This is a genomic window from Bacteroidota bacterium, assembly GCA_023957335.1.
In the GTDB taxonomy this organism is placed as follows: Bacteria; Bacteroidota; Bacteroidia; order NS11-12g; family UBA955; genus JALOAG01.
This window is the reverse complement of sequence record JAMLHC010000001.1, coordinates 57,672-173,014: the sequence shown is the minus strand read 5'-3', so window position 1 is coordinate 173,014 and position 115,343 is coordinate 57,672. Positions and strand designations below refer to the sequence as shown.

Annotated in this window: 95 protein-coding genes and 1 tRNA gene (2 of these 96 cut by a window edge); 38 read left to right on the top strand and 58 right to left on the bottom strand. The window is 37.4% G+C overall.

Features of this window, described 5'->3' with window-relative positions:
- From M9892_00700 to M9892_00675, 6 genes are all read right to left on the bottom strand, one after another.
- On the bottom strand, positions 1 to 841 hold the 5' portion of the coding sequence (locus M9892_00700) for an OmpA family protein (protein MCO5252868.1). The gene continues 2,237 nt to the left of window position 1, outside the view; the window shows 841 of its 3,078 coding nt (coding positions 1-841); it begins with the start codon at positions 839 to 841; its stop codon lies beyond the left edge, outside the window.
- A 119-nt stretch (positions 842 to 960) separates the two neighbouring features.
- Positions 961 to 1,830 (bottom strand): rhomboid family intramembrane serine protease, encoded by an 870-nt coding sequence (locus M9892_00695; GenBank protein MCO5252867.1) that lies wholly within the window; start codon positions 1,828 to 1,830, stop codon positions 961 to 963.
- Positions 1,831 to 1,911: 81 nt separating this feature from the next.
- On the bottom strand, positions 1,912 to 3,345 hold the full coding sequence (locus M9892_00690) for a glycosyltransferase family 39 protein (protein ID MCO5252866.1): 1,434 nt from the start codon (positions 3,343 to 3,345) through the stop codon (positions 1,912 to 1,914).
- A 15-nt stretch (positions 3,346 to 3,360) separates the two neighbouring features.
- Positions 3,361 to 4,110, bottom strand: a complete 750-nt coding sequence (locus tag M9892_00685) for a succinate dehydrogenase/fumarate reductase iron-sulfur subunit (GenBank protein ID MCO5252865.1) — start codon at positions 4,108 to 4,110, stop codon at positions 3,361 to 3,363.
- 6 nt (positions 4,111 to 4,116) lie between these two features.
- Positions 4,117 to 6,126: a fumarate reductase/succinate dehydrogenase flavoprotein subunit gene (locus tag M9892_00680; protein ID MCO5252864.1), complete on the bottom strand. Its 2,010-nt coding sequence runs from the start codon at positions 6,124 to 6,126 to the stop codon at positions 4,117 to 4,119.
- Positions 6,127 to 6,148: 22 nt separating this feature from the next.
- Positions 6,149 to 6,856: a succinate dehydrogenase cytochrome b subunit gene (locus M9892_00675; GenBank protein ID MCO5252863.1), complete on the bottom strand. Its 708-nt coding sequence runs from the start codon at positions 6,854 to 6,856 to the stop codon at positions 6,149 to 6,151.
- 241 nt (positions 6,857 to 7,097) lie between these two features.
- Between M9892_00675 and M9892_00670 the strand changes: the two genes are divergently transcribed.
- On the top strand, positions 7,098 to 8,162 hold the full coding sequence (locus M9892_00670; GenBank protein MCO5252862.1) for a quinone-dependent dihydroorotate dehydrogenase: 1,065 nt from the start codon (positions 7,098 to 7,100) through the stop codon (positions 8,160 to 8,162).
- Between the two features lie 5 nt (positions 8,163 to 8,167).
- Positions 8,168 to 9,463 (top strand): tyrosine--tRNA ligase, encoded by a 1,296-nt coding sequence (gene tyrS, locus M9892_00665; protein ID MCO5252861.1) that lies wholly within the window; start codon positions 8,168 to 8,170, stop codon positions 9,461 to 9,463.
- Between the two features lie 69 nt (positions 9,464 to 9,532).
- Here the strand turns inward: tyrS and M9892_00660 are convergent, their stop codons facing one another.
- Positions 9,533 to 10,126, bottom strand: coding sequence for an NUDIX domain-containing protein (locus M9892_00660; GenBank protein ID MCO5252860.1), 594 nt, complete (start codon positions 10,124 to 10,126; stop codon positions 9,533 to 9,535).
- On the opposite strand from M9892_00660, the gene pyrE reads away from it, so the two are divergent.
- Genes pyrE through M9892_00645 form a run of 3 tightly spaced genes read left to right on the top strand, consistent with a single transcriptional unit; the run spans position 10,125 to position 12,429 of the window.
- The gene (pyrE, locus tag M9892_00655) at positions 10,125 to 10,772 is read left to right on the top strand and encodes an orotate phosphoribosyltransferase (protein MCO5252859.1); all 648 of its coding nucleotides are present in this window, start codon (positions 10,125 to 10,127) and stop codon (positions 10,770 to 10,772) included. The two genes, M9892_00660 and pyrE, sit on opposite strands and share 2 nt — an antisense overlap.
- 3 nt (positions 10,773 to 10,775) lie before the next feature.
- Positions 10,776 to 11,825: a bifunctional diaminohydroxyphosphoribosylaminopyrimidine deaminase/5-amino-6-(5-phosphoribosylamino)uracil reductase RibD gene (gene ribD / locus M9892_00650; protein ID MCO5252858.1), complete on the top strand. Its 1,050-nt coding sequence runs from the start codon at positions 10,776 to 10,778 to the stop codon at positions 11,823 to 11,825.
- Entirely contained in the window at positions 11,815 to 12,429 is a 615-nt protein-coding gene (locus M9892_00645; GenBank protein ID MCO5252857.1) for a YigZ family protein, read from the top strand. The genes ribD and M9892_00645 overlap by 11 nt, the downstream gene beginning before the upstream one ends.
- Before the next feature lie 118 nt (positions 12,430 to 12,547).
- On the opposite strand, the gene M9892_00640 is transcribed toward M9892_00645, so the two are convergent.
- Positions 12,548 to 13,435 carry a cation diffusion facilitator family transporter gene (locus tag M9892_00640; protein MCO5252856.1) on the bottom strand — a complete coding sequence of 296 codons (888 nt, stop codon included), beginning with the start codon at positions 13,433 to 13,435 and terminating at the stop codon, positions 12,548 to 12,550.
- Positions 13,420 to 13,611: a hypothetical protein gene (locus M9892_00635; protein MCO5252855.1), complete on the bottom strand. Its 192-nt coding sequence runs from the start codon at positions 13,609 to 13,611 to the stop codon at positions 13,420 to 13,422. Before M9892_00635 ends, M9892_00640 begins: the two co-directional genes overlap by 16 nt.
- 2,393 nt (positions 13,612 to 16,004) lie before the next feature.
- On the opposite strand from M9892_00635, the gene M9892_00630 reads away from it, so the two are divergent.
- The 5 genes from M9892_00630 (at position 16,005) to M9892_00610 (ending at position 24,060) form a co-directional block, all read left to right on the top strand.
- The gene (locus tag M9892_00630; protein ID MCO5252854.1) at positions 16,005 to 16,166 is read left to right on the top strand and encodes a T9SS type A sorting domain-containing protein; all 162 of its coding nucleotides are present in this window, start codon (positions 16,005 to 16,007) and stop codon (positions 16,164 to 16,166) included.
- A gap of 8 nt (positions 16,167 to 16,174) precedes the next feature.
- Entirely contained in the window at positions 16,175 to 18,625 is a 2,451-nt protein-coding gene (locus M9892_00625; protein MCO5252853.1) for a gliding motility-associated C-terminal domain-containing protein, read from the top strand.
- A 362-nt stretch (positions 18,626 to 18,987) separates the two neighbouring features.
- Entirely contained in the window at positions 18,988 to 21,897 is a 2,910-nt protein-coding gene (locus tag M9892_00620) for a serine hydrolase (protein MCO5252852.1), read from the top strand.
- Between the two features lie 55 nt (positions 21,898 to 21,952).
- Complete coding sequence (locus M9892_00615) at positions 21,953 to 23,269, top strand: (Fe-S)-binding protein (GenBank protein MCO5252851.1); 1,317 nt, start codon at positions 21,953 to 21,955, stop codon at positions 23,267 to 23,269.
- Between the two features lie 5 nt (positions 23,270 to 23,274).
- Positions 23,275 to 24,060, top strand: a complete 786-nt coding sequence (locus M9892_00610; protein MCO5252850.1) for a (Fe-S)-binding protein — start codon at positions 23,275 to 23,277, stop codon at positions 24,058 to 24,060.
- A 7-nt stretch (positions 24,061 to 24,067) separates the two neighbouring features.
- Here M9892_00610 and M9892_00605 read toward each other — a convergent pair whose 3' ends face one another.
- The 7 genes from M9892_00605 to M9892_00575 all read right to left on the bottom strand — a co-directional run bounded on the left by M9892_00605 (position 24,068) and on the right by M9892_00575 (position 29,360).
- Positions 24,068 to 24,790 carry an RluA family pseudouridine synthase gene (locus M9892_00605; GenBank protein MCO5252849.1) on the bottom strand — a complete coding sequence of 241 codons (723 nt, stop codon included), beginning with the start codon at positions 24,788 to 24,790 and terminating at the stop codon, positions 24,068 to 24,070.
- 3 nt (positions 24,791 to 24,793) lie between these two features.
- Positions 24,794 to 25,576, bottom strand: a complete 783-nt coding sequence (locus M9892_00600) for a 3'-5' exonuclease (protein ID MCO5252848.1) — start codon at positions 25,574 to 25,576, stop codon at positions 24,794 to 24,796.
- Positions 25,577 to 25,721: 145 nt separating this feature from the next.
- A complete protein-coding gene (gene trmD, locus M9892_00595; GenBank protein MCO5252847.1) occupies positions 25,722 to 26,396 on the bottom strand; it encodes a tRNA (guanosine(37)-N1)-methyltransferase TrmD in 675 nt (224 codons plus the stop codon).
- 76 nt (positions 26,397 to 26,472) lie between these two features.
- Positions 26,473 to 27,114 carry a hypothetical protein gene (locus M9892_00590; protein ID MCO5252846.1) on the bottom strand — a complete coding sequence of 214 codons (642 nt, stop codon included), beginning with the start codon at positions 27,112 to 27,114 and terminating at the stop codon, positions 26,473 to 26,475.
- A gap of 21 nt (positions 27,115 to 27,135) precedes the next feature.
- Positions 27,136 to 27,576, bottom strand: coding sequence for an SsrA-binding protein (smpB, locus tag M9892_00585; protein MCO5252845.1), 441 nt, complete (start codon positions 27,574 to 27,576; stop codon positions 27,136 to 27,138).
- A gap of 9 nt (positions 27,577 to 27,585) precedes the next feature.
- Positions 27,586 to 27,978, bottom strand: a complete 393-nt coding sequence (locus tag M9892_00580; GenBank protein MCO5252844.1) for a hypothetical protein — start codon at positions 27,976 to 27,978, stop codon at positions 27,586 to 27,588.
- Positions 27,979 to 27,980: 2 nt separating this feature from the next.
- Positions 27,981 to 29,360 (bottom strand): hypothetical protein, encoded by a 1,380-nt coding sequence (locus M9892_00575; protein ID MCO5252843.1) that lies wholly within the window; start codon positions 29,358 to 29,360, stop codon positions 27,981 to 27,983.
- A 21-nt stretch (positions 29,361 to 29,381) separates the two neighbouring features.
- Here M9892_00575 and M9892_00570 point away from each other — a divergent pair, with 21 nt between their 5' ends.
- Positions 29,382 to 30,455, top strand: a complete 1,074-nt coding sequence (locus tag M9892_00570; protein ID MCO5252842.1) for a hypothetical protein — start codon at positions 29,382 to 29,384, stop codon at positions 30,453 to 30,455.
- Between the two features lie 3 nt (positions 30,456 to 30,458).
- Here the strand turns inward: M9892_00570 and M9892_00565 are convergent, their stop codons facing one another.
- Both M9892_00565 and M9892_00560 read right to left on the bottom strand, forming a co-directional pair.
- Positions 30,459 to 31,841 carry a hypothetical protein gene (locus tag M9892_00565; GenBank protein ID MCO5252841.1) on the bottom strand — a complete coding sequence of 461 codons (1,383 nt, stop codon included), beginning with the start codon at positions 31,839 to 31,841 and terminating at the stop codon, positions 30,459 to 30,461.
- Between the two features lie 36 nt (positions 31,842 to 31,877).
- A tRNA-Leu gene (locus M9892_00560) sits at positions 31,878 to 31,959 on the bottom strand.
- A 185-nt stretch (positions 31,960 to 32,144) separates the two neighbouring features.
- Between M9892_00560 and M9892_00555 the strand changes: the two genes are divergently transcribed.
- A complete protein-coding gene (locus tag M9892_00555) occupies positions 32,145 to 34,382 on the top strand; it encodes a RelA/SpoT family protein (GenBank protein MCO5252840.1) in 2,238 nt (745 codons plus the stop codon).
- A 22-nt stretch (positions 34,383 to 34,404) separates the two neighbouring features.
- On the opposite strand, the gene M9892_00550 is transcribed toward M9892_00555, so the two are convergent.
- Both M9892_00550 and M9892_00545 read right to left on the bottom strand, forming a co-directional pair.
- Positions 34,405 to 35,172, bottom strand: coding sequence for an MBL fold metallo-hydrolase (locus M9892_00550; protein MCO5252839.1), 768 nt, complete (start codon positions 35,170 to 35,172; stop codon positions 34,405 to 34,407).
- A 24-nt stretch (positions 35,173 to 35,196) separates the two neighbouring features.
- Complete coding sequence (locus M9892_00545; protein ID MCO5252838.1) at positions 35,197 to 36,249, bottom strand: hypothetical protein; 1,053 nt, start codon at positions 36,247 to 36,249, stop codon at positions 35,197 to 35,199.
- A gap of 100 nt (positions 36,250 to 36,349) precedes the next feature.
- Between M9892_00545 and M9892_00540 the strand changes: the two genes are divergently transcribed.
- Together M9892_00540 and nadE are read left to right on the top strand one after the other, a co-directional pair.
- Complete coding sequence (locus tag M9892_00540) at positions 36,350 to 37,063, top strand: PorT family protein (protein ID MCO5252837.1); 714 nt, start codon at positions 36,350 to 36,352, stop codon at positions 37,061 to 37,063.
- Between the two features lie 12 nt (positions 37,064 to 37,075).
- Positions 37,076 to 37,861 (top strand): NAD(+) synthase, encoded by a 786-nt coding sequence (nadE, locus tag M9892_00535; GenBank protein MCO5252836.1) that lies wholly within the window; start codon positions 37,076 to 37,078, stop codon positions 37,859 to 37,861.
- Here nadE and M9892_00530 read toward each other — a convergent pair.
- From M9892_00530 to M9892_00485, 10 genes are all read right to left on the bottom strand, one after another.
- Positions 37,858 to 38,424 (bottom strand): hypothetical protein, encoded by a 567-nt coding sequence (locus M9892_00530; protein MCO5252835.1) that lies wholly within the window; start codon positions 38,422 to 38,424, stop codon positions 37,858 to 37,860. The genes nadE and M9892_00530 overlap by 4 nt on opposite strands.
- The gene (locus M9892_00525; protein ID MCO5252834.1) at positions 38,425 to 40,542 is read right to left on the bottom strand and encodes a glycosyltransferase; all 2,118 of its coding nucleotides are present in this window, start codon (positions 40,540 to 40,542) and stop codon (positions 38,425 to 38,427) included.
- On the bottom strand, positions 40,535 to 42,532 hold the full coding sequence (locus M9892_00520) for a glycosyltransferase family 2 protein (protein MCO5252833.1): 1,998 nt from the start codon (positions 42,530 to 42,532) through the stop codon (positions 40,535 to 40,537). Before M9892_00520 ends, M9892_00525 begins: the two co-directional genes overlap by 8 nt.
- A gap of 6 nt (positions 42,533 to 42,538) precedes the next feature.
- On the bottom strand, positions 42,539 to 43,276 hold the full coding sequence (locus M9892_00515; GenBank protein MCO5252832.1) for an ABC transporter ATP-binding protein: 738 nt from the start codon (positions 43,274 to 43,276) through the stop codon (positions 42,539 to 42,541).
- Between the two features lie 3 nt (positions 43,277 to 43,279).
- A complete protein-coding gene (locus M9892_00510) occupies positions 43,280 to 44,047 on the bottom strand; it encodes an ABC transporter permease (GenBank protein ID MCO5252831.1) in 768 nt (255 codons plus the stop codon).
- A gap of 143 nt (positions 44,048 to 44,190) precedes the next feature.
- Positions 44,191 to 45,093, bottom strand: coding sequence for a transglutaminase-like domain-containing protein (locus tag M9892_00505; GenBank protein MCO5252830.1), 903 nt, complete (start codon positions 45,091 to 45,093; stop codon positions 44,191 to 44,193).
- A 6-nt stretch (positions 45,094 to 45,099) separates the two neighbouring features.
- Positions 45,100 to 47,604 carry a type I DNA topoisomerase gene (gene topA, locus M9892_00500; GenBank protein ID MCO5252829.1) on the bottom strand — a complete coding sequence of 835 codons (2,505 nt, stop codon included), beginning with the start codon at positions 47,602 to 47,604 and terminating at the stop codon, positions 45,100 to 45,102.
- Positions 47,605 to 47,642: 38 nt separating this feature from the next.
- Positions 47,643 to 49,721, bottom strand: coding sequence for a M43 family zinc metalloprotease (locus M9892_00495; GenBank protein MCO5252828.1), 2,079 nt, complete (start codon positions 49,719 to 49,721; stop codon positions 47,643 to 47,645).
- 19 nt (positions 49,722 to 49,740) lie between these two features.
- The gene (locus M9892_00490; protein MCO5252827.1) at positions 49,741 to 51,837 is read right to left on the bottom strand and encodes a zinc-dependent metalloprotease; all 2,097 of its coding nucleotides are present in this window, start codon (positions 51,835 to 51,837) and stop codon (positions 49,741 to 49,743) included.
- Positions 51,838 to 51,923: 86 nt separating this feature from the next.
- Positions 51,924 to 53,363, bottom strand: coding sequence for a dicarboxylate/amino acid:cation symporter (locus M9892_00485; GenBank protein MCO5252826.1), 1,440 nt, complete (start codon positions 53,361 to 53,363; stop codon positions 51,924 to 51,926).
- A 244-nt stretch (positions 53,364 to 53,607) separates the two neighbouring features.
- On the opposite strand from M9892_00485, the gene M9892_00480 reads away from it, so the two are divergent.
- The 6 genes from M9892_00480 to M9892_00455 all read left to right on the top strand — a co-directional run bounded on the left by M9892_00480 (position 53,608) and on the right by M9892_00455 (position 61,744).
- The gene (locus tag M9892_00480; protein MCO5252825.1) at positions 53,608 to 55,569 is read left to right on the top strand and encodes a peptidylprolyl isomerase; all 1,962 of its coding nucleotides are present in this window, start codon (positions 53,608 to 53,610) and stop codon (positions 55,567 to 55,569) included.
- A gap of 106 nt (positions 55,570 to 55,675) precedes the next feature.
- Positions 55,676 to 57,019, top strand: coding sequence for a sodium:proton antiporter NhaD (gene nhaD, locus M9892_00475; GenBank protein ID MCO5252824.1), 1,344 nt, complete (start codon positions 55,676 to 55,678; stop codon positions 57,017 to 57,019).
- A 115-nt stretch (positions 57,020 to 57,134) separates the two neighbouring features.
- Positions 57,135 to 58,484, top strand: a complete 1,350-nt coding sequence (nhaD, locus tag M9892_00470) for a sodium:proton antiporter NhaD (GenBank protein ID MCO5252823.1) — start codon at positions 57,135 to 57,137, stop codon at positions 58,482 to 58,484.
- 160 nt (positions 58,485 to 58,644) lie between these two features.
- Positions 58,645 to 59,418, top strand: coding sequence for a hypothetical protein (locus tag M9892_00465; protein ID MCO5252822.1), 774 nt, complete (start codon positions 58,645 to 58,647; stop codon positions 59,416 to 59,418).
- On the top strand, positions 59,406 to 60,791 hold the full coding sequence (locus M9892_00460) for a peptidylprolyl isomerase (protein MCO5252821.1): 1,386 nt from the start codon (positions 59,406 to 59,408) through the stop codon (positions 60,789 to 60,791). The genes M9892_00465 and M9892_00460 overlap by 13 nt, the downstream gene beginning before the upstream one ends.
- Complete coding sequence (locus M9892_00455) at positions 60,788 to 61,744, top strand: MoxR family ATPase (GenBank protein MCO5252820.1); 957 nt, start codon at positions 60,788 to 60,790, stop codon at positions 61,742 to 61,744. The genes M9892_00460 and M9892_00455 overlap by 4 nt, the downstream gene beginning before the upstream one ends.
- Positions 61,745 to 61,770: 26 nt before the next feature.
- Here the strand turns inward: M9892_00455 and M9892_00450 are convergent, their stop codons facing one another.
- Positions 61,771 to 62,568 (bottom strand): hypothetical protein, encoded by a 798-nt coding sequence (locus M9892_00450; protein ID MCO5252819.1) that lies wholly within the window; start codon positions 62,566 to 62,568, stop codon positions 61,771 to 61,773.
- The gene (locus tag M9892_00445) at positions 62,565 to 64,316 is read right to left on the bottom strand and encodes a sulfatase-like hydrolase/transferase (protein MCO5252818.1); all 1,752 of its coding nucleotides are present in this window, start codon (positions 64,314 to 64,316) and stop codon (positions 62,565 to 62,567) included. The genes M9892_00450 and M9892_00445 overlap by 4 nt, the downstream gene beginning before the upstream one ends.
- Positions 64,317 to 64,530: 214 nt before the next feature.
- Here M9892_00445 and lpxD point away from each other — a divergent pair, with 214 nt between their 5' ends.
- The 4 genes from lpxD to M9892_00425 all read left to right on the top strand — a co-directional run bounded on the left by lpxD (position 64,531) and on the right by M9892_00425 (position 68,450).
- Complete coding sequence (lpxD, locus tag M9892_00440) at positions 64,531 to 65,580, top strand: UDP-3-O-(3-hydroxymyristoyl)glucosamine N-acyltransferase (protein MCO5252817.1); 1,050 nt, start codon at positions 64,531 to 64,533, stop codon at positions 65,578 to 65,580.
- Positions 65,577 to 66,977, top strand: a complete 1,401-nt coding sequence (locus M9892_00435; GenBank protein MCO5252816.1) for a bifunctional UDP-3-O-[3-hydroxymyristoyl] N-acetylglucosamine deacetylase/3-hydroxyacyl-ACP dehydratase — start codon at positions 65,577 to 65,579, stop codon at positions 66,975 to 66,977. The genes lpxD and M9892_00435 overlap by 4 nt, the downstream gene beginning before the upstream one ends.
- Before the next feature lie 82 nt (positions 66,978 to 67,059).
- A complete protein-coding gene (gene lpxA, locus M9892_00430) occupies positions 67,060 to 67,848 on the top strand; it encodes an acyl-ACP--UDP-N-acetylglucosamine O-acyltransferase (GenBank protein MCO5252815.1) in 789 nt (262 codons plus the stop codon).
- Complete coding sequence (locus M9892_00425) at positions 67,848 to 68,450, top strand: ATP-binding cassette domain-containing protein (GenBank protein ID MCO5252814.1); 603 nt, start codon at positions 67,848 to 67,850, stop codon at positions 68,448 to 68,450. The genes lpxA and M9892_00425 overlap by 1 nt, the downstream gene beginning before the upstream one ends.
- Here M9892_00425 and M9892_00420 read toward each other — a convergent pair.
- Positions 68,447 to 70,795, bottom strand: coding sequence for a T9SS type A sorting domain-containing protein (locus tag M9892_00420; GenBank protein ID MCO5252813.1), 2,349 nt, complete (start codon positions 70,793 to 70,795; stop codon positions 68,447 to 68,449). The two genes, M9892_00425 and M9892_00420, sit on opposite strands and share 4 nt — an antisense overlap.
- Positions 70,796 to 70,840: 45 nt before the next feature.
- Here M9892_00420 and murF point away from each other — a divergent pair, with 45 nt between their 5' ends.
- Entirely contained in the window at positions 70,841 to 72,100 is a 1,260-nt protein-coding gene (gene murF / locus M9892_00415) for a UDP-N-acetylmuramoyl-tripeptide--D-alanyl-D-alanine ligase (GenBank protein MCO5252812.1), read from the top strand.
- A gap of 16 nt (positions 72,101 to 72,116) precedes the next feature.
- On the opposite strand, the gene M9892_00410 is transcribed toward murF, so the two are convergent.
- The 4 genes from M9892_00410 to M9892_00395 all read right to left on the bottom strand — a co-directional run bounded on the left by M9892_00410 (position 72,117) and on the right by M9892_00395 (position 76,051).
- On the bottom strand, positions 72,117 to 72,986 hold the full coding sequence (locus M9892_00410) for a UbiA family prenyltransferase (protein ID MCO5252811.1): 870 nt from the start codon (positions 72,984 to 72,986) through the stop codon (positions 72,117 to 72,119).
- Between the two features lie 17 nt (positions 72,987 to 73,003).
- Entirely contained in the window at positions 73,004 to 73,951 is a 948-nt protein-coding gene (locus tag M9892_00405) for a mevalonate kinase (GenBank protein MCO5252810.1), read from the bottom strand.
- Between the two features lie 130 nt (positions 73,952 to 74,081).
- Entirely contained in the window at positions 74,082 to 75,104 is a 1,023-nt protein-coding gene (mvaD, locus tag M9892_00400) for a diphosphomevalonate decarboxylase (GenBank protein MCO5252809.1), read from the bottom strand.
- Entirely contained in the window at positions 75,095 to 76,051 is a 957-nt protein-coding gene (locus M9892_00395; GenBank protein MCO5252808.1) for a GYDIA family GHMP kinase, read from the bottom strand. The genes mvaD and M9892_00395 overlap by 10 nt, the downstream gene beginning before the upstream one ends.
- 175 nt (positions 76,052 to 76,226) lie before the next feature.
- Here M9892_00395 and M9892_00390 point away from each other — a divergent pair, with 175 nt between their 5' ends.
- Positions 76,227 to 76,637: a hypothetical protein gene (locus tag M9892_00390; GenBank protein MCO5252807.1), complete on the top strand. Its 411-nt coding sequence runs from the start codon at positions 76,227 to 76,229 to the stop codon at positions 76,635 to 76,637.
- A 4-nt stretch (positions 76,638 to 76,641) separates the two neighbouring features.
- Here the strand turns inward: M9892_00390 and mnmD are convergent, their stop codons facing one another.
- The 6 genes from mnmD to M9892_00360 all read right to left on the bottom strand — a co-directional run bounded on the left by mnmD (position 76,642) and on the right by M9892_00360 (position 83,794).
- On the bottom strand, positions 76,642 to 77,328 hold the full coding sequence (gene mnmD / locus M9892_00385) for a tRNA (5-methylaminomethyl-2-thiouridine)(34)-methyltransferase MnmD (protein MCO5252806.1): 687 nt from the start codon (positions 77,326 to 77,328) through the stop codon (positions 76,642 to 76,644).
- Positions 77,315 to 78,289, bottom strand: a complete 975-nt coding sequence (locus tag M9892_00380; GenBank protein MCO5252805.1) for a glycosyltransferase family 9 protein — start codon at positions 78,287 to 78,289, stop codon at positions 77,315 to 77,317. The genes mnmD and M9892_00380 overlap by 14 nt, the downstream gene beginning before the upstream one ends.
- Positions 78,290 to 78,325: 36 nt before the next feature.
- Positions 78,326 to 80,374, bottom strand: a complete 2,049-nt coding sequence (locus tag M9892_00375; protein ID MCO5252804.1) for a site-specific recombinase — start codon at positions 80,372 to 80,374, stop codon at positions 78,326 to 78,328.
- A gap of 2 nt (positions 80,375 to 80,376) precedes the next feature.
- Positions 80,377 to 81,108, bottom strand: a complete 732-nt coding sequence (locus M9892_00370; GenBank protein ID MCO5252803.1) for a TIGR00730 family Rossman fold protein — start codon at positions 81,106 to 81,108, stop codon at positions 80,377 to 80,379.
- A 289-nt stretch (positions 81,109 to 81,397) separates the two neighbouring features.
- Positions 81,398 to 82,507, bottom strand: coding sequence for a hypothetical protein (locus M9892_00365; GenBank protein ID MCO5252802.1), 1,110 nt, complete (start codon positions 82,505 to 82,507; stop codon positions 81,398 to 81,400).
- Positions 82,508 to 82,750: 243 nt separating this feature from the next.
- Positions 82,751 to 83,794, bottom strand: a complete 1,044-nt coding sequence (locus M9892_00360; GenBank protein MCO5252801.1) for a UDP-GlcNAc--UDP-phosphate GlcNAc-1-phosphate transferase — start codon at positions 83,792 to 83,794, stop codon at positions 82,751 to 82,753.
- A gap of 162 nt (positions 83,795 to 83,956) precedes the next feature.
- Here M9892_00360 and M9892_00355 point away from each other — a divergent pair, with 162 nt between their 5' ends.
- On the top strand, positions 83,957 to 86,299 hold the full coding sequence (locus M9892_00355) for a TonB-dependent receptor (GenBank protein ID MCO5252800.1): 2,343 nt from the start codon (positions 83,957 to 83,959) through the stop codon (positions 86,297 to 86,299).
- Positions 86,300 to 86,305: 6 nt separating this feature from the next.
- The gene (locus M9892_00350) at positions 86,306 to 87,169 is read left to right on the top strand and encodes a DUF4249 domain-containing protein (protein MCO5252799.1); all 864 of its coding nucleotides are present in this window, start codon (positions 86,306 to 86,308) and stop codon (positions 87,167 to 87,169) included.
- 51 nt (positions 87,170 to 87,220) lie between these two features.
- Here M9892_00350 and rsmA read toward each other — a convergent pair whose 3' ends face one another.
- The gene (gene rsmA / locus M9892_00345) at positions 87,221 to 88,012 is read right to left on the bottom strand and encodes a 16S rRNA (adenine(1518)-N(6)/adenine(1519)-N(6))-dimethyltransferase RsmA (GenBank protein MCO5252798.1); all 792 of its coding nucleotides are present in this window, start codon (positions 88,010 to 88,012) and stop codon (positions 87,221 to 87,223) included.
- 51 nt (positions 88,013 to 88,063) lie between these two features.
- Between rsmA and M9892_00340 the strand changes: the two genes are divergently transcribed.
- The 3 genes from M9892_00340 to M9892_00330 are packed head-to-tail and all read left to right on the top strand — an operon-like array spanning position 88,064 to position 89,472.
- On the top strand, positions 88,064 to 88,567 hold the full coding sequence (locus tag M9892_00340) for a DUF1573 domain-containing protein (protein MCO5252797.1): 504 nt from the start codon (positions 88,064 to 88,066) through the stop codon (positions 88,565 to 88,567).
- A gap of 37 nt (positions 88,568 to 88,604) precedes the next feature.
- Positions 88,605 to 89,033 (top strand): DUF1573 domain-containing protein, encoded by a 429-nt coding sequence (locus tag M9892_00335; GenBank protein MCO5252796.1) that lies wholly within the window; start codon positions 88,605 to 88,607, stop codon positions 89,031 to 89,033.
- A gap of 16 nt (positions 89,034 to 89,049) precedes the next feature.
- Positions 89,050 to 89,472, top strand: coding sequence for a DUF1573 domain-containing protein (locus M9892_00330; protein MCO5252795.1), 423 nt, complete (start codon positions 89,050 to 89,052; stop codon positions 89,470 to 89,472).
- Between the two features lie 39 nt (positions 89,473 to 89,511).
- Here M9892_00330 and M9892_00325 read toward each other — a convergent pair whose 3' ends face one another.
- A complete protein-coding gene (locus tag M9892_00325) occupies positions 89,512 to 90,363 on the bottom strand; it encodes a pyridoxal-phosphate dependent enzyme (protein ID MCO5252794.1) in 852 nt (283 codons plus the stop codon).
- A gap of 186 nt (positions 90,364 to 90,549) precedes the next feature.
- Positions 90,550 to 90,798, bottom strand: a complete 249-nt coding sequence (locus tag M9892_00320) for a hypothetical protein (protein ID MCO5252793.1) — start codon at positions 90,796 to 90,798, stop codon at positions 90,550 to 90,552.
- Positions 90,799 to 91,021: 223 nt separating this feature from the next.
- Here M9892_00320 and M9892_00315 point away from each other — a divergent pair, with 223 nt between their 5' ends.
- Together M9892_00315 and M9892_00310 are read left to right on the top strand one after the other, a co-directional pair.
- On the top strand, positions 91,022 to 91,783 hold the full coding sequence (locus M9892_00315; protein MCO5252792.1) for a hypothetical protein: 762 nt from the start codon (positions 91,022 to 91,024) through the stop codon (positions 91,781 to 91,783).
- Entirely contained in the window at positions 91,767 to 92,447 is a 681-nt protein-coding gene (locus M9892_00310) for a hypothetical protein (GenBank protein MCO5252791.1), read from the top strand. Before M9892_00315 ends, M9892_00310 begins: the two co-directional genes overlap by 17 nt.
- A 62-nt stretch (positions 92,448 to 92,509) precedes the next feature.
- Here M9892_00310 and M9892_00305 read toward each other — a convergent pair whose 3' ends face one another.
- The 10 genes from M9892_00305 to M9892_00260 all read right to left on the bottom strand — a co-directional run bounded on the left by M9892_00305 (position 92,510) and on the right by M9892_00260 (position 106,538).
- Complete coding sequence (locus M9892_00305) at positions 92,510 to 94,369, bottom strand: T9SS type A sorting domain-containing protein (GenBank protein ID MCO5252790.1); 1,860 nt, start codon at positions 94,367 to 94,369, stop codon at positions 92,510 to 92,512.
- A gap of 251 nt (positions 94,370 to 94,620) precedes the next feature.
- Positions 94,621 to 95,703: a glycosyltransferase family 4 protein gene (locus tag M9892_00300; GenBank protein MCO5252789.1), complete on the bottom strand. Its 1,083-nt coding sequence runs from the start codon at positions 95,701 to 95,703 to the stop codon at positions 94,621 to 94,623.
- Positions 95,704 to 95,711: 8 nt separating this feature from the next.
- Positions 95,712 to 96,536: a 2,3,4,5-tetrahydropyridine-2,6-dicarboxylate N-succinyltransferase gene (locus tag M9892_00295; GenBank protein MCO5252788.1), complete on the bottom strand. Its 825-nt coding sequence runs from the start codon at positions 96,534 to 96,536 to the stop codon at positions 95,712 to 95,714.
- 222 nt (positions 96,537 to 96,758) lie between these two features.
- On the bottom strand, positions 96,759 to 98,357 hold the full coding sequence (locus M9892_00290; GenBank protein MCO5252787.1) for a PKD domain-containing protein: 1,599 nt from the start codon (positions 98,355 to 98,357) through the stop codon (positions 96,759 to 96,761).
- Between the two features lie 23 nt (positions 98,358 to 98,380).
- Positions 98,381 to 99,394, bottom strand: a complete 1,014-nt coding sequence (locus M9892_00285) for a hypothetical protein (protein MCO5252786.1) — start codon at positions 99,392 to 99,394, stop codon at positions 98,381 to 98,383.
- A gap of 26 nt (positions 99,395 to 99,420) precedes the next feature.
- Positions 99,421 to 101,190: a DNRLRE domain-containing protein gene (locus M9892_00280; GenBank protein MCO5252785.1), complete on the bottom strand. Its 1,770-nt coding sequence runs from the start codon at positions 101,188 to 101,190 to the stop codon at positions 99,421 to 99,423.
- A 374-nt stretch (positions 101,191 to 101,564) separates the two neighbouring features.
- Positions 101,565 to 102,386: a 3-methyl-2-oxobutanoate hydroxymethyltransferase gene (panB, locus tag M9892_00275; protein ID MCO5252784.1), complete on the bottom strand. Its 822-nt coding sequence runs from the start codon at positions 102,384 to 102,386 to the stop codon at positions 101,565 to 101,567.
- Between the two features lie 71 nt (positions 102,387 to 102,457).
- Entirely contained in the window at positions 102,458 to 103,780 is a 1,323-nt protein-coding gene (locus M9892_00270) for a DUF5103 domain-containing protein (GenBank protein MCO5252783.1), read from the bottom strand.
- Positions 103,773 to 105,686, bottom strand: a complete 1,914-nt coding sequence (locus M9892_00265) for an ATP-binding cassette domain-containing protein (protein ID MCO5252782.1) — start codon at positions 105,684 to 105,686, stop codon at positions 103,773 to 103,775. The genes M9892_00270 and M9892_00265 overlap by 8 nt, the downstream gene beginning before the upstream one ends.
- Positions 105,687 to 105,731: 45 nt before the next feature.
- Positions 105,732 to 106,538: a M48 family metalloprotease gene (locus M9892_00260; protein ID MCO5252781.1), complete on the bottom strand. Its 807-nt coding sequence runs from the start codon at positions 106,536 to 106,538 to the stop codon at positions 105,732 to 105,734.
- A 184-nt stretch (positions 106,539 to 106,722) separates the two neighbouring features.
- Between M9892_00260 and M9892_00255 the strand changes: the two genes are divergently transcribed.
- Positions 106,723 to 108,330 (top strand): amidohydrolase, encoded by a 1,608-nt coding sequence (locus tag M9892_00255; GenBank protein ID MCO5252780.1) that lies wholly within the window; start codon positions 106,723 to 106,725, stop codon positions 108,328 to 108,330.
- Between the two features lie 8 nt (positions 108,331 to 108,338).
- On the opposite strand, the gene M9892_00250 is transcribed toward M9892_00255, so the two are convergent.
- Together M9892_00250 and fsa are read right to left on the bottom strand one after the other, a co-directional pair.
- Positions 108,339 to 109,022, bottom strand: coding sequence for a hypothetical protein (locus M9892_00250; GenBank protein ID MCO5252779.1), 684 nt, complete (start codon positions 109,020 to 109,022; stop codon positions 108,339 to 108,341).
- A gap of 2 nt (positions 109,023 to 109,024) precedes the next feature.
- Positions 109,025 to 109,684, bottom strand: a complete 660-nt coding sequence (gene fsa / locus M9892_00245) for a fructose-6-phosphate aldolase (protein ID MCO5252778.1) — start codon at positions 109,682 to 109,684, stop codon at positions 109,025 to 109,027.
- A gap of 128 nt (positions 109,685 to 109,812) precedes the next feature.
- Here fsa and M9892_00240 point away from each other — a divergent pair, with 128 nt between their 5' ends.
- The 4 genes from M9892_00240 to M9892_00225 form a co-directional block, all read left to right on the top strand.
- Positions 109,813 to 110,742: an arginase gene (locus M9892_00240; protein MCO5252777.1), complete on the top strand. Its 930-nt coding sequence runs from the start codon at positions 109,813 to 109,815 to the stop codon at positions 110,740 to 110,742.
- 158 nt (positions 110,743 to 110,900) lie between these two features.
- Positions 110,901 to 112,418 carry a GH3 auxin-responsive promoter family protein gene (locus tag M9892_00235; protein MCO5252776.1) on the top strand — a complete coding sequence of 506 codons (1,518 nt, stop codon included), beginning with the start codon at positions 110,901 to 110,903 and terminating at the stop codon, positions 112,416 to 112,418.
- 101 nt (positions 112,419 to 112,519) lie between these two features.
- A complete protein-coding gene (locus M9892_00230) occupies positions 112,520 to 114,631 on the top strand; it encodes a carboxy terminal-processing peptidase (GenBank protein ID MCO5252775.1) in 2,112 nt (703 codons plus the stop codon).
- A 216-nt stretch (positions 114,632 to 114,847) separates the two neighbouring features.
- A protein-coding gene (locus M9892_00225) for a T9SS type A sorting domain-containing protein (GenBank protein ID MCO5252774.1) crosses the window boundary here: on the top strand, positions 114,848 to 115,343 show its 5' portion. The gene runs 809 nt beyond the window's last position; the window shows 496 of its 1,305 coding nt (coding positions 1-496); its start codon is at positions 114,848 to 114,850; its stop codon lies beyond the right edge, outside the window.

Genomic DNA, 115,343 nt, shown 5'->3' with positions numbered 1-115,343 from the left:
TTCCTCTTTTTTTAGCTTCGTAAATTTTACAAAAAGGTGTTTTCCCGTCAGTACCATTACATCTTGTAAAATAAATCGTTGAATATCGTCTGTCAAAGTCTTGCACTCCGTCATTGAACTTGGCATTAAGGGCACCCGGTACCAATTTAGGTTTACCCCACTTGAAATTACCTCTTTTGAGTTTTTCTTGTTCTACCATCCATACGTCTGAATAGAAGCGGGCAGTACCGCCATATATCTTCTTCTTGTTATATCCTCCTTCTCTGTCTGATACAAAAAAGATGGCATTATCTTTCTTGTCAGATATCATAGGAGAGTAGTCGCTATATTTGGTGTTGAGTTCTCTGAAATTGGTTACAATAAAGCGTGACTCTTGTGTGAGCCAACTCTCTGCAGAATCACAACTTGCAATCTTGCGATTTACATTTTGGTCTCCAGGGACTTCATTTAAGTATTTGGTGAAATACTCACGTGCTTTTTTGTATATATCCAAATTGGTCTGTTCAGCAGCTTCTTTCATGGTAAGAATTCCCAACTGATAAAGTGCCTCGGTGTTTTTAGGTTCTTTTCTTAGGATTTTTTCATAGGCACGTTTTGCTTTGCCAAATTCGTTTGATTTTCTGTAACACTCTGCAGCTTTATAAGCAGCTTCTTGCTTTAAATCCTTCGAAAGTTTTTTGCTGGCAGCAAGTTTGGTGTACATATCAGCTGCTTGCGCATATTGTCTTGTTTCTTTTAGCTCATTGGCTTTTTGCATGGAAATTTTTGAACAACCTTGTTGAGTAATAAGAAAACCGACTAATGTAAGTGCGCTCAGAAATAAAGTAAATTGTCTTTTCATTCTTTAAATTATAGCGTTTGAAATAGAGTTAATTTTAATGAAGCAAATATATAATCACTATTTGATTTGCCAAGCCTTTCTGGCGAAAAATCATAAAAAAACCAATGATATTGACGGAACTATAAGTCTTTGCTTGCTTTAAACAAGATTTCTTTCTCCTTTTGTGACAACGAATCGTAGCCTGATTTGGAAATTTTGTCTAAAATAATATCAATTTCTCTTTGGTTTGACATCTCTGTTGGCTTTGATGTTGCTGGATTAGCATTAATATGTACTTTAAATTCTCTTTGTGGTTTTTTCGTACTTTGCTTTCGTTTAAAAATACCGCTCATATCAGGAAGTGGAAGTTGTCCGCGCATCCACTTTACATAAAGATAACCAAATAAGGCACCGCCTAAATGAGAAAGAATACCCCCATCATTTTCGCCATTGCCCAAAGCCAGAAGATTGTAAACAATAAAAACAATTGCAATCCATTTGAGTTGAATATTAAATAACCCAAAAGGTCTGAGTTCGTAATTGGGTGTAAATACCGCTGCGGCAATAATGACCGAAGTTACTCCTCCGGAGGCTCCTACCATGCGGATAGATATAGGCATGTCTGCATAATATGGAAGTAAGTTTAAAACAATCAAATAAAGAATAGCTCCTGAAATTCCTCCCCATAAAAAAGTCCGGTAAATATGTTTGTTGCCGGCTAAACTTCTGAATATGTCACCAATAAAAAACAGCCAGAGCATATTGGAAAGTAGATGCCAGAAATTAGCATGTAAAAAAATGTAGGTAAATAATGACCACGGTTGCCAAATAAAGTCCTGAAAATGATGGGGGAGTGCCAGATTTGCAAGAAAAATTTTTGACCAAGTGAAAGGAAATTTGCCAAGTATAGAAGTGATAATGAACACCACCACATTGATGATAATCAGTTTGCGCAGTGAATTATTGCCCTTGTTGAAACCATATTGAATGTCCTGCAGAATACTTTTCATCTCTTTCGGTGCAAAATTATGTACTTACTGCAAAATCAACGAGGGATTTCCTATCAGGGTCTTTAAAATTTCTTTGTAGAATTATTGTTTTTCAAACTCATAGATATCAAAGATTTCTTTGAAATGAGTTTTACTCTTAAGTGATAAGAAACTTTCTAACGTTTCCTTAATTTTATTGTTGGGATATGAAAATTCAGACGCTGCATCCATAAATATTACTTTATCTGCTTTGTTAAGCAAAATAGGCGATATGCGGCTAATATCCTTGATAGGATAGATATTGTCTTGCATTAATACTTGGCTGATTTTATTAATTTTAGTAGTCTTGAAGTAGTCTATATTGTAATAATATAGAAACCCTAATTCTATCCAGTCAGGACTTACAAAAACAATGGAGTGTGGGCTTTTTAGTGTTTTTACTTTCTCAACTGCAAATTTTATATCTCTTTTATTGGTAATATTGGGTTTTGAGGTAATTGCAAATAAAATGCATATCAATAGAGAAGCAGCCATGACCCATTTTTTGTTTATAAAAAGATAGTTTATACAAATTGCAATAAGTAAGGTGAAGGCGCTCGCAGCTATCATTAAATACCTATCCATAAACATAGGAATCTTAAATGAAATAATGAACATGAGAAAGAAAGGAATACAAAACCAAAATATAATGAGCCTGCTTTGTGGTAAGATTGATTTTAATTTTTCCCGAAAAATGTATTTTGTTAGGGTGGTTAAGAAAAGTAAAATGAGCGACACTGCAACAATCGGAGCGTTGGAAAATTGCCATAACATAATGTACAAGTCACTGATTCCTGTAGGTGCCTTTACCCAAGTGCCGGTCGATGAAGCAAAGAATCTGTGCATGATTACCGGAATATTCGGAAGATAAAATAGTGTTATAATAGCACAGCCAATCCAGAGATATTTGCCGAATTTATTTCTCAGCTCGGAGTCAATAATAATCATGAAAAACTGAATGAAAAGAACAAAAAAACCAAAATAATGGCTGTAAATTAACAAGATGTCTGCGGCAAGTAAGGCTATGAAAGTTGCTCCGGTTCTATGGGTTGTTTTTAGAATTAAATTCAGGAAACAATACATCGAGATGATTGTGAACATCCCCATTAGTGCGTATGTTCGAGCCTCGTGTGCAAAAAAGATTTGATAATTGGAAAAGACGAATAAAAAAGCTGCTACAATTCCTGTTCTGAGGTTGAAAAACTGCGAACCTATTTTAAAAATAAAAAAACATCCTATAGAGTTGAAAATCAGCGATGGAAATCTGACAGCAAATTCTGAAATTCCAAAACTGCGAATCCAAAAATGGAGAATAAGCTCATACAAAGGAGGGTTGTTGCCTGCCAGTAATTCGCTAATAATGGACGGTACATCCATTTGCGCATGATAGACACTAAAAGGCTCATCTCCGGCAAGGGAATTTGAATCTAAATAAAGTATTTTAAAGATAAAATTAAGCAGTGCAAAACCTATGGCGAATAGTGTGTTTATTGACATAGGCTTTACTCACAGCTATTTACTCTTTAAAGAAGCTGAAAGATACTCTCTGTTAAGTCTTGCAATGTTTTCCAAGCTTATTTCTTTTGGACATTCTGCGGCACAATCACCAATGTTTGTACATGAGCCAAAGCCTTCTTTATCCATCTGTTCAACCATTTTGAGCACTCTTTCTTTTCTTTCAGTTTCGCCTTGCGGCAACAAAGCAAATTGCGAAACCTTAGCACTTACAAAAAGAATAGCTGATGAATTCTTACATGCTGCTACACAAGCACCGCAACCAATACAAGTGGCTGAGTCAAATGCAGTGTCGGCATTGTCTTTTGGGACGGGGATGGAATTAGCGTCAATAGTGTTTCCGCTTGTGTTTACAGAAACGAACCCCCCTGCTTGCTGAATTCGGTCAAATGCTGAGCGGTCAACAACAAGGTCTTTTACAATTGGAAATGAATCAGCACGAAAAGGCTCAATAAAAATTGTTTCTCCATCTTTGAACTCTCTCATGTGCAACTGACATGTGGTTATTGCCTTGCCGGGTCCATGCGGTTGTCCGTTGATAACCATAGAACACATTCCGCAAATGCCTTCGCGACAATCGTGGTCGAAAGCAACCGGATCGTCATTTTTGGCTACTAAATCTTCATTCAATACATCTATCATTTCAAGGAAAGACATATCATCAGAAATATGGTCAACCTGATAGGTTTGCATTGAACCATTGGTATTTGTATTTTTCTGTCTCCAGATTTTTAATGTTAATTTCATGATATATTATTTATAACTCCTTTGGACTAATTTAATGTTTTCAAATTTTAATTCTTCTTTGTGTAGCAACGCTTTGCCAGGGTCTCCGGTGAATTCCCATGCAGAAACAAACGTAAAGTTTGCATCATCTCTCAATGCTTCTCCTTCGGATGTTTGAGACTCCTCCCTAAAATGTCCTCCGCAAGATTCGCTACGATTCAATGCGTCATTACACATTAACTCTCCTAATTCGAGAAAATCTGCTACACGCATTGCTTTTTCAAGTTCGTTGTTCAATTCGTTGGGCGTGCCGGTTACGCGAACATTGCGCCAGAACTCTTCTCTCAATGCTCGAATCTCATTGATGGCTTCTTGTAAGCCTTGTGCATTTCTTGCCATGCCACATTTATCCCACATAATCTTGCCCAAACGTTTGTGAAAGCTGTCCACGGATTCAGTACCTTTGATACTAAACAACTTTTCAATCGTTTCTTTCACTTTATTTTCTGCTTCGACAAATTCAGGTAAGTCGGTAGAAATTTTACCGGTTCGGATGTCGTCAGCCAAGTAATCTCCAATGGTATAGGGTAATACAAAATACCCGTCTGCCAATCCTTGCATCAGGGCTGAGGCACCTAATCGATTGGCTCCATGGTCAGAGAAATTAGCTTCACCCAATACATAAAGCCCTTGAACTGTGCTCATTAAGTTGTAATCAACCCACAAGCCACCCATAGTGTAATGTACAGCAGGGTATATTTTCATCGGTGTTTCATAAGGGTTTTCTGCCGTAATTTTTTCATACATCTGGAAAAGATTCCCGTATTTTTTTTCTACTACCTTTTTACCCAAAGCTATGATTTCTTCTTTGCTTGCTTTGTGCAATCCTTGTACGTGAGCTTCTACTTCACCATATCTCTCAAATGAACTTGCAAAATCAAGAAATACAGCTTCACCTGTCTTATTTACTCCAAATCCCGCATCACATCTTTCCTTGGCAGCTCTTGATGCAACATCTCTGGGTACTAGATTTCCAAAAGCAGGGTAGCGTCTTTCTAAATAATAATCTCTATCATCAGCCGGAATATCTTTAGGTTTTTTAGAGCCATTTCTAATTGCCTCAACATCTTCTTTCTTTTTTGGAACCCAAATTCTGCCATCGTTTCTAAGTGATTCAGACATTAAGGTCAATTTGGATTGGTAATGTCCTGAAACAGGAATACAAGTGGGGTGAATCTGTGTATAGCAAGGGTTTGCCATATAAGCTCCTTTTTTGTGTGCTTTCCATGCGGCAGTTGCATTTGAGCCCATTGCATTTGTTGAAAGAAAAAATACGTTGCCATAACCTCCGGTACAAAGTGCCACTGCATGTGCAGAGTGTTTTTCGATTTCTCCAGTGATCAAGTTGCGGGCGATAATTCCGCGTGCTTTGCCGTCTATCACTACCAAATCAAGCATCTCATGGCGAGTGTAGGATGTTACATTTCCTTTGCTGATTTGTCTGTTGAGAGCAGAATAGGCGCCAAGCAATAATTGCTGCCCTGTTTGGCCTTTTGCATAAAAAGTTCTGGATACTTGCACGCCACCAAAAGAGCGGTTGTCAAGTAGTCCTCCATATTCTCTGGCAAAAGGAACTCCTTGCGCTACGCATTGGTCAATAATGTTGGCAGAAACCTCTGCTAATCGATAAGTGTTTGCTTCGCGTGAACGGTAGTCGCCACCTTTGATTGTATCATAAAACAATCGGTAGGTGGAATCCCCGTCATTTTGATAATTTTTAGCTGCGTTGATACCACCTTGAGCGGCAATTGAGTGCGCTCTGCGTGGTGAGTCTTGGAAGCAAAAAGTCTTCACTTTGTAACCCATTTCTGCTAATGATGCAGCTGCTGATGCTCCGGCTAATCCTGTGCCTACTACAATGATATCAATCGAACGTCTGTTGGCAGGGTTGACAAGTCGCACATGGTCTTTATGGTTAGTCCACTTATCGGCTAATGGACCTTCAGGTACTTTTGAATTTAATTTATTTTCGCTCATAAATTTTCGTTTCTAATAGGGTTTATTGGTGAGTAAAATACATAAGAATAGGAATGATGGCAAAGAGAATTGGAATAATGATTGAAAATGCTGTTCCTACACCTTTGATTAATGGGTTATATTTTGGGTGATTAAGCCCAAGAGACTGAAATGAACTTTTGAATCCATGCCATAAGTGAAAGGCTATGGCAAGCATAGAAATAGCATAAAATAACACAAAGTAAATATTGGAGAATGTCTCCACTACTTTCTTATATAAATCTTTTGCTATGACAATTTCGCTTGCATTGGATGCATCTGTATATCGTGTGTATTTAGTAAAACCGCTTCCTGTAACATCTGATGGACTACTGATATTTCCTGTAGTCAGTTCTACAGTGTATTTAGACCAAGGAGTTTCTCCAAATTTATATTGCCACCAGAAATCACTCATGTGTAGGATGATAAAAAGTAAAATAATGGCGCCTAACAATCCCATTTTACGCGCTGTCCAATGTGTGCTCCTATGGTAGTGCGCTACCACATATTTATTGGAACGCTTGTTTTTGTTGGTTATTTCTAATGTAATACCTCTAATGGCATGAATTAGAATAATAATATAGGTGCCCCACGATACAACTTTAATTAGGGGATTGGAAGTCATGAAAGCTGCGTAAGTGTTGAAAGCATATCCCCCGTCATGTTTCAATAGTTGAAGATTGCCCAATAAATGAATTACGAGAAAAAGCATAAGGAAAATACCTGTTAATGACATTAGGACCTTTTTCCCTACGGATGAATTAAAAAATATTGATAGTGAACTCATGTTGTGTATGTAATGTTTTTGACACCGGCAAAATTATCATTCTTAGCAAATACCCAATTTTTTTTTGTAATTTAAAATCATTCTATGTTGTTGATTTATCTTTTATCTTATTGGCAGCAAACAACTACTTTGGTTATTTTTGCAGGCTTTTGTTGCGAACCTGTATATGTTTAACCTTGCAAGGAAAATCCTTTTTATGATGAAACCCGAAAGGGCACATCATTTCACCATGTCTATTTTGGTTTGTCTGAGTTATATCCCTTTTGCGCTTAATTTTATTAAGAGGTCTATGGGACATCTGACTAATGGTGTACAATCCAAGCGCATACTGGGTATTGAGTTTCCTAATATCGTGGGGTTAGCAGCAGGTTTTGACAAAGACGCCAGATATCTCAAGGTCTGGAAAAAGCTCGGATTTGGATTTGTTGAAGTTGGCACTGTAACTCCCAAGCCGCAAAATGGAAACCCCAAGCCCCGACTGTTCAGACTTGTAAAAGACCACGCACTTATCAACCGCATGGGTTTTAATAACCAAGGCGTGGAGGCAATGAAAACCAGATTGAAAAATCGCCCTCAGGGATTGGTCGTGGGAGGAAACATCGGAAAGAATAAGTTGACAGATAATCAATTTGCTGCAAATGACTATTTGATATGCTTCGAAGCACTTTATAATTATGTGGACTATTTTGTAATCAATGTAAGTTCACCCAATACACCGGGGTTGAGAGATTTGCAGAGTACCAATGAATTAGAACAAATTGTTACACCAATACTAAAAGCAAGAAAAGACCTTGATAAACAAGGAAAAATACACGTTCCTGTATTAATTAAATTTGCTCCGGACATTTCAGACCAACAGCTTACGGAAATTATTCACTATATCAATAATACCACAGTTGAAGGTGTAGTATTGACCAATACCACCATCAGCAGAACAGGACTAAATACAGATACAAATGAAATAGAGTCTATGGGAGCCGGTGGGTTGAGCGGTAAGCCGGTATTTGAAAAATCAACCGAAATTCTTGCCAAAGCTCGCCAAATGTTAGCTCAGGATAAGGTCATTATGGGTGTAGGCGGTATATTTTCAGGAAAAGATGCCCTTAAGAAAATAGAAGCAGGCGCAGACCTTGTTCAAATTTACACTGGCTTTGTCTATAAAGGACCTGCATTAATTGGCGATATATTAAAAGAAATTCGAGATTCATCAACTAAAACTCAACATTCATAATTCAAATGTCTTTTGTTCCAAAATATAATCTTGTAGAGGAGTTGCGCTGGCGAGGACTGGTGCATGACACTTTCCCCGAAACTGAAAAATTATTACAAACCGAACAGGTAAGCGGCTATGTCGGTTTTGACCCTACGGCAGACAGTCTGCATGTAGGGAACTTGGTCGCTATTACTTTGTTGCGCAAATTGCAAAAGGCTGGACATAAACCCGTTGCACTTGTTGGTGGTGCAACCGGAATGATAGGAGACCCCTCAGGAAAATCTTCAGAGCGCAATTTGTTAAGCAAGGATTTACTGCAGAAAAACCAAGCTGCCATTAAAAAACAATTGGAGAAATTCTTAGATTTTGATTCTACATCCAATGCTGCCCAAATGGTGAATAATTATGATTGGTTCAAGGATTTTAGCTTTTTAGACTTTATCAGAGATGTGGGGAAACACATTTCTATAAGCTATATGATGGCAAAAGATTCGGTCAAAACTCGTTTAGAAACAGGTATTTCGTTTACTGAATTTTCTTACCAACTCATCCAAGGGTATGACTTTTATTATTTATACAAAAACAAAGGCGTAAAACTGCAAATGGGAGGGAGTGACCAATGGGGAAATATAACCACCGGAACTGAACTTGTCAGAAGGATGGCTGGTGGAGAGGCGTTTGCGCTCACGGCTCCTTTGTTGACAAAAGCAGATGGTACAAAATTCGGCAAATCCGAAGCGGGGAATATTTGGCTTGATTCCCAAAAAACAAGTCCATATTCTTTCTATCAATTCTGGCTGAATGTGAGCGATGATGATGCTGAAAAATTAGTTAAGGTTTTTACTGAATTTACCCAAGATGAAACGCTGACACTAATTGAACAACACAAACAAGAACCACATTTAAGATTGTTGCAGAAAACACTTGCTAAAGAAATAACTACGCTTGTACATTCTGCTGAAGAATATGAAACAGCAGTGAGAGCTTCGCAAATTTTATTTGGAAATTCAGACCCGAAAGAGATTTTAACGCTTGGAGAAAAAACTTTTTTGAGTGCAATGGATGGTGTTCCGACTTTTGAAATCGCTAAAGACAAATTAAAGTCAGGGCTTGCAGTGTTGGAATTGCTTGCTGTTGAAACTCAGATTTTCCCGTCTAAAGGTGAGGCAAGAAAGATGATACAAGCAGGCGCTGTCAGTTTTAACAAGGAAAAATGGAGTGAAATAGAAGCCATAGTTGATGATAACCGGCTCTTATTCAATAAGTTTTTGCTTGTACAAAAAGGCAAAAAGAACTACTATCTTGTAGTTGTGAAATAATCTTAAGACGCTTGTCGCTCGCAAGTGTATGCTTAGAAAAAGTATGATTGCAATACCGGCTTGAATTTATTACATAAAGAGTTGTTTTAGGCTCGAATAAGTTCGTGTGTCAGGTTGCAATAAAAAGTCTTTGTCGGCAAATTGTACATCAGTAATGCCTTCCTCCGTTTGCGGGAGAAGGTTCGTAATTTTTTCTGTGGATTGCATCAGAAACCAGAATGTTTCCTTCAATGCGGGTTGATTTTGAAATAAATAGATATGATAGCTGCATGGTAGTTCCTTGATAATTCTCAAGTTGCGCACACCGCACTCTTCTTCAACCTCTCTAATAGCAGCATTTCTTATTGTTTCGCCTTTTTCTAACTTGCCTTTGGGCAAATCCCATCTGTCAAAACGCTTGATGTATAAGTATTGACCGTCTTCTTCTACAATCCCACCGGCAGCTTGAATAAATTTATACTCTTTGATTAAAAGTTGAATAAATTTACTTGGGGAACTAATGTTGAGCTTGTAATGTGCCTCATATTGATTGTCTTTTGTCAAACACTGATGAACATAATTTTTGAACTGAGCAAGTGGGATATTAAGATTGATTTTTTGAGCTACAGGAACTAATGTAATCGAACATTGGTTAATGAAAATAGTATAATTTTGTTTGCTCATGATTGACAAAGAAATATCCGCAAAAGTAGCAAAATACTTGCTTGAAGTTAAAGCTGTAAAACTGAGTCCTGACAATCCTTTTACATGGACATCCGGCTTGCTTTCTCCCATTTATTGTGACAATAGAGTAACACTTTCATATCCCGAGGTTCGCACCTATATCCGCGATATGTTTGTCAAAATTATTCGCGATAATTTTCCTGAAGTGGAGTGTATTGCAGGGATAGCAACAGCAGGAATTGCACAAGGTGCTTTGATAGCAGAAGCAATGAGATTGCCGTATGTATATATCAGACCGGAACCCAAAAAACACGGTATGAAAAACTCAGTGGAAGGCTATATGAAAGAGGGTGCAAAAGTAGTGCTGATCGAAGATCTCGTTTCCACCGGAAAGAGCAGTCTGGCTGCTTTGGAAAATCTGCGACAAAGTGGTGGACACGCACTTGGGTTGGTTTCAATTTTTACTTACGGTTTCTCTGATGCTTTGGACCGATTTAAACAAGCAGGCTGTCCTTATATTTATTTGAGCAACTATGCAGTTTTGTTGGAAGAAGCTGTTAAATCAGGCTATGTAACTTCACAAAACAAAGTAGCACTTGAATCTTGGAGTACAGACCCTGTTGCATGGGCGGCTACTCATCAATAATGTGTGAATGTGTATAGCTCTGCTGAACAATACATGCAACGTGCCCTTGACCTTTCATTGAAAGGATTAGGGAATACGCTCACCAATCCTTTGGTGGGTTGTGTAATTGTTTATGAAAATAGAATCATTGGCGAAGGGTATCACACTAAATATGGAGCCGCACATGCCGAAGTGGAAGCAATGCAAAGTGTGTCAGAAAATGATCGACAATTTTTGAGTCAATCTACGCTCTATGTAACGCTGGAACCCTGTTGTCATTTTGGGAAAACACCTCCTTGCACGGATTTGATTATTGAAAATAAAATTCCACATGTAGTGGTGGCACAACTTGACCCCTATGAAAAAGTGAGCGGCAAAGGAGTGGAACGATTAAAGAGTGCTGGCGTATTGGTAGAAGTTGGTGTTTTGCAACATCAAGCGGCATTTGCAAATCGAAGGTTTTTATGCAATCAAACACTTAAAAGACCCTATATTATTCTCAAATGGGCAGAAACTATTGATGGGTTTATTGCCGGCAAATCAAATGGGCAGAAACAAATCAGCGGTTCCATGGCGCAACTGCTGGTACATAGATGGCGAAGTGAAGAATCCGCTTTTCTGATAGGGAAAAACACCCTTTTGAATGACAGCCCCTTGCTCAACAACCGCTTTTGGACAGGTGCAAACCCCACAAGGGTCGTGTTGGGGAATGCAGATGAATCCTATTATAATTTGCCTTTTTTTGATTTGAATATTCCAACCTATTTGATTGGAAATAAACATAAAATAGGGCATGTCAAAAATGCAGAACTTGTTGAAATAGAAACCGGTAATCTCGGTCATGTTCTTGCTTTTTTGTTACAACAAGGAATGAGTTCTGTTGTGGTAGAAGGCGGAAGGAGTGTTCTCGATAATTTTTTACAGTTCGGATTCTGGGATGAGGTGAGGGTGCTGCAATCCAAAAATAAATATTTTAACAACGGACTCCAAGCACCGTGTTTGCCCGAAGGAAATTGGGAGAATGAAGATTTATCTGACGATACATTGAAGATTTTGTATAAAAATGTTATTTGAAAGCACTTACAAAATTCCGGTACAGGCTGCTGAATCAAGGCTCAATGTCAGAGGAAGTAAGTTTTATGCTTATCTTTTCCCCATATCAAGCGAAGACGATTTTAAACAACATTTAGGAGTCATCAAACAGCAATATCCCGATGCCACTCATTGGTGCTATGCATACATTCTTAATATTGATAAAAGCAATCAACGCTATAATGACGATGGCGAACCTGCCAACACAGCCGGCAGACCTATCTTGCGACAAATACAAGCATTTGATTTGACCAATGTGCTTGTCATTGTTGTCCGTTATTTTGGCGGAAAACTTTTAGGTGTGCCGGGACTTATTGAAGCCTATAGTGAAACGGCAAAACTTGCATTAGAACAAACGCAAATTGTTGAAAAACAAATAGAGGCATATTATAAAATAGAGTTTGATTATGTTGACGAGCCTATGGCTTGGCAGTTGGCGCGACAAAGTCAAGCGAGGATTGACGAACAAGTGTATAACGAGAAAGGCTGTTTGATAATGGCTGTCCCTGTAAATAATACTTCACAGTTTGAACAAATTGCACGAGAACTTTTTATGTTACAATGGGTGCAGATAAAGATTGGTTGATTAAACAAAGTTTTGGTGCAGTGCAGCAATTGTTTTACCTGAAATTCAAAGAAATAACGGGTAGAAAGTTAATCTGTCCTAATGTTCCAGTGTCATTCTGAATGATACGGTAAAATCTTTAATATTCGTTAGGCTCAACGTGAATGAGTATATCTTCAAGTTGGGGAATTTCTACTTTTAGTTTTTCTTTCAGGGCATGAGCGATGTCATGACCTTCTTTGACCGTAATATGTGCGTCAACTGTGATATGTAAATCTGCAAAGTAGGTTGTACCGGTTTTGCGAATCAAACATTTCTCTGTATCAATAACACCCTCAATGGTAGCAGAAATTTTGCGAATATTTTTGACTAAATCATCATACAAATGCTCATCCATGATTTCACCCAAAGCAGGACGAAAAATCCTGTATGCATTATAAAATATAAAACCGGCTGAAAATAAAGCAGCCCAATCATCCGCAGATTCAAATCCTTTCCCTAAAATCAGTGCAATACTAATGCCGATGAATGCAGCTACAGACGTAATTGCATCGCTACGATGGTGCCATGCATCTGCCTTGAGTACTGTGCTGCCTATGAGTTTTGCTCTGCGAATGACTAACTGATAAGAGATTTCTTTCCAAATGATAATGGGCGCAAGAATAAAAAGTGTAAACAACTTAGGACTATCATGTGGAGTGCCAATATTTTCTATACTTTGAAATGTAATCAGCATGGCAGAAATGACCAAAAAAGCCACCACCATAAAGGTTATCAAAGGTTCAAGTCGTCCATGTCCATAAGGATGGTTGGCATCTGCAGGTTTTTGTGTGTATTTGATTCCAAATAATACCAATAGTGAAGCAAAAGTGTCTGTCGTTGATTCGATTGCATCAGCAATTAATGCATAAGAGTTGCCAAAAATACCCGCCAACCATTTGATAATAGCCAAACAAGCGTTTGATAAAATACTGAAAATTGCAGTATTAATCGCTTTGTTTTTATAATTGTTTAGGATGATTGACATATCAAAAACAAGGTGTCAAAAGTAATATAATATACTACTGTGGTTTTTGCTAATGGATAAATATCTATGTATAAACGTGAGAAGTTGCGAGAGTATATAAATCCACAGTTGTTTGCAAGTATTTTAGGTGCTTTGGCATGGCGGAATGAATTGGGTGATTTATTTTTATCCCTCAAAAATTTGTTTTTATCAAAAAAATAGTTTTAACTTTGAAGTTCACTTAAAAACATACCGATATGAAACAATTATTACAAAATCATCGTAGAGTGTGTTCAGCGGTGGTAACACACACACACACACACACACACACACACACACACACACAGGGGTTAATCGTAAAAAGGCTATGCTATTGATGGGCATACTTACCTTATTTTCGGGACTGTCGTGGGGACAGTTTATGATGGGGTATCCGTCCATGACGCGGGCTAATCCGAGTCCAGGCGAATGGTATGCGGACGACAACCGTGCACAAGTAACCACGATTACGGCATGGGGTGCCAATATGAAGTTAAATTTAGCCCCAAATACAATTTCAGGTTCATTTTCAGCATCCAACCGAGCGATAGTGATTCAGATGATAGGCAGTTCAACCTATATTGGTCATTGGGAAGAAGTGGATATAATCAATGTCAACCCCTCCGGAGATGAGTTAGAGGTGAGTTTGCTAAGTCGTGGTTATTCCACAGCAGGTAATGACCGAGTACAGGTAATTCAATTAGAGCAATTTGGGGATTTGACTTTAGATAATGTATTTGTAAAATGTCATCCATGGGATGGATATACCGGAGGAGTATTGGCATTAAAGACAAATAGTATCACCATGAAGAATTCCTTTATAAGCGCAAAAGGCTGTGGATTTAAGCCGGATGATGGTTATTTATTTGGTCAGGGCGGTCAAGGTGCGCCCGGAGATACATATTATGACGGTAATGGAGGCGGAGAGTACTCCCTTTACTTTGAACCATGTTTAACCCCGGATCCTGCCCAGGTTAATAAACATACGGGAACATTGGGAACAGATGGAGATCCACAGGTAACAAGTAATGTAACTCAGCCCACTTCAGCGAATAACATTTTTGGTAGTTATCCCTTACCTAATGCACCGAGCTATATAGCAATTATGGGTAATGCCGGTTATATCGATTTTGGAGTTGCATACCAAGGAGGCGTTGGCGGAAATGGAGGCGGACACGGAGGCAAAGGCGGAGCAAGCGGAGCCCCCATACCGGAGCTGGGCATGGACGGGTCGGTAGGCTTGGATGGAGGTAAAGGAGGCAATCAAGGTAGGGGAGCCAGAGGTGGTGGTATCATACTGCTCAAAACCAAATATATTGAAGACGGAGACGGACAACAACAAAACATATCAAGGTGGTTAGATGTATCTGGCGCGAATGGTGCAAATGGAGAACCGGGTCAAGTGGGTGGTAAACAAGGATTTGGTGGTTTGGGGGGTACGGGTATCATTGTAGGGTCTGATGTATATTACTCAGGAGCTATAGGTGGCAGCGGAGAGCCTGGCGATGCAGCGGGAGGTGGAGATGGCAGTTACGGAGGCGCACCCGGAACGATTCAATTAGCAGGGAATCCTACCTTGGCAGGCAAATCACAGTTTTATGAAGGATTTGGCAGCTTCCAATCTAAGTGGATAGGAATCTCACCCGGCAAAAATGGCATTGGAGGTAAAGGGGCGTACAAATTAGCGCCCTATCAATTAAGTGTTTCAAGTGTAATATTGCCGGACGGCTTGGGAAATGGCTATGATTTATGTACCTCGGGTGGAGGCGGTGGAGTTTCACCCCCACATTATACCCAAATCTGCGACTGCGACATGGCGATGTACCCGTTTACATTGTTTGATAATAATAGCTCTACTTATTTAGCGACTTATGATATTTCTAATGTTTACCTCATATATATCGATGCTACAAATGTCCCTGATTGGAAAATTGAGTATGACCCAGGCAACGGTAAATTAATCAGTACGGATGAAACAAATAAAATCAAGTACCATTGCCGTTTTCATCATAAAGACGAAGCCACGGAGATTTTTAAAGCCATAGCAAAGTTAGGAAAGCAATCCCGCTTGAAAAAAGATATAGTATTGCCTGCAATTAGGGTGGACTTGAACCCACCAGTTAATGACCATTTTGTTTATAAATTCAAAGATGAAAATGATTATGAAACAATAGTATATGAATCGGATCTATCAGATCCGGATAATATAATTCAAAAAATTGATTTTGATGCGGAAGATGAACAGTATAGTGCCTCCTATTCCAGATGTAATCAATATGACCCACCCTCAGAGGATATGGGCGAAACAAGCGTTCTTGATGAACTCATTATGACGGATTCAGGACCTGACGGGAACGATCCGCGCGGACATGTTGGTTATGGCACAACATCGGATCACTTTGGATTTGATTTTAACACCAATTCAATTTTCCCGGAAAGAAAACAGGAAAATGTATCGGGCATCAACATTCGCCATAACTCGATTGCAGATGAAATCCGGGTTGTTGATGACTTATACAGTAATCTGGATGTTGAATCAACAAAGGTCTATATGCAGTGTGAGATATATGATTTGAGTGGCAGGTTAATCAGCAGCTATACTACTTTTGAACCGAGCATGCAGCTAAATACCCGAACCCTGAGTGCCGGAATCTATATTCTGAAGGTAATAAAGGGCAATAGAATGGCTGCAAGTAGAATAATCATAGAATAGACATTGATATGCACGCTATTTTGTTTACATACCGCAAATTGTGTTTTCTCTTATTGTTGTTGTTTGTACAGACAGGTTTGAACCTGTCTGTACAAGCACAATCCAAGCCGAGAAACTTGGTTCAGAACGGGAGTTTTGAGGAGTTTCCGGACAGCCATCCCTACAAGACAAAACCCAAGGAATGGTTTGATGTTGATACAAATTTGGATTACAGTAAAACCCGAAATAATAAGTTTGGGATGTGGTATCAGTTTCAGATAGATTCCTGTTATCATTGGAGTTCGTGTATGTCTTATAGAGCTAGTGAATCCGTAAATGGAAATTGCTGTATTGAGCATAACCCCAAAAATCCATTCATGGATGTGAGCTATAATAATCCCGGCTTTTTTTTTAACTATTATACACTTAAAAATGATTTTTCGATTAAAGCAAATTGGAAGAGTAGTCCCCCTGTAAATGATGGTTGGTATACTTTTCCACATCATTATACGTTAGACTTATACACTTATCGTCATTATCGCTATATTGATTTTGATTACCCCCTCAAATATTCTTTGCCTAAGGATACATTAAATGGAAAATATATGGCATTTATTGTGTTAGAGCCATTTGCCGACCGCGCCTCGATAAATGCATATAAAACCATTAGAGACTACCCTTGGAATTATTATGGCTATATTGCCAATGAATTAAGACAGAACTTAACGGTTGGTAAAAAATATAAAATTGGTTTTTTTGTTGGTGTCAATAATTGGATAGATACCTTCAACCTGCCCAAGGTGCCGCTCAGGTTTGGAGATTATTCGACTTTGTCCACAAGTAATCTTTTTGAACGCTTAGGGAATATGGAATCTATCATAACCTACGGACCTGTTGAGCAAGCAGGCAATTATACTACCTATCTGACAGACGGTTTGGGAATTTTTCTTTCTACACCCGACATTGCTTGTGTTCATAAAGGAACGGGAGAGGCACGGATAAAGGGTAGTGCATGGGGCAAGTATTCACCTCAATTCAGGATTCCCCGCCCTCACATGAGCAAGGGGGAGTGGGTAGAGTATTCATGGGAGTTTGTAGCAGACAAACCATATACCAAACTCACCATTGGTAATTTTTGGGATACTTCGCAACAAACTATGGTTAGGTGGCTATTTGATTTTATGGACGATGATTTGGTTAGAAATTATTTATACAAAATAGACCCCACCGCTATTAGACCTCCACGCATTGATTATTTATATAAATTCATGCACGTCTTTATAGACAGTGTTTATTTGTATGAGATAGGGGGTTATCTTCCTGAGGATACCATTGCTTGTTATGGCAGTCAGCTTGAGTTTGAGGAAAATTTGGGCAGAGAAGTCACCTGGATACGGGAAGATGGCAGCAGTGAACAAAGTCGCACATTTCAGATGACGGTTACCAAACCAAAAGAGATGATAGTGGGCATCATTGATGGAGAATATGACACGATGTATGTATATGGCAAGTTTGCTCCGCAATATGAATTGCAGCACACCGACAGTCTTTGTGCACCGGCAGGGCGCCCCTTTAACAAGTTGCTGGCAATCGCAAACGAACCCAAAGTCCATTACTCATGGAACCAAAATGGACATGTGCAGGACAGCAGTGTTTTTGTGAGTGCCGATACGGGAGTTGTAACCCTAACCCTTACAGACAGCATAGGCTGTGAATATGTTCATCAACTACCATTAGAAGAATATTGCCCTTGTGTGATTCTTCCCTCCGACACGATGATATGCAAAGGTGCATCACTAAGCATCAGCGACTATTATGGCAGAGCGATAGACTGGGCAATAGATGGAGTGAACCAAGGAAACTCAATTTCATTGACAGTAAAACCGAACAAATGGCAAACAACCATCACGGGCAGTTGCGACAGTTTTTCACAAACGATGGAAATCTTTATGAAAGAGCCACCGCAAGTCATTCTGACCCATACAGACAGTATGTGTATTTGGACAGGGAAGCTATACAACAAACTCAACCTTCGCTCGGAAGAATCCATCAGTGGAGTTTGGGATTTCAACGGAGCAAGCTACACGGGCTTGTATTTTGAGAGCATGGATACAGGCATTGTGTATTACAAAGCCATAGACAGCTTAGGCTGCGAGACACATGGAGCAACATATTTGGGCGAATACTGCCCTGAGTTTTCTGATATATGCGCGTTTCCGAGTGCATTCAGTCCCAACGGAGATGGTTTGAATGATGTATTGACAATTAACTGTGTAAACATCAAGAGCTTTAGGGCAACGATTTTAGACCGCTGGGGAGAGGTCATAAGCATGAGCAGTGATGCGAATTATGTCTGGGACGGTACTTATAAGGGTCAAGAAGCAACTGCAGGTGTTTATGTGTTTCTGATAGAATACGAAGTGTATTTAGAACCAGGAAAGAAGTATTATTACAAAGGGACATTGACATTGGTGAGGTAGTGCTTCGACTATGCTCAGCAGCCATGCTTCGGCTACGCTCAGCAGCGGTTGCTTCGGCTCCGCAGCGGTTGCTGAGCGTAGTATAGCGGTCGCTGAGCGTAGTCGAAGCACCGCTGTTTCAAATCCGCTCAATAGCGTTTGCTGAGCGAAGTATAGCGGTTGCTGAGCGTAGTCGAAGCGCCCGCTGCGCTGCTTCGATGTGATTGTAAAATCAATCCCAATCGTATCAATTAACAAGTTCACTAAATACGAATTTCAGTTTGCTTTGTTTAAAATTAAATTTTCATTTTTTGCTTTTGGGATGAAATTTGCCAAACTAAATTTTGTTATCTAATTCATCTCTCATGCGAAAAAAAGCGCTTTTGTTACTATTATTATGCCTTTTCATTGGTGGAATGGGGCTTAGTTTTGGAAAAAACCCTCCGCCTGTCATTAGTCAAACCATTGATGTTCGCTGGTATGAACAGGTTATTAAACAAATGACTTTGGATGAGAAAATTGGTCAGCTATTCATGGTGGCGGCTTATTCCAACAAAGATGTGGCGCACACGAATGAAATTGAAGAATTAATTCGCAAATACAATATTGGTGGATTGATTTTCTTTCAGGGCGATCCACTTAAACAGGCTTATTTGACAAATTATTATCAAGAAATTTCCAAATACCCTTTATTTATAGGTATTGATGCAGAATGGGGCTTGGATATGAGAATCAAACCCAGTGTTAAATATCCCTATCAATTAACGTTGGGAAGCTTAGATAATGATTCATTGATATATGAAATGGGCAAGCAGATTGGGTTGCAACTCAAAGCTATGGGTATTCATATCAATTTTGCACCTGTTGCCGATATCAATAATAACCCTGCAAACCCCATAATCAATTTTAGGTCTTTTGGTGAAAACAGACAAAAAGTGGCTGAGAAATCTTGGGCTTATGCAAGCGGTATGCAAGATGTGGGCGTTTTGGCTTGTGCCAAGCATTTTCCGGGTCACGGAGATACCGAAGCTGACAGTCACAAGGAGTTGCCGATTATTCCTTATAGCAGAGAGCGTTTAGATTCGTTGGAATTGTATCCTTTCCGATATTTGATTCAACGCAATATTGCCGGTGTAATGTTGGGGCACTTATATGTTCCGGCTTTGGACAATCGTCCCGGCAGACCCAGTTCATTATCAAAGGCTGTTGTAACAGATTTGCTCAAAACTGAATATGGATTTACGGGTTTGGCAATCACAGATGCCATGAATATGAAAGGCGTTCGTAATTCTTTTCCGGGCGGACAAGGTGAGTTGGAAGCGTTATTGGCGGGTAATCATATATTGTTGTTTCCCGAAAATATTCCTTCAGCTATTTTGCAGATTAAAAAAGCCCTTGAAGATGGTAGAATTACCATAGAAGAACTCAATCAAAGGGTGCTTGAAATCCTAAAATGGAAGGAGTGGGCGGGATTGAGCAATTACCGCCCGATAGATATTGCCGAACTTGCGCAAAAACTGTTTCCGCCAGATGCAGACCCCCTTATAAAAAATATTGCTGAGCAAAGTATCATCCTTTTAAGTGACAAGAATGGGATGTTGCCTTTAGGAGCAAATCCTCAAGCCAAAATTACATTTGTGGTTTTGGGTAATGAACGCCCGGAGGACTTTGTGAAAATGATACAATCTGAGTACAAAAACGCGCAGGTTATTTTTATCAAACGAGGAAGTGCTTGGGACACCTATCAGTCGCAAATCAACAAAAGAGTGGCGGGAATGCAGTATGTGATTTCCATTCATCAACCCAAAATTTGGAATAATAAGAATTATGGATTCTCAGATAATGAAATCAAGTATATGCAAAACATGAACGCTGCAACACAAAGTGTATTGTTGTTTTTTTCCAATCCTTATATCTTAGGCAAATTTCAAACACTCAAAACAGTTGTTGTAGCACATGAGGATTCTAATCCCTTTCAACAATCTGTATTAGAATTGCTCAAAGGCAAAATCTCCTTCAAAGGAACAATGCCGGTCAGTATTGGTGATTACAAATCAGGTTCAGGTATAGCGATCAAAGCGCCAGGAGCAGAGTCTATTCCGCCTGTAATCAAGACCGGAAGCACAAAACATAAGTTGGATGTAAGGAAACTAAAATCCATTGACGCAATTGCCCAATCTATAGTCAGTAGTCATGCTGCTCCGGGGTGTAGGATACTGGTACTGTACAAGGGGCAAAATGTGTATGATTTGAGTTATGGTTATCACACCTATGATAACAAAGATCCTGTTAATCCTTACGATCTCTATGACTTGGCTTCTGTCACAAAAATTGCGGCAACTACTCTGGCTGTAATGAAACTGTATGAAACAGGTAAAATAAAGTTAGACGACCCGATTGGGAAGTATTTGATTTGGGCGCGTAACAGTAATAAGGAACATTTGACCATCAAACAATTACTGTTGCATGAATCAGGTTTGCCGGCTTGGATACCTTTTTACAAAAGTACGCTTGGAGTTTTTTATGACAGTTTATATAAGAAAAGAGAGGATTCATTGTATTGTGTTCAGGTAGCTGACCGCATGTTTATGAAAAATGATTATAGGTTTAGTATCTACCAGCAAATTATTGACGCACCTCTGGGACCTAAGAAATATGTGTATAGTGATTTGGGGATGGTTTTACTAAAAGAAATTATAGAACAAGCGTCCGGAGAAACCTATGAGTGGTATCTGCACGAAAATTTTTATGCTCCCATGGGCTTGGAAAATATAACTTTTAATCCCTTGTGTTGCTACAATAGCAATAGATTGGTGCCTACCGAGTACGATCAAGTTTATAGAAGACAACTTGTGCAAGGTTATGTGCACGACCCATGTGCTGCAATGTTGGGAGGTGTTTCCGGAAATGCCGGATTGTTTTCAACCGCCTATGACTTGGCTGCCATAGGACAAATGATGTTGGATGGCGGAGTCTATCATGGCGTTCAAATTCTTAAACCTGAAACAATCAAGTTGTTTACAAGCAGACAGAGTGCACGCTCGCGCAGAGGTTTGGGTTTTGATAGGCCTGAGTTTGGGAATGGACCTTCGCCTTCTTCCAAATTGGCTTCTGATAAGACTTTTGGGCATACCGGCTTTACAGGAACTTGTATCTGGGTTGACCCTGAATATGATATAGTTTATGTGTTTCTGTCAAACAGAATCTACCCTAATGAAGAAAATAAGGAACTCATCAAAGGCAATTACAGAACTAAGATTCAAGACCTTATTTATAATGCTTTTATATATTGATAAGGCTCAGCGTGAGCGGATTTTTTTTCTATTATTGAACCCAAAATAATTCCACATGGACTTTATAGCTCAAATTGTATTCATCATTGTTCTTGGAGTAGGGGTTTATTTCTTCTACAAGAGCATCAGCCGAATCAGGCGTAATATTCAAATCGGAAAAGATATTGACCTCACGGATAATAAACCTCAACGTTGGAAAAACATGCTCAGGTTTGCAGTAGGTCAGGGCAAAATGACCAAAATAAAACCCATTGCGGGTATTTTGCACATCTTTGTATATCTCGGATTTGTGTTAATTAATATTGAAGTTGCTGAAATTATTATTGATGGAATTGCCGGTACACACAGGGTGTTCAGACCGGTTTTGGGTGGATTATATGATTTCTCAATCGGTTTTTTCGAAATACTCGGGCTGCTTGTGATTATCTCTTGCATCATTTTCTTATTCAGAAGAAATGCTATGAAAATCTATCGCTTTCAGTCGCCTGAACTCAAAGGATGGCCTTTTTTTGATGCCAATGTTATATTGGTGGTAGAGATTGTGTTAATGACTGCTCTTTTGGTGATGAATGCTGCAGACCGGCATTTCCAACAGGATGCCAATATGCCCGTGAGTGGTTTCATATATCCTTTGTTCCAAAACATGAGCGAATCAACTGCATATATGTGGATGCAGGCAGCTTGGTGGTTTCATTTTGCAGGCATTCTGTGGTTTCTTAATTATGTGCCTTACAGCAAACATTTGCATATCATCTTGGCGTTCCCCAATACTTATTTTACCAATCTTAACCCCAAAGCAAAGTTTCAAAATAACCCGCTTGTTGCCAATGAGGTCAAAGCCATGATGGATCCTTCTTTTACCCCTCCCGCGGTTGAAAATCCCAGATTTGGGGTGAAAGATGTAGAAGATTTAACATGGAAAAACTTGTTGGATGCATATTCCTGTACGGAATGTGGCAGGTGTACTTCGGTTTGTCCGGCAAACACAACAGGTAAATTGCTCTCGCCTCGCAAAGTCATGATGGACACTCGCGACAGGTTAGAAGAAGTTGGCAAAATTAGAGCTGGTGCTATGCCTGAACCTGCAGAACCAAAAGATTTGCATACCTATATTACCCGCGAAGAATTGCTGGCTTGTACCACTTGCAATGCGTGTGTGGAGGTGTGTCCGGTAAATATCAACCCCATGGAAATTATTGTGAACATGAGGCAATATCTTGTGATGGAACAATCTAACGCTCCGCAAGAGTGGAATATGATGTTCAGCAATATTGAAAACAATGGTGCGCCCTGGCAGTTTGCACAGAGTGAGAGAGGTAATTGGGCTTTAGACCTGGAAAAAGAAAGTAATAAAGAAGAAAATCAAATTTAGAAAAAATGAAAGTAAGAACTTATGCCGATTATATAGCTGCCGGTGAAACCCCCGAAATCCTTTTTTGGGTGGGATGTGCCGGTAGTTTTGACCAAAGAGCACAACGTGTAACAAAAGCTTTTGCCAAAATATTGGATTATGCAGGAGTTAAGTTTGCGGTCTTAGGTAACGAAGAAAGTTGTACAGGAGACCCTGCAAAAAGAGCTGGAAATGAATTCCTGTTTCAGATGCAAGCAAATAATAATATTGCTGTGTTGAATGGATATGGTGTCGAGAAAATTGTTGCAACTTGTCCTCACTGCTTTAACACCATAAAAAATGAATACCCCGAATTAGGAGGTAATTATGAAGTACTTCACCATATGCAATTTCTGCAAAGCCTTATCAATGAAGGACGGCTCAAAATAAAGGGAGGTTTTTATAAAGGTAAAAAAATTACCTATCATGATAGCTGTTATCTCGGCAGAGGTAATGATGTTTATGAAGCACCCCGAGAAGTGATTGCTGCTATGGAAGCAGACTTGGTCGAAATGAAAACATGTAGAAGCAAAGGGATGTGCTGCGGTGCAGGGGGAGCGCAGGTTTTCAAAGAGTCTGAAAAAGGGAAAAAGGAAATCAATACTGCTCGAATTGAACAAGCTATTGAAACCGAAGCCAAAATTGTGGCATCAAACTGCCCCTTTTGTATGATTATGCTGCAAGACGGTGTCAAAGCTTGCGGTCAGGAAAATAATATGCAAGTCATTGATATTGCAGAACTCATTGCCAAGGCAGAAGACTTGATAGATTGATAAAGTCTTAAGCACTATCGTATCGCCTCAAAATCTTAAGTAATGCATCTAAGTCTTTGCTCAGCGGGCATTTAATTTCTAATCTTTTACCGTCAATACTGTCAAACGACAAGCCCGAAGCATGCAATGCAATGCGTTCTATGATGGGGCTTTCTGATTCTTCGCCTTTGGATAGTTGAAAATGGCGTTTGATTTTGGATAACAAGGGTGGCGTGCCACCATAAAGACTGTCATTGATAATTGGCGTATGCTGTTCGGCAAGATGTACTCTGATTTGGTGAGTTCGTCCGCTTAGGGGTTTGCATTCTACAACGCTGAAATGTTTAAAATGCTCTGTCGTATTGACTATCGTCTGAGCAGGTTTCCCGTATCGGTGTGATACTTTTACCCTTTTGGATGAGGTTTGTAAGGGTAAATCAATGCATAGGTTTTCAAAATTGCTTGAACCGTTGCAAATAGCGGTATAAGTCTTTTCCACCAATCTTTTTTCAAATAGTACGGCAGCATGGCGATAGGCAGCGTTGTGTTTAGATGCCAACAGACATCCGGACGTTTCTTTGTCTAATCTATGACAAAGTTGTGCATCAGGAAATTGAGATTTGAGCAGGCGCAAAATAGATGGTGTCGTAAAAACATGTTCATCCAAACTCGCCACACCGGAAGGTTTGTCTATCACCAAGTAATTTTCATCCTCATAGATAATGCATAATCCACGTTTAGCCTTTGTCATAAATTATTTGCTTGTATTTCCTTCATTCATCATTTCCAGACGAAGGGCGGTGATAATCTTTTTTGTCTGCATCGAAAAATCTGAGTTCATAATCCAATCAAAATAAGATGGCTCTTTTTGAAACACCTCCTTAACTGCGAACCCTTTGTATTTTCCGAAGTTAAAAACGGGAATCCTTTTGCTGTTATAGGTTACCCTGCCGGATAAATCCAGCGTCTCGCCATTAGATGTAAATTCGGAAAGCCCCGCTACTGTTTTGGCAAGTGAATTGTATTTTTCAATTTGTGCCTCTAATATTTCCCATGTTGCGCGTGTATCTGCATTGGCTGAGTGCGCCCCGTCCAATTCTTTATTACAATAAAATTGATAGGCAGCAGCCAGATTGCGCGGTTCCATTTTATGGAAAATTCTTTGTACATCAATAGTCTTGCGCTTTTCAATCATCAAATCAATACCGGCTCTACCCAATTCTTCCATGAGCATGGGAATATCAAATTTGTCTGAATTAAAACCTGCCAAGTCTGCATCTCCGATAAAAGTCATTATTTCTTTTGCGCGTTCTGCAAATACAGGTTCGTTGGCTACCATTTCATTGGTTATGCCGTGGATAGCAATCACATCTTCTGTCATCAATACCTGAGGATTAAACCTTTGCAGATATTCTTCTTGTTCGCCATTCGGTTTTATTTTTAGCAAAAATAGTTCGACAATTTTGTCTTTTATAAAATTCACTCCTGTACTCTCAATGTCCAATACGACCAGATTTCTTTTTAATTGAATATTCACGGAACAAAAATAGCGGAACAATTAATAATTCGCTAAGTTAATTAACAACTGAATTCTGTTTTAAATTGCTTGCACGAACTTGTAGATTAGGCGGGATACACCACCCCAAACATGTTGCATTTTTTATGCAATGAAAAAAAGTTTGCTAATTAAAAAGGTCAGGTCTTTTTTCTTGTGTTCGTTTTTCAGCTTGTTCCAATCGCCAGTTTTCAATCTCTTTGAAATTGCCTGACAATAGCACATCGGGCACTTTCATTCCTTCGAACTCCGCAGGGCGTGTATATACCGGAGGTGCCAATAGACCATCCTGAAAACTGTCTGATAATGCACTTTCTTCATTGCTGATTACGCCCGGAATCAGTCGGACAATACCGTCCACCAACAAAGCAGTCGGAATCTCGCCTCCGGTAACCACAAAATCTCCAATACTAATTTCAAGTGTAACATATTTGTCACGGATTCTTTGGTCAATTCCTTTGTAGTGTCCACTGATGATGAGTAAGTTTTCTGTCAGTGAGAGCGTGTTTACTAATTTTTGCTTGGCAGGCAATCCGTCCGGGGTTAGGAAAATTATTTCATCATAACTTCTTTCGGCTTTGAGTTTTTCTATGCATTTTGCTAAGGGAGAGGGCATGATGACCATTCCTGCACCTCCGCCATAGGGATAGTCGTCAACTTGCTTGTATTTATTGTCGGCATAGTCTCGGAGTGCATGGATGTGAATCTCAACTAGCCCTTTGTCCTTTGCTCTTTGTATGATGGAGTGGTTAAAAGGACTCTGCAGCAATTCAGGAAGTACGGTTATGATGTCTATTCTCATTGGTGAAGTCGAAATTAAGCCTTAAGAGCTATGGAATTGATTCTTTTTGGTGATTTCATGTAAGTTATCTTCAGTCTTAATATGTGTTCTCGTGTTCAAGTTTAATAGGAGTTTGTTTCACTTCTTGAATAAAACTATTTAATCCAATCAAGAAACCCATTGTGTGTTGATTGAAGGTTCTGTAATCTTGCCCAAGTTTTTGGTTGAGAGTATAGCGATAACCCACGCATAACCTATCTGCAATCAAAATCCAACAACCAACTCCAAAGCAAACACTGGAAATCATTCGGTTTAAATTGGCTTGAGGGTTTTTGCCTATGACATCAAAATTATAACCCACAATCCCATAAGGCTCAATCGTTTTTGGATGCTCACTCAGAAAAAAAGTACCGTTATTGGGGTTGAGAAGCAGCCCGGCACCTATTCTAAAAAAATCAGACCCAATCTCGGACGGGAAGTTTGTTCCCATGTTTTTGAGATGTCCTAAGGATACATTAGCATAAGTGCTGAAATATTTTGACAAAGGATAGCCGTATTCTATTTGGCTCAATGCAGATATACGTTTATTGTATGAATAGGGATTGTTCAGCCAGCGAGAGGAAAAATCTAATACCCCTCCTTGAATTGCGATGTATTGTGTTCTAATGATTTGCGCATTTGCCACTCCGGAAAGGAAGATGATAAATATTCCCAGTAGTATTTTTCTGTTGTGGCGCATGGAACAAAAATAGTGTTATTCTCAGAACTTGCGTTTGGTCTCTCGTTCCAGATCTTTTTTCTTGATGTCTTCTCTTTTGTCAAACAATTTTTTACCTTTGGCTAATGCAATCTCGATTTTGATAAGTCCTCTATCACTCAAGAAAACTCTTATTGGAATGATTGCGTAGCCTTCAGTCTCAATCCCTCTTTTGAGTTTGCGAAGTTCTTTTTTTGTGAGCAGAAGTTTACGGGTTCGCAATGGTTCGTGGTTGAGATAACTGCCAAATTTCCACTCAGAAATATGCATGTTTTTAATGAAAAGTTCATTTCCTTCAATCACGCAATAGGCTTCAGAAATAGAAGCATTACTTTGTCTGATTGATTTTACTTCAGTTCCGGTCAGCGCCATGCCGGCAGTATATTTCTGTTCCAATGCATAATTAAACCCTGCTTTTTTATTGACTATATTCAGATTGGACATAAGTGCTTGCTATTTCAATGATTTAAAAAGTTGTTCAATCTTGACTTTGGTCAGGATTTTTTGTCCTTGAGTTCCGGTTGCAATTATTCGCTCCCCAACTCGTGCGGTGTATTTACATTGAATTGAGTTGCCGGTTATTTCGTAAATTTCGGCTTCAAACTCTATGATTTGACCCGTCAGGGCAGGGGATAGGTGTTGTATGGACAAAGAAGTTCCAATTCCTTCTTCGTTTTCTTCTTTCATTTCAAGAACAAATGTGCGACAGACCCATTCTGCATCTCTACCCAAAGCAAATGTTGAATACACCGGATGCACTTGACCGTTGTCAAATGCAGCTGTGTCAGCCTCTGTGATTGTTTTGGAAAAGAATTTTTTGTCGCCTACTTTAAAAATCTGCTTCATTGTTAATTTCCATTGCGCTTTCTTTCCTCTTCCTCTTTCCTCTTCTTTTCTTCTCTTTCTTTTTCAATCAGTTGATTGATATAGTCTTGCTCAATGGTCTCTTTGCTTGGCGGAATATCTTGGTTTGTATTGTTGTCTTTGTTCTCTATTACAGGAGCAACAGGGTTGTTCGGGTCAATATTGAAGCGCATTAAAATTTCTCTGTATTTGTTGTTGATGGAATCCAATTCGTGATTTTTTTCTTCGAGTTTTGTAATCCTTTGATCGCGCTTCATTATTTGGTTTGAGAGAACTGTATTGTCATTTTTGATAAGATTGTTTTCTTCTTGCAACTGATTGGATTTGGTTTCCAATTCGGTAATTTTATCTTTTTGTGTTGTAACCAAATTGGTAAGGTTAATAACAATATCACCGCTTTGTTGGGTTTGTATTTCGTCTTTGAATTTTTGCAACCGTGCCATCTCGGCTTTTGCTTTGAGCAATTCGGCTTTTAAGATATCATTCTCATTGCTCATGTCTCTGACTTTGGCGTTCAGCTCCCTATTTCTATTAATGAGTGCTGTGTCGGGACCATAGTTTTGAGGCGTGTTTGACGGTATAGAGCCATTGCAATTCTTAAGTTTTGTGCGCAGTTCTTCAATCTCGGCATCTTTCTTTGCTAAATCATTTCTGAGTTGAATTATAATCTGTGAAAGTGCTACATCTTCCGGACTTGCATTTGGGTCAATCTTGGGTTGCTGTTTGATTGCGTCTTCACCCAGCAGTTCTACAAATTTGAACGAAGCACGCGATGTAGGACCTATATATAATCCAAATGAGCCTTTGGCAAGTTCGATTTCGGAAAAAGATGTAATAAACTTTTGGTTGATATACAAGTCATAGACCTTGTTGCTTGTTCTGACTAAAATTTCATTGTAATCTTTGGTTACAGCGAATGAATTATTAACCCATCCGTCTTTGCCTTTGGATATAGGGACTATTCTGTCGGGGTACACTCGGCTGATTCTGTATTGTCGTTTTTGATTTACTTCAACCAAAATGCCTGATGATTTATCTTTATCAGCCATGAGTAGAAGCCCGGCTGAAGCGTTTTTGCGGTTTAATTTTATCAGTGTAAAGCCGGCTTTAATTTCATAAGAAGAATATTTCTCGTTAAGGTTCGGAATTACAAAGTACCCGAGTTGCGGATTTTTTCTGACTAAATCAAAGCTGTTGGCTTGTTTGACAAACAAGTTGTCGATGTTGTAGGTTTGTGTCCATACGTCATTTTTAGTAGAAGTAAAATCATCTTTAAACAGAATTTTGGTAAAATCATTTGCCACTTCCTGACTAAACAGGCTCGTTGGTATAAAAGCAAGTAAGATGAATTTAAAAAGTCTCATATTTGCGCTTCGTTTAAGCGTATGGCAAAAGTAGTAAAATCAATCACATTGAGTTTAAACTTAATATCAAAGATTGTGGGGAAGTGCTTTGGAGTGATTATTATTCTATTCGTAACTTTTTCGCAACAATCTTGTAATAATGAAATAGACGTTTTTACAGAATACAAAGAACAGGCTGTGGTTTATGGATTGCTTGATTTAAGTCAGCAAACACAATATCTGAAAATTGGCAGAACATTTTTAAACCCTAATGCTAGCGCACATCAAGTGGCGCAAATCAAAGATTCGCTGTATTTTGAAGATGCCACTGTGAAATTAGTGGAGGAACAGACAGGACGCGAAATTATTTTTCACCCTACTGATTCTATTCCTAAAGATTCAGGTTTTTTTCAAAATAGTTCCAATATTATTTATGCATCACATGATTCTATTTTTCCTAAATATTCCTATCGTTTGTGGATAAAAGACAATAAGACGGGCTATAGTGCAACCGGTAGAACAGTAATTGTTGAAAGACCGGTGATTAATTACCCTGTTTCTAATGCCAATCCTTTTTGGTCAGTTTCGCCAAAACTCAATATCAATCTACGCTTTGTGAATGGTTTACATGCAAAATCACAAGATGCCTTTTTTGAGTTTTGGGTTGCCGAATTTCCTGAATCAGATACCACTCAAACTACTATCAAGAAAATCACATGGCGTTTTGCTTCAAATATTGTGAATGAGTCCGGGGCTCCTTATTTGCCTGCAAACTGTATAACAGTTGTTCCCGGTGTGGGATTTTTTGATTTCTTTTTGGGGAATATGGATAATGGAGTTTTTAATACTGACCCTGCTATTCAAAGAAGAATCGTGCGCACGGATTTTATCCTCATTAGTGCTTCGCAAGACTTGTCTGACTATGTTGCAGCATCAACGCCTTCGATTGGTATTGTTCAAAAGCAAACCGATTATAGCAACATTGAAAATGGATTAGGTCTGTTTACAAGTCGTAATACTTCAAGAGTTAGCAAGATTACAATTGACCCTGCATCTATTGAATTCTTCAATAGCCCAACTTACCCTAAGTATAGGGTTTTGCGAATGATTCAGTAAGGTTTAGGCAGTAGCCGTTTCGTTGCCTCTTTGTTCGTTTACTTTTTTGTAAAAATCTTCTTTTCCGATTTCTTCTTCTTGAATTGTAACAATCTCTTTGAGTTTATTGGTTACTTTTCTTCTTTGCGCAATGTCATGCATTTTTTGTACAAATGCATATTCTTTCATTTGCTTCATTGCATAATCTTTTACCATGTCTGCGGTCGCATTTGGAATACCATACTGTCTGAACAGTCCAATAGAGTATGCAATAGCAGTGTCTTCAAGTTCTTCGGGTGCAATTTCGATTTTGTGTTCTGCAGCAATTTTTTCGCGCACCAACATTCTACGCAAAGCGAAAGCTTCTTGGCTGTACCTTTCTTCGATATTACTTTCGTTGTATTCGCCTTCTTTGCTCTCCATTAGCCATCTTTTCAAAAAGTTGTCAGGAAGCGTAAGAGGATGGTTTTCATCCAGTTTTTTATCTAAATAATGTTCAAAAAGTTGCTCTGCTTCTTCGGCATAGTATTCCGCCATATTTTCGGATAATTTTGCTCTGAAACTTGTTTCATCATTGATTCCGCTGTTGGGGAATACTTTGTCAAACAAAGCCTGATTTACCTCAGCAGCCTGATGTGTTTTGATTTCATGGATTTCGAGTTCGAATACAGGGTTCAAGTCGTTTACTATGTCTTCGCTTACTTCAAGTGTGCGTGCAAGCATTGCTTTGTCATTTTTATAAACTTTGAATAAATCTATAGTGAAAACGTCATCTTTCTTTTTGCCTAATAAGAGTTTTTGAGTCTCTTCATCTTCAATATTTTTCAATGAAAAAGAAATATGTTTATGGTGAATTCCACTTTCAAGGTGTTTGCCATCATCACCAAGTTCGTTGACAGCAGCATAAATGAGGTCGTCAGCTTCAACCACGTCTTTGTCTGTCATATCTCCAAAGCGCTCAGTCAAATATTTGATTTCGTCCTCGAGCTCACTATCTTGTAATTTAATTTTATATCTTTTTACAACATCTTTGTCTGAAATATTTAATGACACAGCAGGTGCTAAACCAATATCAAATGATAAAGTAAAGTCTGTTGGATTGGCAAAGTCAAGAGCTTGTTGGTCTTGTGACTCAATTGGACGTGCCAGAATTTCAATGTTGTTATCTTTTAGGTAATTGTTAATGGATTGGTTGGTCAATTCGTTTATCTCGTTGATGAGTACAGATTCACCATACATCTTTTTTACCATCCCCATAGGGGCTTTGCCGGGTCTGAACCCTTTAATGGATACCTTTTTTTGCTGTTTTTTAAGTTGTTCTTCAACCTTAGGTTGATAGTCTTCGGGAGTAAAAGTAACGGTCAGTTTCGCTGACAAGTCATCATTTTTTTGAAATTGAATATTCACGGATTATATTTAATAAATTAAATTAATTAAAAAGAGTGCGGATGAAGGGAATCGAACCCCCACGGGTCGCCCCACTAGATCCTAAGTCTAGTGCGTCTACCAGTTTCGCCACATCCGCATTTGTTAAAATCAAGAACTCTTTTTTTGAGGGGTGCAAATATATGTGTTTTGATGTCAATATTCATTCAAATTGAAAAATTATTTGTGTTGAGTTTCTGTGTCAAATTTTGTCTCCGTTTGGGATAAATAAACTTAAATCACTTTTTGTATTTGTTAGTTTTGCAGGTATATAAGATAGAATCTATGTCGAAAGAAATTAGTGAGACGGTTACCTCAAAACTTAATCAAGAAGATCTTGAAAATAAGGAAATTATCAATCGTTATAGGAGACTGCTGCGTTCTATCAGGTTTCCCTTGAAAAAGGAAGATAAAAAACTCATTAGAGAAGCCTTTAACCTTGCACTTGATGCTCACAGAGGAGTTAGGCGAAAGTCAGGGGTTCCTTATATTTTTCATCCTATTGAAGTTGCAAGGATAGCAGCCAAAGAGATTGGTTTAGGAGCAACTTCAATTGCATGTGCACTCATACATGACGTGGTGGAAGACAGCGATTATTCTTTGGAATATATTGAGAAGAAATTTGGGAAAAAAGTTGCTCAGATTGTTGATGGGTTAACCAAGATATCCGGTGTCTTTGATTATGCGGATTCCATGCAAGCGGAGAATTTCCGTAAAATGCTGCTCACCCTTTCAAAAGATGTCAGGGTAATTATTATTAAGCTTTGTGACAGACTGCATAATATGCGGACTTTGGAATCAATGTCGCGTAAAAATCAGTTGAAAATTGCCTCAGAAACCTTGTTTTTTTATGCGCCACTCGCACACAGATTGGGGTTATATGCCATGAAAACAGAACTTGAGGATTTAGCGGTTAAATTCACAGAAAGACAAAAGTACAATGAAATAACTACTAAACTCCGTGATACAAAAGCTTCGCGTGATAGATATATGAGGAAGTTTGCTGATCCAATCAAGACTGTACTCGACAAACACGGAGTGAAATATGAGGTAAAGGGAAGGGTTAAGTCAGTTTATAGTATTCTGCACAAGATGGAGAAGCAACAAGTGCCTTTTGAAGAGGTTTACGATTTGTTTGCTGTTCGCATCATTATTGATACCAACCCTACCAATGAAAAAGCAGATTGTTGGAAGGTTTATTCCTTTGTTACAGATATTTACTATCCAAATCCTACGCGCTTGCGCGACTGGATTTCACAACCCAAAAGCAATGGCTATGAGTCTTTGCATACAACTGTCATGGGTCCGGGAGGCCAATGGGTGGAAGTGCAAATTCGTTCTACCCGCATGGATGAGGTGGCAGAACAAGGGTATGCTGCACATTGGAAATATAAAAATCAAGGTGCAGAGAAGGAGGGAGGCAGAGGATTAGATGAATGGCTCTTAAGGGTCAAGGATGTGTTGGAAAATCCGGGTCCCAACGCGCTTGATTTTTTGGATCAGTTTAAGAGTCAGTTACTTGAAGAAGAAATATTTGTTTTTACACCCAGAGGAGAACTTCGTAAAATGCCCGCAGGTTCCACCGCTCTTGATTTTGCTTTTGAAATACATTCTGAAATTGGAATCAAATGTATTGGAGCTAAAGTCAACAATAAATTAGTACAACTCAAAACACCGCTTGCCAATGGCGATCAAGTTGAGATTCTGACATCTGACAAACAAGTTCCTAAAGAGGAATGGTTTGGATATCTGGTTTCGGGTAAGGCGAAAAACAAACTCAAGGACTATTTTAATGATGCAAAGAAAAGGGATGCTGAGCATGGTAAAGAAATTCTGAAAAGGAAGTTCAAAACGGCTAAGATTACCTTCTCTGATGAACATATTAATAGATTGGTTGACATTTTTAAGTTGCATTCTGCGACAGACCTATTTGCTTCCGTTGGGCTGGGACTTATTTCCAAAGATGAAATTGATCTGAAGAAAAATCTCGCCAAAAAAACCAAACATAAGCAAGCAAAGGTTGAAATAATTGCCCCCATTGTTACATTTCCGGATAAGAATACAAACATAATTGTTGGTGATACACCAGAATTAGAATACAAGTTGGCTCAATGCTGTAACCCTATTCCGGGAGATGATATTTTTGGATTTGTAACTGTAGGAGAGGGGATTAAGATTCACAGAACAAATTGTTCGAACGGTATTGCACTCATGTCTAACTATGGCTATCGGGTTATAAAAGCAGAGTGGGAAGCACAATATCAGCGCAGTGAAAAGCAGTTTTTGGTGGGGCTTAAAATTGAAGGGATAGATGATGTGGGGGTGTTGAGCAGCCTGACAGACATTATTTCCAAAGCCATGAAGGTTAATATTAAATCCATCACAGTAGAATCTAATGCCGGCACATTTGAAGGGAGGCTACTTTTATATATTACCGATACAAAACACCTGGATGAATTAATCAGCAATATTGTTGTGCGACACAAGTTTATGAAGGTTACACGTGTAGATGTGAAGAATTAACAGTTTGGTTTTTTGTTAAACTTTAGCTGATCATGAGTTCTAGCCCGTCATGTGCAAGATGAATTCCTTCTGGGAGTTCTTTTTGTACTATATCATGCAACCCAAGTTGATGGCTAATATGGGTTAAGTAGGTTTGTTGCGCCCCTACTTTCCGCGCTATTTCAATCGCTTCATCAAGCGTGAAATGAGAGATGTGTTTTTGTATTCTCAGTGCGTTTAGAACCAACACTTTAGCGCCTTTTATTTTCTCCATTTCTTTAGGTTCAATTTTGTTTGCATCAGTGATATAAACAAAGTCGCCAATACGAAACCCTAATACCGGTAAGTAGTAATGCAACACCTGAATGGGTGTAAACTCAATATTGCCAATGTAAAAAGGTTCGTTTTCTTTGATTGTATTCAGATTTACTTCGGGAATACCGGGGTATTTTTCGTCTGAAAATACATAGTAAAACTCACGTTTAAGTGCCTGCTGCACACGCTCAGTTGCATAAATCTCGATTGCTTTTTGCGAGAAATAGTTAAATGCTCTGATATCATCCATCCCTGCTATGTGGTCTTTGTGCTCGTGGGTAAAAATCAATGCATCCAATTGCTTGGTATGGCTTCTTAGCATTTGTTGGCGAAAATCAGGTCCTGAGTCTATTACAAATGTTTGCCCGTTAATCTCGATTTTAATTGAGGTTCTCAGTCTGTTATCTTTTTGGTTTGCAGAACTACATACATCACAAGGGCAGGCAATTACCGGTACGCCCTGCGAAGTTCCTGTCCCCAAAAAAGTAATTTTCATTTGAACCACAAATATAAATATGAACTAAGGCTTATATTTTACTTTTCTGAGAAATGTTTCGGCATCTGTCATTTTCATAAGTTCTGACAGCGATACCTTGGGATTTTTTTTCATAAATGCCCTGACTGCTTGCCAGCCTGCAAATTTTCCCAGCATAGGAGGTGTTTTAGGTGGTACACCTTGGGCGACCGTGAACGGTCCTTCTGAGAAAAACTTGTAATACTCCCGTTTTTCTGTGGAATACAGAACATCTGATTTAATGATGTAATCCCAAATATTCTTTTCTTCTTCCAAACAAAATTTGTATTCATCCTTGGTATAACCAATGATGAAGTGTTTGGGTAAATCAGGCATCATGGCTTCCGTAAAATAAAGTAGCTTGCCCCAATAGAACATGTTGTCTGCAAAGCTGTGATCCGGGTTGGTTTGATAAAAAAGGTCATTTCCATGAGCAAGTAATGTCATTGCCGTGATATTTTCCGGAACAAGTAGTTTGTGAAAATAGTTTTCTATTGGAGGTTGAAGGCTTTTGTACATATAAAAAGTATCTCCCAAATGCATATCAAGTGATATTCCAATATATCCACGTCCCACAGGGTTCAGGGTCATACTGAAATTTGAAAAAAAGGTTACAATATCCGGGATGGGTTCTTTTGGGAAATAATACTTAAAATGTTTATAGGCATCGATTAATTGTTTTTCTTGTTTGGAAAAGTCTTTGAAATGTGCATCAATAATATTCATCAATCTCTCCAAAGTTCGACTAGCCAATATCTCTTTAAGAACTAATTTTGTTTCAGGCGCGTCTGCTGAACCTATTCCCATCAAGCCGGGTGCTTCTATCCAATCAATATAAAAAGCTCCGTATTTCTTTTTTAAACTATCTAAACCTTTTGCAAATTCCTCATCTGAGTGAATAAGCTCTTTCAGTTTGTAAAAGTCTTGTTCAAATCGCTGAATATGCACTGGTGCATCTATTTTTTTAACATTAATTTGGAGTGGGTCATTATTACACCCCCCTAATATTATCAGGGCGAAGAGAAGGAAAATTAAGTTTTTTAAAATAGTGCGCTGCATTGGTTTTTTTTTCTGAATTTTGCGCAAAATAAACGTCTATTCAACTATTTGTATTATGAAAGGGAAGATAAATTTTAAAATATGTTTGATCGCATTCACAATGTTGGGCTTTTCTTACACAGCCAAATCTGCCGAAGGGGACAAAGCATTTCAGTTAGGTTTAACAGGATCTGCCAATTTTGGTTGGACTTCAAGAGCACTAAAACCAGCATCTCCTAATGGACTTGGACTCGGATATTCGATTGGTATTACAGGCGATTGGAACCTTGTGAAATCCAAAAGTAATTATTTCTTGTCTTTTGATTTTCTTAGCACTAATTTGAGAACGCGCATTAAACTTACTAATAGTGCTCCTTTTTTAAGCAAAAAAGACTCTTTCAATTATGAAAATATTGAACATACATTTAAACTTACCTATGTTGAAATTCCGATTTCTTTAAAATTGAAGATTAATGAAATTGGGTATTTTACATGGTTTGCTCAATTTGGAATTTCACCCGGTATTTTATACAGAACTCAAGCTAAATTTAAGGCTGAAAGAGTGGGTTCGCATGATAAACTGACAACAGAATATTTCAATAATAATTCAGGAGAAGATGATGATGTAAAGCAAGAATTCACTGAATTTAATGACAATATTCGTTTTTACCGAATTGCTACTTTCATAGGAGCCGGTATGGAATACCGTTTTTCAGGCAATACTGCATTTGTTGCCAGTCTCAGATTCAACAATGGACTTAATGATATTCTGTCCGATAAAAAGGCTGCCGCTCATAATACTTTTATTGCGTTGCATGCAGGTATTTTATTTTAGGTGCTTAACCCAATGGTTGAAAAATTAAAAACGGATTTAGAAAACGGATTAAAATCTTTTTTTAAGCAAGCAGGTTTTACAAAAGCAGTTTTAGGAAGTTCCGGTGGCATTGATTCGGCTTTGGTGCAAAGCTTGGCAAGCAACGCTTTGGGGGCTGAAAATGTGGTTGCACTGATTATGCCTTCGGCTTTTTCTTCTAAAAGTTCCGTAGAAGATGCAATAACGCTGTGCAATAATTTGGGTAATACCTATCATATTATCAATATTTCCTCTTTATATCATGAGTACTTAGGTGTTTTAAAGGAGGTTTATGGAGAAACTCATTTTGATACAACTGAAGAAAATTTACAAGCGCGAATAAGAGCTAATTTGCTCATGGCTTATAGTAACAAGAAGGGACATCTTTTGCTCAATACCAGTAACAAAAGTGAATTGTCTGTAGGGTATGGAACTTTGTACGGAGATTTGTGTGGTGCTGTTTCTGTTATTGGTAGTTTGTATAAAACGCAAGTATATGAACTTGCACGTTTTCTTAATTCAGACCGAGAAGTCATTCCTGTTAATATAATCAACAAAGAACCCAGTGCCGAGTTGCGTCATGGGCAAAAGGATTCAGACTCTTTGCCGGCATATCCTATTTTAGACTCAATCTTGAAATCACTGATAGATGAATGCAAATCCCCTGAGCAGATTATTGCAAACGGAACCAATGCAGATGTTGTACAAAGGGTAGTACAACTTGTTAAACGCAGTGAGTTTAAAAAGCATCAAGTTCCTCCTGTTCTTAACTTGGATTAAGGTTTAATCAGAATTTTGTAATTAGCCTTCAATTCAGTTTCTCGAATGCTAATATCGTTGATTGCACCACTGAATATCTGTTCGCTTTCGTTTATTTGTGATTCAATTTTGGTTTTTAATGCTTGAATTTCTGCATCTGTTTTTCCTATTACTTTACTTGCATCAGAGATATCTACCAAAGATTCTTTGAGTTCAGAAATCTCTTTATTCTGCCAATGTTGGAGTATTAGCCTTTCAATTTTATAGGAAAACAACTCTGCATCTGCCCATTGTTCAAGTAATTCAGAAGTTTCTACTGTCTTATTCTGTTTCCAATGACGTTGAATCTCATTATTATAATTTTGAGAGTTTATAAACAGACTTTGTGCGGCAGATTCCCATTCATCCGTATCGGCATTTTTTGCATTGGATTTATTTACCTCTTGTTCAAATTGTTCCAGAAATTTTTGATAAGACTCGATGGAGTCTGCAACTGGATTGCTTTCTGAGTTGTTTTTGCTTTGTGTGCATCCCATAACAAATGTTGCAGTTGCAACCATAAGTAAAAACAGGGTTTTCATCATTTAATTTAAAGTAAAGACCCTGTGTATGTCTTTGATAATATCTTCCTTATTGTGAAATTTATTGACAAAATCAGGTCCGTTTTTGCCCAATTCCAGCAATGTGTCATAGTCATTTAGCAGGATTTGTCTGATACTATCCACATCTTCTTCTTCGCTTTTAACTTCATATAGCATTCCAGCTTTTCCATTGGTAATAATCTCATTAAAGCCTACAATATCTGCGGCAATGATTGGGAGACCAATCTGAGCACATTCTATTCCTACCAAAGGATAGCCCTCAAAGAGGCTTGGGAATATCGCAATGTCAAACATTGTAAAGAATTTTTCCGGATTTTTTGTAGCTCCCGTATAGGTTAAGTTGGGTAAAGATTTCATAGTAGGCAATAAATCCTCAAGCATCGGTCCATCACCTGTCATTACAAAATGAAAATCGTTGTTATTCTGCATTTTATAAGCTAATTCTACAAATATATCAGGTCTTTTCTGTTCATGAAATCTCCCCAAAAAGCCTATAATTTTCTTGTTAGGGTCAATGTGATATTTTTTAAGTTTCTCATCTCTGCTTTTAGGTTCTTTTACAAATGCATCATAGTTTATCATATTGTAAATAACTTCAATTTTGGCGGACTCTTCTTTGTATTTTTTTATCAATACATCTTTCCAAAATGCACTTGTAACAATTCTTTTGTCGATATTTTTTTGAAAGTGATGAGCTGCTTCAAACCACCCATTGTCGTTAAATTCTTCGCAATGTAAAAGGTCATAAATAGTTGTATTGGGGAATTTTTCTTTGATTAACGGACTGAGGATATAAATAAATGGATTGCTCATATTCAAGATAATACGAGGCTTTTCAATTTTGATAATTTCCCATAGAGCTAACAACTTCGGGTATGGACCATTGCCTATTTCATCAAGTGCAATTTGTTCGTCTGCAATCTTAGAAAAATTATTTTTTAGAATCTTAGCTTCATCTTCGGAATCTATTGCCACATCCACAACCCTGTATCCAAGTCCTTTGATTTCCTTAGTATAATCAGCTAATATATTCTCCGCACCACCAACATGCCACCAAAAGTGGGTGCATAAAGCTGTCTTCTTATATTCATTGCAGATAGGCAAGTCTTTATCAAATTCTAATGGAAATCCGGATTTAAAACCCGCCATTTTATGTGTTTTAGTCAATTTTTGTTCACTCTCTAATCTCTTTTTGATAAGCAACGAAGGGGCAAATACATAGCGCAGAGCATCTTTAATAGAGAATGTGCCGGGTTTGCGCCCTGTTGTAAGAGAGATTAGCTTTATAAATAACTTTGATAAAATGCCTTGATGTCCCGCGTATTTAAGGTCGTCTTCTTTAAAAGCATTTTGTGATGCTCTAAGGAAGAAAATACTCATCCAGTTTTGTCTGTATGCAAGCAATATACTCAAATTGCCTTCTTCTTCTGTTCTCGTTAATAATGAATGAATGTTTTGCCGATAATTGAAAAGTACTTTCTTGATGGGAACACCAAATCGTTTCTTCTTTAAAGCACGTTGCCAGAAGTCCCAATCTTCCAACATCTTAATGTTTTTGAAAAGTATTTTGGTGCGTTGACCGTTGAGTTTATTCCACAATTCTCGCTTAATGGGCGAGGTTACGACCATGTAATTCTGAAGAAAAAGGTTTTTTGATGAAAAATACGGGGCAATGTCCACCTTGTTTCTATAACCAAACTTGCGTACACTCGGATAAACCCAAGATGCTTTTGGGTATGCTTGATGGGCTATATAGCAATATTTAAGATAATCCGGCTCAATGATGTCGTCACTGTCCAAACACACAATAAATTCACCCTTTGAATTTCGGACTCCTACATTGCGAGTTTCTGCAAGCCAACTATTTTTCTCATTGATAATAACTGTAATAGGAAATCCTTTAAAAGTGCCGCTGTCTTTAATTTTTAAAACAAATTCCTGTGTTGATTTATCAGTGGAGCAGTCGTCAACCACAATGATTTCTATTCGATTTAAGTCAAAATCTTGTGCAATGATTGAGTCCAGACATTCTTCAAGATACACTCCCGTATTATATACGGGAACAATAAAACTAAATATAATGTCTTTATTATCAGGCATTTTTAATTTCGTAGTTTTTGGAAATACGAGTCAGGTTGTCGTTGTAAAATGGGTCATTCTTTATCATTTTATCCCACTTATTTAAGAGGTAATTCTTTTCATTGTTTTGATGAATCAGTGCTTGAGTCCTTAACATTGGATTTCCTCGAGTCAAACATTCGTAGTGGTACATACTTACATGTGGTATATAGATATTGAAATATCCTATTGTATAGAGTTTGCAACATAAATCTACATCATTGCAATCTACTGCCAATTTTTCGTCAAATCCACCCACCATTTGAAATTTTTCTTTTGATACCATCATACAAGCACCGGTAACCGCTCCGTAGTTTGTAACACAGCTTGCATTGTTGTAATATCCTGAAGTGTCTTTGTGTGCACCTGAATAAATGTGTGCACCTGTTTCATCCAACGAAAGAATTATACCTGCATGCTGTATTGTATTGTTGGGATAAAGTAGTTTCACACCTACTGCACCGGCATTTTCAAGTTGAGCAAATCTGAGCATTTCTTCCAACAAGTTGGGTGAGAATACTTTAGTGTCATTATTCAAAAAAAGCAGATAATCTCCGTTGGCAATTTTAGCAGCTTTATTATTTAAGATTGAATAGTTGAAAGGGATGTCTAAACGAATTGAGCGTATTTTGTTAGGATGATTATATTCGTATTGCGCCAATGTGCTTAAAAAAGACTTCTCAGTGCTGCCATTGTCCACCACAATAATTTCGTAGTTGGTATAGGTAGTGATTGATAAAATGGAATCTATACATTCTTGCAAAACGGCACTTTTGTTTTTAGCCGGGATAATAATACTAACAAGCGGGGTGTGTTTAAGCTTAAACATCGGAGTAAAACATCCTAAGGCAGTTTCGGATAATTTAGCATAACTGTTCTCATAATAGACTGCTAAGAAGTGGTTGAGTGCTTGGTGGTTTTCCTTAATCTCTTCGCTCGTAATATTTCTTTTGTTCTTGTGGTATAAAATCTTTTGAATATGGGCAATTTGTTGGGCGTTTTGAGTCAGATTGAGAACAAGGCTATAAAAATTAAAATGTGATTGCAACTTCGTTCTTTTATAAAGTTCGGTACTAACCACAAAAAAATCTCCTATATAATTTCTGGAAAGTAATGTGTGAGGACTCCAGTCCGGTTTAAAATAGGGGGTTTGGGTTGATTCATAATTGTTTTTGTCAAAGAAGTCATTGTCAGAATAGAAAAAATCAGATTCTCGATCATTGTTAATCTTGTTTGCAAAATGGTAAAGACAGTGTGACGAAAGAATGCAATCCGGTTTTGTGTAAAGAATGAATTGATTCTTTATATCAGTATCAAAATGAACGATTTTATCCTCTGTTATAAAATTAAATCTAGAGTCTGAAGCAGTAATTTTTTCGAGCGTGTATGTCATGATTTCACTCGGGTCTTGCAAAACAAAATGTACTTCAAAATTTGAATAAACCTGTTGTTCTATTGATTGTAGAAAAGCGTTTAGGTGTTTGAAACTTATGCGGTCGATGATTACAAATAAGAAAAAGTGTGGCTTGATATTAAAACGCTTGATACTGTCTTGCATCAATTCAAAATCACTTTCTCTTGGAAAGTTCTTTTGTTTAAATGTTTCGTAGTTAATGGGTTCATATCCTTTTCCAAATCCAATAAAGGAGTTTACTCTACCAAAAATAAGTGTAAAAAGTTGTTTGAAGAATTTGCCAATCAAAAACAAACCATGTTTGGAGCATAAAAAACGTAAGCGCTGTATAAACTTCCATTTGTCCCCTTTCAAATAACTCTCGCTTGTAAGGATGAGCTTTGTTTTGGTAAAGAACAAGTACATTTTCCAATATGGACTGTCCTCAATCTTCTTGATTCTTTCTTCATAATTTCTAACGGTATTAACCAGTGCCTCGTAGTCGGCCTCGTCATAGGCTTGTAGAGGTTTACCTTTTTCCGTAATTAATTTGTCTTTATGCTCCTTTACTTTGTTCACAATTCATTAATTAAATAATTGAAGATACTTTTCACCAACTGACTTTACATCTCCAAACATTTCCAAGTGTCCGTTATGAATCAATGCGGCTTTGGAACACATGTTTTCTATTTCACTCATGCTATGTGAAACATATACAACTGTTGTGCCTGCAGTCTTTAATTCGGTGACCTTGTGTAGGCATTTCTCCTGAAAACCCTTGTCTCCAACGGCAAGCACTTCATCTATCAAAAGAATATCAGGTTGTTTCATTATAGCAATACTGAAAGAGAGTCTGCTCATCATTCCGGTGCTGTATCTTTTAACAGCCCAATGTATGCTATCCCCTAATTCAGAAAATTCAATAATTTGTGGTATTAAATCTTTTGTTTCGGCTTTGGACAAGCCCATAAGTGCACAACTGAGTTTGATGTTTTCCAAACCGGACATTTCCTGCTCAAGACCAATACCCAATCCGAGCAGAGGAGCTACTTTCCCCTTTACGGTCAATGTGCCTTTTTCCGGTATAATAATCCCTGATAATGCGCGAAGCAAGGTGCTTTTGCCGGAACCATTTTTTCCTAAAAGTCCGATGCTCTCACCTTTGTATATTTCTAAAGAGATGTCTCGAAGTACATATTGTTTCTGTAGTAATTTGTATTTGCCAGGGTGCAAGATAAACTCTTTCAAAGAAACGTGCCCGCTCTCCATTACATAAAAGCATATATCCACATTCTCTAATTTTATAATGGGTTCTTGTGGCATCTGTTAAATGTTGGAAATAAAACCTTTGCGGTATTTGTTAAAGAAAAATAACCCCAGCCCAAATACAATTAATGCCATGATAGTGCAAATCAGAAAGTTTTTTAAATCGGGAAATCTGGAATAATAAAAAATATCGTGATAACATTCCATAAAGTAATAGAATGGATTCATCTTGATGTATTTCTGAGATTCAACAGGGATAATATCAATGGTATAAGCTATCGGAGTGAAGTAGAAAAAAGCAGGTATAATGCTAATCCAAAGCAGTTGAACATCTCTGAAATAGACATTGGTTGTGCCGAGAAACATTCCTAATCCCAAGATAAATAGGGCGCTCACAAACAAAACAGGAATGATGGCAATGAGACTGATGTCAATTCTATATCCTAAAAAGAACATGAGAATTGAAAATGGAATCAGCGAAAGTAATAAGTTGAAAATGGCTGCTAATACTGCAGAAAGTGGGAAACTCAAAGGGTGTAAGTTGATAGATTTAAGAATAGCAGAATTGTCTATAAACGAAGTCAAAACTTGCAAAACTGAAGCGGATAGAAAGTTCCAAAAGACAAGTCCACTCAAGGCATATAAAGCGTAATTAGGGATAGAGGCAATTTCTCTGAAAATTATCAGCATAATAACAAGGAATATCAATGGATTAAGCATGCTCCAAAAAACACCCAACAGAGAGTTCTTGTATCTCAGTTTGATGGTTTTAACGGCAAGACTCAAAATTGCATTTCGGAAACCTTTGTCTGATAAAGCTGACAGCACTTTTTTTAAAAATTTTTGCAAAATTAGGAAAATTGAACCGCTTACCCAAAAGAGTTTTCCTTGTGTTGTGGATTGGGTTTAATAAGTATGGATAGTGTAGAAAGTGGGATCTTGAATAGAGGTAAGAGTGTAATCAGAATTATTTACATACCCTGCGAATTCAGCATATCCAGCAGTTTTTTATATTGTAATGCTTTTTTATCTTGATTACGTAAGGAATAGGCATTGAATAGGTTTCTCAATACACGGATGATAATATCTTTGTTAGAACAAGGGTAGAAAAGTTCCGGTGCCACATTATCAATTTTGATTTGTTGCAAAAATACTTCTATATGTTTTTTGCCAAATACAGCTCCTTCATTGAAAGGATTAATATAAAAGAGTACATCAAATCCACCCGGTACATCTTTTACCCAGCCTTTGGAATCTGCATTAGGTGAAGGCAAGTCGGGGATGTCCAAATAGGCGAGTATAAAGTGTTGTGGCAGATTAACGCCATAAATGGGTATAAAGAGTCGCTGCGCAACAATCGAGTAAATAAAAGCTATTGAAATGGGATTTCCCTTTTTCTTTTTTAAAACTCTATTCAGAAAACTGTTGTCAGGATTATGATAATCTGTATTGTCGCCTTTGAAATTAAATCTTTTGAAAAAAACATGATTGAGAATATTTACTTTTTCGAGGGCAGTTAGATTGCTTCGCAAATCAAGCCATACCTCAAGTTTGATACGTTCAATTTCTTTGTTAAGTTCGTTATAATCAATATCAGAACCACTTGTCAGGTTTGTGAGCCACATTCCTTTGAGCAAATCATCGGGTTGTTGTGTCCAGTCAATGATTTTTTCTGAGATTTGAGCAAATTCAATTTCTTCAATCAAATGATTGAGTCTTTCGATTCCTTCCGGACTGTCAAAAGGTAGATTTTCCAAGCTCTGTCTGAGTGAGGGCAAAATTGCATCACCAAGCTGGAGAATTTTATTGGTAACCTCCTCGCGTACGGTCTTGTCCGGATCATCAATCAAATATATCAGAGCGTTGTAGTCCATCCGCACTTACTTCTTTGTTTTTTTCTTTTTGGGAGATGCCTTTACAGGAGTAGATTTTATGATTTCATCTGCTTGTTCCTTGGTGAGCGCATCCGGTTTGATATTTCCCAGTTTGTAATTGTTGCCTTTATAAGTGAAATAGGGTCCGTATCTACCGTTTTGAACTACAATCTCATCATCTCCGCTCCCTATTTTGGCAATGATTTTCTTTTCTTCTTCGGCTAATTTGGATTTGACTGCATCAATTGCTTGGTCTTTTGTTAGTTCAAAAAGTGAAGTTCCTTTTGGCAGCGAATAGTATTTGCCTTGATATTTAACATAAGGTCCGAATCTGCCTTTGTTCACTTCGAGCGTAGCTCCATTCCATTCTCCGAGTTGCAAGGGTAGTTTGTCAGTGTTAACGTCTTCAGCACGTTTTGCTTCTATTACCCCGATTGCATCAATTTCACTCACAGATAGTGGGTCGAAATTTTTGGGTAGTGAATAAAACTTCTTATTGTGTAATACATAAGGTCCAAAGCGACCTATGTTGATTATCAGTTCAGAGTCCTCAAACATCCCTACTGTTCTGGGTAGTTTGAACAGTTCTAATGCATCTTCAAGACTTATAGTTTCAATACTTTGTCCTGCTCTTAGACTAGCGAATTGAGATTTTTTATTTTCATCGGGCTCAACAATTTGAACATAAGGTCCAAATTTACCCATTTTGGCTATCATCTTCTTGCCGCTCTTGGGGTCGGTACCGATTTCTCTTTCACCGGTGATTCTTTCTGCGGTGCTTTCGGTTTGTTTAACCAGATTATGGAAAGGGTGATAAAATCGATCTATCATCTTGCTCCACGTTTGCAGACCAGCAGCAATATCATCAAACTCTTTCTCAATGGCAGCAGTAAAACCATAGTCCATAATGTTGGTAAAATGCTCAGCAAGGAAATGGGTTACCAGTATTCCTATGTCAGTGGGGATTAGTTTGCCTTTATCAGAACCGGTTTTTTCAGTCTGTTTTTTAGATGTAATTATTTGATTTTTAAGTGTATGAATGTGTAGTTCTCTTGATGCACCTTCTTTCTTACCCACTTCTACATACCCTCTTTTTTGGATAGTAGAAATGGTTGGGGCGTATGTAGAAGGTCTGCCAATACCTAATTCTTCCAGTTTTTTTACCAAACTTGCTTCGGTATATCTTGCAGGAGGTCGGGAGTATTTTTCTTCTGCAGATATTTCTTGTGCTACAACTGCATCATCTTTTTGTAAAGCAGGCAGGATTCCTGCTGTTTCTTCTGTTTCGTCATCATCATTTGACTCCATGTAAACTCTAAGAAATCCATCAAACTTGATTACTTCTCCCTCTGCAATGAATAAGTATTTGTGGTTATTACTTTCTATCTCAATTATGGTTTTTTCAAGCTTTGCGCTCGCCATTTGAGAGGCAATAGCGCGTTTCCATATCAAGTTGTAGAGTTTTCTCTCTCGCTCAGTTTCGCCAGCTTGTTGCACATTAAAGTTGGTTGGTCTGATAGCTTCATGTGCTTCTTGTGCTCCGGCAGTTTTGGTTGTGTATTTTCTGATTTGGGAATATTCAGCACCAAATTCATTGTTGATAGTGTTTTTTGCAGCACCAATAGCCATGTCGGACAAGTTCAGAGAGTCAGTCCTCATATAGGTGATATGACCTTCTTCATACAATTTTTGAGCGAGTTGCATGGTGGTACCCACAGGCGCTCCAAGTTTGCGAGATGCTTCTTGTTGCAATGTGCTTGTAGTAAAAGGTGGGGAAGGGTTTCTTTGAATTGGTTTAGTCTCTACACTTTTTACATTGAATTCGGAACTTTTAGAGGTTTCTAAAAAAGCGATTGCATCAGCTTCTGTTGCAAAACGTTTGTTAAGAATGGCTTTGAAGAATGTTTGTCCGTCTGAAAAGATAGCGGCAATTCTATAGTCAGAGATTATCTTAACATCTCGTATTTCTCTTTCCTTCTCAACAACCAAGCGCACAGCCACCGATTGCACACGTCCGGCTGATAAAGAAGGTTTTACTTTTTTCCAAAGTAGAGGCGAAAGTTCATATCCGACTAATCTATCTAAAACCCTGCGTGCTTGTTGAGCATTTACAAGATTCGTATCAATATTTCGTGGGTTTTGAATGGCACGTTCAATAGCGGGTTTGGTAATTTCATTAAAGACAATTCTTTTGGTATTATTGGGTTTCAATCCCAACACTTCAGCTAAATGCCATGAGATTGCTTCTCCTTCACGATCATCATCAGATGCAAGCCAGATTGTTTCCGCGTCTTTGCTTAGTTTTTTTAATTCATTGACTAATTTAAGCTTGTCCGCAGGGATGATGTATTTAGGTTGATAATTGTTTTTGAGGTCAATTGCTCCATCGCCTTTGTCCAAATCGCGGATATGTCCGTAGCTCGACTTAACAAGGTATTCGCTACCAAGGTATTTTTCTATCGTCTTTGCTTTTGCAGGAGACTCAACAATTACTAGGTTTTTTTTTGACATAGATGATTAACTAAAACTAAATCTGACGACTTAAAAAATCAGTCGGCAAATATCATTTTTTTAGTTAAAATGCCCTCACTTGTTTCAATTTTAATAAAATAAATGCCGTACTTCAAACCATATTGCTTGGGGTTGAAGGTAAAGTCAAGGTTTTGACTCCCCACTTTAGCATTAAATAAAGTTGTGATTTCTCTTCCTGAAATATCAAAAAGTTTGATAGAGGTGTTTTTGTTGAGGAATGATGAATTCAATTTTATGTTGCAAATATCATTACTAGGGTTGGGGAAAATATTGACTTGTGACTTATTATCAAATCCTTCAACAGAGGTATAATATTGACTTATATTTATGTCGTCAATATAAATTGGATTTCCTCCACCACTTTCAACTTCAATTCTGATTATTAAACTTGTCAGGTTTTGATATTCTGATAAGCTATATACGATTCTTTTCCACTCACCTTGGTTGGAAGGGGTAAAATTTGTAACAAAACCGTTGCTTGAAGAAAATTGTGCGCTAACTCGTTGCATTTTCTGTGTCCAAGAGTTACCGCAATCTTCAGAAACATAGATTCTGATATAATCATTATTCGTTGAATTTCTTCGTCCATAGCCAACCATAAACGAAATTTTAGGGTTCATGCCGGACATGTTTGAAATATTTAAGGCAGGAGTCTCTATCACATAACGGACGCCTGTATTTGCAGTTGTAATAGGGGCTCTCAATCCTTGAGATCCAAAATATCCTACTCCAACCTTCTGGAATGTGTCAAATCCTTGACCTGTGGGTTGAAATACACCTTCAATTGAAAATGTAATTGGGTCTTCAAAACTTTCATGAATGCCGGTTAGTTTGGCAATCTTAGGTAGCACTTTAATATATTTTTGAACTTCGTAAGTGGATGAGCCAAAACTGTTGGTAGTAGTAAGTTTGACAGCATAATCACCGGGTTCGTCATACGTTACAACAGGAGAGATTTGATTAGAAGTTTGTATATCCCCCCCATGGAATTCCCACATTCTTTGATTAACATTTCCTTGACATGAATTATCAAAAAACTTGACAGGGTTTCCAGCACAAACTATCTGTACATCACTTCCAAAATAAGCGATTGGCTTCTCATTATTGTTAGACATAAGACCGGTAAACAATAGGTTTTCTGTTGTATATAAATTCTTCCTATCGTATTTGTTGTCGGTTAAAAATGCTAATGCTCGTGCTTTTTGACCGTTTGAAAACATAGATTGGCATCCATGAGAGTAATCCATAAAGTTTTCCCATTGGTCATAGTATGTGCTTTGACTGCAACTCTTATTGGTAACATTACATCCGGTGTTAGAAAACTGAGCGGAAACGGGTGGTGTGTCATCTACCATGTCGCCTCCTCCTGATTGACTACATCCTCCTTGGAAAGTGTGCATTAATCCAAAATAATGTCCTACTTCATGTGTAAGTGCTCTTTGATATAATGGATTAGCTTTTTCAATAGACCCAACAGCGTCTGAGCGCATCACAATCCCATCGCCCGACTTAGACATCCAAGGAAAGTTAGAATAGCCAAGTATTATTCCTCCGCCATCGCTATTGGATATTGTACTCACAACCCAAATATTCAAATATCGATTGACAGGCCATTTGGAGAGTTGCTTTACATTGTCTTCTGCATCTATATGTAAGGGAGAAGCTATTCTCTCGATACCGTTGGTGCAATTTCCTTGTGGATCTCTCTTTGCTAATTGGAACTCAATTTCCATATCTGCTACCAATGGTAAGAAGGGAGCACTGGGTGTGTTTCGTACATTCTGCCAATCTGTATTCTGTTTATTAAAGTCTAAATTTAATATTCTGATTGCATCATAGATCTGTGCATTAGAAATATTCTCAGGTCCGTTTGTATGAATGATGTGAAAAACAACCGGGATAATGTATTTCCCGGTTCTTCTTTCAACGTTATGATTATTATAATCTGCTTTAACTTGTTCTTGCCAGTTTACGTTATTCTTTTTCCATTCATCAAATTTAATATCAGTACCGCATTGTTGAGCACTGATATTAAAGTTTGTGAGCGAAAAAAATAAAAGTGCAATAGCTGAATATAGAACTTTGTTTTTTGTCATAGATACAGTAAGTAATAGGTTAGTCAGTTAAGATGAATTTTTTGGTAACTACCCCGTCATTGGTTTCAATTTTAATAAAATAAATACCTTGTGTCATATTGTAATCCTTGGGGTTAACATCCAAAGAAAGATTTTGCCCTTGTATAATGTTGTTTTGAAGCAATGCGACCTCTTTTCCATTAATGTCAACAATTGCAATCTTGGTATGATTATTTGTTTGAAGTGAAGCCATTTGTATTGTAAAGTTTCCATTGCTTGGGTTTGGGTAAATCACAGCATCAAGAGGTTGGTCAATAGTGGGGATTGAAGTATAATATTGACTAAGGTTAATGTTGTCAATATAGATTGGGTTTCCGCCACCGCTTTCAACTACAATTCTAATTTTGAGGTTGGGTGCATTCTTATAAGCAGTCAAGGTGTAATCAACGCGTTTCCAATCTTCGGGTGTTTGCGGAACATAACCGGTTCCAAAGCCATTAAAAGTTTTGATGATGGCACTGTTTTTTTGCGAAACTTGTTGCCATGTACCACCACAATCTTGTGAAACAAATATTTTTATAACATCTTGTATTGTGTCATTTCTTCGAGCATGACTAACCATAAAGGAAATAATTGGATCTCCTTGAATTTTAGTCATATCAAGTCCTGGTGTTTCTACTCCAAATCTGTATGCAAAGTTAAAAGTATTAATAGGAGCCATGATGCTGTATTTACCGGCATAGCTTACATCTTTGAGTACATTAAACGGATAGAATCCCGGACCGGTAACTTGATATAGTCCGGAGCTTGCAAAAGAATTTTGCTTGGGTTCTTCAAATCCTTCAAAGAAACCATTTTGTGCAGTTTGTAACGGATTTACCTGGATATATTCTTTGATTTCATACTCATCTTCACCGGAGCTATTAGTAACTTTGAGTTTTACAGCGTATTTGCCGGGTGTAGAGTAAGTAACAGTGGGGCTTAGGTCTGATGATGTAGTATTGTCAGCGCCTTCGAAAGTCCATGTCCTGCTTGTTGTATTAATGCCCGCACAAGTAACTTGAGTGAATTTGACTTGACTGCCGGCACAGATTACTCTTTTGTCAGCATTGAAAGTAGCGATAGGTTTGGTAGAAGAACCTGTAATGCCTGTAAAGGCAAGATTCTCTTCAGTGAATAACTTATATCGGTTGTATTCTTTGCTTGTTAAATAGAATTCCACTCTTTCTTTTTGGCCTATGGTAAACATAACCTGACATCCGTGAGAATAATCCATGTAGTTTTCCCATTGATCATAGAGAGTGTCAAGAGGATTGTTTTTAGCGTCCACAGCGCAACTATTTCCTGTTGGAGGACAGGATGTGTTTGTGAATTCTTCTTTTACTAATGGAGTGTCTTCTACTCTATCATTAGGGTATGTACAGCCCCCTTGGAATGTATGAAGGAGACCTAACCAATGTCCGATTTCGTGTGTGAGTGTTCGACCTTTGTCGTTGCCACTATACCCAATTTCGCTTGCAATCACTACAATTCCGTCTTTTTTAGGGCTCATCCAAGGGAAATTTGCAAATCCCAAAACAGTGCCTTTTGCACCTGATGAATTAATAGAACTTACTACCCAAATATTTAAGTAATGGCTGGGATCCCATAGTACGATTTCTTTAACATTGTCCCTTGCATTGGAGTGGATATTAGTATAAATACGGTTGATACCGTTAGTGCATTTTCCATTTGGGTCTCTTTTTGCCAACACAAATTCTATTTCAAAATCTGCAACCAATGCAGCAAAAGGTGCGTGAAGCGAGTTTCTAACATTACCCACATCAGGATTTGTAGCACTATAATCTTCATTTAGAATTTTTATCTGATCAAAGAAACGTGCATCCGGAATGTTTTCAGGTCCATTGGAATGTAAGACATGAAATACAACAGGGATTGTAATTTTTGTTCTTCTGGTGTTTGAGACAGCACCGGCAGTCTCTGCATCATTAAAAGTGGTCGGATTATCTCTTCTCCATTGCTCAATAACCTGATCGGAGCCGCAGATATTATTAGATTGTGCGTTTGAGTAATTGAAGAATACAGTAGCTACTGATGCTAACAAAATGGATTTTAAGGTAATTATCTTAGTGATCATGCTTGCTTTGTGTTTTATATGGTGTGCAAATATAGAATTTATATATTTAAAAACGGTGATACGTTTATAGCTAATTTCCTGTCTTTTTACGAACGGCATATTTTATTTGTTTTTTGTTCAAATTTTTCAACTATGGAAGCGGTAACTGAGTCGCCTGAAACATTGACAACAGTTCTGCACATATCTAAAATTCTGTCAATCGGGAGAATAATTGCTATCCATGCAGGATTGAGATGAACTGATTGAAGCACCATAATCAACATAATCAGACCGGAACCGGGTATGGAAGCTGCACCTATGGAAGCTAATGCAGTTGTGAGAACAATTGTAATTTGTTGAGCTATCGTTAAGTCTATCCAATGCAACTGTGCCAGAAAAACAATAGCAACAGCTTGATATAACGCTGTGCCATCCATATTGACAATGGCTCCGATTGGAAGTATGAAACTTGTGGTTTCTTTTGAAATATTGAGATTTTTGTTAACACATTCAATAGTAACCGGTAGTGTTGCCGCACTTGAACTAGTCGAAAATGCCAGCAATTGAGCGGGGCTCATGGATTTAAAGAAGTATATATAACGTGTAATAAAGCTTGTACTTTCGTCTTTTTGATAACCGAAAAATGCATATAAACTTGGGTAGATGATAAATAGCATTATTGCTAATCCGCAAACTAATACCAAGCTGTATTTGAATAAAACAGAAAGAATCTCAATGAGTTCTTGCATGTTTGCAGCCATTTCAGTCAAATTCCCTGCCATCAAACTAAAAACAAAAAATGGTGATGACCACATGACAATGTCAACCATTTTTAAATACACATGGTTTAATCCCCCAAAAAAGAAAGTGAGTCGTTCACTGTATTCAGAAGGTATTTTTTTGATGGCAATTCCAAATAGGACTGAAAAGAAAATAATCTGAAGAAGGAGTGTGTTATTAGATAGAGAATTGACAATATTGTCAGGAACTATATCCACAAGGAATGTTAGAGGGGATTGTTTTTTTGTGTATTTTGCTACTTGTATTTTATCCTCTAATTTTTGATTGGTTGCATTCTCAATGTTGCTTTTGGAAATTTGATTAACAATTTCTGAATACTTTGGGTCTTGCATCAGTTTGCGTTCGTCAACCGGAAGTATGTCAGGGGTGTTTTGTGTCCATAGTTCATAAGTGATTCTATTTTTGACTCTTTGCTCTTGTGGAATTGTCTTACCGGGACCAAATATATTTACTACGCCCAAGCCAATAAAAATTGCTATAAAAGTTGTTAATCCAAAAATAATGAGCGCTTTGGTTCCCATTCTGCCGAGTTTGGTTAAATCAGATAGTTCAGCAATTCCGGTTATAATGGAGAACATAACCAAAGGAATGGCAATTAATTTTAAAAGGTTTAAAAAGATGATTCCAAATGGAGATACCCAATCTTGAGTGAATGAGTTAAATCCCAAGCCAATGGATGAAAATGCCCAAATAATTCCTGCTGTTAGCCCAATAAGAATTTTCCAATGAAGTGCAATTTTTTTCAAGGTTGTTTATTTTAAAGTTCGTTCGAAAGGCAGCAAAACTATTTGTTTTTTTTGATTGTTGTGAAGGGTTACATTTGCTTGAAGTGGCATGATTTTCGATATTGTGCACATGATTTATGTTTAACAATTCGAAATTTTTTAATGCAAATTCTAATTGCATGTTTATGTTTGCAGACCCTAATAAGAAATAGAGAACTATAAGTTATATTGAGTAATGTATAATAAAAAAATAAATTTGTTGATCATGGCATTATTTATTGCCATATCAGCCTTTAGCCAGAAAGATGAAGTTGTGTTTACTTATGGCAACAAGTCCGTATCCTATGATGAATTTAAAAGAGGTTTTTTGAAAAATCAATCATCTGCGAAAAGTTCATATACTCAGCAGGATGTCAATGATTACTTGAATCTTTATATAAATTTCAAATTAAAAGTTCAAGATGCGTATGACAGAAAATTTGATACTATGCCAAGTTTTAAAAATGAACTGGCTATGTACAGAAAACAAATTGCCAAACCTTTTCTGACAGATAAATCTGTTACCGAACATCTAATGCAAGAAGCTTATGAGCGAATGAAATACGAAGTGGATGCTTCCCACATCTTGATTGTGGTTAAAAACTTTGACAATCCTCTCGATACCTTACGAGCGCGCAAATATCTTGACAGTATCCGCAACTTGATAGTAAACGGTAAAATGGATTTTGCGACTGCTGCTACAAAATTCTCTGAAGACCCTTCAGCCAAGTATAACAAAGGAGAGCTGGGATATTTCACCGCTTTTGAAATGGTGTATCCTTTTGAATCAATGGCGTATAACACCAAAAAAGGGGAAGTGAGCCCGGTCTTTAAGACAGATTTCGGATATCATATTCTTAAAGTAAACGATAAGCGCCCTTCTATGGGAGAGATTAAAGTATCTCATATCATGATTAAACTGAATCAAAATGCAACCCAAGAGGAGATAAATCAAGCGATTGAAAAAGCCAACAGTATTTATAGCAGAATTAAATCTGGTGAAAAGACTTTTGAGGAAATGGTTAAACTGTATTCGGAAGACAATAGTTCAACCGCTACAGGTGGGGAGTTAGGTTGGTTTAAGCGTACCAGCCAATATCCTAAAGAATTCAAAGATGTGGCATTTGATTTAAAGAACAATGGAGATATTTCTATTCCCGTTAAGACAGATTATGGAGTGCATATTATCAAAAGGGTTGATTTGAAACCCTTAGAACCTTATGATAAAATGGTGGGTACTTTGACCCAGAAAATTAATCGAGATTCGCGTTCTCAGCAAAACACCATGGTTGTGTATGAAAGGGTAAGTAAAGAACTCAAATTGACGGAATTACCCAATGTGTTAAAGAAATTTATTAAAAGTTTTTCTAAGGACACCGCTTTAACACAAGGTAAGTGGAAATATTCAGAAGATAAGAACTCCGGCAAAGTGTTGTATGCTTTTGCCGATAAAAATATAACAGTAGCTGATTTTGCTAAATTTATAGAACAAGTACAAAGTCCGGCTGAAAATGCAGATAAGGCGGGTCTTATCAACAAATATTATAATGAATTCAAGGTAAACAAGTTAATGACCTATTATGAAGAAAATTTAGAAGATTATAACCCTGAATTCAAGTATTTGCTTCAAGAGTATAAAGAAGGAATTCTTCTATTTAGTCTGATGGATGAAGTTATTTGGACTAAGAGTATGCAGGATTCAGCCGGTCTGGAAGCGTTTTTCCAAAAAAACAAAGACCAATACCGTTGGGGTGATAGATTTGACGCAACTGTTTTTATTACTTCCAACAAAGAGATAGAAAAGAAAATCATCGCGATGATTAGCAAAGGCTTGTCTAATGACAGTATTATTAATCTGTATAAAAAGGCAGATCCGCTGGCACTTAGTATTAAGAAAGGTAAATTCAGCAAAGGAGAAGACAGTTTTGCTGATATGCTTTTTGACAAAGCAGATGCGAAGGCAACGAAAGGCAATTATTTTCTCAATGTAAAAGAAGGCGACATGATATATATTGTTCGAGCAAATCAATTCTTGCCACCATCTTTTAAAGAACTTGATGAAGTGAGAGGACATGTTACCGGCAATTATCAAAATTTGCTTGAACAACAATGGGTAGAAAGCCTAAAAGTGAAATATCCCGTTCACGTCAATCAGGCTGTTGTTGACCGTTTGTTAACCGAAAAATAACATTGCATAACATAGCCCCCCTATGATAAATTAGTGGGATTTGGCGAGATAATTTTATTTGTGTCAATTTAAGTTTGCGCCCGTTTAAAACTTAAAAATCATGACATTGTCTCTTCTTGTTGTAATCTTCTTCGTGATCGGCTACATTGCTATTACTTTAGAACACAAACTCAAAATTGACAAATTGATTCCGGCATTACTCATGATGGTGCTGATTTGGTCTGTCATCACACTTGGGCTTGACAATCTTGCAGAATGGTTTGATTCTCCCAACGAGAAAATTTTGGATGGGTTTGTGGGATTGGTGCATGCGCAAAAGGAACAAATTGTGGGGGCTGCCTTACTTCATCATTTTGGGGAGACAGCAGAAATATTAATTTTCTTGATTGGGGCAATGGCTATTATAGAATTGATTGATTATTTTGATGGTTTCAGTTCGGTAAAAACTTTAATATCAACAAGAAATAAGAGGACTTTATTATGGATTATTTCGATTTTAGCATTTTGTCTTTCTTCCATTATTGATAATTTAACCACCACTATAGTTTTAATCTCAATCCTCAGAAAATTATTGCCGGAGAATAAAGATAGAATCTGGTATGTCGGGTTTATTATTATAGCTGCAAATGCAGGAGGAGCGTGGCCTCCCATTGGCGATGTTACTTCGACTATGCTTTGGATAGGGAAAAAAGTTAGTGCAGGGAAACTGATGGAGTATCTTTTCATCCCCAGTTTATTATGCATCATTGTGCCTCTCATACTTGGCAACTTCTTGCCGGCTTTTAATGGGACTTTTGAGAATGTACAAGAAAAGTCTGTTTCAAAGTTCCGCAAACCAATGCTTATATTAGGTCTTGGAATGATTGTCTTTGTTCCTGTCTTTAAATCTCTTACTCATTTACCACCGTATATTGGAATGATGTTTTCGTTTGCTGTCGTTGCCATTGCAGCAGAATATTTTAATAAAATTCAAAAAAAATCATCATTGCATATATTAGATAAGGCAGAGCATCACCAAACACCAACAGCACGCGCATTGTCAAGAATTGAAATACCTTCCGTGCTTTTCTTTCTGGGTATTTTGATGGCAGTTGCCGGATTAGAATCAATGGGATTGATTCATACTTTTGGGTCTCATGTTCAAAAGACGATGCCTAACGAGTTGTTTGTCTTCTTGCTGGGAGCAGCATCGGCTATTATTGATAATGTTCCGTTAGTTGCAGCCAGCATGGGAATGTTTAACTTCCCGATGGATGAACATATTTGGCACTTTATTTCATTTGCCGCAGGAATAGGAGGTAGTATGTTGATAATAGGCTCAGCAGCAGGAGTAGTAGCTATGGGTATGGAAAAAATTTCATTTTTCTGGTTTATGAAAAACATTACTTGGTTAGCATTGCTGGGATATTTGACAGGATACGGCTTCATGCTGTTGATGCATAGTTACTAATATTATTAACTTCGTCATTTATCTGGATTTAGATGTGATTTACATGATTAACGCATGGAGTTAGATGATTTTACTTGCTCAATTATAACTTTGCACCCATTCAAAGTTCAAAATCATGACATTAACTCTTTTAGTTGTAATCATCTTTATTCTTGGTTACGTTGCTATTACCCTGGAACACACCATAAAAATTGACAAATTAGTTCCGGCATTGCTCATGATGGTGCTGATTTGGTCTGTAATCACACTTGGGCTTGACAATCTTGCAGAATGGATCGATTCTCCCAACGAGAAAATTTTGGATGGCTTTGCCGGATTGGTGCATGCACAAAAGGAGCAAATTATGGGGGCTGCCTTACTCCATCACTTTGGGAAGACGGCCGAAATATTGATTTTTTTGATTGGCGCAATGGCTATTGTGGAATTGATTGACTATTTTGAGGGTTTCAGTACAGTTAAGAGCTTTGTAACAACAAGGAATAAGAAAACATTATTATGGATTATTTCAATCTTGGCATTCTTTCTTTCTGCTATTATCGATAATCTAACTGCAACTATTGTTTTGATTTCAATACTCAGAAAACTATTGCCTGAAAATAAAGATAGAATTTGGTACGCAAGTTTTATAATTATTGCTGCAAATGCAGGTGGTGCATGGTCTCCCATCGGAGACATTACTACTACTATGCTTTGGATAGGAAAAAAAGTTACAGCGGTCAAATTGATGGAGTATTTGTTACTCCCCAGTATTATTAGTATTCTTATACCGCTCGTCATAGGAAGTTTCTTACCGGCTTTTAATGGAAAATTTGATAATGTGCATGAAAAACCTGCTTCCAAGTATCATAAAATCATGTTCTTTCTTGGGCTTGGTATGATTGCCTTTGTACCCTTATTTAAAACTATTACTCATTTGCCGCCTTATATTGGTATGATGTTCTCATTCGCAGTAGTGTCTATTGCTGCAGAGTATTTTAATTTTCATCAAAAGAAATCATCGCTTCACATTTTAGATAAGGCGGAACATCATCCAACACCTACATCGCGAGCATTGTCATGGCTCGAAATACCTTCTGTGCTATTTTTTCTGGGCATTTTGATGGCAGTTGCCGGATTAGAATCAATGGGTTTGATTCATGCATTCGGGACTAATGTTCAGCAGATGATGCCTGACGAGTTGTTTGTCTTCTTGCTGGGCGCAGCTTCCGCTATTATTGATAATGTCCCGTTAGTTGCAGCCAGCATGGGAATGTTTAATTTTCCTGTCGATGAACATATTTGGCACTTCATTGCTTATGCAGCCGGAACAGGAGGTAGTATGTTAATCATTGGCTCCGCAGCCGGTGTGGTTGCAATGGGTATGGAAAAAATTTCATTTTTCTGGTATATTAAAAATATTGCTTGGCTGGCATTGTTGGGCTATCTGGCAGGATACGGTTTCATGATGTTGTTTCATAGTTATTAGTGTTTTTGGATGCTATAACTTATCAGTTTTTACGTTATCTTTTCATGATTGATTATTCTATATTTGCGTGGTGAAAGGAGCACTTTCTGTTTTTTTAATTTCACTTTTATTAATAGCTGGCGGCTGTTCTAATTTTTCTTTTGGAAAGAAAAAAAAACTGTTGGCTAAAGTTGGAGATGTTGAATTGTATTTGGAGGATATTCCTAAAGAAAAACTTAACTTAACGCTCGAAGGTGACAGTGCAACAAGGCTTAGACACTATGTTGAGAAATGGACAGAAGAACAATTCTTCTTACAAGATGCCAAAAAGGTTGTCAAAGATGATGAACTCCATCTGAATGAGATTATAGAAGAGTACAAACGCAATTTAATGATTTATGAGCTTGAAAAAGAGTGGATGAACAGTTACTCCGATACCTTAGTGAACGATAGTGCTATTAGTGCTTATTATGAAGCTAATAAAGATAATTTCCAACTACGAAAAAATATTGTGAAGATTCGCTATGTCAAAATTCGACACAATTTGCCGACAAAAGAAATCAATAAGGCTAAGAACCTTATTATGAATACTTCTATTGTCAACGACAGTCTGCTCAGAATCTTTGCAGAAACTAAAGCAGAAAATTTCTTTCTTGATAATACATGGCTATACTTTGATGATGTACTAAGAGAAATACCAATATCTTCTAATTATAATCAAGAACGGTTTTTGCAAAATAACCGTTTTGTGGAATTGGAAGAAGGCGGTTATATATATCTTGTTACTTTTGTTGATTTTAAGTTTAAGGATAATATTACGCCCATGGAATTTGAGAAAGAAAATATTAAAAAGTATATCATCATGCAAAGAAAGGCACAGTATATTGAGGACAAGCGCAAAAACATGCTTCACGATGCATATAATTCGGGAGAAATAAAAATATGGCTAAACTGAAAAGTATATTAAAGGGGCTGTTAGTGCTAACACTATGGCTTGCATCTACACACAACATGAAGGGACAAAACAACCCGAGACAACTCGCTGACTTCATATTGGCTGTTGTTGGAGATCAGGTAGTGCTCAGGAGCGAATTTGATGCTGAGGTTCAACAAATAGCGCAAGATGGGACTGTTGTTACCGAAGAAATGAAATGTGTCATTTTTGAAGAACTTCTCAAACGAAAACTTATGATTCATCAAGCGGAAATAGATAGTATCCCTGTATCTGATGAACAAGTAGAGGATGAATTAAATCGCAGGCTCGGATATTTTGCAGCTCAGATGGGTGGAGAAAAAAAGTTGGAGGAATATCTGGGCAAATCGCTGACAGAATACAAAAAGGAGATGAGACCGAAGATGAGAGCACAGTTGCTTTCGCGCTCTATGGAAGCTAAGATAACCGGAGACTTAAAAGTGAGTCCGAGTGAGGTTAGAGAATATTTTAACAAAATACCCAAAGACAGTATTCCGCTTATCAAAGCTGAATTTGAGATAGGACAAATCGTTATCAAACCGCAAGCATCTGATTTAGCGCGTGAATATGCACTGGAATCCATCAAAAAAATACGCGAGGATATTGTTCTGCGTGGTGCCGATTTTGCTAAAATGGCGCGTAATTTCAGTGAGGATAGATATTCTGCCGAAAGAGGCGGAAGTTTAGGCGAATTTGGAAGAGGAGACATGGTGCCGGAATTTGAAAGGGCTGCATTTAAACTGCAAAAAGACAGTATTTCTCCTATTATTGAAACCAAGTTTGGATTCCATATCATTAAACTTATTGAAAGACGTGGTGAAAGAGTAATATGTCTGCATATTTTGGTTAGACCCAAAGTAACTTCTTATGATATTCAAGATGCAATAAAACTTTCAGACAGTATCAGGAACGCTTTTATTGAGGACCCTTCAAGTTTTTGTGAATTAGCTACTAAATTTTCGGAAGATGATGATACCAGAAGAACATGCGGAATGTTTAATGACCCGCAAACCGGTTCAACAAAAATTTCAATTGAATATATTGACAATCAAATGTCTAACGTTATATCAAAGTTAAAGCCGGGACAAATCTCTCAGTCAGAAGTGATAGATCTTCCGGATGGAACAAAAGGCATTAGACTATTTTATCTGAAAAGTGAAATAATGCCACATCGTGCTAATCTGAACGATGATTACCCTAAGATTCAATTTACAGCTCTCGAACAAAAACGCGAAGAAGTAATGCAACAATGGGTAATGAAAAAAATCAAGACTATGTATGTTGATATCAATGACGAATATCTGAAATGTGATTTTATTGATAAGTGGAATAATAAAGATAGAAAAGAACAATGACAAACAAGGTGGAGTTAGTACAAGAGTTTGGTGAGACAATACAAAGTCTAAAACAAGAAATTGGGAAAATTATAGTTGGACAAGAACAAGTTGTTGAGGCAGTTTTAACTTCTATCTTCAGCAACGGACATTGCTTATTAGTAGGAGTGCCGGGTTTAGCTAAAACATTGCTCATAAAAACAATTGCAGAATCATTGGATTTAAGCTTTAATCGTATTCAGTTTACGCCTGATCTTATGCCTTCGGATATTACAGGTTCGGAAATATTGGATGAAAGCCGGGTGTTTAAGTATATACAAGGACCTGTTTTTGCTAATATAGTCCTTGCTGATGAAATAAATAGAACACCGCCCAAAACCCAAGCAGCTTTGTTGGAAGCTATGCAGGAAAAGAATGTAACTGCTGCAGGAAAAACCTATGCTTTGCCTTTGCCATTTTTTGTTCTTGCAACACAGAATCCCATTGAACAAGAAGGTACTTATCCATTGCCGGAAGCACAGCTTGATAGGTTTATGTTCAATATTATTTTGGACTATCCGTCTTTTGATGAAGAGATTAGAATTATCAAAGAAACTACATCTGACTTGAAAGTACAGGTCAATAAAATTGCAAATGCAGAACGGATTTTAGCTTTTCAATCTCTTGTAAGACAGGTTCCGATTGCGGATAATGTAGTTGAATATGCAGTTGCATTAGTTGCCAAAACCAGACCCGGTAATACTAAGGCACCTGATTTTGTCAAAGAGTATGTTTCCTTTGGTGCAGGTCCAAGAGCCGGACAATACTTAGTTTTGGGTGCCAAATGTCATGCTTTGATGAAGGGTAGAATTTCGCCAGACGTGGAGGATGTCCAAGCGGTTGCCTTCAATGTACTTAGACATAGAATAGTGAAGAATTACAAAGCTGAAGCTGAAGGGGTGTCTGTTGAAGACATTATCAGAAGGTTGTTCTGAAACCATATCATCTGACAGTGTGGTGACTACAAAATAGGCGTGTCCATTTCCACCCAATAAAGAATCACTTTTACCTTTGGATCGCTGGCAACTTTCAAGGCATACAAACTCTGTTGCATATTGTCTCTGAATTTTAATTTACTTTCTGCCATCCATAGCAATTTCTCTTTGTCCGGAAAATACTTTCTCAAAATTTCATAGTCATGAAACGGAGCCGATATATAGGTGGTTTCATATTGCATCCCTTTGCGGATTTTATCTAACTCAATTTGCAAATCCTCCTCGGAGAGGGTATATAAGCCGGGATAATGTAAGTAATAGCTGGTGAAGAACCCGGAATCTGTGAATGCTTGGAGTTCTTTGGTCTGGTTGGATTCGACAATAAACTTGTCTTTGCTTAATGCTAAATCTTGACAGATATAAGTTAGTCTTTTTAAAGCATCTGAAAAATTGGTACTATCAAGGTTTTTGAAATCAAGCCAAAATTTCGTACTTGTATCAGGGTTTGATTTTAAATAGTCAAATAATGTTATACCGGTTGAACCTGCGGGAGGGTGCGAAACATCAAAATTATTTTTTTCCGGTATATATAAAATGTCCACTTCTACGCCACTATAAAGAGGACTGGTTTCTTTCAATCTTTCTATGCTGTTTACCCTGTGTACCCATATTTTGTCTTGAATAACCTTAGTGTAATATTTATCAATGAGTTCTCCTGAAGCAATCATGTTATTTACTTTATACTCTATATATTCCTTTGCTCTATAGGCGAGCATACCTATTGTCAGTACTGCTAAAATGGTAAATATTACTTTTTTATTCATGGCTTTATCTCTTTATCGAAATCAATGTTGTGTTTCACTATACGTTTACGAGGTTCATATTGCGGACTAAAAAGACTTTTGTGGTCGTCTCGACCACTAAACTTAATGTTCAATAAATCTGCAATAGAATATATTAGGTTATCTATCATATAACTTCTATCTCGATATGGCTCAAATGCATTCAGTCTATTTTGTTGATTGGTCCAATAAATAAAAGGGATTTGAAACATTGGATAAGTTCCGATAGATTCAGTATGTCCCTCAAAATTCATGGATTGAAAGACTTCTTCTCCATGGTCTGAAAAATAGATTAACTGTTGATCGCTGCCCTTCCCTTGTTCTTTTAGCATATTAATAATATGGCTTATTACAAAGTCATTGTAAAGTACTGCATTGTCATAAGTATTAATGGCGTCTGTAGCACGCTCTGACGGATACTTGGTGTGCGGTTGATCTGTGAAAATATTATACTTTGCGGGATATCTTGCACTATAAAGTGCATGAGTTCCATAAAGGTGAACGAAAATAATTTTCTTAGGTTCCGGTTCGCTCAGTGCCTTATCTATGAATGGAAAGAGTTTTTCATCATAAGATTCTTTATAATAGTTTTTCTGCTCGGTAGTGCTGCCCATATTTATGAAATAGCTCTGATCGGCAGTTTTTGCTATCATGGTGAGAAGTGTTTCGTATGCGCCAATGGGGTTTTGGTTGGAAATCCAATATGTTTTATATCCTGCCGCTTGTGCTAATTGTATTACTGTTCCTTTTTCTTTGTCATTTGGATTGTCTGTGGAACCAAAGGTCAGCACTTTTTCTAAAGATTCTATAGTATGTGAATGCGGGCTTATTACATCATTAAAACTAATGATTTGTTTGCCAAGTGCTTTGAGATTCGGGCTTGTGTTACGGTAGTATCCATATAAGCCCATGTGAAGTTTGGTGGTCGATTCACCTATTACAACAATGAGTGTCTGGTGTTTGTCATTATCCTCTTTCTTGACTGACTTTATGTAAGGACTGTTTTGGGAATTATTTAAAAAATTCTTGTATTTCTGAATCTCTTGCTTGTATTGTTCATACCCGTCTTCCATTGCATAAAGAATATGATGTTTGAAATGCTCAGCTTTAATATAAATAAACAGTGCGGATACGAAGACTGTAAAAGCAATTGTCCATTTATAAAAAATACCATGTGAGACAATATGCTTGGCTATGTTTTGAAAATAGACAGATATAGACGAAAATATCGAATGTTTAATTGTGATACCCCATTTTAATAGTTGCCCGGATTTCTTAGTTAACTGAACGATATCATAGGCGTATGATTTAGCAGAAAAGCGGTATATGGCTCTGTTCACCGACCATAGAATCATAATCGATGGGATTAAGAAAATCAATAGGAGACGAATAACGGGTGACGTAAAATAGACGTGAAGATATTCTCGGGCTTCTGACACATTGGTCTCCAATAGGATAAATATTACTGAAGATGTCAGTTCGTCTTTATATAAATACATATATCCTGCCTCAAAGAAAATCAGGGTCAGGTTCAACAAATAAATAATGAGTATATAAACAAACTTGACTGCTCTAAACGGAAGAAAAAATGCAATGGAATAGAGTAGGAGATGCAGAAAAATTAACCTTTCAGGTAAGAAATACGCGGATGTATCCTGAGTAACCACATACCATAAAATAAAAATAGGGTAGAGCAGAAATATATAACTGTATTTAATGAGGAAAGACATTTGTGCGGCAACGCGATTTGTATATATTGGATGTGTAAAAGAGAGTAAGCTCGTTTTTTATTGGTTGGCAAAACTATAAGTTCTTTGGCTATTTATCATTATGTGAAAAGTTAAAGCTTTGCGCAGTATTTTTGCTTAAACATGAATTAGAAATTCATTTAAACAAACGGAATAATAAAAAATTAACTTCTAATCGCCTATTTTCGTGCCCTATATGAACAACCCGTCAATTGAAGATATAGTTTCTCTGGTAGGTGGAAAATTAGAAGGGAAAACAGGCCGGACTATTGACGGGGTTGCCGGTATTGAGGAGGCAACAGCAACAAAGCTTTCATTTATTTCAAACCCCAAATACATACAAAAAATCAAAACAACTCGTGCAGGTGCTGTTATTGTTCATCATGATTTGCAACTGGGCGAATATCCTGAAGATATTACCATTATTCGTACTCAAGACCCTTATTTAGCTTTTTGTATGGTACTTGATAGATTCTTTAACCCTTTGCAATTTCGCATAGGAATTGAAGAACAGACCTTTATCCATAAAAACACCCGAATAGCTTCTTCATGCTATATAGGCTCTTTTAGTTATATTTCAGAAGCTGCCGTCCTTGACGAAAATGTTCAGATTTATCCTCATGTTTTTATTGGGAAGAATGTAAAAATAGGTAGAAATACGATTATTTTTCCGGGAGTATCCCTTTATGATGAAACAGAAATAGGAGAGCATTGTATCATCCATTCCGGAACAGTTATTGGCTCTGATGGTTTCGGACATGCTCCATTGCCCGATGGGTCTTATGCAAAAATCCCACAAGTGGGTAGAGTTGTGATAGGAAATCATGTGGAAATTGGTGCTAATTGCGCAATTGACAGAGCTACATTGGGTGAAACACGTATTGAGGACGGAACTAAATTGGACAATCTTGTACATATTGCTCATAATGTAAAAATTGGCAAGCACAATGTAATTGCCGGTCAAACAGGTGTGTCAGGAAGCACTACATTGGGCAACTATTGTATGGTAGGAGGACAAGTCGGGTTTGCAGGTCATATTCAAATTGCCAACAAATCAAGATTTGGTGCCCAATCCGGAGTGCCGGCTTCTATTCATGAAGAAGGCAAAGACTGGATGGGTACGCCTATTATGCCATTGAAAGATAATTTGAAAGCAATGGTAATATCCAAAAATTTGCCCAAACTCGAAGAAAGAGTCAGACAACTTGAAAATATTATTAAAGAACTTACTACAAAGGTAAAATGAACCCAAAACAGACAACACTTGCAGGGAAGGTTACACTTTCAGGAATTGGTTTGCACACAGGAAAAGAAGCTACTTTGGTTTTGAATCCTGCTGAAGCTAATTTTGGCTATAAATTCAAACGTGTGGATTTGCCGGGTCAGCCTATTATTGATGCAAATTGCGACTTGGTGGTGGAAACCGCACGAGGAACAACACTTGAGGAAAACGGTGCACGTATTGCGACTGTTGAACATACGCTGGCTACGTTGGTTGGCTTGGAGATAGACAACTGTCTGATTGAGGTTGATGGACCTGAATGCCCGATTTTGGACGGAAGTGCCAGACTGCTCATTGAGGCTATTGATAAAATTGGTATTATTGAACTTGCAGAAGACAGAGAATATTTTGAAATACCCCAAAATATTCATTATAATGATACAAATAACAAAGTCGAGATGGTAGCAATGCCTTTGGATAGCTATCGTCTTACTGTAATGGTAGATTATAACTCGCATATATTGGGAACCCAACATGCCACTATCACCGGGCTCAAAGAATTTAGAAGAGAAATAGGACCTTGCAGAACATTTTGTTTCCTGCATGAAATTGAAGCTATGGCAAAAGCCAATCTTGTCAAAGGCGGAAGCTTGGATAATGCGATTGTAATTGTTGATAGACCCGTTGAACAAGAAGAACTTAATAATCTTGCCAAACTTTTTAATAAGGATAAAATTGAAGTTAAAAAGGAAGGAATTTTAAATAATCTTGATTTGAGATTCCAAAATGAACCAGCACGTCACAAGTTGCTCGATTTGATTGGAGATTTAGCTTTGGTGGGTAAGCCGCTCAAAGCACAAATCATGGCTGCCAGACCCGGACACGCATCCAATGTTGCCTTTGCAAAAAAAATTAAGGCAGAAATGAAAAGAATTGAAAAAAGAGCATTGACCGAAGTGCCTTATTATAATCCTTCCGAAAAACCGCTTTTAGACCATAAAGATATTATGAGGATTCTGCCCCACAAACATCCTTTTTTATTGGTTGACAAAGTGCTGAGAATGGATGCTACTACTGTGATTGCTGTAAAAAATGTGAGTGCAGACCAATATTTCTTTCAAGGACATTTTCCCGGAGACCCAATCTATCCCGGAGTACTCTTAATTGAAACGATGGCTCAAGCAGGTGGTATTTTAATTCTGGGAGACAAGGAAGACCCTGAGAGCTATGGTACTTATTTTCTCAAAATCGAAAATGCTAAATTCAAAGAGAAGGTTGTGCCGGGAGATACACTCATACTTAAACTTGAACTAACAGAGCCTGTAAGAAGAGGGATTTGTCAAATGAAGGGAAGGGCATGGGTAGGAGAAAAACTTGTATGCGAATCTGAAATGATGGCGCAGGTTGTAAAAACTAAATAAACCTGTTTTGTTGAAAAGCAATTATCTAAATCATTAGGGGAAGACAATAAAACAAATGTATAAAATCTAATACGATACCATTATGATACAACCTTTAGCGTATGTTCATCCGCAAGCAAATATTGATGATAATGTAGTTATAGATCCTTTTGTAACCATTCATAGAGACGTTGAGATTGGAGCAGGAACACATATTATGTCGGGAGCTGTTATTTTCCCCGGTTCCAGAATCGGGAAAAATTGCAAAATATTCCCGGGAGCTTCTATCGGTGCAATACCTCAAGATTTAAAATATAATGGTGAAGAAACCTATGCTATTATTGGAGATAATACCATTGTTAGAGAATGTGCCACTGTTAATAAAGGTACAACGGCATTAGGTAGAACAGAAGTGGGAAGTAACTGTTTATTGATGGCATATTCGCATGTGGCGCATGATTGTATTGTTGGAAATAACTGTATTTTGGCTAATACCGTACAATTAGCAGGGCATGTTGTAATTGCAGATTTTGTTATTATTGGTGGCATGAGTGCTGTTTACCAGTTTGTCCATATTGGACAGCACGTGATGATAGCCGGAGGTTGTATGGTCAGAAAAGACGTGCCTCCCTATACCAAAGCCGGTCGCCAACCTGTTGCTTATGAAGGTGTGAATTCGGTGGGGCTGAGACGCAGAGGTTTTGCTTCTGAAAAAATTAATGAGATTCAGGATATTTACCGAACGCTCTATTTGCGAGGCAATAATACTCAAAAGGCACTCGCTATTATTGAAAATGAGAAGCCTGTCAGTCCCGAGAGAGATGAAATTTTGCAATTTATCAGAGAATCGGAAGGGGGTATTATGAGAGGATATTCTTCTAAACGCATGTAATGCAGTTAGTAGTAGATAAAATAACCAAGTCGTACCAAGGTAAAATCCTGTTCAGAGATAAAAGTTTTTCCTTGAATCTTGGTGATAAAGTTGCAATCATTGGGAAAAACGGTTCAGGCAAAACCACGCTAATTAAAATTTTGATGGGATATACCAAGCCTGACTTAGGAGAAGTCTATTGGTTAAGTGACAAGGGTGAAAAATTAACCATTGATTACAAGGATTTTGCACTTGCAGGTATTCAGCAGCAATTATTTGATGATTTAACTGTAGCAGATGCCATATATTACCATTTCAAATTCAGAGAGCCCATTCATGACCAATACTACGAGGTTTTAAATAATGTGTTCTCTCAAAATCTATTCTCTAAAAAAATCAATCAACTGTCGGCAGGTTGGCTCAATAGACTTAAACTCTTGCTGGCTATTTTGACAAAATCTCAAGTGCTTATACTGGACGAGCCTTTTTCAAATATGGATACAGAAGGGATTGAGTTAACTAGCAAAATAATTTTAGACAATCTAAGCGAAAGGACGTTGGTGGTTGCGGGCAACAGAGAGGATGAACTCGCATTGTGTGATTCCCGGATTCAACTAACTTAGTCGGCAATTATAATTTTGCATGTACCCAAAATCATTCCGGTTTGGTCGCTAATCGTGCCAATGTAAATCCCCTCGGATACTTCCATTTTTACAATATTGTCAGTGTATTTATTGAAATTTAGCGTTTTTACCACACGTCCGGTGTAATCATGAATGCTGATTTTTAAAACGCGTTCGGATAATGCAACAGGGATTTCTATCATGAATTCGCCTTTGTTAGGATTGGGATATACGTTCAACTTATATGTTGTGGCAGGTACATCTTGTATATTGAGTTTTTTAATTTCTGCTCTTGAACTCAAAAACTTAAACCCACCTCTATTTGTACCAATCAGTACATCAGCTGTCGAACTGTCTCTGAGCTTGGCAATTGCAATTTTAGAATTAGCACCTAATCTTACACCCCATGCAGTGTCACTATTGGCATTGACTAATCCGTAAAAGTTAGTGATTTCAGGGAAAGTATAGAATGGGTCATACGAAATATACCACATTTTTAGATGACCGGAGTTTGAACCGGAAATTAACTCGGGTTTTCCATCACCTTCAAAATCATAAAACAATGGAGCAGACATGCCGATTGCATCATATATGGGCGGGTCTGATAGATATAAATTTGAACGTGCATTACCCAATTTGTCTGTAATCTTTGTGAATAAAGGGTCTGAGCCGGTAGAAGTGTTTTTGTAATATGCAAAATAACCGTCATATTTTCCAATAACTAAATCCGGTTTGCCATCTTGACTGTAATCAAAAATAGCCGGTGCGGCATAACTGCCAACAGATTCGCCTAGAAGGTTGTTAGTTTTAAGTAAAAAAGTAGGGTTGTTTACTGAGTCGTTGAGGGATGTATTCTTGAAGAACAGTATTTTGCCTTCGATATTTCCTACCACCATGTCTTCAAGTCCGTCATTATCCATATCTCCAATGGCAATGGTAACTCCCATTTGTTTAAAACTGCTGAAATCTGCAAAATCTGTATCTACTAATTCATACACAGGAAGTTGTGAAGTTCCAATATTGTTGTATCTATATAGTCGAGTATAATTAATGGAAGGTTCCTTAACGGTATCTGGCTCAACTGCAACCAACAAGTCAATCAGCCCGTCTTTGTTAATATCCCAGAAAACAGGGCTGACATTTGCACCTAAGTCAATGGACTCTTGGGTAAGAAAATTTTTGCTTTTAATTCTAAAATAAGGAGCTTCATCGCTACCTTCATTTTTAAGGAACCATGTATTGTCCGAAAAAATAGGATGTGTACCATATTTAGGGTCGGTCATAAAATAGGTTGATGCAATAATGTCTTTTTCCCCATCCCCATCTACATCAAAATGGTAGAGTGCCGGCATGTATTTGAATTTTGCTTCATCTCCGTCATTATTAGGGAAATATGGTGAATAAGCAATCATGGTATCGTAGTTTATGCCCAATTCCTTTTTGCCATTTTTCAACATGATAAGATTCTCAAAAGAGGAATTTCCCATAATGAGTTCTTTGTCCCCGTCATTGTCCAAATCTATTGACAGTAGTGAGCTGCCTCCGCCATGTCTTCTATCCACGTCTTCTCTGCGATAGTTTGGGAAATAGATACGATTACAACTTAAGATAATCCCGTTTACATCGCCAAAGGTTTCACGAAAGCCGCCAAAGCATAAATCGCCTAATTTGAAGGCAAAGGTGTCGTTTGGTAAACCTTTCTCAACTTGCTCATTTATATACAGTACAAGTGTGTTATAAGAGTCATCATACTTGACGTAATCCAAATCTCCGTCTTGATCTAAATCATCTATTATGGGCAAATCGGCTAAACGACCTCCCAAAATGAGTGAAGACCCTGTATTATGTAGGTGGTAAATATCACCCATTTTTCTAAGTCTGATAATTGAATCAGAAGCTTGGGTTGTATTCATATACACCCTGAATCTGTTGGAACCTCCCTCCAATGTAAATAAGTCAGGTTTACCGTCTTGGTTGAAGTCTCTGAAAAGTATAAAAGCGTTGGTATTAATATCATTAAACAAATATTCAAATTGAGGCGCGTATTCGTAATTGTAGTTGTTCGCAATACCTGTGTTGATAAAGGTTAATGTTACACCTCCCGAACGGTCAAAGACAACTATGTCGGGTTTGCCGTCATTGTTGAGGTCAACCTGACTGAACACCGGTAGGTTAAATCCTCCAATAAATGGGTTAACTAAGGTCTTTCCTTCAGTTTTGAATTGTAATGAATCAGAATAGTAGAGTCTTATATCGCTGCTAACTTGGGCTTCTGCATTATGAAAGCAAAATATCATGATATTTAGCACTACTATTGTGGTAATTGTTAATATATGCTTTTTCATAAACACAAAGATAGAGAAAATAATGATTAATCTTGTGCGGTGAAAATGGATTTACTTTATTCATACTACCTAGATTCTCACTTTCAGGTTTATACCGACACTCGTAAACCTATAGAAGGTGCTTTGTTTTTTGCACTGAAAGGACCCGGATTTAATGGAAATAAATTTCTGAGACAAGCATTGGAACAAGGAGCGTCATGGGTTGTCGGAGATGAACATCCCGATTTTGAAAGTGATAAAGTAATATTGGTCGAGGATGTATTGACCACTTTACAAAATCTTGCACTATATCATCGCCATCAATGCAAAGCTAAGGTTTTGGGGATTGGAGGAAGCAATGGCAAAACCACAACCAAAGAACTCTTAAAAAAAGTATTAGAAACACAATATAAAATGCACGCTACCCCCGGAAATTTTAATAACCATATTGGCGTACCTCTTACATTGTTATCAATGCCGGTTGATACTGAAATTGTTTTGGTAGAATTGGGCACAAATCAAAAAGGTGATATTGAACAACTTTGTAATATTTGTCATCCTGATTGTGGACTTATTACAAATATTGGCAAGGAGCATTTGGAAGGTTTTGGAAGTATTGAAGCAGTAGCTCACGAAGAAAGTTACCTCTATCAATACCTTGTCCGGCACGATGGAACAGCATTTGTCAATCATGATGATACTTGGTTGGCGAGCATGTCCAAAAGACTGAAAAATAAGGTAGAGTATTCGATTACTGACTTAACTCATGAACAACTTGCCCCTGAAATTATTGCTAAGAGCAAAACTGACATTTCTTTCAAATCACATCTTGCAGGGCTGCATAACCTTGTAAATATGGCTGCTGCCAGAGCTGTGGGGCTTTATTTTGGTATTAATGAACTCAAAATAGCTGAAGCTATTGCGTCCTACAAACCCGGAAATATGCGCTCAGAATGGCGAAAGACAGATAAAAATTTGATTTTCTTGGATGCGTATAATGCAAATCCAAGCAGTATGGAGGTGGCTATACATACATTGCAATCAGTCAAAGCGGATAAAAAAATCGCCATTTTGGGCGATATGTTTGAATTAGGTGATTTTGCACCCTCTGAGCATCAATCTATATTTGAGATGGCACAAAAGGCGGGATTTGACAAAGTGATTACCGTTGGAAAGGAGTTTTGTAAAGTTAATCATACAGCCGATAGTTTTGAAAACACAGCAGATTTGATTGAATATTTTAGAAATAATCAAGTCTGTGGTAACACTATACTTGTGAAAGGCTCGCGAGGGATGAAATTAGAGGAATTGTTGCCATATCTTTAGCCGTATTTCGCAACAATCAGAAAAACATTAGATTTAAAGTGCCTAAAATAATCAGGATTTTAAATACAAAATTCAAAATATAAAATTCCCCTTGTCTCAGTTTTTGCAAACCTATGAGCACTCCGAACAGAATGATGTTTGAGAAGAAAATATAGAAAAGCCAAAGTGCAGGATAAAATTTTAAATAAAGCAATCCTGAATAAATAAGTTGTATGAGAATAGAAACATTAATTACAAGCCTTGTTCTGTCATCGCCCAGAATACCCGCAATACTGTTGCGTTGCAGGGCAATATCAGCCTTTACCTCCTCCTGACCTTTAATAATAGAGCGGGTAAACAAAAGCATTGTAAAATACACGCCAAATGCCAATACATCCCAATATACAACTCCATAATGCATTCCTACACTGAAAAAGCAAGAAACAGTAAGCAGGGACGAGGAAACTTCCTTAACCAAGGGATATTTTTTGAGTTTGTGTGAATAAACCCATAGTGCAAATGCTAAAAATAAAAAATACAGAAAAAGTTTGAGTGATGCCAACAGTGCCAACCCCAATGCTATCATATTAAGCCATGCATAAAGCCGGATTCGGAAATCTTTTGAAATAAATTCCTGAAAGAGTGTTACATGTGGTCTAACAATCATATCATGCTTGAAATCATAAAAATCATTAATCAAAAAACCACCTGCAACAATCAACAAAGTGCAAAAAACAATCAAATGCAATTTGATGTCAAAAAGGATAATAAACAGACCTTCGGGAAATGAATTGAAAATAAAGCCGGCAGAGATGTATTGCGCAACTGCTGTAAGCAAGATATTATACCAACGAACAGAAGACATCAGCGCAAGAACCTTAAGGTATTTAATGTTCCGGCTATCCATTGATTATTTGGCAGTAGTTAAAATTTATAGATGATATGAGGACTAAAATCTTTGAGATATTTCTCCGCATTCTTATAATCTTTTGTAAAGCCTAAGATATAGCCGCCACCGCCACTGCCGCAGAGTTTGAGATAATAAGCGTTGGTGTCTATCCCTTGCTTCCAGAGTTTTTTGAATACTTCGGGAATCATGGGTTGAAAATGTTCGAAAACAAGACTTGACAGTTCTTTGAGTGAGCTGAATAAAGGCTTGAAATCCTTGCGTAAGAATGCCTCTATACACAAATCATTGTATTTTTTGAATTCGGTTTTAATCAAATTACGAAACCCTTCTGTTTGACATTTCTTTAGAAAAAGAGTAACCATACTTTGGGTTTGTCCGGGTGTGCCGGAATTGATAAGAAAAATGGCTCCTTCACCCGCTTCATTTGGCTCAGGTAAGCCAATCGGGCTGATGTCCTGACCCGATCTTACAAGAACTGGAAGATTCAAATAACAAATCAATGGGTCTAAACCGGAACTCTTGCCATGAAAAAAACTTTCCATTTGAGCCAAACCCGCCTTAAGGTTTAATATAGATTGATTGTGTAGCTCAGTAGCCGGAATCTTGTTCTGAGCATACTTGTCATATATCGAAGCACACAATGCTCCTGAACTGCCAATACCAAAGCCACTTGGAATGCTGGAGTCAAAATACATTCCTTCATTTACATCAGTCTCAAGATCTGTAATGTTTAAATCAAATAGTAATTCATTAGATGCATGAAGACTTTTGAGGTAAGTTACAAACTTCTTAAGATGTCGGTTGGATCTGCTTGAATCAGCACTTAGTCCATCTTCTTTGGTTTTGAGCATCCCAACAAAATGATTGAAAGGGATGGATAAACCCATTGAGTTTTCAATTATTCCGTATTCTCCAAAAAGAAGAATCTTGGCTGTAAACAACGCTTTTTGACGCTTTCCCAAATTGTGTTTTTTTGAATTAAACGCTTGCAAAGATAATATATTTATTCAATGAGAACATTTGTATATTAACCTTGCGAACAAGGTGTATGGTTTTGTAAATAGTGTATAGATTTGTTTTTTACCTGTTCATTTAAACCAAGATGCCGGCATGAATACAAGCATTGTTAGCGCAATATTGCAGTATTTTCTTTTCAATAAAATCCCTAATCTCCGTAACATTTTTTTCAAAATATAATAAATGCACATTGGCACCTGCATCCATTGTGAAATATATAGGTAAGCCACTTTGTATTCTGAACTCTCGAATGGCTTGAAGCACATTTAAAGTATTGGGTTGAATCAAAAAATATCCATTTTTTGAAGTAAGCATCATGGCATGAAGGGTTAAAGCCTCTTGTTCTGCGATTTGTCCAAATGTATGAATGTCGCCATTCTGCAAGGCTTTATATAGGTTTAATGTTTGTTCAAATCCTTGTTCATATCGTTTACTTGCATACCAATGTTGATTAAGCATTTCGTGCCCTTTGCTGCTGGATACGCTTTTCTCGGCATTTTCTATCAGTAAGACGGTGTCTTTTATTTGCAAGAAATCTCTATGAATGTCTTGTAAGGGGATAGCGTATTCATCGCTACTGTTAAGAATTTCAGCGTGTTTGCCCCATTCTGTAAATCCCCCATAAATTGACCTGCACGCACTCCCGGAACCTATTCTACTATAAAAAGATGCTTTTTGCAAAAAATCATTTTTCGATAAGTTAACACCTGAAATTTTTTGGTCTAAATCCATGATGCACAACGCCAATGCACTCATAGATGATGCACTCGATGCAATGCCCGTCCCATAAGGAAAATTGTTGTGAGAATGAATCTCAATGCAATATTTTTTTAACCAAGAAAAATTTTGGCTTATAGACTTAAAGAACTTGATAATCTTTGGCAAAAATGTAGGTTTGGGTTTGCCTTCAAAGAAAAATACTATCTCAAAATCTTCACGAGTATTTTTGTCTTTAAGAATAATTTCAGTTTGAGTGAAAATGTCATCAAGGGTAAAACTGATAGAAGGATTAGCAGGTAGTTGAAATCCCTTCTTACCCCAATATTTAACGATTGCAATATTGGACGGACTTTTGTGAATACTCTTTATTACTTCCATTCGTAATCAATCATTTTGCTAAAGTCCATAATAGTCTGATATCCTTTTTCAATAAAGTAGTTGTCGGTATAATCGGTATCTGTGTTAGAACAAGCCAAAATAAAGTCTCCGCCCCATGCGCCAAGAGACTTAATAACTCCATCAAAGTCTGTGAAAAGTTCGTCTTTTATGCATTTGCTTTTCAAAACTTCAGACATAATGAGCTCATGTTTATTGAGTAATTGCGTAAATTCTTTATAGTCTGTTACAGAAATGAGTTTCTCGCTTATATTGCTTATTTCCTCTATAACATTATGCTCCTCATCTTTGCTCCAACGACTTTTGAATCGTGTAATCTCTACATTGCTATCTTGTTTGCGATTGAGGTAAATTAACCTGCATTTATGAGCAAATCTTTTCCAAGACAATTCCACCGGTTCTGCCCAATGGTACATATCTTCTTCAATAAAATAGATAATGGGTTTGCCCATTAAACTGGTTGCAATATCATAACCGCTGCCTTGATTGAGTGTGGACTGAAAAACCAATTCAAAGGGTTGCAGGTCGGTAAGCATCGCCAGGTTGACAATCAGTGAAGCACTACTGCCAAGTCCCCAACCGGGATCAAAGTCCATAAAAGTTTTAAAAGTATAAACACCATGCTCTTTAAAAAAATCAGGTTTGGCATTGTGGATGGCTTTCAATAGACTTTGGATAAATTCGGTTCTGCCGCTGCCTTTTTGTTCAGCTGCTTCAAAATCGTGTTCAATATCGAATTGATTGGAATACCAGATTACATCGCCCGAGGTCATTGAAACCCAGTTGATCATTTTGGATCTTCGCCTTCTGTCATGAGAGAATTGTAGTTGTTGCCCTAAAACCGTTGGTACTGCTAAGGCTTTTGCACCTTTGATTACAAGATATTCTCCTGTAATCATCAACTTGCCCGGACTCCATAATTTTTCCAAAATTAAATTTTTGTTGTGGCAAAGGTAACTTTTTAAGTTCCTAAATATGAAGAACTAAATATTCGCTTTTCATTATTTATTCCAATGCGTTCTTAATTTCATACATATTATGATTCATGTCATTTTTTGTATGAGCAAAATTGCGCTACTTTGCAATAAATTAAATTTGTATTTTATGAGTATCACAATCACGCCACAAACAACCTTGCAGGAGATTAAAACTGCTTTTCACCAGAAATTTGATTCTTTGAAGATTGATTTCTTTATTGACCTCAACAAAGACGAAAACTATACATCAAATGAGCGGGTAAGCGATTATGAGTCCACACTGTCAGATTTGGGCGGCAAAGGAATTGACGGAGTTATTTCTATTAATGACAGTAGCACAGTTTCAGAGGTTGAAATGAGTTTTAGAGAGTTGTTTGGTGTGATAGTTCAGATTTTCAGAAAACGTGGAAACTCTTGGTTGATGACCAGTGCAACAGACAATTTTACATTGGCATATCTCAATCAAATGGGTCATGACAGTATGAGAGAGGACTCAGATAATCCTATTGATGCGTCTGATAGGCGAGAGTTGGAGTGAAATTTTAACCTTTTGTTGCCTGCGTGATTTCTCTTCTGGGTCCAATACCCGGTGGATTTGACAATGTCATTCCCAATGATTTCATATTGCGTTTAAACTGCCCGTTTGCACAATAAGTGATAAAAATGCCTCCTTTGCGCAACAAGTTTGCACATTTTTGAAGTACAGTAAAATCCCACATCTCGGGTTGTTTTCGCGGAGCAAATGCATCATAATAAATCAGGTCAAAGGATTCCGGTGGAGCGTCAAACTCTTGAATACTTGTACGCCAACGTGTAAAATGAAAATTAGGAGTTAGCTCTAATTCTGTATTTTCTGTTTGTGTATGAAGTTGTGTTAAGATTTGCCTCATTTCCTCCTGTTCCGAAATAAACCCCATATTAATATTCGAAATTAATTCTATTGGGATGGGGTAGGGTTCCAAGGTGTGATATGCCACCGATTGTTGTTTTTTATTTGCTTCAATCAATGTCAACATCGCGTTCATCCCTGTTCCAAAACCTACTTCCAATATCTTTATTGTATGAGTTTGCTCAATGCAACGAAACCCGTGGTTAATATACACGTGAATACTTTCTGTAAGCGCTCCTGTGTTGCTGTGATAGGTTTCGTCCAATTGCGGAAGATAGAGCGTGTGGCTGCCATCTTCGGTTTTTAGTAAAATTGGTTTTTCAGGGTTAAAGTTGGACATGGTGGAAATCAATATCATTCATACATCTGAAATGCCCTTTTGGACAATGGTCGAATCCTAGTTTGGAACATGGACGACAATACAGATTTTCAACTTCTAATATAACGCTTTGACTTGCGTTTTTGCTGTTGTCGGAGTAATAGGGTGTCATGCCAAATTCAGGAATTGTGTTGCCCCAGATGGAAATAATGGGTTTGTCAAAGGCAGCACCGATATGCATCAAACCGGTGTCGTGAGTAATAAGTTTAAGGCAATTTTTAATTACAAGAGCGCTTTGGTTAATTGTCAAACGTCCGCACAAGTTGATAACGCCTTGTCCTTGAAGCTTTAGAGCTAAATCTTGCCCTCTTTCAAAATCTTCCTTTCCGCCTAACAAAATAAGCAATTGAGTGGATTTTTTGAGTAACTCAGTCAGTTTATCAACCGGCATCCTTTTAGTAAAATATGTGCCACCAATAGCTACAGCATGGTAGAGTTGATGCAGATGGGGTTCAATTTCAGGCGGCAATTTTGTATCTCCGCAGAAATATTCCAAACCTTTGCCGTCATTCACTATTCCCAAGGATTTGCTTGCATTTAGATACCTGTCCACAATGTGAATTTTAGGCATGTGTTTTTTGTTACAAGTGCGAACTGTTAACCATTTTTGAAAGTTAAGTTTATCAAAACTTGCTGATTTTGTTCTCAAAATAGATTTTAATCTGAATGTTCGCAGATTGTGATGCAAGTCCACAACAAAGTCAAATTTTTCTTTTTTTAGTTGTCGGGCAAATGAACTGTAATCGTCTGCAAGCAGATGCAGTTTGTCAATATATGGGTTGAACTCGAATATAGATTGGTATTGATATTTGGTAGCAAAATGTAGTTCCGCACCTTTGATTTGCTCTTTGATACAACGTAGTACAGGCGAAGTCAAAACGATGTCGCCTATTGAACTGAATCTGACTACGAGTATTTTCATTGTGGGCAAATGTAGTAAGGAATGTGAAGATAAAACTCAAGACTCATTTCTGTTCTCTTCAATAATAGATTCAGATTCTTCCCTGATAGCATAGACTTTTTTGGGTGGAGGAAGAAAAAAATCACGTTTGCTCTGTTTGAATCTTGTCCATATTGCAAAAAAGATGGGTTTAATGTCAAAAAGCCTCAAGTTGCGCGAACGCAAAGCCACAAACATAGATAAGACAAAACTTACAATAAAGTTGAAAAAGCCAATCAAACCTATACATAAAACCGCAATCAATATATCCCAAATAGTAATGTTAAAGTTAAGCCCTAACAATGCCAATCCAAAGTTGCCGGCAGCAAATGTGATATGTCGAATTCCCAAATCCAATCCAAAAAACACTCCAATAGTACCCGTTGTGCCAAGCATCACTCCAAACCAGAAATTGCCGGCAATTCCACCTATATGTTTGTCATAAATTGATGCAAATTTGTCAAGCGACTTATCGGGGAAAAATTTTCGCAAAATAGGGTGCTTCCTGATTCTCAGAGAGATTCTGTCATGAATATTTCGATTGATATAATAGCCGGAAATCAGACCACTCAAGAAGAGGAAAACTCCTGTTAATGCGGCATGTGGTATTGCCTTGGATTTAATAAAATTAACATCATCCAGCATCTGTCGGCTGTGTTCAACAGTAAGAAAATCTGAACCAAAAATGTATTTCCAAATTAAAAATAGTCCAATAGCAACAGGAAAAGCAAGAAACACATTACCCACAAATGCAATGAATTGTGAGCGAAATAAACGAGCAAATAAATCAGCAAAGTTTGAGTAACTCACCGAGCCTTTATGTTCCGGTTTGAGTGCTTTGGCAAGGGTTGCAGCCGTCATCGCAGGTTGTTTGGTGGCAAGTGTGAAATGAAAGAGATAAATGGCAATAAATCCTAAGGCATAATTTATACTGTACAAAAATGCTTGCCCGAAAAGACTCGTGTCAATATTTGACAACTGTGCTTTGAAAATACAAAGAAATCCAACCACTACACCTCCTCCGGCAGCAGAATAAAACATCTTCTTGTATTCACTTCGGTTTTCGGTGATATAATGCTCTCCTGTAGTGCCTGTGTGTTGTGTAATTTGATATGCAACAAGGTTGGTAGAAGTGCGCCAAAACTCTCTGATGTTGTTCTTCTTAGCATTCAGGCGAATGATTTGATTGAGAAAATGGACTGTCTTAATATGTGTATCTTTTTGCTCTTTGTTGTCTATTAAATAGTTGAGCAACATCTCAAGTCTGTCAAGTTGTTGCTGAAGCCGTACAAACTTAATAGTAGTAAAAAAATTTATTCCATAACGGTCTTTATTTCCCAAAGCTTTTGTCAAATAATCTTTACATTGTTTGATTAAGATTCGGACTTGTTTGACATTTATGTCGTCTTCAGTTCTTGGTTGCGTGCCGGTCTTAAAGGATTCAATCATAACCGAAATGTCTTTTTGCAGGCTGATAAAAGGACTGTCAAACCCGGCATACTCAGGGAGCATTCGCAGCAATGAGTAGTCCATAGCTGTTCCTGATATTCGCAAAGCAAGTAGATCAATCGAAAACAAAACTTCATTGACGGCAAAACTGTCATTATCACACTCAGACAATGGTTTGATATTGAGTAAATCAAAAAATTTACGCCAACTTTTTTCTTCCAATGCTGAAAACCAACGGTGGTCTTTGCGGTGATAAAAGATATTGGTAGCCAAATACTCCATGCTGTTTTCAGCCGGTTGTATAGGCAAAATCTTATGATAAAATCTTTTGAATATTTCCCTTCTAAAACCGCCAGATGAGATTATCCCTAAATCCGCAATCAGAGAACTGAATTTTCTGTTTTTTAATAACCTGTGAATATAAGTTCGCAATCCTGATAGGAGATATTCGTCCTTCTCGAGAATGAAAATCAAATCATTAAACCTGTCTACGGCATAAGCTGTGTTTTTATAGTCAATTGGTCTGAGACGTTGCACCATCAGCATAAGATAATCAGGATTTGTGTCCTTGCTTTTGGCAATCCTAACCAAGATGTCATACATTGAAACGTTGTGCATGATTACATTCCTGCTTTTTCAAAAAGCCATGGTTTAGGAGTGAATTCTTTTTTGACAAGCCCGAATTTCTTGATTGCATGGTCGTTAATGAATTTCAGTGCTTCATTTATGTCGTCCGTAATTTTGAATGAAGGTATCTCATCCCAATGTGCAGTACCTGCTTTGTCAAAATCATCTAATTGTTTAATTGTGCCCTCCCAGAATTCCTTACCCATTAATACAATCGGGAATCCTTCGATTTTCTGAGTTTGAATGAGTGTCATGGCTTCAAACATTTCATCTCCTGTGCCAATACCACCTGGTAATATAATGAAGCCGAAAGAGTATTTGAACATCAAAACTTTTCTTACAAAGAAATATTTAAAATTAACCTGAATATTGGCGTAGGGATTGGGGTGTTGTTCATAGGGTAAGATAATATTACAGCCAATGGCTTTGCCACCTGCTTCATGAGCCCCTTTGCATGCGGCTTCCATAATGCCGGGTCCTCCACCTGTCATGACTGCAAAACCCATCTCAGCAAGCCTTTTACCTATTTCTTCGCCTAATTTGTAATAGGGGTGTTCTGGTTTAAAACGAGCAGAACCAAATACTGCAACACTGGGACCGGCAAAGTGTAAGGTGCGATATCCACGGATAAACTCTTTAAAAACACGATAGGTGAATTTTAATTCATACCATCTGCTGCGCGGACCATCTAAATATAGTTGTTCGTATTTGGGGCTTGACTCCATTATTGTTGATTCTCAATTCAAGGCGTGAAATACATTGAATAAATTATACAATGCAAGAAAAACTATGCACAAAATCGAAACATATTTTTACGTCCAAATTGCCAGTTTTAAACCTGTATTAGGCACTAACTGTTTAGCAAATTATCTACGTTTTTTTGCAAAAAATAAAACATATAGCAACAGTTTAAAACAAATATCAAGTCGAAATTCAGAGCAGATAACTCAAGGAGTTAATTTTACTTCCCAAAGGATAATCTGTATAGGGTGCTTATATTGAGAGCAATTATCTTTAGATACTAAATCCAATACCAAACTTCATATACCATGGAGGAGTCAGAATAAATTTTCCGATTTTATTAAATGTCTTATCCCAAGCGCTAGCATCGGGGTCTGTTTCCCAGCGTTTATCATAGTATATTCCGGGTCTAAAGCCTAATTCAGCTGTATAATATAGACCAGGAATGTTTTTACGTGCTCTAATAGTATACATTCTAAACCCAAAACGAGAGAGTTTTGCATCCTTAATTTTGGACGACAAAACAATTGTCGAATTTGAAGTATCGGTGTAAAAAGCTTCATCAGACCTTGTAATCAATGGTGCGTAGAGCAAATCGCATCCCATAATGTAAGTGGCATCACTGCGAAACTTGGTTCTTCTTAAGGATTTATATTGGAATTTAGCTTTATAACCCGATGTAACGGTAGATATATATCCTAATGTAAAAGTAGTAGTTTTATAGGGTATGATATAACCGAATGGAGGTGCAGTTGAAGGATCTTCGAAAGATATTCTATTAGAACCTAACTTTGCTTTTGAAGTATCGTAACTCATGGTCGCACTACCCATAATCATTCCTAAATTCAATCCGGATGTATATCTTGTTGAAACTTCATAATTGGTATAGTAAGCATAGTAGTAGGTTGTTTGGACATTGCCAGAAATACTAGTGCCGGTTACATCAATACCAATAGTGGGTGAAACATCTTCTTTTACTATTTCATCTTTAAAATTATAACCAACTGAAAATTCAATTTCATTTAAGGGGTTCATTTTTTTTGCAAATTCTTTCTGTCCCCCTACCTTAATATATTTGTTTTCTTTCTTGCCGGTTAACAAATCTATCAGCATATCATTTTGGTACTTACCCATAAAAATAAAATGTTTAGGAGAATAGCTCCCTGTAACTTGCCAAAAGAGAGATGGTTGGGGTTGTAGCCCTGCCACTCCAATATTAACACCTAAATGGTAGCAATGGCGTGCAGGATTGTCATAAGAGTATTCCGCTTGCAATGCGGGGTCGTTTGGAGAAACGAAGTTCCTTTTCTCTTGACCAAGAGATACGTTCGAATAAAAAAGCGCAAAAGCAACTAAAGTAAGGTTTAGTGGGTTTTTTTTCATATTATAGTTTTTTGATTCGTTAAAATTGGGTGCGAAGGTAGAAAAATATTTAAACTGTTTTTTATTTCTAATATTGACTTGTGAACAACGCTTGCAATACGAATAAAACAAACAAATGTGTTAAGTAAATATAGTTGTATTGAAAAAATGTGATGAGTCCTTGTTGTTATTAAGAAATAGGGTGCACTCTTTTAGCCTTATAATGAAAGAATGTGTTGTTCAATTTGGGATTGAACATTTGTATTATTTATGAGACATCATTTTTACAATTCTCGTTTTTGTAAATCTGTTACGCACTATGATATAAGTGGTAATTTGTGCAGCAATTAATATAAAAACAATCGAGATCTGTGTATAAATACTCTTGCCCCAAGGAAACAATATAATAATGATGTTTATCAATGCTTGAATCATTGCATAACTCAGAGATACCTGAATGTGTTTGAATTTGCCTATATGAACCAATTTTTTAAACAGAAAATCCCTATGTGGAACAAAAATATTCTCTTTTAAAATTAGTTTGTAAATAACAGTTAGTCCCGAGTCAATACCTAAAACCGAAAATAGCAGTATGTAGGTTATGTTTCCCGTCTTGGAAATCAACATGAATACTAAATAAATCACCAAAAATGCTATGCCAACACTGCCGGCATCGCCCATAAACATTTTGGCATGATATCTTAAGTTGAAAAAAAGGAATATGGCAACGGATGCCAAAAATGAATAGATAAATAGAGGATTTGCAAATTGTATCAGATGGCCTTCTGCGTCTGTTAATGTAAAGTTGAGGTAGGTCAGGCTGATTAAAATAACCAAGGTATTAGAAGCCAACATTCCATTGATACCGTCCATGAAATTAAAACCATTGATGATGCATACACCAAAAATAGTAGCCCCAATCCATATAGGAAGTTTTTCAGCGAAGCTGTTGTATGTGTCTGACACAGGGATTGTAGATACCAGTAATCCTATTACAATGATTTGAACAATAAACCTATATGAATTTTTTATAAAAATTAAATCATCTATAAAGCTTACAATAACCAACAAAGTTAAACCAATCCAAAACGTGTTGTTGATTTGAATATTTGTCAGTAAGGCAGTAATAGCAAGGCTAATGGAAAAAACAATACCACTTCCTGTAATTGTTTTTTGGAAATGAGAACTTCTTCCGATGGGGTTGTCGTAAATGCCGAATTTTTTCGCTAATACAATATAAAGGAGAAACAGAATTATCGGGGGGATAATTACTGCAAATAACTCATTTAAGTTGAGAAGTGCAAACATTGGAATTGGTCGGCAAAGATATACATATTATGGATTGGAATTTCTATCCATCATTAATAAGCTAATAGAATTTAGTTATATCGTATGCTTTGCTTTTTTGTCGTATTTGCTAAAGTGAGTAAGGTATTATAATATTTTTGCAACCTATTTATTTATAGGCGTATGCGCAAGAGATTGCTACTTATTTTTATTTTGCTTGTTACTACGAGTGCTTTTAGCCAAACTAAATTTAGCATTAGTGGTTATATGAAAGATTCTGCCAGTGGTGAATCACTCATAGCAGCTACTGTCTATGTTGAAGAGCTTGCGCAAGGAGCAGCAGCAAATGCCTATGGCTATTACTCGTTGAGTATTCCACATGGTAAATATACATTTAGATTTTCTTATGTAGGTTATCATGACAAGGTAGTAGTGAGAAATATTACCCAAAATATCTCTCTCAATGTTGAATTAAGTCCTATGTCAAAAGTGCTGGAAAGCGCTGATGTCAAATCAACACGAAAATCTGAAAATATTAAATCTACAGATATGAGTTCAGTAAAATTGAACATAAAAACAATTCAAAAAATACCCGCTTTTTTGGGTGAAGTGGATTTAGTGAGAGTAGTTCAATTGATGCCGGGTGTTACTACGGTAGGTGAGGGCGCTACAGGTTTTAATGTGCGTGGAAGTTCAGTTGACCAAAATCTTGTGCTTTTGGATGAAGCACCTGTTTTTAACTCTGCACATTTGTTTGGTTTCTTCTCTGTATTTAATCCCGATGCGGTGATGGATGTTAAACTCATCAAAGGAGGTATTCCTGCAGTATATGGTGGGAGACTCGCCTCGATTTTGGACGTGAGGATGAAAGAGGGTAATCTTAAAGAATACAAAGGCACTGGCGGTATTGGTGTGATTTTTAGTCGTCTAGCCTTAGAAGGACCAATAGTTCGAAATAGAGGCTCTTTTATTATTGCAGGACGAAGAAGTTATGTGGATGTGTTGGCTAAACCTTTTATGAAAAAGGAGTTGCAAGGCAGCCGTTTTTACTATTATGACTTTACTGCAAAGGGCAATTATTTTATAAATAAAAATAACCGTATCTTTCTTTCAGCGTATTTAGGTAGAGATGTTTTTTCAGCATCTGATATTTTTGGTTTTGATTGGGGTAACCAAACTGTCACGGCTCGATGGAATAAAGTGTTTAACAACCGTCTTTTTTCTAATTTGACCGCCTATTACAGCAAGTATGATTATAAAATTGATGTAAAAATGGGAGAATCCGGTTTTGATTGGAAATCTAATATTATTAACTATAGCATTAAACCTGAGTTTAGTTACTATTTCAACCCTGATTTTGTGATGAACTTTGGCGGTCAGTCAATATTCTACACCTTTGTTCCCGGTACTTCACACACAAATTTGAATGGAGTGATAAGTTCCAGAACTTTGGATAATAGATATTCATGGGAAAATGCGGTTTATACCGATTTTGAACACAAGATCAATAAGAAACTGAATTTACGTTATGGTTTACGCTATTCTCATTTTAATTATGTGGGCAAAGGAACTACTTATTATTACAGAGATACGACTGCCAATATTCGCAAACCCTTAGAAAAAACTGAGAAAGTAGGGTGGTTGCATTCAATTGCATCGTATGGAAACATTGAACCCCGATTAGCTATAACATATACGTTGGATTCATTTTCATCCATCAAACTGAGTTTTAACAGAATGTCTCAATATCTTCAATTAATTTCTAACACTACAGCTTCTATTCCATTGGATGTGTGGACACCCGCAACCAATAACATTCCCGGACAGATTGCCAATCAGTATGCAGCAGGTTATTTTAGAAATTTTCAGGATGATAAATGGGAAACTTCAGTAGAGTTTTATTATAAATCATTGCAAAATCAGGTGGATTATATTGACAATGCTGATTTGTTGTTGAATGAATTTTTAGAGGGTGATTTGTTGGTTGGAAAAGGGAGGGCGTATGGTGCAGAGTTTTTTGTGAGAAAACACAGCGGAAAACTTACCGGATGGATTAGCTATACCTTAGCAAGAAGCGAAAGATTGGTTGAAGGAATTAACAGGGGTAAATGGTATCCTGCACGCTTTGACAGGGCGCATAACCTAAACCTTGTGATGATATATGAAATCACAAAGAGAATCAGCGCCTCCGGCAATTTTGTTTTTTATACCGGGACACCGGCAACTTTCCCTACGAATAAATTTAATTTTCAGGGATATATTATCCCAAATATAGCCGATGATGCCAGAAATAATTATAGAATTCCACCTTATCATCGTCTTGACTTGTCTATTACGATTCAGGGAAAGAAAAGAAAAAGATGGGAGAGTAATTGGGTATTTTCAGTATATAATGTATATGCGCGAAGAAATCCATTCTCAATTTATTTCCAACCAAACCCGGAAGACTATATGCAAACACAAGCCGTTCGATTCTCTGTGTTGGGTAGAGCAGTGCCCGCTATTACTTACAATTTTAATTTTTAGGAACACATGAGAATATTGACTCTATACCGTCTCTTGTTCATCAGTTCTTTGCTGATATTTGCTTCTTGTGAGGATGTAGTAGAAGTTAAGGTGAAAAACACCGACCCTCAACTTTGTATTGATGCAATTTTAACCAATGATCACAAACCTCAGACCATTAAGGTTTCACAGTCTATTGCTTATTTTGATAATAATGGCAACTATCCTGCGTTTGCTGTTGACTCTGTTATCATGACGGATAATTATGGAAATAGATTTGTTTTTGTTCCCATGCAAATCGGCACTTATGTTTACACTCCGATGGGGGCAGATACTTTTGTTAAAAATGCACACTTTGTATTGAATGTATATAAAGGTGCTACGATATATTCTGCTCAAAGCACAATGATGCGAAGCCCTGCTGTGGATTCCATTACCTATAAATATAATGAGAACCGGAAAGGATATTTTGTAACCATGCATGCAAGGGATTTGCAGGGACCCGGTGATTATTATTGGATTAGAACATACAGAAATGGGGTGTTTATGAATAATCCTTCTAAAATTAATATTTCTTATGATGCCGGTTTTGAACAAGCATTCTCAGATAGTCAAGAATTTCTGTTTCCCATTTCAATTATGGGTACAAATGATTTTGAGAAGTCTTATCAAATCGGTGAAAAAGTCAAAATTGAAATTTTGGGAATATCGGACGATTTTCACTTATATTTAGGCATGGCTCAGCAACAAATGCAGAATGGTGGAATGTTTGCGCCTCCACCGGTTAATGTTCGAACCAATTTCAAGCAAAACGACCCAAATGCGATGCCGGTCGTTGGGTTTTTCAATGTGTGCGAACTGCATAGCATAGAGGTTGAGATAAAAGAATAGTGCCGACAAGGAAATGTCTATTATAAGATGGCGTATAATGAAATAAGACCATCACTTATTTCTACTCTTTTCAATCATTTGCGTAACTTTAATAAAATCTTCAACACTGAGATTCTCGGGTCGCAATTTTGCAAACCCGGTACTTTCAAGCTCCCCTGCCGGTATTTGAAATTTTTTCAGGCAATTGTTGAGCGTTTTTCTTCTTTGGTTAAAAGCAGTTTTAACTACATCGAAAAGTAAACTGTCCGAACATTCCTCAAGTTGAGTTCTATATCGAAAGCCTTTTATAACCCCCGTTTTGACTTTGGGTGGCGGATTGAATACATCTTCTGAAACCGTAAAACAATATTCGACTTTGTAATACGCTTGCATTAATACGGACAAGATACCATATTCTTTTGAATCGGGTGCCGAACATATTCTGCGGGCAACTTCTCTTTGAAACATACCTCCAAAACCTTCCACATTAGTGCGGTTCTCCAGTATTTTGAATAGAATCTGAGATGAAATATTATAAGGAAAATTGCCTATCACAAACCACTTGTCGTTACCAAGAATTGCTTTAGCAATTTTGAGAAAATCACCTTCTATAATCCTGTCCCAATCGGTCGCATCAATTAGGTTTTCTTTTAGATAAGATACAGATTCTGAGTCTATTTCACTGAGGAATAATTGCTCTTTATGATTTTGCAGGAGAAATCGGGTAAGTACTCCCGTGCCGGGACCTATCTCTAAAATTTGCCCATCAAAGGATTGTGGAACGATAGTTGCAACTTTTTCTGCAATAGATTTATCTTTGAGAAAATGCTGTCCAAACTTTTTTTTCGGTTTTACGAAATTCATTTTACTTTTGGAATGAAATTTGAAGCAAAGAAATTCTAAAAACACATCATTATGAAAAAAATCTTTTTATCTGTTCTCGTATTATCCGCTATTATATACCAAGTCAATGCTCAAAACATTGTTGCCAAAGGGGGCACGGGTATTTATAATACAACACCTGCAACATGGCAGAATAATTTGACCGAAAGTATGGGCGTATTTGGACCTGAAATTACTTTTGTGAAAACAAAACATAACTTTGGCACTATTAAGCAGAATGTTCCTGCTAAGGTTAAATTTGTGTTTGAAAACACAGGTAATGCTAATCTTGTGATAGTCAAAGCAACAGCAGGTTGTGGTTGTACAACACCGATTTATTCCAAAGAACCAATTGCTCCCGGCAAAAAATCAGAAATTGAAGTGGAATACAATGCAAAAGCATTGGGCAGTTTTGTGAAAGATGTTACGGTGGAAACTAATGCAGGCTCTGTAAAACTTGTGATTACAGGTGTGGTAGAGGCCGAAGTTTCTGATAATAACAATTCAACAGAAATCAAAATACCTTCTAAAAAATAAACTTATCTAACTAAATTCAAATTTTAATACAACACAAATGAAAAAAATTATTCTATCTACACTAATGTTCTGCTTTGCAGCAGTTTCATCCTATGCCGATGGCATTAACGAGCCTCCTACTTCTGAGGACTCTGTTAAATTTGAAACCTTAATTCATGATTTTGGTGAAGTACAAGCTAACTCTCAAGCACGTTATGAGTTCTTTTTTACAAATAACTCAGACAGACCCCTTGAAATTAAAAGCGTGAGAGCAAGTTGTGGCTGTACTGCGCCTTCTTATTCCAAGGAGCCCGTTGCGCCAAAGAAAAAAGGTTCAGTAGTGGCAGTTTATTCTGCACCTTCCAAAGGTCAAAATTTTGTTAAAACTATCACAGTTGAAACTTCACATGGAACATTCCGTTTGACTATCAAAGGTACAGTTGTAGAGACTGAACAACAGCCACAGACACCCGTTAGAGTTAACTAAACCATTCAGTCGGAATATGTTTAAAATATTTCAACCAAAAAACCTTTGGGCTGTAGGCTCAAAGGTTTTTTTTCTTTTTACGTTTTTACTTGTATTGCATAGCGTGGCAAGTGCGGTCAATGGCGACACGCTGAAATTTGATTTTCCTCGAGATACACTCGATATCGGGAGTGTAAACGAAGGCGAGATTGCACATTTTTCTTTTACTATCAAAAACCACTACGAAACCATTGTACACATAAATCAAATTTATCCTACTTGTGGCTGCACCAAAACGGATGTTGATACTTTCTTTCTTTATCCTGAAGAAAGCAAACTGTTGAGTTTTAATTTTGATTCCAATGGTAGGGCAGGGCTCAATTACAGACTCATAAGAGTCTTTACGGAAAAGGGGCTGTTTGATGTCTATTTTAAGGTCTATGTTGTACCTAAAGAGTAATTCTTATAGGTTCAATGTGCTATAAATAAATCCGTGAATTTATAAAGACCACCAACCGGTAAGTCCACCGGTATGAACAAAAATTATTTTTTCGCCTTCTTTAAAGGTGTTATTTTTCACTAAATCCAATAAACCCATCCACGCCTTTGTGGTATATACAGGGTCAAATAATATCCCGGTTTGTCTAAATTCATTTTGAGCTACGTCAATATGTTCATGATCGAATTTGCCAAAGCCCTTGCCGGCATATTCAAAACTGAATGTTAAATTGTTGGCAGCAAGTTCTGAGAGTGATTTGTCTTTTACACAAGCTAATGCCCAAACTTTGGATTGATTATTATTTTGTTTGAAAAGAGCGTCTGCAATGCCTTTAGCAGAAGTACCGGTGCCTGCAGCCAGTACGTAGTGGTCGGCTGACATATTGGGTTCTTGTAGAAATTCTTCAAACCCGAATCTGCCCGGTAGCCCGCCACCTCCTTCAGGTATGTATAAATAGCCATCGTGCTTTCCGAACAACGATTCAAAACAAGTCTCCTTGTCTCGATAACTTTCTCTGTTCACATAGAATAGTTCCATGCCAAAAAGTTTACAGTGCTTCAAAACTAAGTTGTCAGGTTGCTCATCTCCTCTGACTATACCAATGCTCTTGTATCCGAATATAGTGGCAGCATAAGCACTGGCAATTAAATGGTTGGAATAGGCTCCGCCAAATGTAACAAGGGTGTGTGACTGTTTTTCTTGTGCAACTTTTAACCACCCTTTTAGTTTGCGCAGCTTGTTGCCAGATACAAAAGCATGTATCAAATCGTCACGTTTGACATAGACAGATATTCCCTTTTGCGAGAAATCTTGTCTTTCTATTTTTTGAAGTGGTGAAGGAAGGTTAAACATAGCATTCTAGTGGTTAAGACCTCGTTTTCTTATCTTTCATAATTTTGAATGTTGTATGATGTACTTTTTGTGTTATTGCAAATGAAAGCATCGCAAAGGTGTTCCGCTCCGGTTTTGCCTGAATTTCTTTCTGGAGTGATTCGTGAGATTTTCTTCATTTCTTTTGTGTCTTTATTAATAGGACTACTAAGTATAGACCCATAAATAGGTACTACTTTGTTTAAGGGAAAGTCGATTATTTTCTCCTATACTTCGGTTTTGATAAAGCCCCTTATTATTAGTGTCTAAGATAATAGCTTGATTAGAATTTGTGAGCTTAATCCCCGATTTAGTAAGGTCTTCTAAATGTTTATTAATTAAATCTGCATTCAGATATAAGGTCAGATGGGTTGGTAGTACTAACTCGGGGTTAGAGTGACTATCGTTTGCGTCCATTGCTAAGTTTTGGTATTGTTTTTGGTTTTGAAGTTTACATAAATCAATAATGAGTAAAAAAAACAAAAGTGCGACTATATGTAATCTCATTGTTGATTCAATAAAGACAAATAATATGCGTTATTATACATGGACAAAGTTAAGGTGGGAAATTTCAAAACGGACACATTTGTTTTTAATTAAATTTGCCGACCATAATTCCTCCCTACATCTGAATAATAGAATGACAAAGTACAATATTCTGCATAGTCTGCGCTTTTGCTATATGCTTCTTTTCGTGTTTATTTTTTCTTTTTCAAACGCCAATGCACAATGGGAAGATAATTCATCTTCGGATTCTACTCAAGTTGATTCTGCAGAGAGTAGTGATTGGGGGGATAGTTTTGATGCCGGATATGCTGATGAAGAAACTGTTGATGCAGGCACTCCACCAAAACCTTTAATTAAATATGAAAGAATTGACTTCATTCCGGTGGATACCTTAACAAAACTGGTTACATATACAGCAATTCATGATGTTGAAAGCACTTGTGAATATTGCACCGCAGATTCACTCTACTTCAGAATAAAAAAATACTTGTTGACAAAATACGGAGATGGGAAAAAACTTCCCAAAGGATGGGTTATAGAAGATATTACCAATCAAAGAATTATTATGAAAGTAAGACTTCCTTTGATGATTCATCCTAATGCACACAATTTTACACAGGTTGGTGAATATGAATTCAAGTTTCAACTATGGATAAGAGATTATGCCTACAAATATAAATTTACGCATATTGTTCATTATGACCCTGTTACAAACGGAAAGCCGGGGCAATTTACTTCGGTTTATCTGGAATATTATTTAAAAAATAAGACTAAAGTCAAATATACGGATATGATTCTCAAGGGGATAGATACAGATATGAAAGCTCTCATTGATGATATCATCAGAATAATGAAAGATCCAGTTACTGTCGATATAGATGAAGAAGATTTTTAAACCCTTCTCTTTATTATCTCTTAGGCTTTTAAAATACCTTCCATGTCTTATTATTATTCTCTGTTCCTCTGCTTTCGCAGACAATAATTTTCCAGATTCAATTAACTACTACCTTAAAAACAATAAGGGAGTGCTTGTAGGTGGTTTTCACAACAGAAACAGCTTTCTGGGTACTATTCCTGTCAAAGTATATGGAGCCAGAGTGGGGTTGGACTATGGAAAGAAAGTCAGCGTTTTTGTGGGATATTATACAACTTACAAAGTGGTTGACAGGCGACAGATAAAAGAAGTAAAACTCGGGGTGTATGATACCATTGTCAGGTCAACCAACCTTTCCTACATTAGTTTTGGAGGAGATTATGTCTTTCATAGATTTAAAAAATGGGATTTTGATATTCCCTTGATGATTGGGTTTGGTGTTGGTAACAGAAAAACTACAATTAATCAAAAGCAGGAACCCAACGAACTACTTTTTGTGCTACCTATAGAAATGGGTATAAGAGCACAATATAATATTACCTACTGGCTCAGTATTGATGCCAGTACCGGATTGCGTGTTTCGCCTTTCAACTCGTATGAATTTACAAGTTCTTTTTATTCGTTAGGTCTGAATATCAGATTAGGGACGATATATAGAAATATTAACCGTTCACTAAACCGGTAATAATCACAAAAACTTATTTTCGTTAAATAAGATAGACTCTGATCCGATTGTTTTGAATCTTATTATTCGGACTTAATGATTTTGAAAGAATAAGAGAATTGATTGTTCGCTACTCTCACAAAGTATATACCTGGTTTATAAGAGGACATATCTGCTTTTAGAATGGAATTATTTGTAAAATCTGCCACAAGATTTGAAGTCTTTCCGGTTGCGTCTGTTATCATTACCAAAAAGTCAGTGCTTGACTCTGGGAGTTCAATAGTCAATTCATTTTCAACTTGATTGGGATATAATCGTATGTCTTGATAAGTAATGCTATTGTCAAGCATGATTATTCCGACTTGTTTCTCAGTACCATTTCTGTCGGTTTGGGTAAGTTTATAATAAGTTACTCCCTGTTGAAGATTGTTATCCAAAAATTCGTATTGAACCTGTGAATGACTGTTTCCTTCGGATTGTATCTGTGTGAGTTCAAACCATTCAACGCCATTTGTTGACTTGTAGAGTGTAAAATGGTCATTATTTACTTCTTCAACCGTTGTCCATTGAACAAGCCCTTCATGAAGGTTTATTTTTTTTGCACTAAAAGAGAGCAACTCAATAGGCAATGGAGTTAGTTTGAAATTTAGAGTACCCAGCGTGAAGTAACTATTGTTGCTGATAGCAGTTACACCGGAAAATTTATATTTGCGTCCTCCAAGTGATGTAGCCCCGGTTATTGTAGTTGCATTCGAAAAATCTCCATCATTGTCAATCATCAATACTAAATCATTTGGGTCAATGGGACCTGGGTGGTTACTTAAATCCCAAATGATATCGATTGCGCCAACATCCACAGCAGATCCTGAAGTATTTACTTCATTTACTCTCCATGTTCTTCCTATACGTTCTTTTACACTGGTAGGCATAGAGTATAGATTGGAAGAAAGCAAATCATCATTGTTATGTCCCCAAATCAAAAACTCATCATTGTTGAGGTCTTGCGGATTGTTGATTCTGACAAAACTGGTACCTTGTGCATCATCATGAAAATCGCTTGCAGAAACTCTGCCAATACCGGCTACTTCATACGCAAATTTCCCATTGAGGGGCAATCCTTGCACATACAAGCTGTTTGTGGATAATGGAAGTGCATATTTGGCAGCTAAGTAATTGTCCACAATAATTCTCTCTGTTTCATTTAGTTCTTTATTAAAAACAATGACTTCTGCTATATTACCATTCCAACATTCATTTGCCTGCATCCCAATTGTGATATTTGCCCAAGATTTAAGTGTGCCGTCAAAAGAGGTGGTGTTATTTGAGAATGCACTATTTACATATTGGTCGATTTTATTGCTTCTATAAATGTTATTGGCAATGAAGAAAGTATTACTTGATATTACAGTTCCTAATGCAATATCTCTTGAAGTTCCATTAGATTGGATGCCACGCCCCCAAATTTTTGCAGTAGATTGATCTACCCACATACCGATTGATTTGTCACCGGGTGCTGCCGGGTTGGCAACAAGTGAAGGTCTGCCTTGGAGAATACCCGGATTAGGGGAGGCTAAACTTGAAAAGGAGCCTACTACCCAAATAGAAGCATTGTTTGCAGTCGTAACTCCGGCAGATTCCAAAAAAGAACCTTTGGAGGCAGTCCATTTAATAGCCGGAAGACCATTTATGATATTGGTATAATAATGAGGTCTTTTTGTTGCAATGGTTTGATTTGCATGAATTCCATTGCCTGACATGTCTTGCCATCTGGTAACACTGTCGTTGTTGCCTGCTGTGTTAATGCCTGCATCTTTATAAACTCCCTGGTCGGCTCTCAGCCATAAAACATTTGAACTGGAGTTGCCCACGCCTGCTGGTCCGGTTTGGGTAAATGCATTTGTGAAGGAGAGAAGAGCGAAAGTGAGAACTAGATTTTTTATCAAGTTTCCCAAAAAAACTTTAAAATGATTGTTTTGCATTGTATGCGAGTTTTTTATTAGTGTTGCTAAAAGCGCGGCAAAAATAGTGTGTTTTTAATATAGTCGCTTATTTTAACGTATTTTTTTTTAAAATAGCAGTTGTCTTGATTTGAAACAAGTCGGTTAATTTGCACATAAGAGTTTGAAATATAGTGTTTTGGATAAAAAAATAAATACAGGACTATGAAAGATTTTACAATACAATCTCTTATGTGTTATGATGTTAGTTCATCATAAACGGAAAAAAGTTGCTGATTGGTATGTTCGGGAGAAAATTTTGGTAAAATCTGTGCTTTAACACAACTATTAGGTTCTTTATTATGTGTGAAATCCATCAATTCTTGCTCTAAGCTGCCTTCGGATTTGAGTGAAAAATATTGAGCAGTATTTTCTGCAATTTCTCTAAAAACAGGAATGTCATGCAAAATTAATGGTATGCCGAGTTGCATGGCTTCAATAAGCGGAATGCCAAAGCCTTCATACGCAGAAGGATAGACAAAAGCATCCGCATGTTTGAGCCACCAATATTTTTGCACATCACTGATATTGGTTAGAATTTTTACGTCTGATTGTAATTTGTTTGATGCAACAAATTGTTGCACTTCTTTCAAAGTATTACCCTCTGCCCCTGCCAATACTAACATTCTGTTACTCTTGTCCTTGATGTTTGCAAAGGCTTTGAGTAAAGGAATATGATTTTTTCTTTCTTGAAAAGAACTTAGATAGAAGAAATAAGGAGATTCGAGCGGTGAGTCGCTTCTGATATGTGACGGGATTTCCGGTCCTGTTTGATAAACAATGCGAATCTTATGTGCCGGAACATGCATCAACTCCTGAATGTCATTTGCCGTCTGATGACTTGTTGCAATGATGATATCACTGTTTGTACAAGCATGTTTGAGCTTTTTTGTATAAAAATACCTGTCTATAGATTTGTATGTCTCCGGCATTCTGAGCCAAATCAAATCGTGGATGGTACAAACATATTTGACAGATTTACTTAGTTTGAACGGTATCTCGTTGCTTAATCCATGATAAATATCCAAATTATTTTGCACTATTTCTTTGTTAATTCCGTACGAACGCCATAATGCTTTAAAAGGCGTGGAAGGCTTAATAACAGCAGTGTTTACAGGATTTGGACGAAAGAGGGTAGTCTCTTTGGGTGTAAATAAGAAATATTGGTTTGCAGGGTATTGTTTAGTCAAATTACTGACTAAATTTCTGCCATACACACCTAAACCCGTGTGATTATTAAAAATACGTTTTGCATCAAAACCGATTTTGAGTGTTTTCATATTGTAATTTAGACAGCCACTTCGTTATCTCTCAATGCATTGTTAAGAGAAGTTTTCTTGTCTGTGCTCTCTTTTCTTTGACCTATAATAAGTGCGCAAGGCACATGGAATTTGCCTGCGTTAAAATCTTTTTCATAAGAACCGGGTATGACCACCGAGCGAGGAGGGACATAGCCAATGTATGTTTTTACCTCTTTTTGAGTTATATCTAAAATTTTAGTTGATTGTGTTAGGGTTACTCCTGCGCCCAAAACAGCTTCTTCCCCAATTCTCACGCCCTCAACTACTATGCAGCGCGAACCAATAAAGGCATTGTCTTCAATAATTACAGGAGATGCTTGAACGGGTTCTAATACGCCTCCAATACCTACGCCTCCACTCAAATGCACATTTTTCCCAATCTGAGCGCAAGACCCCACCGTTGCCCATGTGTCCACCATAGTTCCACTATCGACATACGCACCAATATTGACATAAGAAGGCATCATAATTACGCCCGGTGCAACAAAACTTCCATAACGAGCAATCCCGTGAGGAACAACGCGTACACCCAGCTTTTCAAAATTCTTTTTAAGTGGAATTTTATCATAAAATTCCATGACCCCTGCATGCAAGGTTTCCATTTTTTTAGTAGGGAAGTACAAAATCACGGCTTTTTTAACCCATTCATTTACTTGCCATCCATTTGCTGTGTTACTGCTTGGTTCAGCTACTCTAATCTTGCCTTCATCCAGCATTGCAATGATTTCTTCAATCGTGTTTAAGGTTTCTTTGTCTTGCAACAATGCTCTGTTTCCCCAAGCAGCCTCTATAATTTCTTGTTGTTTTTGCATCTATCTTAATTTACATGCAAAATAGCATGGTTTATTACTCATTACAAAATCGAATCCTCAAAGCTTTGGTTCTGATGGGTATAAGAAACCTGATAGTTGTAGTTTGAAGCGTTTGCGCTAATTATTACATAACTTTTTTAGGTGTCATTACTGCTTTACCAATCTAATGGTGGCTTGTTTTAAACCGAGCTTAATGGTTAAAAAGTAAATGCGAGATTGATTTTAATTTTTCACCAGTCTTATCGTTGCCTTTTTATCTCTCGAATTAATTATCAATAAATAGACACCAGACTGAACATCCAAATTCAGTTCAAACATTTTGGTGTTTATATATGTTGATTGTCTAATCAATTTGCCGTTTACGTCCATTAAACTAACATTAAACTCAGACAAAGCTTCTCCCAAATCAATTTTCACCATGTCATCAGTTGGGTTTGGATAAACAATTATGTCATTACTAAATGTATTTTCCAAAATTCCAACCGTTGTAATCGAATAACAAATGGAGGTGTCAGCACAGTTATTTTGAGAAACTCTAACCGCATAATTCCCGTTAGCTGTTGCTGTAAAACTCTGGTTTGTTTCATTTGCTAATGGAGAGAAACCATTATCGCAATCCAACCATTGATAATTTACTCCACTTGCATTGGCTGTTAACATATTCCCATCTCTTGTAACTTCGTTGCTGGGACTATGATTAATTGTAGCCATAATCATTAGTAAACTGTCGCAACCCCATTGGTTTGGAATGGTGTCATAGTATGTTCCGCTCGTGATAAAGGTGTAATTTCCGCTTGGTGATGTGTAACTGTTGCAAGCTGTAACTGAAAACGAATGAGATGTACTTCCTATAACAAATAGAGATGTTTGATAGGTATTGTCTGCACCCGTAAGCGTATCCGTAATCGTTAAGCTGACCAAATAGTGGCCTATCGTGTTATAAATGTGAGTCGGATTAGCAGTTGTATCCGTTGTTCCATCACCAAAATCCCAAAAATAAGTATCTCCATCAACGCTTAAATTGGTAAATTGAACGATGGTCGAATCGCAACTTGCTTGTGGTGTGTAAGCGAAATTTGCAATGGGCAATGAAACTTTTTCTACAGAATCTGTCACAACAACACTCCATTGTTGCAAAGTGTCTTTAAACTGAAAATGAACTTGGTGCCTTCCTTTTGATATGTGGGTCATGTCCAGATTATCCATCACATTTACTTGCTGATTAGCGACAACAGGCGTGTAAACAGCATTTGCAAAATTATTGTCAAACCAATAACGATAGCCTACAACATAATTTTGCACCACAGTTTGCTGTGATGTTTTATAGAAAAAACTTCTTGCCACACTGCTCCAAATATTCAAATTATCTTTAAAACGGATATTGAGTGTATGAATTCCGTTTGCAACTGAAGCCATTGAAATTAATTCGTTAATATTGATTTGTTGTTGTGCGGGTGTGCTTACGGTAACGGCATTCCCAAAATCGTTGTCTAACCAATATTGATAGGCTGTAACTTGTGGATTTGGATTGTTGCTGATTGGCGAAGTTTTATAAAAAAAACTACTTGATACACTGCTGTAAACGCCATTCTTATCAAACGAACGAAAATTTAACGTATGGATTCCTGAAGCTAATCCGCTTGTTGATACCAACTGATTGACCGTTAATTGCTGTTTTGGTACAGCAACAGTCGTAGTCGTTTTTCCCGCATAATCATTATCAAACCAATATTCGTAACCATTAATTTCATTTTGGGCAAGGCTTACAAAACTCATGAGAGTAAGCATACTGGTTAAAATTGAAAATGCTATCTTTTTCATATTCATTGTTTTAAGGTGTTCCATTAATTTCCTTGAGATTCCACCTGAATTTGTATTTGTAAATCTCCGTTTGTGTCGGTTGTGGGAGCAATATTTTTCATTTGAATATGCGGATTGCTTGGTACGGCTCCTTCTTTGTAAGGGAAAGTTCCACCATAAATACCTACTTCTGTTCCATCTGTTCCGAGATAGGTTATTGGATTTTTAAGGTGGTAGTTATGAGCATAATTAAATCCATTACCTGTTTGATTGATAAAGATATCAGCTTGCGGTATATTTACATAGTTGTTAAGTGCGGTATAGGTAGTACCGTAAGATGGGGTAGCATTTACAAAAACATTGTTTTGAAAAACATTGCCATTTCCGCCCCATTTAGTACTGCTGTGTACGATAATGTTGTTATTAAACGTATTATTGTCTCCACTTCCAAAATTACAATCTCCCCACCAACAAGTTGAAGTGAGAATAATATTATTTTGAATAATATGTCCGTTAGTGGAAGCAGCAAAATAGCCAAAGATATTGTTAGCTACTAGCGCATTTATACCATTTTCTAAATAAATTATACCACTGATAACATTATTGATGATGGAAATATTTTGTGAGGAGTTTGATGAGCCTGTTACAGAGAAGTTGTTCATACGGCAAAAACGAACGATAACATTATTAACCGCTTGATTGACTGAAAAATTTAAGTCTCCATTAATATCTACACCTTGTATCATTATATTATCGGCATTGCCAGATAACACAACATTTCCCAGAATAAATGATTTACTCGTTGCCATCGTTGAATCCACATAATGCCCTGCCCCAAAAATCAATAATTGTTTGTCAAACGCAGATGGAGGTGTAAAACTTCCTCCTGAAAGATAGAGTGTGTCGCCATTTTGAGCAGCAGTGTAAGCTGTGTTTAGGGCATTTACACCTTTAAAAATTTGTGTTCCGTTTGTGGAATGTAATGCAATAGTTTGTGCATTAACAGTCATTGTTGTTGCTATCGCAATTATCAATGTAAAAAGTTGTTTTCTTTTCATGTTTTTATTTTTATGATTGCTAATCGTTAATTTTTCATCAGTCTTATCGTTGCCTTTTTATTTCCCGAATTAATTGTCAATAAATAGATGCCGGACTGAACATCTAAATTCAGTTCAAACATTTTGGTGTTGTTGTAGGTTGATTGTCTAATTAATTTGCCGTTTCCATCTATTATACTAACATTAAACTCAGACAAGGCTTCCCCTAAATCAATTTTCACCATACCTTCAGTTGGGTTTGGATAAACAGTGATGTCTGTGCCCAGATTGTTTTCTAAAATTCCAAGGCTTGATACCGAATAACAAGCTGACGTATCTACACATACCCCTTGTGTTATTTCAACAGCATAATTACCATTTTGAGTTGCTGTAAAGGATTGATTTGTTTCTCCCTGCATTTCTGTATAGCCATTATCGCAATCCAGCCATTGATAGGTTGCTCCCGATTGGTTAGCAGTAAGTATATTGTTGTTTTGAGTAAGTGATTGATCAATCCTGCACTGGTTCTCATTGAAAAGAGCTTCAATTTCACTTTGGGTTAAAACACGTTTGTAAATTCTGATATCGTCAATAATCCCATTATAATAGTAATCAATTTGCCCTGCAGGATTAGGAGAAGCCCCTATGGTTGTTGCTGTCATTTGATTAGGCCAGCAAAAACCATTGTGTGAATCAACCAGTGAGCCGTTAATGTATGATTTTATCGTATTGTCACTCGTGTTTAATGTTACTGTAAGGTGTTGCCAAGTATTCAGGTTGACTGTTTGTGAATCAAAGAAAGTGGAGTTAACACAAGTATTAATGTTTGAACTCGTAGATAATCTCAATGGATTGGTATTCATAAAATATTTGTAATCCCAACTTGAAGAAGAACGGTCTCCAATGATACTACCATCAGTTGATGTGAATGGATTAATCCAAACTGATATGGAGTATGATGTGGGAGTATTGGGTAATATACTATTTGCTATTTCGATAAGATTGTCTATTCCATTAAAACTATAAGCACTATTTGGATTTCCAAATCGGTCGGCTACCAGCGTAGCTCCATTAACAGTACCGTCATTCCCGTTCCCACTTTCATCATTGGCATTTCCATTAAAGGGATAATGTGCTGATAAGCTATCGGAAAGAGTCGGTTGATTTTCAGGATTAAAATAAATTTTTAAATAAGGTCTGTTTGCCGGAATTGTATCATCAGAGCTATACGCAGCAAACATTGCACAACCATTGTTGCAGCCTACCGTTGTAGAGTATATGGCAAAACCATGGTATGCAACTGTGCCATTTTTCCACTGATTATACATTGTCGTAATATCATACTCTCTAACTCCATAATTATTAGGTACTGATATATTAATAGGACCATAAAACGAAGCGCCATAAGTAGGCATATTACTGTAATTTACGACTGTTTCGTCCCACGGCTGATTGATTGCAGCAAAATAAAAGTCTGCTACACAATTGCTCCAGCAAATAGTATGTTGTTTGTGTGTAAATCCGACAAAAACCGAGTCAACAATAGTTGGAAGATACGTCAAATCAAACTGAATAAACGTACGCATCTGGGTGTTGTTACAGTTACTTATTGGAAGTGTGAATAATACACTGTCTTCTGCAAAATTTTGAGAAGGAATGTATTCGTTTGTATAAACATCTTTTCCTCCGCTTATACCACCTTGGTCTGTTCCGTCATTTAATCCCGGTCCCGGTTGAAAAATTAGAATACTGTCTGTTTGAGCGTTTGTTGAAGTAATAAAAGATAGCGTAAGTACAATTAAAAGTATTTTATTCATGGTTTGAATTTTAAGGCAAAATTAGAATGGGAAAACAATATTTGTTGTGATTTTGATCATGAACGGTTATGATTTATATCATTATTATTGAGTTATAATATGCATGTGTGTATCCAATCAGAGTGATTATTCTGCAACTATGTATTGACAAAACTTTGCAGCTGTGATGTTTTTTTTGAGTTGTTGTCGGAATAATACTCCAAGCGAAAAGGAGAAACAGTCTTGTAGGGATACTTACACATTGCTATATTTTTGCTAAACTAAATCCTAAGCAAGTGTGCTTTCGGGACAATGATTGATAGGGGCGTTTTTATATTATTGAATGTATTATAGCAGATGAGGAATGATGACAAAGGAAGCATAGAGGAAATCAATCAATACTGTTCTTTTTTGTTGGGGAAATCCTTAGATTTAACATCTGTGATATAATGTTGAATAGCTCCGGTTATTGTGTCATACAAGTTAAGGTAGCGTCTGAGAAAACGGGGGCTAAACTCTTTGTTAATACCTAGCATATCGTGCAAGACCAAGACTTGGCCGTCTATTCCACCTCCTGCACCAATTCCAATAACAGGAATGTCAATGGACTTGGCAACTCTAACAGCTAATTTATTAGGAATTTTTTCTAAAACTATTGCAAAGCAGCCCGCATCTTGTAATGCACGCGCATCACTCAATAATTTTTCTGCTTCTGCTTCTGCTTTGGCGCGTACTGCATAAGTTCCAAATTTATAAATAGATTGAGGTGTCAAGCCCAAATGTCCCATCACTGGGATGCCTGCGGTAAGGATTCGTTTGATAGATTCTACGATTTCTTCTCCACCTTCAATTTTTACCGCATGTCCTCCTGATTCTTTCATTATTCTGATTGCACTATTGAGTGCCTCTTTGGAGTTTCCTTGATATGAACCGAAAGGTAAATCTACCACAACCAGAGCCCGTTTCACACCTCTAATAACAGAAGATGCGTGATAAATCATTTGGTCTAATGTAATAGGAAGTGTTGTTTCATGTCCGGCCATTACGTTAGAGGCAGAGTCTCCAACAAGGATTACGTCTATTCCTGCTTCATCCACTATGCGTGCTAATGAATAATCGTAAGCAGTTAGCATTGAAATGGGTTCTCCTACTTGTTTCATTTCCTGAAGGGTGTGCGTGGTTACACGTTTGGCTTCTTTGCCTGGATGATGGCTCATACTCTTGGATTATTTGCTGCGAAGGTAAGATTTCCCTTGTATAAAAAGTAAGCGGCACAAAAATGTATTATTCACTTTTGCTTTCCTGAGGAAGATAGTTGGGTGTACCCGATTAATTCATCATATCTCAGAAATTGATTCTTATGATAAATTAGGATAGTGTAGGTGTTTTCTGTTTGGTAATAATTACCTTCGGTAAGCGATAAATTGATAGTTTCAGATGCGTTAGCAGAGGGAGTAACGTACCAATAAGAATAATATCCCTGCTTGAGTGTAGCTTCGCAATAGTATAGGTTTTTGCTTTTGTCGTAAACCAGTTTGTAGTCGTCTTTCAGTTCCCAGTTAGTTAATTCGCCAAAAATATAGAGAGGTGTGTTCAACTCCCCGCCCGGGTTGATATAATAAAACTTTACCTGAACGTAGTCTGAGCTAATATTTGGGTCTCTACCGCTACCGTCTTTATTGTCAAGTACGATTTTGCCATTATAGTCCAAGTATTCAAGGTAGGGGTCTGTCGCACGTGTCTTTTCCTTATATAATTCTGCCACAGGACGATTGTATTCGTCTATATATTTTCTTTGTACACTTGGGCTCATTGTGCGCAGGCTGCGAATATCAAAATACCTAAACTCATTTGCGCCCCAAAAGTTGTTTTCAGCATTATAGTTGTAATCCAAGACACCGTTATTTACAAATCTGGGTTTTAATCCGTAGATGGCAGTAGTCCAATTTGTGTTTTGGAGTATGACAGCATTGATGTCTGTCATTGGGTTGGGAATTTCATAATTGTCGTATTTGACCGTAAAATCAATTTCTTGTTTTTTCATACGATATTCTACTTCACTTGAACGTTCAACAATTGCATCAATATTGGCAATGTCGTTAACTACCATAAAGCGTTGTGTCAAAATGATGTCGTTTTCATCATAATTGCGATACACCACAAGCAAATAGTTTCCCGAAAGCTTAAGGCGCATGTTCTCTGTTGGAAATGTTAAGGAATAACTTGTGTATTGAAAATAAGTGTTTTGAGAAAATCCGTAATTGTCAATATTTTCTGACTGTGCTCCGTCTATATAGTCAAAAGTATGCAGTTCAGAAGGAGTCCAATTTGCGCTGCAATGGATGTATTTGTATTGATAATAGTCATTTTCCGGACGTAATTCATCAAACCTCAGTGTTAAAGCGCCAATGGGATTTGACATACTTACTAAAGGAATCCTTTCTTCAGTACCCGTCTTTTGCAGAATAACGGTCATGATTGCTTCTTCGTACGTTTTGTTTTTATATTCCAAAGGCAGCTTAGCTGATTGAACTTTTGAACAACATACAATGAGAGTGAGCAATAACAGCGTGTATTTCATGGTCGGGTTTGTCAGTTCAAAGTTATTCAAATTTCAGCAATGACTCGAATCGCTTTTCATATTCTTGTTCCGCATTGTTTATCTCGGTTTCAATTTTGTTGTACAATCGAGATTTCGCAAGCATCTCATCTTCATGAATCAGATTTTCGGGTTTGCTTAACCATAACTCAATTTCAGCCTTTTTTATTTTCAATTTTTCCAACTCGGATTCATGAAAAGCCAATTCTTTTTCCAGCTTTTTACGCTCATTTAGCAAGTTCTTTGCCGTTATATCATCCTGAGGAGGAGTTGGCGATTCTTTTTCCTTGGGTTGTTTTTTTTCGGTTTTGCTTGTTTCTTCTTTTATATTCTCTTTCCAATAGCTGTATTCGGCATAATCTCCGAGGTATTCTTTGAGTTTATGGTCTTCTATCCACCATATTTTGGTAGCAACCCGGGATATAAAATGTCTATCGTGAGAAACATAGATTACTGTTCCTGTATAGTTGTTCAATGCCTGCACCAAGATGTCTGTTGATTGCATGTCAAGGTGGTTAGTGGGTTCGTCCAATAATAGAAAGTTTGCTTCTTGAACCAGACATTTGGCAAGAGCGACACGTGCTTTTTCTCCTCCGGACAAGATTTTTATTTTCTTGAAAACATCATCGCCCGAAAACAAGAAACAGCCTAAAACGGTTCGCAATTCCATTTCGGTTTTGGTAGTTCCCATACTGTCCAACTCTTTTAGTATTTCATTATCTACATTGAGTGCTTCCAACTGGTGTTGCGCATAAAATGATTTGATAACCTGATATCCGGTTTCAATCTCGCCTTCGTATGATTCTTCGCCCGCAAGTATTTTCAGAAGCGTAGTTTTTCCTTTGCCGTTCGCGCCTATGAGGGCAATTTTGTCGCCACGTTGAATCTCTCCATCAATTTGATTTAGGATGAGATTGCTGTTATAAGATTTGCTCAGGTTGTGAAACTTCTTGAGTACTTTTCCTGATTTGTGTTTGACTTTAAAGTCAAGGTTTATTTTGCTGTCAGGGTTGTCAATGGATTCAATCCGCTCAAGTTTGTCCAGCATTTTAACCCTGCTTTGGGCTTGTGTGGATTTTGACGCTTTGGCTTTAAAACGTTCAATGAATCGTTCCTGTTGTCTAATAAATTGCTGCTGGTTTTCGTATTGTCTTTGCTGTAATTCTTCGCGCTCTGATTTTGACTTTAGAAAGAACGAATAGTTGCCGGGATACAAATAAAACTTACCATAAGCAATTTCGGCAATCTGATTGACCATTCTGTCCAGAAAATATCTGTCGTGCGACACAACCACAACAGCGCCTTTATAGTTGCGCAAATACTCTTCAAGCCATTCGATAGATGGCAAGTCAAGGTGGTTGGTAGGTTCGTCCAAGAGTAGCAAACGCGGTTGTCTTAACAAGATTTTTGCTAACAAAACTCTCATTCGCCACCCACCTGAAAATTCGCTAAAAGGTCGGTGCAAATCTTGGGTTTCAAAACCTAATCCTTCTAATACTTCCTCTGTTTTGTGTTTGATATTATATCCGTCCAAACTTTCGAACCTGTGTTGAACATCCCCTAGTTTAGTAAGTAATTCTTCGCTTGTGTCAGTTTCTAAAAGCTTGTAAAGCTGATGTAATTCTTCTTCCATCTTCAGCACGTCAGCAAATGCTTCCAAAGCCACTTCATAGATAGACTGCGAATATTCCAGAGACAATAAATCTTGGTTTAGAAATCCGATAGTGCAATCATTGCTTCTGTTCAGAATCCCTTCTGAGGGAGTATAATCTCCTGAAATGATGCGTAATAATGTGGATTTACCTGCGCCATTGGGTCCGACTAAGCCTATTCGCTGTCCTTCAAAAATCTGCCAGTTAACGTCTTTGTATAGGTATCTGCCTCCGAAATGGAAACCTATATCTTGTAATGAAATCAATTTTGGTATTGTTTTTAACTATATTAAATGAAATGGAGCAAAATCTTATGGCAGTGCATTTTTAAATTGCTGATATCTTTCAACAAATCGTTGTCCTTCTTTGCCGCCAAGGGTTTCCCATTCTTTTGTAATATTTTCAACCCTATTTTCAGGATTAGGATGTGTACTCAAAAATTGAGGTCCACCTGAATTTCCGTTTGCCAAAAGTTTTTCAAAAAATCGGGCAGCACCTCTGGCATCATAATCGGTTGGGTAAAGGTAAATGACGGAGTATTTATCCGCTTCTCTTTCGGCATCCCTGCTATATTGAAGCTCTTTTAATTCGACAGCAACTCGTGCCAAAGCACCTTTGTCTTGTCCAAAAACGATATCAAGTAATAATTGAATGCCATACTGTCTCGTCATTGCATTAGTGGAATGTCTGCGGTCTGCATGTGCAATCTCATGTCCCATGACTCCGGCAAGCTCGTCTTCTGATTCAAGATATTTTATCAAACCTGTATAAACATAAATGTATCCGCCCGGAGTGCAAAAGGCATTAAGAGTGCTGTCATCATTGATGATGTGGGTTTCCCATGCAAATTTATCTTTATACTGAACCTGTCCACTATTGAGAATATTGTCAGTTATTCGTTGTAAATGGGCATAAGCAGCCGAATATTTGTTAGGATCTAACAGAGGGTATTCTTGAGGGTTGGCTGCAATTTCTTCTGACACTTGTTTGCCTAACTCAATATCGTCATTTAGTGAAAAAATATTTATTTTTTTGTCTTTACAAGATTGAACTGATATTGTTGTTGTAAACAATACCACGGCTAAAGGTAGTGTGTATCTTAAAAATGTTCTTTTCATTCAAAATGTATTTGAAGGTGCAAAGGTAAGTTTTACTCAAGAATTCTTCACGATTTTGCTCAATTTTATATCTTCAATTTTAATAGAAAAAGAAAATTTGAAATTCTTGAAAGATTAAAAATATTCCTATTTATTTGCTCTGTCAATCTAGTCCATTATGAAAAACTGCTTGTTTATATCTTTCATGATTGTCTTGTTTTCTTGCACCAAAAAGCAGGAAGTTGATATTGTTATTTATAATGGGAGCATTCATTTGATGAATCCCGGACTTCAAGTTACCGAAGCAATAGTTTTGCACAAAGGTGTTGTGATTGATTATGGTTCAGACAAGGTAATTCTGAAAAAGTATAATGCAAAATCATTAATTAACGCAAAAAATCGAGACATCTATCCCGGATTTCATGACTGCCACGGACATCTGTTAAGTCTTGCCAAGCTAATGATGACAGTAGATTTGACCGGTACACGTTCTTATTATGAATTAATTGCCAGGTTGGAGAAATATCAATCCAAAACCAACTCCGAAATCATTATTGGTCGTGGTTGGGACCAAAGTTTGTGGGGGGAGGGAGATATGCCTGATAACGCCCGCTTGAACGAGTCTTATCTCACTACCCCTGTTGCGTTGACAAGGGTTGATGGACACGCCATGCTGATTAACCAAGCTATGATGGACATGATGGGAATCAATGTTCACAGTAAAATTCAAGGTGGGGCATATTTAAAAAAGAAAGGCAAATTAACCGGTATTATTTTAGATAATGCTGTTGATGAGTTGAATAAACGTTTGCCAAAACCCAATAAACAAGAATTACGCGCTAAGTTTTTTGAAATTCAAGAATTGTTTCTTGCTTTTGGGTTGACTCATGTTCATGATGCAGGTTTGGATGATAGTGCTCGAGATTTTTTTATAGAATTGGCTAATGAAAACAAACTGAAAATCAATATCTATGGTATGTTATTTCCAACTCCGGGTAATATTGCTTTTGCCAAGGAACATGGAACTTATGTGAACGGGCATTTGACCATAAGGAGTTTTAAGATGATTGCAGATGGCGCCTTAGGCTCCAGAGGGGCGTGTTTGCTTGAACCATATAGTGATGATTTGTCAAATTATGGATTGATGGTTACTCCATTCGATAGTTTGAAAGCTACATTTCAAATTGCCAAGGAACTTGGATATCAAGCGAATACGCACTGTATAGGAGACTCGGCAAACCGAGTTGTGCTCCGATTGATTCATTCTCTCATAGACGATAAAAAGGACTATCGCTGGAGAATAGAACACGCACAAGTGATTAGTCCGGATGATATGCCATTATTTAAGTCCGCAGGAGTGCTTCCATCTGTACAACCTACACACGCTACCACTGACCAGCGTTGGGCTGAAATGCGTCTGGGCAAAAATCGTATGGAGAATGAAGCATATCGCTATAAATCGCTTTTGAGTACACGAGGTATGATATTGTTTGGAACGGATTTTCCTATTGAAGGTTACAATCCATTTGCAACCATTTTTGCTGCCACCGCAAGGAAAAGTACGGATGATGAACCTCCTGTCGCTTTTATGCCTCATGAAGCAGTGTCGCTGGATACGGCTGTTCTGGCTATGACTGCTTGGGCTGCCTACGGTTGTTTTGTCGACAAAGAATTGGGAACTCTTGAAATTGGTAAAAAAGCCAATTTGGTAATTTTGAACCAGCCTCTCAAAAACTATCCCGAATTTCACAACAACTCATCGTGGATGACCATTATTGATGGGGAGATTGTCTATAAACGACATTTGAATTAAGCACTTGATTAATTTTTCTGAAATACTTCCCATTCTGTCAAATTCCATACAGCCGAAGGTTCAGAAGTCCCTTGCTTATAAAAAACTTTTTTAATTACACCTATATTTTTAACATGGTAAAATCGTGCTTCACCATTGGCAGGATAGCTGAAATTGTCGTGTGTGCAAACCACATTGTCAAAGGTAGTATCTGCCATGTTCATTGATGGGATTATATCTTCAATGGTAAACCATGACCTGGAGCCGTAACGTTTGTTCGCTCCAATTTCTATGGGGAAAAGCATGTAGGTGGAAGATAAAGTTCTTTCCGCCTTTTTCCTGAAAGTCATTTCTCCGGTAAGTAAATCCTGGTTTTTGTCCTCATAAATACCATAAAATTCATAGTTCGATGGATTTGGAATTGAATCTTCCGGATAGTTCATGAGCAACTCCCTTTGTTTGCGGGTAGGGCAACGACTGTCTTTGGGTGTGGTGTCCAATACCTTAGCTTGGATTGCGTATATAGATATGGTGTCAAATTTTCCCGATATTGAATCTTGATAAACCCAATAACTACCGGGTAAGAACTCTGTCCAATCTTTCATTTCCTGTTGAATTTCAACCGTTTCTATATAAGGGCAGTTTTTATTACAAGCAGAAAAAATACACAAGAGGCTAATTGTACAAGCAATGTAAGCAGCCTTGCGCAACATGACTACTTAGCATTTACCTTGTTGTGGTCTTCCATAAATTTGGCAAGACCTATATCTGTCAAGGGGTGGTTCAATAGTCCCAAAATGGAACTTAAAGGACAGGTTACAACATTGGCACCTGCTTCAGCAGATTTGATGATATGCAATGGGTTGCGAATAGATGCAGCCAATATTTGTGTGTGAAAGCCTTGTATTGCATATATTTCAGCGATTTGTTGAATCAATTGGATACCGTCAAAGCTAATGTCATCAAGTCTTCCAATGAAAGGAGAAACATAAGTTGCTCCTGCTTTTGCTGCTAAAATGGCTTGCCCTGCGCTGAAAACAAGTGTGCAGTTGGTTCTGATACCGTGTTTTGTAAAATAACTCATCGCTTTAACACCATCTTTGATCATGGGAACTTTCACTACAATATTCTTGTGAATCTTTGCGAGTTCAAGCCCTTCTTTTACCATTCCTGCAAAATCGGTGGAAATAACTTCTGCACTAATGTCGCCATTCACAATTTCGCAAATGGTTTTGTAGTGTTTTTTTACATTAGCATTGCCTTTGATTCCTTCTTTTGCCATAAGAGAAGGATTGGTGGTTACGCCATCAAGTATGCCGAGTTCGTTTGCTTCTCTGATTTGCTCAAGGTTTGCAGTGTCTAAAAAGAATTTCATAAGTGTCAAAATTTGTGTGTGCAAAGCTATTTTCAGACCATTAGACGGACTTAACAACTTGTAAACAATTCAAATCATTTACGGTGACCGTATTTTAGCTACTTTTGCGGGGTGACATTGATTACTTTATGATAAATAATGAAAAGGTACTAAGTATAATTTCCTGCCCGTCCGAACTGGCAGCAGGTAAAAATGGAAATGCTCAGGGAGTCAAACAATTGATTGAGTTTTTTCAAAATAGTACGCACTTTTCCAAGTCTCATTTTGCGTTTTCCCCGGTTCAGAATAAGATTACTTTCGGCAAATCCTATCCGAATGCTAAGCATATTGAACAAATTCACAACAATTTAGCCGCTGCCTATCATACCATTCGGGATGAAATGCGAGAGGGGAGGTTTTGTTTGAATATTCTCGGTGATCACAGCAATGCCATTGCCTCGGTATCTGTTTTTTCAGATATATATGGAATTGAAAATACCGGCTTAATTTGGATTGATGCCCATGCAGACCTGCATTCGCCCTATACAACACCCTCCGGCAATATTCACGGTATGCCCCTTGCTGCTTTGCTTGGCAAGGATAATAAAGAATCTATGCAAAATGCAGTCAGTGTTGAAACAGCAGCATGGTGGGATAGATTGAAAAATATAGGCTTGGTTGGGAAACGACCAAAACTTTTGTCGCAAAATCTTGTCATTATTGGCTTACGCGATTATGAAAAGCAAGAGATGGAGTTGATTCAACGGGAAAAAATAAAATTTTTCACACCTCAACAAATCAAATCTGATGGGATAGAAATTGTGATACAGCAAGCTTGTGATTATTTACAACATTGTAACCGTCTCTGTTGCTCATTTGATGTGGACTCTATGGATGCGTCATTTGTAAAAGGCACAGGAACTCCGGCTAAGAATGGTATGACACCTCAACAAGCAAAATACATCATAGAATTTATTTTGTCTAATGAAACTTTCAAAGCTTTGGATATCACCGAGTTCAATCCCTCGCTTGATGCGGACAATGAAACTTTTGAATTAGTATCAGGGTTGTTTTCCTGAAGCAAATCTTTAACTTTTAATAATTAATTATCAGCATGTCGCTGTGGGCGCAATGTTTTCTAATCACTTGTCAATTTCTTGTGATTAAAAAATACAAGCAATACATAATAACAATATTTAAAATCCCTTAACTTGCACCCTTAATAAGGCAGACATAGATGGCAATTATTAATTCACTCATAAACTGGTATTTCAAAAACAGATTGCAAGCAATTGATGATTCACTGAATAATGCAGTGGCAATCCAAAAAAGAACTTTGACAGAACTGCTTGAGCGAGCCAAAGATACAGAGTTTGGTCGGAAATATAATTTTGATTCTATGCGAGATTATAATGATTTTGCAAGCCAAGTGCCGGTTTCGAGCTATGAAGATTTACATCCTTATATCGAAAGAATGATGAAGGGCGAGCAAAATATTCTGTGGTGTACTGACATTACATGGTTTGCCAAATCATCGGGTACTACAAACGATAAGAGTAAGTTTATTCCCGTGAGTAAGGAAACCATCGAAACATGTCATTTGGAAGGGGGGAGGGACGTAATTTCCATTTATTTGAAACATAAGCCTGAAAGTAACCTTTTTTCAGGAAAAGGCTTATTGATTGGAGGTAGTCAAAATATAAATCCACTCAATGAATATTCTAACTACGGAGATTTATCAGCTGTTATGATGAAACATTTGCCTGTCTGGGTATATCTTTTTAAGACCCCAAATTCTAGTATTGCTTTGATGGCAGATTGGGAGGAAAAGTCAGAGAAAATTGCAGCATACACCATAAATGAAAATGTGACGAGTATCTCCGGTGTGCCTACATGGACTTTGGTTTTGATGGATAAACTCCTCAAGAACACAGGTAAATCCAATATGTTGGAAGTATGGACCAATATGGAGCTATATATTCATGGTGGTGTTGGATTTAAGCCTTATAGAGAGCAGTTTAAAAAATATTTTCCTTCTGAACAAGTCAGCTATTTGGAAACTTACAACGCATCGGAGGGTTTTTTTGGTATTCAGACTGATTTGTCTCAGCAGACTATGTCGCTGATGGTAAATTATGGAATTTTCTTCGAGTTTATTCCTATGGATGAGTTTGGAAACTCTGACTCTAAGGTGTTGCCATTATGGGAAGTTGAAAAAGATGTGAATTATGCAGTAGTCATTACAACTAATTCAGGGCTTTGGCGCTATCAACTGGGGGATACTATCCGTTTTACTTCTGTTTACCCTTTTAAGTTCATGATTACCGGCAGAACGCGCCTGTTTATCAATGCGTTTGGAGAAGAATTAATGATTGACAATGCAGACAGAGCGATTGAGCACGCATGTAAAGTCTGTGACGCCACGCTGAAAGATTATACCGCAGCCCCTATCTATCTTGATGATGCAGACAATGCAGGACATCAGTGGCTAATTGAATTTGAGCAAAAACCGGATGACATGGAGAAATTTACCATAGAGTTAGATAGTAAACTTAAGGAACTAAATTCTGATTATGAAGCCAAAAGACATAAAGATCTCGCACTAAAAATGCCTAAAATAGAGGTGTTGCCACGCAATTCTTTTCATCGTTGGTTGGGGAGTAAAAATAAATTAGGAGGTCAAAATAAAGTTCCGCGCCTGTGGAATGACAGAAGTATCGTGGACGAAATGCTCAAATTGCTCTCCGAGCATTAATAATACGTTGGTACTGATAAATAGAGCTTTTGGTACAAGTTTTGAGAAAAGTTGCTTCAGCTTTTAAAATTATTTAATCACTTAATTTATACTTGCAGCGCATGAAATTCATTCTTAATATGATAAAAAAATATCGGTGGATGTGGGTAGTCATTCCCGCTTCACTTATTTTTCTTGCTTTTTGTTTCAAAAAGCAAAAAGAAGGTGAAACAATTCTTCCAAGACTTGTTCTACAAACCTTAAATTCTACACATTATCAACCGGTAGAAATTGATGATTCTTTTTCCAATAAAGTTTTTGAATTGTATCTGAAACGATTAGACGGGAGTAAGCGATTTTTTCTCGCTTCGGATTATGATAAATTTGCTCAATACCGCTATTCGATTGACGATGAAGCCAAAGCAGGAACTTATGAATTCCTCAATCTTGTTAACACAACCTTTGAAGAAAGAGTGGACCAATTGGAAACCATTTTTGAGAAAATATTGGCTCAGAAATTTGAGTTTGAATCGGATGAAAAATATGAGTTTGATGAGGATAACCGTCAGTATCTCAACACTATGGAAGAATTGGCAGAGGATTGGCGTAAATATGTCAAGCTGAGTGTTCTGGAAAAGTACTATACAAAAGTAACCGCTCAAGAAAAAGCCTTGGCAGACAAGCAAAAAGACTTTGTTGAGAAATCATTAGATTCTTTGGAACACGAAGCGCGATTGGACGTGTTAAACAGTCAGCGAACTTGGTTTAAGAGATTGCAGAAATTTGGCAGAGATGAACAAATAGATATGTATATCAACTGCATGACTTCGGTTTATGACCCTCATACAAATTATTTCCCCCCCAAAGAAAAAGAGGATTTCGATATCCGTATGTCCGGCAGATTAGAAGGAATTGGAGCTCAGTTGAGTTTAAAGGATGGAAATTTGAAGGTAGAAATGATTGTGCCCGGCAGCCCAAGCTATTTGCAAGGAGAACTGCAAGCAGGTGATGTGATTATTAAAGTTACTCAAAAAGACAGCATGCCCGTGAATGTAACCAATATGGAAATTGATGAAGCAGTGCAACTGATTAGAGGGAAGAAAGGTACTACGGTAATTTTGACTGTTCGCAAACCTGATGGTACTATTAAAGACATTCCCATTGTACGCGATGTGGTTATTATGGAAGAAGGATATGTAAAATCTGCCATCATTCAAAAAGGGAGAGATAAATATGGATTTATTTACCTTCCTCAATTCTATACTGATTTGAACAATAGAGGTGGAAAAACATGTTCAGATGATGTCAAAAATGAAGTGCTCAAATTGATGAAAGAGGACGTAAAGGGAATCGTATTTGATTTGAGAAACAACGGAGGTGGCTCGCTACAAGATGTGGTGGATATGACTGGGATTTTTGTTGGTCATAACCCTGTTGTTCAAGTGAAATATCGCGACAGAAGTGCTACTGTTCTAACAAGTGGTGAACGTAAGATTATTTATAAAGGTCCTTTAGTTGTGATGGTCAACAAGTATAGTGCAAGCGCTTCTGAGATTATGGCTGCGTCTTTGCAAGATTATCAAAGAGCTTTGATTTTGGGAACAGACAACAGAACTTTTGGAAAAGGAACTGTACAAAGATTCCTTGATTTGGACAGATATGCACCTCCCGGCACTAAATACGGATTAGGTTCATTGAAAGTAACCATTCAGAAATTCTATCGAGTAAATGGTGGAACTACCCAATTTACAGGTGTGATTCCCGATGTGGTGATGCCCAACAGATATGCTTCAGTAAAAGTGGGAGAGGAGACTGAGGATTTCCCATTGCAGTGGAGCGAAATAGACCCATTGCCACTCAAAATGGACATGGGTTCGCAAGCAAAGAAAATTACTTCTGCTACGCTAAAATCAAAGAAAAGGATTGAAGAAAGCCCGATTTTCAAATTGATAGCTGAGGACAGCAAAAGAATAGAAGCCAATAATAAAAGAACTATTTATTCACTTCGTTTCAAGGATTATAAAGCCGACCAAGAAAATTGGGAAAAGCAGAACAAGTCGTATGATGAACAGTTTAAATCTCATCTGACAGAAAATAATATGCTTGCACTCAAAAGCGATTTAGAACAGATAGGCAGTGATTCAGTTAAACTGAAAATTAAAAATGATTGGTTAAATACCTACAAAAAAGACGTTTATCTGTATGAGGCTGTGAATGTCATCGAAGACCTGTAAAAGTATATTTAAATCTTTTAGAAATAAGCAGAAAGCCCTGATAATTAGATTGTCAGGGCTTTCTGTTTGTGCGAAATATCCTTTTTTAGCTTTTATGTGAGGATGAGTGAAAAATGTGTTTTGTCATGGAATTGTCATTTTTAGTGTCTTGACACTCAAACATGATGTTGCTCTCAATCGCGTTCTTACTTTTGCCCCACTTAAAAAGTAATAATTATGAGAAGAAATTTATTAATAGTAATGACTGTTGCATTTAGCTTCTCGGCTAATGCACAGGGCTGGATTGAAGATTCTGTTACATTGGAAAACAAATCCGCCAAGCAAATTTATTATTCATTCAAGACACAAAATCAGCATATTTCAGATGCTGTTAATTGGGATTTAGCATTCTCTGTTCAAAACATTGTAATTCCTAATTCTACCGTGCAAGCAACCACAATCCGTGTTAACAACGGAAAAACTGTTAAGGTATATGTAGCTCCCGATTCAGTTGATGTTTCAGGGTTTGCAACCTTGGATACAACCAATTTCAAAACATCATGGACTGAACTGCTTGACTCAGACACATCATGGGATATGGGTGCTTTTAATACAGGTTTAGATTTAACAGTACCCCCTAGTATGGGAGGTCCATATTACGGATGGGGTAATTACGAAGAGGGTACCCATGCTATTAAGTCAGTAGGCAAAGTTTATCTTATTGTGAGAGGCA

Bases quoted from the DNA above. Each gene is read 5' to 3' on its own strand.
- M9892_00695 (MCO5252867.1), bottom strand. From the start codon at position 1,830: ATGAAAAGTATTCTGCAGGACATTCAATATGGTTTCAACAAGGGCAAT.
- M9892_00580 (MCO5252844.1), bottom strand. From the start codon at position 27,978: ATGAAGCAGATTTTTAAAGTAGGCGACAAAAAATTCTTTTCCAAAACA.
- M9892_00330 (MCO5252795.1), top strand. From the start codon at position 89,050: ATGTTTAAAATATTTCAACCAAAAAACCTTTGGGCTGTAGGCTCAAAG.
- mnmD (MCO5252806.1), bottom strand. From the start codon at position 77,328: ATGTCCAACTTTAACCCTGAAAAACCAATTTTACTAAAAACCGAAGAT.
- M9892_00290 (MCO5252787.1), bottom strand. From the start codon at position 98,357: ATGAAAAAGATAGCATTTTCAATTTTAACCAGTATGCTTACTCTCATG.
- M9892_00495 (MCO5252828.1), bottom strand. From the start codon at position 49,721: ATGACAAAAAACAAAGTTCTATATTCAGCTATTGCACTTTTATTTTTT.
- M9892_00260 (MCO5252781.1), bottom strand. From the start codon at position 106,538: ATGAAAAGAACATTTTTAAGATACACACTACCTTTAGCCGTGGTATTG.
- M9892_00490 (MCO5252827.1), bottom strand. From the start codon at position 51,837: ATGATCACTAAGATAATTACCTTAAAATCCATTTTGTTAGCATCAGTA.
- M9892_00375 (MCO5252804.1), bottom strand. From the start codon at position 80,374: ATGCACAACGTTTCAATGTATGACATCTTGGTTAGGATTGCCAAAAGC.
- M9892_00295 (MCO5252788.1), bottom strand. From the start codon at position 96,536: ATGCAAAAACAACAAGAAATTATAGAGGCTGCTTGGGGAAACAGAGCA.
- tyrS (MCO5252861.1), top strand. From the start codon at position 8,168: ATGTCTTTTGTTCCAAAATATAATCTTGTAGAGGAGTTGCGCTGGCGA.
- M9892_00505 (MCO5252830.1), bottom strand. From the start codon at position 45,093: ATGGACTACAACGCTCTGATATATTTGATTGATGATCCGGACAAGACC.
- M9892_00525 (MCO5252834.1), bottom strand. From the start codon at position 40,542: ATGCCTGATAATAAAGACATTATATTTAGTTTTATTGTTCCCGTATAT.
- M9892_00670 (MCO5252862.1), top strand. From the start codon at position 7,098: ATGTTTAACCTTGCAAGGAAAATCCTTTTTATGATGAAACCCGAAAGG.
- M9892_00300 (MCO5252789.1), bottom strand. From the start codon at position 95,703: ATGAAAACACTCAAAATCGGTTTTGATGCAAAACGTATTTTTAATAAT.
- nadE (MCO5252836.1), top strand. From the start codon at position 37,076: ATGGTTGAAAAATTAAAAACGGATTTAGAAAACGGATTAAAATCTTTT.
- M9892_00315 (MCO5252792.1), top strand. From the start codon at position 91,022: ATGACAAAGTACAATATTCTGCATAGTCTGCGCTTTTGCTATATGCTT.
- M9892_00450 (MCO5252819.1), bottom strand. From the start codon at position 62,568: ATGAATAAAAAAGTAATATTTACCATTTTAGCAGTACTGACAATAGGT.
- M9892_00605 (MCO5252849.1), bottom strand. From the start codon at position 24,790: ATGACAAAGGCTAAACGTGGATTATGCATTATCTATGAGGATGAAAAT.
- nhaD (MCO5252823.1), top strand. From the start codon at position 57,135: ATGACATTAACTCTTTTAGTTGTAATCATCTTTATTCTTGGTTACGTT.
- M9892_00550 (MCO5252839.1), bottom strand. From the start codon at position 35,172: ATGAAAATTACTTTTTTGGGGACAGGAACTTCGCAGGGCGTACCGGTA.
- M9892_00230 (MCO5252775.1), top strand. From the start codon at position 112,520: ATGAAATTCATTCTTAATATGATAAAAAAATATCGGTGGATGTGGGTA.
- M9892_00545 (MCO5252838.1), bottom strand. From the start codon at position 36,249: ATGCAGCGCACTATTTTAAAAAACTTAATTTTCCTTCTCTTCGCCCTG.
- M9892_00420 (MCO5252813.1), bottom strand. From the start codon at position 70,795: ATGAAAAAGCATATATTAACAATTACCACAATAGTAGTGCTAAATATC.
- M9892_00455 (MCO5252820.1), top strand. From the start codon at position 60,788: ATGACAAACAAGGTGGAGTTAGTACAAGAGTTTGGTGAGACAATACAA.
- M9892_00480 (MCO5252825.1), top strand. From the start codon at position 53,608: ATGGCATTATTTATTGCCATATCAGCCTTTAGCCAGAAAGATGAAGTT.
- M9892_00615 (MCO5252851.1), top strand. From the start codon at position 21,953: ATGGACTTTATAGCTCAAATTGTATTCATCATTGTTCTTGGAGTAGGG.
- M9892_00675 (MCO5252863.1), bottom strand. From the start codon at position 6,856: ATGCTTTTTCTCGTAATTCATTTATTGGGCAATCTTCAACTATTGAAA.
- M9892_00390 (MCO5252807.1), top strand. From the start codon at position 76,227: ATGAGTATCACAATCACGCCACAAACAACCTTGCAGGAGATTAAAACT.
- M9892_00575 (MCO5252843.1), bottom strand. From the start codon at position 29,360: ATGAGACTTTTTAAATTCATCTTACTTGCTTTTATACCAACGAGCCTG.
- M9892_00370 (MCO5252803.1), bottom strand. From the start codon at position 81,108: ATGGAGTCAAGCCCCAAATACGAACAACTATATTTAGATGGTCCGCGC.
- M9892_00280 (MCO5252785.1), bottom strand. From the start codon at position 101,190: ATGAATAAAATACTTTTAATTGTACTTACGCTATCTTTTATTACTTCA.
- M9892_00255 (MCO5252780.1), top strand. From the start codon at position 106,723: ATGATTGTCTTGTTTTCTTGCACCAAAAAGCAGGAAGTTGATATTGTT.
- rsmA (MCO5252798.1), bottom strand. From the start codon at position 88,012: ATGAATTTCGTAAAACCGAAAAAAAAGTTTGGACAGCATTTTCTCAAA.
- panB (MCO5252784.1), bottom strand. From the start codon at position 102,386: ATGAGCCATCATCCAGGCAAAGAAGCCAAACGTGTAACCACGCACACC.
- M9892_00365 (MCO5252802.1), bottom strand. From the start codon at position 82,507: ATGAAAAAAAACCCACTAAACCTTACTTTAGTTGCTTTTGCGCTTTTT.
- M9892_00515 (MCO5252832.1), bottom strand. From the start codon at position 43,276: ATGCCACAAGAACCCATTATAAAATTAGAGAATGTGGATATATGCTTT.
- M9892_00630 (MCO5252854.1), top strand. From the start codon at position 16,005: ATGCAGTGTGAGATATATGATTTGAGTGGCAGGTTAATCAGCAGCTAT.
- M9892_00610 (MCO5252850.1), top strand. From the start codon at position 23,275: ATGAAAGTAAGAACTTATGCCGATTATATAGCTGCCGGTGAAACCCCC.
- murF (MCO5252812.1), top strand. From the start codon at position 70,841: ATGGATTTACTTTATTCATACTACCTAGATTCTCACTTTCAGGTTTAT.
- M9892_00310 (MCO5252791.1), top strand. From the start codon at position 91,767: ATGAAGAAGATTTTTAAACCCTTCTCTTTATTATCTCTTAGGCTTTTA.
- M9892_00285 (MCO5252786.1), bottom strand. From the start codon at position 99,394: ATGAAAAGAAAACAACTTTTTACATTGATAATTGCGATAGCAACAACA.
- M9892_00640 (MCO5252856.1), bottom strand. From the start codon at position 13,435: ATGTCAATCATCCTAAACAATTATAAAAACAAAGCGATTAATACTGCA.
- M9892_00325 (MCO5252794.1), bottom strand. From the start codon at position 90,363: ATGTTTAACCTTCCTTCACCACTTCAAAAAATAGAAAGACAAGATTTC.
- mvaD (MCO5252809.1), bottom strand. From the start codon at position 75,104: ATGGAAGTAATAAAGAGTATTCACAAAAGTCCGTCCAATATTGCAATC.
- M9892_00645 (MCO5252857.1), top strand. From the start codon at position 11,815: ATGTTATTTGAAAGCACTTACAAAATTCCGGTACAGGCTGCTGAATCA.
- M9892_00425 (MCO5252814.1), top strand. From the start codon at position 67,848: ATGCAGTTAGTAGTAGATAAAATAACCAAGTCGTACCAAGGTAAAATC.
- M9892_00235 (MCO5252776.1), top strand. From the start codon at position 110,901: ATGGCAATTATTAATTCACTCATAAACTGGTATTTCAAAAACAGATTG.
- M9892_00540 (MCO5252837.1), top strand. From the start codon at position 36,350: ATGTTGGGCTTTTCTTACACAGCCAAATCTGCCGAAGGGGACAAAGCA.
- M9892_00660 (MCO5252860.1), bottom strand. From the start codon at position 10,126: ATGAGCAAACAAAATTATACTATTTTCATTAACCAATGTTCGATTACA.
- topA (MCO5252829.1), bottom strand. From the start codon at position 47,604: ATGTCAAAAAAAAACCTAGTAATTGTTGAGTCTCCTGCAAAAGCAAAG.
- trmD (MCO5252847.1), bottom strand. From the start codon at position 26,396: ATGAGAATAGACATCATAACCGTACTTCCTGAATTGCTGCAGAGTCCT.
- M9892_00460 (MCO5252821.1), top strand. From the start codon at position 59,406: ATGGCTAAACTGAAAAGTATATTAAAGGGGCTGTTAGTGCTAACACTA.
- M9892_00240 (MCO5252777.1), top strand. From the start codon at position 109,813: ATGATAAATAATGAAAAGGTACTAAGTATAATTTCCTGCCCGTCCGAA.
- M9892_00690 (MCO5252866.1), bottom strand. From the start codon at position 3,345: ATGTCAATAAACACACTATTCGCCATAGGTTTTGCACTGCTTAATTTT.
- M9892_00355 (MCO5252800.1), top strand. From the start codon at position 83,957: ATGCGCAAGAGATTGCTACTTATTTTTATTTTGCTTGTTACTACGAGT.
- M9892_00350 (MCO5252799.1), top strand. From the start codon at position 86,306: ATGAGAATATTGACTCTATACCGTCTCTTGTTCATCAGTTCTTTGCTG.
- M9892_00320 (MCO5252793.1), bottom strand. From the start codon at position 90,798: ATGGACGCAAACGATAGTCACTCTAACCCCGAGTTAGTACTACCAACC.
- lpxA (MCO5252815.1), top strand. From the start codon at position 67,060: ATGATACAACCTTTAGCGTATGTTCATCCGCAAGCAAATATTGATGAT.
- M9892_00555 (MCO5252840.1), top strand. From the start codon at position 32,145: ATGTCGAAAGAAATTAGTGAGACGGTTACCTCAAAACTTAATCAAGAA.
- fsa (MCO5252778.1), bottom strand. From the start codon at position 109,684: ATGAAATTCTTTTTAGACACTGCAAACCTTGAGCAAATCAGAGAAGCA.
- M9892_00445 (MCO5252818.1), bottom strand. From the start codon at position 64,316: ATGTCTTTCCTCATTAAATACAGTTATATATTTCTGCTCTACCCTATT.
- M9892_00410 (MCO5252811.1), bottom strand. From the start codon at position 72,986: ATGGATAGCCGGAACATTAAATACCTTAAGGTTCTTGCGCTGATGTCT.
- M9892_00335 (MCO5252796.1), top strand. From the start codon at position 88,605: ATGAAAAAAATTATTCTATCTACACTAATGTTCTGCTTTGCAGCAGTT.
- smpB (MCO5252845.1), bottom strand. From the start codon at position 27,576: ATGTCCAATCTGAATATAGTCAATAAAAAAGCAGGGTTTAATTATGCA.
- M9892_00340 (MCO5252797.1), top strand. From the start codon at position 88,064: ATGAAAAAAATCTTTTTATCTGTTCTCGTATTATCCGCTATTATATAC.
- M9892_00360 (MCO5252801.1), bottom strand. From the start codon at position 83,794: ATGTTTGCACTTCTCAACTTAAATGAGTTATTTGCAGTAATTATCCCC.
- M9892_00680 (MCO5252864.1), bottom strand. From the start codon at position 6,126: ATGAGCGAAAATAAATTAAATTCAAAAGTACCTGAAGGTCCATTAGCC.
- M9892_00625 (MCO5252853.1), top strand. From the start codon at position 16,175: ATGCACGCTATTTTGTTTACATACCGCAAATTGTGTTTTCTCTTATTG.
- M9892_00380 (MCO5252805.1), bottom strand. From the start codon at position 78,289: ATGAAAATACTCGTAGTCAGATTCAGTTCAATAGGCGACATCGTTTTG.
- M9892_00570 (MCO5252842.1), top strand. From the start codon at position 29,382: ATGGCAAAAGTAGTAAAATCAATCACATTGAGTTTAAACTTAATATCA.
- pyrE (MCO5252859.1), top strand. From the start codon at position 10,125: ATGATTGACAAAGAAATATCCGCAAAAGTAGCAAAATACTTGCTTGAA.
- M9892_00530 (MCO5252835.1), bottom strand. From the start codon at position 38,424: ATGATGAAAACCCTGTTTTTACTTATGGTTGCAACTGCAACATTTGTT.
- M9892_00250 (MCO5252779.1), bottom strand. From the start codon at position 109,022: ATGTTGCGCAAGGCTGCTTACATTGCTTGTACAATTAGCCTCTTGTGT.
- M9892_00590 (MCO5252846.1), bottom strand. From the start codon at position 27,114: ATGCGCCACAACAGAAAAATACTACTGGGAATATTTATCATCTTCCTT.
- lpxD (MCO5252817.1), top strand. From the start codon at position 64,531: ATGAACAACCCGTCAATTGAAGATATAGTTTCTCTGGTAGGTGGAAAA.
- M9892_00435 (MCO5252816.1), top strand. From the start codon at position 65,577: ATGAACCCAAAACAGACAACACTTGCAGGGAAGGTTACACTTTCAGGA.
- M9892_00685 (MCO5252865.1), bottom strand. From the start codon at position 4,110: ATGAAATTAACATTAAAAATCTGGAGACAGAAAAATACAAATACCAAT.